This window comes from Methanobrevibacter sp. V74, assembly GCF_963082495.1.
GTDB lineage: Archaea > Methanobacteriota > Methanobacteria > Methanobacteriales > Methanobacteriaceae > Methanocatella.
The window spans coordinates 1-115343 of record NZ_CAUJAN010000002.1 but is presented as its reverse complement, the minus strand read 5'-3'; the positions used below and the strand labels follow the sequence as shown (position 1 = coordinate 115343).

Here is a 115343-nt window from a genome sequence, read left to right as displayed (position 1 = left end):
ATAACTAATTCTTTAAGTATAGAATCTATTGTTAGTGAAGAAGATGTTAGAACAGTTGTTTCTGAATGGGTTGGAGTTCCTATTTCTGATGAATCATCACAATTGGATAAAGCTCAAAAAATTGAAGGATTTCTGAAATCAAAAATCATTGGTCAGGATCATGTTATTGAAAAAGTTTCAAGAAGAATTAAAAATTCTTATGCAGGCATTAATAATCCGGATAAACCTCTGGCGGTTTTTTTATTTTTAGGGCCAACCGGTGTTGGAAAAACATTTTTCTCGAAAACATTAGCTAATTTTTTATTTGATAATGAAAAATCTTTAATCAGGGTGGACATGTCAGAATATAAAGAAGAACATTCAATTTCAAAATTAATAGGTGCTCCTCCAGGTTATAAAGGCAATGATGAAGGAGGATTTTTGACTAATGCAATTAAGAATAATCCTTATTCAATCGTGTTATTAGATGAAATTGAAAAATCACATCCTAAAATATTCGACGTGTTTCTGCAGGCATTTGATGAAGGACGTCTAACCGATGGAAAAGGGAATACCATAAATGCTAAAAATTGTATTTTTATAATGACTTCAAACATTCAACTTGAAACAAGACAAGATTATAATGTTGCATTTGGAGGGACTCAGGAAGATATGAATACATTAAATATATTGGATAATTTAGCACAAGTAATGAGACCAGAATTAGTAAATAGAATTGACGATGTCATAATTTTTAATTCATTAACGAAATCTGACCACGAATCTTTAGTAAAATTGTATGTTGATGAATTTGCAAATCGCCTTTTGTCTGAAAAAGCTATTGGACTTACAATCAAGGGTTCAGTTTATAAATATCTTGTAAGTAAAGGGTATAATGCAAACTTTGGAGCTAGATATCTTAAAAGAACTGTAGAAAAGCTTGTAGAATATCCAATTTCTGACATGATTGTCAATAGAGAAGTTAAAGAGGGAAATACAATTGTTATTTCAGCAGTACGTAATGATTTAAAATTTAAGGTTAACTAAGGGTGTTATTATGAATCATGATGAAGTAAAACAAATGGTTGAGGAATTTTTTAGAGGCCAGTATGAAATTGAAAAATTTTTGGGCGCTGGAGGTTTTGCAGATGTTTATCTTGCAAAACATATTTACTTAAATGATCGCCGTGCAATGAAAATTAACAAGGAACCTTTGCCTGCTAAAAATATTGATAATATTTTTAAAGAAGCAAGAATTGCTACCTTGATTAGGCATAAAAATGTTATTAGTATGCATGATGCAGGGATTATATCAGTTTCGGGACAGGATAAAAATGGACTTTTTAATTTCGGCTTAAAGGATAGGCGTGATAAAAATTATGCCTATTTTGTTATGGAATATGTTGTAGGTGGTGATTTATGGGAATATTGGAAATCTTTTGAAAATCAGGATAAAATAATGCCTATAATTGAGGTTTTAGACATAATGAAACAAATTGCCATGGGATTGGATGTTTTGCATAATAACAATCCTAAAATTATTCACAGGGATATCAAACCTCAAAATCTTTTAATGAAAATAGAAGATGGTAAGCCACTTATTAAGATTACTGATTTTGGTTTAGCAAATGCAAAAGATAGTGATAAATCATTTGATAAATTATCTGTTGCAGGAACGCCACTTTACATGGCTCCTGAATGTTTTAAAAAGAGTTATTCTGCAATGAGCGATATTTATGCATTGGGAGTTATATTTTATCAGTTATTAACAAATAAATTCCCTTATGACATCTTACATTTTGATATGGGGGACATGTTTTTTGGAAAACCGTGGGAAAGGCAATTAAAACCTCCTAGTATGTATAATTCAGAAATATTTCCAAAATTAAATGAAATCGTAATGAAATGCTTGGCAGTTAATCCAAGGGAAAGATATAGTAATTCAGGAGAACTTTTAAAAGTTATCAATGACTTTATGGAGGATGATTTGGGAGTAGATGAAACAACTATGATTTATACTTCTGAAATATCTTCTTCAGGTTCGATTGATGAGGATGATGAAGGAAACATTAATGATCCAGAATTCAGCGAAAGTATGGAAGACATGTTGTCAAAAGCTTTCAAATTAGCTAAACAGGAAAATAAACTTGAGGAAGCTATTGAAATTCTTGAAAAAGCAATTATTAACAATATTGATGTTCGTGAAAAATATACTTATCGCCTTAGATTATGGAAAGATGAAATGCCTGATGAAAAATTAAAAAAAGAGGCGTTTAATGTATACAGTCAAAATAACCCTAGTTATTCACTTGCATGCGACCTTTTAGAGGAAGCAATTGCATATAATCCTAACTTAAATGGAAAATATGAAGGTTATGTGTGTTTATGGTCATTATTGTCAGATTTGTCTGAAAACAAAAATATTAATGAGGCGGTTGATTACCTTAATGAATTAATGGAGGATTATCCATATATTAAGAAAATGTATGAACCGGTTATTAATACTTTAAAAACATGTGATGTTGATAAAATTGTAAATGAATCAGTTAAATTAATTAAGAAATATAGATGGGACGATTCTAAAAAAGTTGAAGTTGCTAGGTTAATGGAATTTGCTATTCTTACAGATAATGTTATAAAAGATAAATATTCTGTTAAATTATCTTTATGGAAGCGTGGTTTATCTATGTGAGGTGTAATCGATGGATATACATGAAAATATTTACAGGACAAATGGTTTTAGAATTCTCGGTTTGGATATAACAAGTAAAAATAGAAAAATTGATAATCGTATTTCTAAAATTAATAGATACAGAGAAAGAAAAGATTTTAATGATACTGAACCTTTAGTTGATGTTTTTAAAAATTCTAAAATGGATTTTTTATTGCCAGTTTCACCAGAGCCATCATATAATGAGTATCAGGATGCAAAAAATAGATTAAAAGATGTTGAAACAAGATTGATAGATGAAATTTTTTGGTTTTGGCCAAAATCATTTGACAGTGATTTAGATGATGAAATTGTAGGATATTTAAAAGACGGTGAATATTATGAAGCTATTTCTTATTGGAATGACACATCTATATCAAACACTATGAATATGACTTCCATCCATAATTTGGCTGTTTTATATCATGTTAGAGCATTAGATGGATTTATCGATGGTGATGGGGATATAATGTTATTTGATGATTTAGAGCTTTCATTAAATTATTGGTCACGAATTATTGATTCAAATAACTTTAAAAACTTTGTTAAAGAAAGAGTCAATACTTTGAATCATCCTCGTTTGACTGAAAAGTTTGTTGATGAAATATTTGAAGAATTGCCTTATGATTTGTTAAATATTAATTATATTTTTATTAAAAAATATTTGGACTCCTCAAATATCACAAAAACACAATTGGATTGTGTATCTAATTTCATTGACTGTATTCAAAATTCTCCTTTCGATAAATCAGTTATTTCAAGAGTCTCTTCTAAAATTACTAATCTCATTGAAAATTCAATAAATCGAAATAAGGATTCTTTTGTAAGGTCTTTTGAAAGTGCAGATGAAAAGGATAAATTTAATTTATTATTTGATTATAGTGATGAGATAATGCCTTATTTATCAATATTACACGATTCATTAAGCAATGACACTTTTGCAAATAATTTATTGAATAATACTTGTAGATTTTTGCTAAATAAAATTCCAACCGCTGAAATATTGATTTTCATGAAATTAGTGGATGATGCAAGTTATAAGAAATTTATAGATTTATTAAATATGTTATATGAAAATGTCACTGATAAGGCATTAAAAGAGAATATACGTGCGGATTTGTCTATTGATGAAATTAAATTTGACGAAACAAGTTCTGATGTTAACTCAGCTAATCTTAATGTATCTGTTAAAGACCAGAAGGGCAATAATTTAATCGCTGTTGTGATGTTGTCTAATTCTGAAACTGGTCAGAAGTTTGAGGAAGTCATGACCACTTCGGGATCAACTACTATATATGACTTACCTAAAGGTAACTATGAATATAAAGTAATAGCTTTAGGATATGAAATACGTGAAGGTAAAATAAATATTGGCACCGGTCAAAATTCATTAGATATAAGACTTGATGAGATAATGCCTATAGTTCATAATACTTTCTCTTACAATAAACGATTTTTCATTTTCGTTGCTGCAGTGATTTTAGCATCCATTGCATTTAATGTGGTTATTAATATGCTATAGGGTAGTGATAATATGAGTGAAAATCCGTTAAATTCTGTTAAAGGAATATTTAATAGAAATCAAAAAGGAAATAATACAAAAAATATTCCTCCTAGGGCTAAAATAGATATGAATCAAATAAATCAAAACATGTTGAAAAATCCAAAACAGGCAATACCTAATCCAAATAAAAAAGAATCATCCGAACTTGACATGATTTTTATCAATCGTATGCAGGAAATAGAAAAGGTAGTTGCAAAACTTGTCAAAGACATTCAGGTTTTAGATTCCAAAAATCCCGCCATTTCCTCTAAGATGAATAGAATATTGGTTGAAATGATAATAAATATTTGGAAAATCGGAGGGATTGTAACTGATTATCAAGAAAACAATCAATTAGGTGTTGTATGTAATTTATTGTCAAATCAAGAACAAGAATTATTGAAAATCATGGAAAATCCAAAAGCTGATGCTGCAAAACTCGGCAAGGATTTAAGTGAAGTTCAAATGTGTCAAAAGATAATTAATGATTCGATTCGCCCTATTAACTCTACTGTGGAATACTATAATCTTTTAATGTCAAAACTGTCAAAGTGGGGTTTTGAAGTGAAAGATCCTATCGGTCAAAAATATGACGTGAATATGGATATTGATTTAATTTCTTTTGAAAATCCTGATCCTAATTTAAAAGAACCTACAATTACGGAAACTAAAAAACCGGAAATTTATTTTAAAGGTAACAAAATTTTAAAAGCACAAGTCGTTGTTACAAAAGCAGGGACTAAATAATAATATAATAATGGTGAATAACATGTCAAACAACTCTGATGAATTGAGAACAAAAACGGTTGATTTCGGTATTGATTTGGGAACAACAACTTCAATCATTGCCCATTGTGAAGGTAATGACACTCCTATTGTTCCGAATTTAATTAGTAACAGAAATTTCACGCCTTCTGCTGTTGCTATGGATGAGGAAGGCAATGTTCTTGTTGGGGATTCGGCAAAAAGACAGGTTTTACTTGATCCAGATAATGCAACCGCTGAATTTAAACTTAACATGGGGATGAACAAAGGATTCCATTTTAAAGATTCAGATAAAACATTATTGCCTGAAGAATTATCTGCTGAAGTCTTAAAGGACTTAAAAAATTCTGTTTATAAACAATTGGATTTAAAAGTTCATTCTGTAGTAATTACAGTTCCTGCAGATTTTGGACCTATACAAAATGAAGCTACTAAAAAAGCTGCAGAACTTGCTGGCTTTAAAAATACTTGGAATGTAATGGAACCTGTTGCAGCAGCTTATGCCTATTATAACTTATCAAATGAAGATGGAACTTGGTTAATTTATGATTTAGGCGGCGGCACTTTCGATGTTTCTATTGTGAAATTGGAAGATGATGAATTTGAAAATTTAGCCCATTCGGGAGATGAGCATCTTGGCGGAAATCTAATAGATTGGGACATTGTATTCAAAATTTTCGCCAAAAAAATCAGTGCCGATTTGGGTCTAATGGATTTCAATAAAAAGAATGAGGAAAAATACAGAAAGGCATTTGCAAAACTTAAAGGTGCTGCAGAAGAAGCTAAAAAAGATTTATCAAGATTGGATAAATCAAGAATATTTGTTGATAGCTTATTAGTTCATGAAAATGAAATTTACGATTTTAAATATAATCTAACTAAGGATGAGCTTGAAGGAGTTATGGAATCCTATATTAAAAGAACAATTAACCATTGTAATGATGCATTAAAAAAAGCTAAATTAAATGTCGATGATATTGATTACATTATTCTTGTTGGGGGTTCAACTCTTAGTCCGGTTATACGTGAAAATTTAGAAAAATCATTTGATATACCTTTAAAATATGATATTGACCCAACAACTGTTGTTGCTAAGGGATCAGCATTATTTGCAGGAACCATACCTGATCCTTATGTGGAACTTTCATCAGGCAGTTTTGCATTAAAGCTAGATTATGATGCTACCGGTCCAATCGATGAGGAATTTTTTGTTTCAGGTGAAGTTTTATCCGATCAAGTTGATGACTTTGAAGGTTTTACTATTGAAGCAATAAATATTAAAACAAAAAGAAGCACAGGAAAGATTTCTGTTGAGGATGATGGCTTTTTTGAATTTGAGTTAATGCCTGAAGATGAATCAAATAAATATTCAATTAATTTATATGATCCAAATGGAATTTTAGTTGAACTTGATGAAAATTCGGCTAATGCAATTGAATATACTGCCGGTTTTGAGCCAACTATTATTTTACCGCACACATTAGGATTGGGATTATATGATGATACATTATTTGTTTTAGCTAAGGAAGGTTCACCTTTACCATATCATAATATGGAACCATTCAAAACAACATCTGAGGTTACAAAAGGTGATGAAACAAGTTTTATTTCAATGCCTTTGTATAATGGCACTGCTAAAATTGCATCCAATAATCAAAAAGTCGGAGAATTAATAATTTCCGGTGTTGATGTTGAAAAAACCATGGTAAAAGGTAGTGAAATTACAGTCACTGTTGATATTGACGAATCACGTGTAATGAAATTTGATGTAAATGTTTTAGATATAGGTCAGAAATTTCCATTTAAAATTGACCCGAATCTTGAAATTCTCAATTTTAATGAGGTAAATAATAAATTCATCAAAGCAAAAAGTAATTATGAAGAAGTAAAATCAAAATGCAGTGCAAATGATGCAACCGATGAAATAAAAGACTATTTAAATCAAATTGATGAGGAAAACATCATTGAAAATATTGAAGATTTCATGGATGGTGCAGAAAACGATGACGGTGCACTTAATCAAGCAAATAAACTTATCAATAAATTAAATGAAATTCTAAGCAATATTAATAAATTTTTTGATGAAAAAAATCAGTTTGAAGAAGTTAAGAATATAAGGGATAATGTTGAAAAGTTAGTCAATGAAAACGGATCTTTTGAGGACAGGGAAGAATTTGACACCCTTTCAAGACAATTAGATGAAGCTATTGAAAATGAAGATTCACTTAAAGTTAATCAAATAATAGATTCGTTAATTGCCCTTCAAGTTAGATGCACACCTGAAACTCAGGTTCTTGAAGATATTAAAAATGCATTACTGTATTTGGTAATGTTCGCTGAATATAAAGATGAAGATGAATCTTTGGTCAACGATTTAAAACAAAAAGCTACTGAAGCTTTAGAAAATGATGATGCAATGGCAATGGCTAATATCGGACAGAAGCTTATGAATCTTGCAATTATTGATCCGAATAATCCTGGAGGCATGTCTGCTGGAGTGGATAGGACTTAAAATGATTATTGTTAAAGATTTTATTAAGAAGAGCTTTTCTTCTTATTTTTTTTCATTTTGATGATATTATGTTAAAAGATAAATTTATTCAATTGCCTGCAAAGGGTCGTTTATTAGTTGTCACTGATTTGCATGGTGATTTAGAGGATTATGAAAAATATATTGACCTGTGGGACTGTAATAATCCAGATCATCATTTGGTCTTTGTAGGTGATTTTATTCATGCTACCTGTGAAGATGATGGTTCAATTGAAATAATTGATGATGTTATTGAAAAATACGAAAAATATCCCAATTTCCATCCCCTTTTAGGCAATCATGAATGGAGTCATATTGTTCGAAGTCCGGTATTTAAAGGATTTAATAATCAAACTCAGGAATTTGAAGATTTGATAAAAAAGAAAAAGGGATCTCTTGAACCTTATTTGACTGATTATGTTGAATTTTTCAAGTCAATGCCTCTTTTTGTCCAAACAGAAAATGGGTTGTTTATATCTCATACCGGGCCCTCTAGATTTATTCATTCTATGAATGATTTTAACATGATTTTTGACAATGATTATAATTATGACCTTCTTCATGATTTCTTATGGAATCGTTATGATAATGATTATTCAGTAGCTGATGTTGAGGGTTTTCTTGAAATCATTGGCTCTAACTGTATGGTTGTTGGTCATACGGTTGTTGATGGTTATTTTACTTATGGAAATCAATTAATTGTATCATCTAGTTTTGGTTCGGATAATAAGGCTTATTTGGATGTTGATTTATCACTGCCTGTGCGTAATGTGGATTATTTGATAAATAATATTAAATTTATACAAGGAGAATGAGGTGAAAATATGAATTTCAATGATAATTTTAATAGGAATATGGCTATACAATCCAGTATATATGCTATAATACTATTTATATTTAGTATTTATTGTATAAGTTATGATATATCCTTTTTTGGGATTGATGCATTATATTACTCTTTAATTGCTTCTATTCTTGGAGGATTGGAATTAATTGTTGCTTTTGATTATTATCATAATGGAGCATATGAAAGGCCTTTTGGTCTTATAACATTATATTTGACTGGAATGGTGCTGGGAGTAATCATTTTTTATTTGGTTATACTCAATATTCCAATGGATACTCTAATTCAATTTCAAAGTATTTTAAAAATTGAAGCAGTAAGATAACTTAATTATTTCCTTTATTTTTTTATAGGGTGGATAAATGGACAGAAAATTATTTAGAATTGCTATTAAACATATTGTCTCTAAAAATTATACTGAGGCCATTGACTATTTAAATCTTATTCTTTCACAGGATAAAAATAATGATGGAGTTCTAGTTTTATTGGGAATATGTCAGATAAAAGCAAAAGAGTTTGAAAATGCATATATGTCATTTAATAAAGCTTTAAAGATTAATGATAAACAGTCTTATGCATGGAGTGGAAAAGCATATTTATTATTTTTAGCTAAAAAGTATGATAAAGCTTTAATTTATTGTAATTTGGCTTTAAAATATTATGGTGAAAATGAAGAAGCATTAATTCTTAAGAAAAATTTAAAGGAAATTCTTTCTAATGGTGATGATAAAATGCTTTCGATAAACAAAAATAAATTCGACATAGATAATATTTTAAATTCATTCAATAATGAAAATTATTCCATTGAAGAAAATGATACTTTAATAGATTTGGATAAAAAAGAAGGATTCACTACCTTTTCAGATTTAAACGATTTTGGAAATATATTCACTAAAAAAAGAGTTAATATGCTAAAAGATAATCAATTAACTGTTGAAGAATATGGGGAAATATTAAACAGAATTAAACAAGCCGGTTCAACTAATTTTAATAAGATAATAAAAGAACACGATATAAATTTATCTGAGATAAGTATTTTTAAAAAAATTAGTATATTGGCGCTGTCCTATGCTGACATTGAATATAAAACCAAAGGGGCTGAATTAGGTAGTTATGCATTCAATATAATCCATGTTGATGATAGGCTGGATGAATCAAATCAAATTTCCACGATTATCCATGAATTAAGTCATCATATTCTCAATGAAATATTTACACAATCCCTGATGTATATCTGGAATAGTGATAAAACAAATGCAATTGAAGCAATTTCTATTTATTGCATTACTAATAATAAATCTTATACTCTTATGAATGAGTATTGTGCTCATACTGTTCAAGGAAGATTTTTACCATTTGGATATCAAAATTACGGGTCTTTCAATATGTTACTTAAAAGATTTGATACTAAAAGAGATAAAAAAAGACTTAAGTATTATCTAATGTTAGGAAATAGTTTTGCTGAGGACATACTTCTGATATTTGAAGATTTAATAACTAAAAATTGGAGAGACGAGATAAAGGAACAATTTAAAAAAGATTTTAATCATCCTCCAAATTATGACGGCATTTTGCTAGAAACTAAGAAAACTCTACCTGTAGAGGATAGGGTTAATAATATTAATAGAATTATTTCAAATGGCATTGTCAGTATTGTTGACAATGGGGATATGAACATGATTAGACAATATAAAAAGGAATATGAAAAGTGATATTTGATTCATTTCATTTTTTGAAGAACACTTAGGATTTCTAACTGATATTCTTTTATTTTATCATGTTCTTTGTTAAATTTTAAAAGTTCAGTAAAACAAGTTAATGACTTGATTAATTCGTTTTTCCTTCTTAAAACCAATCCTTTATTGAATAATGGATAATAATAGTCATTATCTAAGGATAAGCATTTGTCAAAGCAATCAATTGCATTGTCATATTTGCCCATTAAGAATAATGTGCAACCTTTATAGTTTAAAGTATCTATATCATTTTTATTCATGTTTAAGATTTGGTTCATTATTTTCAAAGCTTTATTGATGTTTTCTTTAACCAATAATTCTTTTAAAGCTTGTATTTTCAAATGGTCGACTTCACAGTCTTTAAACATTGGGGTCTTGAATAGGAAGTCATTAAATATGATTGTGTCGATTTCGTCAGTTAATGCATTCACGAAATTTTCACAAGTTGAATCAACGATAATTGCTTGATTAAAACATTCCAGAGCTTTCCAAATCTCGTGGTTATTTTTATAATGCAATCCTCTTTTAATATAACTGTTGGATTCAGCCGAAAAGTTAGTCATGTTTGCTAATGATTTATTAGGCATCAATTCGTAAATCTCATTTTTAAGGATATTTACGATATTTTGCATATTGGGATCAATTTCAATAGCTAAATCATAATATATTAGGGACTGATCGTATTCTTTTTTATTTTTAGCTATTATGCCTTTATTAATTAATGCAGAGGAGTTTTTTTCAATGTCTAATGATTTATTAAAGTATTTTTCAGCTTCTTCAAGTTTGTTTAACTTGATTAATGCAAATCCTTTACCATTAATCACATTAATATTTTCAGGTTCAATTTTTAATATATCATCAAATATCTTCAAAGCTTTAAGGGCATCATTCGATATTAACTCTAGAGCTTCATCGATTTCTTTTTTTATGTATCTCTTTGACATATTAATCTAATACTTCTTTTATAATCGAGTTGTATTAAGTCATATAAACTATTCTATTGTAAAGTAAAATATTTCATCAAGAAAATGCGTCATAAATAAATGCATTATTTGAATTATGGATGTCCCACACACTTTCTATGTCTGATATAATTACATTACGGTAGTTTTCATTAAATATCTCAATTAGTAAATTCTTATTTACTAGACACATGTTATTTTTGAGTTGTATACTATTTAATTATTATGTTTAAATATTCAATTTGCACTTACGACAAGAATGGGCGGTGGCTGCCAAATAGGTTTTTACTGGAATGTTGATTTTATATTGGTATTTTGTAACATCAAATTCAATTGCCATGTGGGTTTTGATTTCCTGAGGCATGGTCTGTTAAATGAGGATGTATCTATTGATTTTGATGTCTATTTCGTTTTATATTGGAAATTGTTATTTTAATGTTTCAATGGAGAAATATATTCATATGAAATCAACAGCAAATCAGTATCCGTGCCGCAATAGCTAATCTATTTGATCATTATTAAAATTTCTTTTAAATGCATTTGAATCGGCAGTATTCAATATTGGAAATACGCAACAAAATGTTGTAAGTTTAACCTTTAAAATCAATTTAAATCAACTATAACGGCAATTAAATGAATAATAAATTTTAAAATGACTTATCGCAAAAAACCAATACCAAAATTATTAAATATTAATTAAAAAATATTATTAAATACATAAGGGGAATTATTTATGGCAGACATCAAAACCATCAAAACAATGATAGTTGATTTATCGGACTCAAATTTAATATCCGTAAAATTAGCGGCAGTTAATAACGAAGTTCGATTTTCAATATTGGAAATCTTAAGGGATTTCAAGAAAGTAAATATTAAGGAAGACCATTCATTTAAAAAAGACCTATTGTATTCACGAGAAATAAATAACATACTTTTAAACAATTATAATATTGACATTACTCCTCAAATGCTGGGTCAACATTTAAAACAGCTTCTTGCCGCTGATTTAATTGAAGAGTCTTATATTAAAAAAGAGGTTCCAAATAAAATCGGTTTAAGGAATGTTAAAGTTTATTCTTTAAAAGAAGATGCATTTAAAGATTTATTTTTGGAAATAACCTTTTTATCAGATGAATTATTGTCATTTTTTGATTTATATAAAGTTAATCAGAAATATAATGACGGCGAACATTGTGTTTTAACAATATTCAATGGAATAGATAAGGGTAAAACATTTAAAGTTCATAAAGATGAAACTATCTTAATCGGAAGAAAAGGTAATTTTGGACATAATGAATTATCTTCATTTACAATTCTTTTAGACAATAGCTATTCTGCTGTTTCAAATGTATCTAAACCACATTTAAAATTATTTTATAAAACTGACGGATGGTATATTCTCGATGAAGGGAGTTCTAATGGCACATTCATCTCAGATAAGGAAGTTCCAAAGGGAATTCCAACTAAATTAAATTCAAACTCCTTTTTAAAATTATCCAAAGGCAATGGTGGAGCAGTTATCTACTGTTCATTTTAATTAGGGTTATCCGTGGAAAATAAATATGGTAATGGAAAAGTTTCATTCTCTTCCCCAATTAAGAGGTTTTCTCATCTTTGAATGCATTTGACCACAGGATTGTAAATTCAGCATTGCCTGAGCCAAAAGATTCACATCAACATATTATGTATATTTTTCATATTTATGCCTTAAGGTAATGACTCATATTCATATTCATATTCATTAGTATTGTCTACAAGAACTTTCATTAATTTTTAAATATTTTAAATATTTTGTTTTCCAATATATGTCTATGCAAAAAAATGAGAATATCAATTTAATAACCGGCAATCCTAGAAGGGCAATTAACAAATTAGCTTTTCCAACTATAGTTTCAATGCTTTTGATGTTTTTCAATAATTTAATTGATAGTTTTTGGGTTGCAGGTATTAATTCTGATGCTTTAGCTGCATTAGGTTTTATTTCTCCATTATATTTGGTTATTATAGGTCTCGGCACAGGTATTGGTGCCGGTGCAAATTCTTTGATTTCAAGATATGTTGGTGGGGACAAATTAGAAGATGCAAATAATGCAGTCATCCACTCAATAATTTTGACAGTTATTATTTCAGTCATTGTTTTAATTATAGGCATATTCTTTCTAGAGGATATGGTGGTGTTATTAGGTGCAGAAAGTGTTAAGTCATATTGTCTAAGTTATGGCCAAATCATATTTTTGATGAACATTGCATTTTTAGCACCTAATGTAACTGCAAGTATATTTAGGGGGGAAGGTGATGTTAGCCGTGCAACAAACCCATTAATTTTAACGGCTGTTTTAAATATGATTCTGGATCCGATTTTAATATATGCTTTAAACTTAGGCATTTTTGGAGCAGGACTTGCAACGGTATTAGCTTCATTTACAGGATATCTTTGGATGCTTTATTGGATTTATATTAAAAAAGACACCTTTTTCAAATTCAAGCTCAGATATTACAAACGCAAGCTTGAAATATATAAGGAAATACTTGTTGTATCGCTTCCTGCAGCTACAGAAGAGATTATATTTGCATTGGTTGCAATAATTCTAAATTATTTGATTATCATGACCTCTGGAGTGAATGAAGTTGCATCATTTACAATAGCTTGGAGATTTATCTCAGTTGCCTTTTTGCCATGCATGGCAATAGGAATTGCAACAATCACTGTTTCAGGAATCGCTTATGGAGCTCGAAACTGGAGAAATTTCAATGAAACGGTTAAATACTCAACATTGCTAAGTTTAGCGATAACACTGATAATTTCAGCATTCTTTTTTATTTTTGCTTATCCGATTTGTGACGTATTTAACTTTCAGGCAAGTAATCCTGCATTGGTTGACAGATCTGCTCAGATTCTCCAATTGCTTGTGTTCTATAATTTTTTAATACCTTTGGGAGCAACAGCGGCTTATACTTATCAGGGTGTTGGTTCTGGATTTAAGTCATTAGCTTTGACAATTTTAAGAGAGCTAATTTTAAGCATGGCCTTTGCTTATATTCTGGGAATAACCTTGGACATGGGAATATTTGGAGTTTATTTAGGAGCAATCATTGGAATGAATATAGGTTCTGTAATCGGTTTTGTTTTCATTTGGATTTTCAATATTAAATTTAAAAGAATAGTTAAAGCTTAATTAATAATAAAATATGCTTAAAATGAGGTGTTAATATGACTAAAGGATGTGAGGATATTCTGGAGCTTTAGGATATATTTTAGAAGCAGATTATCTTACAGGTCAAGTTATTTCACCAAACGGCGGATTTGTTTTACAATAGATTCTAAATATGGTTTAAATTATTTTAAACCATTAATTTTCTTTTTTCAAATTAGATTTTCATCTGATTGAGTATTTAATGTATTGTAGTAGTATCCTTTTTTAGCCAGTAATTCCTCATGCCTGCCTTGTTCTATAATTTCACCATTTTCAATAACAATTATCTTGTCTGCATTTTTAATTGTTGATAGTCTGTGAGCAATAATAAAACTTGTACGATTTTCCATTAACTTGTCCATGGCTTTTTGAATTAATTCTTCAGTTCTTGTATCAACACTGGATGTTGCTTCATCTAAAATTAAAACTTGCTTTTTAGAGAGAATTGTTCTTGCTATTGTAAGCAATTGTTTTTGTCCATGGGATATATTGTCCGAATCTTCATTTAGCTCTGTTTTATAGCCATCCGGAAGCTGCTTAATAAAATTATCAGCATAGACCTGTTTGGATGCATCGATGATTTCTTCTTTACTTGCATCTAATTTGCCATATTGGATATTTTTTTCAATAGTGTCTGAAAATAGCCATGAGTCCTGCAGAACCATTCCAATAAGTGATCTTAAGCTATTTTTATCATATTCTTCAATATTGACTCCATCAATTTTAATCTCGCCTTTGCCAATATCATAGAATCTCATTAATAATTTGACAATGGTTGTTTTACCGGCACCGGTTTCACCAACAATAGCTATTTTATCTCCTTTTTTAACATTAAATGATAAATTTTTAATGATAGTTTCATTTGGATTATATCCAAAGCTAACGTTTTCAAAGGTAATTTCTTCTTTAATTTCTTTAATCTGTTTTGATGATGGGTTTTCCTCATCTCCAAATTCTAAAAATTCAAAAATACGCTCAATTGCAGCCATTGCAGTTTGTATAAGATTCATGACTCTTGTGATTTGTTGGATAGGTCTTGTGAAATTTTGAACATATTGGAAGAATGCTAAAATATCTCCGACTGCGATGGCCTTTTGAAGTACAAGTACTGCACCTAAAATAGCTATTATGACATAGGCAAAATTGGAGATAAAGTTCATTAAAGGTCCATTGAGACTGGAATAAAACTGAGATTTCCATTCCTGGTCAAACCACATGTCATTGTCCTGGTTGAATTTTTCAATTGACTCTTCTTCCTGGTTAAATGCACGTATAATATCATGGCCTGTGAATGTTTCTTCAATTTGAGCATTAAGTGATCCTTTAAAGACCAATTGCTTTAAAAAATAACTTTGTGAATGTTTTGTAATGAGTCTGATTACTAAAAATGATATTGGAACGAGTATTATTGTTGCTAATGTCATCCAAATATTTATGGATAACATCATTAAAAACACACCAACAATAGTAATTATTGCAGTTAACATCTGAAGGAAAGCTTGAGTAATGCCATTTTGTAAAGAGTCTACATCATTTGTTATTCTTGACAATATGTCTCCTCTTTTGTTTTCATCGAGACTATCCATTGGTAGGTGAGTTATTTTTTCCATTAATCTTTTTCTTAAGTTATAACTAATGTTGGTTGAAATTTCAACAATAAAATAACTTTGCATGTAACTAAATAGAGAACTGACAATATATAAGATTACTGCAATGGTTAAAAGGTTAATCAAGCTTGAAAAATCAATAGTGCCCGTATGGTGCATTAAATTGTTAATTCCGTTATATATTATTGTTGTTGCTTTACCTATTAATAATGGAGCAATTATGCTGAATAATGTTGAAATAACTGCGCAAACCACTGTTATGATTAATTTTAATTTATAATTGGCCAACAATCCAATAATGTTTTTAATTGCCTTTTTATTATCAACCGCCTTTTCAGGAGGTCTTCTTTTAATTGGAGGCGGGCTCATAGTTGCACCTCCATACTGTCAATTTGAGTGTTTACAATTTCACGATAGATGTCACAGCTTTCAGCTAATTTATTATGTGTTCCCCTATCTGCTATCTCGCCATTGTCAAGTACAATTATCTCATCAGCATCCATAATTGTTGATATTCTTTGTGAAACAATTAAAACTGAAGAATCTTTTAATTTAGACAGATTATCTTTTACTTTACGTTCGGTATTCATATCAAGTGCAGAAAAACAATCATCAAACAGATAAAAGTCATGTTTGCCGATGATGGATCTAGCTATTGATAAGCGTTGTTTTTGTCCGCCTGAGAAGTTGGATCCTCCTTGGGAGACTTCCTCATCGAGACTTTTAACAAAATCCACTTGTGCTAGATGCAGTGCATTTTCAATTTCGCTGTCGGTTGCATTGCTCCTGCCAGTCTGCATATTGGATTTGATAGTTCCCTGGAATAATATTGCCTTTTGGGGTGTAAAACTGATTTTATTCCTTAATGTTTTTAGATTAAAATTTTTAATATTCTCTCCATTAATTAAAATTTCACCAGAGCTTGGATCTTGCAGGCGAGGTATTAAATTAAGAATTGTTGATTTTCCGCTACCGGTTCCGCCGATAATTGCAGTTGTTTTGCCGGGTTTTAAGCTAAAATTAATGTCTTTCAATGTTTCCTTTTCACTTCCAGGATATTTATATGAAACATTTTTAAATTCAATAATTGAATTGTCATCAATATCTGTTTTATCTCCATCAGTTATTGTTATTTTGGTATTGAGCACTTCACTTACACGCCTTCCAGAAACAAGTATTCTTGGAAGCATTATTATAAATCCTCCAATCATTAAGAATGAAGATACGATTTGGGTTGAATACTGGATAAATGCTATTATGTCTCCTGTGAGGATTCCTCCACTTATGGCATCATATGCTCCAAAGTATAATATTAAAACAGTCATTAGATTCAAGATCAAGGTCATTAATGGAGTCATTATCATGATATTTCGGTAAACATAAAGGTTAACATTTAAAAAGTCGCTGTTTACTTTTTCAAATTTATTTTGTTCATAGTCTTGTCTAACATATGCTTTAATAACAGGCATTCCAATAAGGATTTCTCTAGATACTCTGTTAATTTTATCAATAATCTCCTGAGTTATTTTAAAGTAAGGCAGTACTCTTACAACAATGATTAATAAAAGAAGAACAATTGCTATGAATGTTACTAAAATAATCCATGATAAGTCAGTTTCAAGTTCAAATGCTTTTATTATGCCTCCAACTCCCAATAGGGGAGCAAATAAAAGTGTGGTAAAAATCATTCCTAAAACATTTTGCAGTTGGTTGATGTCATTTGTTGATCGGGTTATTAAAGAAGACCTTGATATTTTGTTTAATTCATGATTTGAGAATTTTAAAACTGTTGAATATACTATTTTCCTTAAATCTTTTGCATATCCAGATGATACTCTACTTGAAAAATATGATACTCCAACTGTCGCTAAGGCTGAAACTGCAACCATTAAAAGCATTATTTTTCCAATATCAAGGATATATTGAATATCTGTATTTTGAATTCCAATATTTACTATATTTGCAGTATACTGAGGTAATGTTAAATCACAATACACCTGAATCAGCAAAAGTCCAAAAATAATAAGGATTTGCGGAATTCTACTTTTCATTGGTTTTAATAATTTTCTCATGTAATCCTCTTGAAATGATTATTTTATAAGTAAATATTACTTTTTTCATATATTAAGATTTATTATTGCCTATGGGATTTGTTTATTTTTTTTAATTTCAAAACTTAAATAATATGAATAATTTTTAAACTAATATATTATATTTTATAATTTTCATCCATATCTAAAATTTTATTAATTATTGTCTAAAAAATGAAACATTTAAATACTACACTGACTAACCTTAAATAAGAATTTGTAAGAGGTGATAAAATTGCGTATGATATTTGTTGCACTTGTTGCTTTGATTATTATTGGCATTTTAATTCCTATAGGATTTTCAAGCGATTCCGATTCAGTCGTAATTACTTATGGTGAAGCTACTCGATTAAATCCAGAATATAAGGAAGCGGTTAATAATTATTTTAAAGAAAATGCGAATGTTGATGTTGTAGATACTAATAATAAAGTCTTCACGGCAAAAAATGTCAATGATCTGTATAATTCTTTTACAAATCAAAGTTACTCAATAGATCAAATATGCTCTGCCTGTCTTGTTGATTTAAGTGAATGCAACGAACTTAAAGTCATAGTTGATTCATCTAAAGTTACAGTAGTTACAAGTGATATGTATGAATTGGCTCTTAGATCAGCAGGTATAACTAAAGGGGTTGTTTACATAACCAGTCCGGCAAATATAACTGGAGAAAATTCAATTTCTGAAGTTTTAAACTCTTATGAATCTGTAACAAATATTGAAATGCCTATGAATGTTAAAACAGCAGCTAATCGTGAAATATATACACAATCTAAAATTGTTGAAAATTCAGATATCTCAGCTGAAAATTTAACTCAATTGGTAAGTGCAGTTAAATATGAAGTAAGCGCAGAAAACATAACTGATCACGCTGAAATAGTGAAAATAATTAATAAGAATTGTGAAATAAATAATTTCAATATTTCAGATAATGATGTTGAAAGCCTTGCAAGTACAATAGAAGATGTACATTCAGCACAGAAAGATGCAAAAGATTATGAATTCGAACTTTCAAAATTTTTTTCTGGAAGTAAACGTAATGGCGAATGCTCAATAAATGACATAATAAATAAGGTTAATCTATTTAAGAGGTGATAATTATGAAAAAGATTACTATAGCAATATTGGCTTTGATTATATTAGGTATGTTAATGCCAGCCGGATTTTCAACAGATTCTAATCTTGTAATAACTTATGGTGAAACCACTAATGCAAATAGCAATTATAAATCTGATGTGGATTCGTTTTTCGTTAAACAATCAAATGTGGATTTGAATAATGTGGTAACAAAAGTAATTACTGCTAATCAGGTAAATCAAGTTTCAAGCGGTATTACAGGGAAGTCTTACTCTTCAAATCAAATCCTTTCATCTGCATTTCTAGATTTAAATGACAACGATAATTTAGAGGTAACTGTGGATAAATCAAAAATCACAACAATAACTGGAGATATGTATATTTCAGCTTTAAAATCTGCTGGAATTACAAGGGGACATGTTTATGTAACAAGTCCGGTTTCAGCTACTGGGGAATCCGCTCTTGCAGGAATCATGAATGCTTATGAAGAAGCAACAAATCTTGAAATTCCGGATAATGTAAAAAAAGCCGCAAGCGATGAAATATACACACAAGGAGAAATTGTTGAAAACTCAGGAGTAGATGCTAATGAATTATCTGCCTTGGTTGACCAGGTAAAAGAAGAGGTAGCTAATGATAATGTAACGGATCATGATTCTATTGTCAATATTATTAATAATCATGTTCAAAACAATAACATTAACATTACTAATACTGATATAGAGAACTTGGCAGACAGTATTGAGCAAGTACAAAATGTACAAGGTGATGTTAATCACTACAAAAGTCAATTGGGTAGTTTATTAAACAGTACTTCTGATAGTGGATTTTCACTTGATGGTTTATTGAATTGGTTTAAATCCTTTGTTAATGGAATTTAAATCAATTTTTTCTTTTTTTTGTAATGTTATTTTTACATATTTGGTGAATATATATAATAAAAAACTTACTGTGACGATTTTGATGATAATGAATCTGATTTTAACTACTCAGACTTTGATTATCTAAAACATAAACAAGGGCATTCTAAAACATCATCTTGTGTTAAAACAACATCATCTTCAGCTCCAACTATGATTCATGACTATCTAAAGGAACTTGGTTCAAATTCAAATCCAATTATAAGCCAATTAAACAATTCAACCGATGTTAATAAAACATCAACAGATAATCAAACAATTGAAGAAGCCCCTGAATCAGGGGATGTAGATATTTTACTGCTAATCGCACTATTTGTAATTGGTTTATTTATAATACTTTAGGATTGTAATTTTCTTTTAGAGAATTACAATTCTATTTTTTTTTGAAAAGTTTTTTAATATCTTATTCCCAATATATTAATAAGGTGATTATATGGATATTATAAGACATTGTCCTAATTGTGGATTTGAAGTGGATGAGGATACTGAGTTCTGTTCTGAATGTGGTTTTGATTTAAATAACAAAATACCTAGTCATGAACATATTAAAGAAGATAAATCTTTTTTTGATAATTTAAATGAAAGAACAAACTTTTCAATAATCGTATTTTCATTTGTAATATTTGGGGTATTTCTATTTGCAGGATCATTTGTTTGGTCATCATTTATGGAAAAGGGGTCAATAGATTTTATTACTTATCTTCTATTGACAATTGTGTTTTCAGTATTCTTTGGTGCTATTTTTGTGGGATATTATGGATGCAGGGATAAATCTTATGTTGTTCCCAACTTTTCTGTGTATCTGGGAAGTATTTTTGCAGTGGTCTCATGCGGAATTGGTTTAATATTTACATTTTTAATGGGAATTTTTTCTCTTTTAAGTCATGTTTTCTCATCTGGTGGCAGTAATTTATATGGCAGTACATATCAATCTACTACTCCAACATACGCACCATCTATAGATTTAAGTGGTGTATTTAAAATAATATTATTTATTTTATTAATTCCTGTTGCTGCTTATCTTGGTGTTTATTTAGGATATATATTAAAAGAAAATCTGTAATATTAATATTTTCTTTTTTTTATTCATTTTCAGATTGACTATTGATAAATATTTTTATATTATAGTTTTGGACAAAAAATATTTATATTAAATGTGACTAAAAGATTAATATGAGTAGGAATGCTTATATTAACAAAAAAATCCCACTTTCTAAAATTCATGAAGTTAAAGCTGATTTAAAACATTATATAGAATTTTATGAAAAAATTACATTCATTGAAGACATTTATGCTGGTGAAACAGTAAAATATGCAATAGAAAAACGTGGGAAAACAATTCCAACAGGCCATGCATGGTTAAAAGCTTGGAATGAAGAAGGATTTGATGGATTACTTAGAAAAGAAGGATCTGGACGAAAAACAAAATTATCAGAAAAACAATTTGAAGAACTAAAAGAGAACATTATAAAAAAACAATTAACAAGCGTTAGAGAAGTAAAACACGAAATAATCGAAGAATTTGGCGTTACTTATAGTGATAGACAAATTAGGCGGATAATGAAAAATTTAGGCTTCGGATAATGGAAAACCCTATATTATTCCTGCTGAAGCACCAGAAGATGCTTCAGAACAACTAAAAAAAAACACAAAAGAAAATAGATTTGAAAAAAGATATATTAGTATTCGCAGATCAAACAGCAGTGCAAAATAAAGATAATACAAGCCGATTATACTATTTATTAGGAACAAAAAAAAATAGACAGACAAAAATAACTACGAGAATAAAATTAAACGCAAATGGATACCAAGCAGTAAATGGCAATTCATTAATCTTATTTCAACCAAATACACGCACATTTGAGGAAATAAAATCATTAATACAGCTTAAAATTGTCAATTGTGAAAATAAAAATTTAATATTAGAACTTAAAAATATTTTAGCAGATACGAAATTAGATGAAACTGAAATATATAATCAACTAAAATCTGAAAACACAATTTAACTCATCAAAAAATGAATTTAAAGAATTTATAGCAAACAATAATAGTTCTGAAGAAATAATTTTTAGTAAAAATAAAAAATAAAGCAAATAAATTAAATTCTGAAAAGCACACAAACATAGGATTATAAATAATGATTGATATTATAAAAATTGGATTAAAAAATTCATCAACCTTAACTAAAAAATTTTTTGTCCAAAACTATAAACAAGAAAATAAATAAAAAATTTAAATATGAAAAAATTTTTCAAAAAAAAATCAAAAAATTAATTTTGGCGGACACCCTTAATAAACAAATTTAATAAACAAGGATTTAATCCTTATTTAACTTTCACATAACTTGAAACTGTAGTTAAACCATAAGTTGATTTTACAGTATACTTTTTACCCTTTTTAAGGGTTTTAATAACTGATTTACTAAGTTTTAAAGTAGTTATCCCTTTTGAATTGGTTTTAACATGATAAATATTATTATTAAGTATAATAGTTACTTTTTTAGATTTAAGTGCTTTTTTACCTTTTAAGGTGATCTTAATTTTAAAGGATTTAGCAATCTTTTTAACATTAACATTACTTACTTTTAAAACTTGTTTGATTTTTAGGGTATTAGATATTTTACAGCCTGCATACTCGCTTGTTACTTTATAAGTTTTAGGTGCAAGTGTAACTTTAATGTATGAATAACCATTTTTATCAGTTTTAACATTATATACGGTGTTTCCAATAGTTACTCTAATACTTTGGCCTGAAACTGCTTTACCATTAGTATCTAATGCACGAACTTTAAATTTAGATCCATCTGTATAATACATTTGAATGTTTGATGCAGATAATCTTGATTTAACGGTTGCAGTTTTTGTAATGGTTTCTTTATTTATTGGATTTACAATAGTTACCTTATATACTCCAACAGCCAAATTAGAAAGCATTGCTATGCCTAATTCATTAGTGGATGTTGTATAATTTTTACCATCAACAATAAAGTTAACCTTTGCATTTTTAAGTAATTGTCCATCTACATCATAAAATGTTGCATTAAATGAATTATTATTACCGTAGTAAGTGTTAAAATCATTAGATTTTATACTAGACTTATCAGTTAAAGTGTATACTTTTATACATGCTGTTGATGGGCCAAAAGGGGTTTCATTTTTTAAATTGTTCCATTCTCCATTTATATAGAGAAATGAAGTATTATCTTTATAAACTTCTCTTGAATGTAATAAAATAGGTAATGTTGAACTTTCAAAAACTACTTCAAAAACATCCTCTTTTTTTATTGGAACATATTCATTTAATGGAATTGTATGATAACCTCTATAAGGGCTTATGCCTTTTTGAGTTAATTTTAACTGACCATTCACTGAAATATTCATAGTGTAGTTTTGAATGTCTTCAAAGTAAGTTCCAACTGCAGCAATTAAATCATCATCAATTGCTTTAAATATATTTTTATATAATACATTTGGAGATTCTAACACTTTGGAATTAAGTAAAATGAGAGTTCCTCCAACATCATATTGATAATTTTTAGTATAATTAGCAGTGTTTTCTAAAATATATGCAAGGGAATTAGTAAAACCTAAAGATGTATCATAATATGAAAGATAAAAATAACCTCCATCACCCCAAGATTTACCCCAACTATTTTTTACAATAAATGCACCATCACTAGGTGGTTTAATATTGAAATTTTCCTTTTTGAAATTATCATCCCATCCAACAATTGATACAGCATGATTTGAAGGTGCCGTACCATTATAATATTGTGCAAAAGTCTTTGGATTGTACTCTGGTGAATCGTGAATAGCATTATAATTAATAGTTACAGAACCATAATTTAACAATGTTTGTTTAATATCCTTTAACCAATTTTCATCATTCACGCTTTTTCGTGGAGCTATGAATTTAACATCTTTAATGTGGATTTTAGCATCTGTAGTCATCATTAATGAAATTTTACCAAGCTCATCATATGCATCATCTTCATTTGAAACCACACCTAACCAACTAAGTACATATAGTGCTGCGTTTTCAGACATTCCTCCTTCAAATAAATTAGCAGATCCTAAAATAGAATATGCTAAAGCACTGTTTTGTATATTATTTTCTGATAGAACATATCTTAAACCTGTAGCCTTAAGTATTGCAGATTCAAGTGCACCTGTAGCACCAAATGTCCAACATGAAGCCATATCACCTTGATTTTTAACTGGACTTACCCATCCAAAATCACGTAAATCAAATTTACTTGGAAGGTTTGTAATACTAATAGTATTATTTAAAAGTGTAATTTGAAGTCCCTCTTCCTCAATTAGTGAAATATAATTTGTTTGATTTAATGTACAATTATCTGTTGTGAAATTATTGTTTTCTGAAATATTTAGTATATTTCCAAATACTTCATATAATGCTTCTTTGTTTTCATTGAAATAGGAATTTTTAATGGTTAAATTATTTCCATAAGAATATATTGCACCATAAACCTCTTCATTACCATTTCCGGTTAAATTTAGATTATCAAGAGTAATATTTGAAAATGCAACATATATTACACTACCATATGCCGGAATATAGTCTGAACAATATAGTTTATTATTTGTAAAATTAGAATTAGAAATTGTAATATTTTTTAGCGTGGATAAATATATTGCACCACCATCATATATTGCATTATTATTTATAAATTCAGAATTTTCAACAGTTAAATTTCCACCAAGTACCATTATAGCAGCACCAAATCCTGCACTACAATTATTGAATTTAGAATTATTTAAAAAAACATGACCTCCCTGTAATTTAGTCCACCCTATAGCATCTGCATATATTGCTCCACCATCATTTGTTGAGGAGGTATTTGTAAATGTACAATTTTCTATAATTGCATAATCGCTTTCCTTAAGACCAATTACACCTGCTGTAAATAATGCTCTAAGATTAGTGAAATTTGTATTTACAATGGTTGTTTTAGTTTTACTGTGAATTGCAGTAGAATAATTAGATGTAGTATTATAGAAATTACTGTTTATAATGGTTATAGGTTCTGTTCCCATTGAATATATAAAAGCCCAATTAATAGGATTATTTGAGTTAAATGTTCCATTATTAACATATAACTTAGAAGAATAAGTGTAGATTGCAGCACCTTGTTCTGATGAAGTATCAATATATCTATCATTAGTTGATGCATAATTTCCATATACAATTACAGCAGATCCTCCATATGAAGAGGAAGAATTAGTATAATTAGAATTTAAACTTATAATTGTGCTGTTTCTAGAGTAAATATCTCCACCAAAATTTAATGCCGTATTTTTATTAAATGAAGAATCTATTATATCCACATTAGAATTTTCAGCATGTATGGCTCCACCTTGATTTGATGCATTATTATTTGTAAATCTAACATTTATTAAAGTTATATTAGAGTTTTCTATTTTAATAGCTCCTACCCCGTGAGTTAAAATAAGGTTTTTAATAGTGACTTTAGCTGAATTTTTAATTGAAAAAATACCTGCTGAAAATCACTTCCACTAATTTGATAGTTATTTCCATTAATTTCAAATTCATCTTTTTTTTCAATAAATAAAACATTAGCACTGTCTGTATTATTTTTATATTTGTAATTTTTATCTAAACTTACAACACTATTATCATTGATTTGGGTTTGTAAATCATTATAAGACCCATCTTCATCCTCTTTTAGAATATTACTTGATGTATCATCATTTGTTGTTAGAATGTTGTCCGTAGTATTTCCAGTTGTTACACCAATATTTTCATCCATATCTGAAGTTTCATATATGTGTGTAGCATCACTAACAGGAGTTGAATCATCATTATCAGTTATACTACCACTAGCTGATACGATACCTATTGTTAAAAATAGAATGAAAATTAGAACTATATACTTATAATATTTCATATCATTTCGTCTCCATTTAATTTTAATAATTCTCCAATTTTTATTTTAAACATATATTTTTTGTAGAAAATGATTTTAAAAGTATACTATAAAAAAAAATTATTTATTACTTTTGGATTGTACACTATAATATTTAACCTGATATTATATAAATATTTAAGGCTCTTTCAAAAACTGGCTCTTTCAAAAACTTTGTTGATTTGAAATTTTTTGATGAAAATTAGTTTGGAATTTTTAATTTTGTCTAAAAATAGTTAAATTTAATAAATAGGTGGAGTAAAAGTTTTTATTATGCCTAATAAAAAAATAAATACTCCAAATAGTATTTTAGATGTTAAACAATATATATTTTGTGATTTTAATGATGGATTTGTCCTTTCAGATCCTCGTTTTGTGAAAATTTTTAAATCCTGTCAAAAGGCTCTGAAATCTTTTGATTTGAGTTTTAAGAAGGATGTTCCGTATTTTAAAATGAGTTTAGCTCGATGCCCTCATTGTGGAACTCGTCATGTAGTTAAATATGGTTTTACAAAAAGAACATTAGTATTTAAAGAAATAGGCAAAACTAAGGTGAAAGTTCAGCGTTATATTTGTAAACGTTGTGGTAAAACCTTTCAAACTGATTTAACAAGTCTTGTTGATAAAAACAGTAATTTTACGAATGAATTGAAAAGTAAATCAGAGCATTTAATTTCAGATTATCTGGGAAGCTTGAAAAATGTTTGTAAATCTTTTAAAAAATTCTTTGGAATAACAGTTTCACATCAAACGATTGAAAATTGGCTTTTTGTTGATGAAAACATTTTAGAATTTGATTTAGGTCGTTGCTCGGGATATTATGTCTTTGATGTAGAATGGATAAAAATCAATGGAGAATGGAAATATCGACACACCTTACTTGATTCAATTTCAAATTGCATCGTAGCCGATGCAATTTACGATACTGAAGATGAAAACACTGTTGAGAAGTTTTTAAGAGAATCTACAGTAAATAAAAATAAAATTGCAATCACAACAGATTTAGATAAAAAATATGCCTCAATTATACCAAAACTAGGTTTTAAACACCAATTATGTATTTTCCATACTAAAAAAAGTTTAAAATAAACAATTAAAAACTTTTAAAGATAAAAATCTCATTTCTGACGAAGAATATCAAGAATGCCGCAAACAACTGAAAATAATCAAAGATTTATTCGATTTAAATGATTACGATGAATTCAAAAATGAAGTACAATCTTTAATTTATCGCAAAGATGATTTTCATCCAGTTATTTACAAAATAATCAGAAAATCAATCACTCCTCGATATAAAAGCTTTATTCATCACTTAAAAGATAAACGAATTGAAAAAACAAGTAACAAAATTGAAAATGCCTTCCAAAAAACAATGCCAAAATCTAGAAAAAGAACATTCAAGACCAAACGAGGTGTTTTAAAACGAATCTATCGCAGAGATTTAATTTGGAATGACAATCGCAAAAAGGATTTTGAAAATCAACAAAGTTTTTGAAAGAGTCATGAATATTATTAAAGACAAATTTATATAAAACATTTACTATAAGTTTAGATTATAGGGGTTTTAATAATGAAATTAAAAAATATATATTTTTTTATTAGTATATTTTTAATAATAATTATTTCATTAACAAGTGTTGTTTATGCAACTGATAACCATACAACTAACAATTGTGTTTGTATAAATCCTAAAATTGAAATAAATGAATATTATAATGAAATAACACTAATAGAAAAAAATCAAGAAAATATAAAAAATAAGAATTTAGATAATATCGTAACGAACCAAACTTTTCATGATTACTTTGATGAGAAGGGGTTATTAAAAGAGGATGTAGCATCTGGAGCAACCTTAGACTTTCAGGGAAAATTCATAGCAAATGAAAATGAATCATTTATAATAAATATAACAAAACCAATAAATATAATTTCAACAACCCATGATGCATACATTGATATGAACACGACTGCTGGAAATTATTTTGGAGAATATGTGGGGAATAGTTTTGCTATTCATAATGGGGGTTCTGGAACAAACGTATCTGGAATCAAATTTCATAATACGCAATTATGGTTAGCAAACACAAATTATGTGACTCTAAATAATATTAGTGTCATTGTCGAAAATCAAAGAGTGGGATCTGGTGTTGGTGTTATAGCAATTCGTGAAAATTCAACCTATATCACAGTGAGAAATAGTTATTTTTCAACACAAAATAACGGAGGTTCTAGTTCGTTAGTTCTTTCATGGGCAAATTATTGTACAATAGACAATAATACAATAAGGGGAATTGGATTTGCAGGTAATATACTATATTTAAATCATTATAATGTATTTATTCCAGAGGGGATAAAATTTAACATTTACAATAACATTACAAATAATAGAATTTATGGTACTGATCCACCATCTGGTATTTGCATACCTTTAAAAGTATTTGGATGGTATAATTTAATTGAAAATAATACAGTTGATTATATTGGGGATAGTGGAATTAATTCAGGAATATCTGGAATTGTTAGAAATAATATTTTAACAAGATCCGCTTCCATATGCATTGATGAAAATTCAACTGGATATAATAATAAAATAATTGGTGGAAATCTTATTGTTGATAAAACTGGAACTGCACATAACAATACTGCAAACAAATTAATACTTCAAGGTATCGCATATAACAATATTGTAAATGAATTATATGTTTATGAGGGTATTGCATATAACAATACTATTAATAAAAATGCAACATTAAGTAATGGAACACTTAATAAATGTATAATAAAGAATAATCTTTTACTTGGGTCTATGAATCTCGTTAAAAATTCAACAATTAAAGGCAATATTACAATAAACGAAGAACTGGGAAATAATAATTTAATTTCTAATATTATTTTCGGTTCTATTACATTATATTCATCTTCAAAAAATAGCATTATTAATAATAATATCACTACAACACAAAATTATACAATAATTTTGTTAAGAAATTCTAAAAATAATATAATTAGGGATAATTTATTAATTAGTGCTAATAGTAATTCAGATGCATCAGTTAGCTTTTCTGATAATTCAAATATTGTAACCCATAATTATCCGATTGGACCCAATAATAGTTTAATTGTACTTAATACCACATTAACCGGAACAAACATAGGAATGTACTACAATGACATACAACAGTATCAAGTAAAATTAACAGATTCCAACAACAAGCCATTACCAAACGAAACAATTAAAATAAAATTCAACGGAAAAACAACAACCTTGCAGACAGACAAAAATGGAGTCGCGATAATTAATATAGAACTAAAAAAGATAGGAACACATGAAATCATAGCAAAATATGAAGGAACAATAAAACACAACAAAAGCACAACAACCAACAAAATTCAAATCATAAACCCATTTACAAAAAACATAAACATGAGCATGTACTACCAAGAGAAAATAAACTATAAAATCCAGATAATAGGAAAAAACAACAAACCAATAAAAGCCGACGAAACAATAATATTCAAAATTAACAAAAAAACAATAAAAACAAAAACAAACAAAAACGGATATGCAACAATAAAACTAACTCTAAAACCTGGAAAATACTCTAAAACCTGGAAAATACACAATTCCAATAACAACAATATACAAAAATTATAAAACAATAAACCAAATAAAAATAAAACCAACCCTAATAACAAAAAACATAATAAAAAAGAAAACAAAAACAATAAAATTCACAGCAAAACTCATAAACACAAAAGGAAAACCACAAACAAACAAAAAAATCAAATTCAAAATCAAAAGAAAAACATACACAGCAAAAACAAACAAAAAAGGATATGCAACAGTAAAAATAACAAACCTAAAAACAGGAAAACACAAAATAACAACAACATACCAAAAACAAAAAACAACCAACAAAATAACAATAAAAAAATAGAAGAAAAATGGTGCTAAAATGAAATTTAAAAATATATGTTTTATACTTATTTCTTTAATAATATTAATAACGTTAACAAGTGTTGTTTATGCAAATGATGATAATGCAACTAACAATAATAATTTAATTAAATCTCAAATAGAAATTAATCAAATGGAAAATATTGATGAAATTAAAATATTAGAAAATAAGAATAATGCAAGAAAAGATAATATAGATCAAAACACCATATTAAATTTAAATGAAACACAAAGAAATAATTTAGATTATATTGTAACAAACCAAACTTTTCATGATTACTTTGATGAGAATGGGTTATTAAAAGAGGATGTAGCATCTGGAGCAACCTTAGACTTCCAGGGAAAATTCATAGCAAATGAAAATGAATCATTTATAATGAATATAACAAAACCAATAAATATAATTTCAACAACCCATGATGCATACATTGATATGAACACAACTGCCCAAGGTAAAAATGCTGAAATCCCCGGAAATCATATTACCATCTGCAGAGAAGGATTTTCAACAAATATCACTGGAATCACATTCCATAACTCCCAAATATATCTAAACAATACCAGTTATATTACATTAAACAATATCAGTGTAATTGTTGAAAATCAAAGAATAGGTTATAGTGTCATATCAATTTTTGATAATTCGACACACATCACAATTAAAGACAATTATTTTTTTACAAAAAAAATTTTTATGGAACATATACATTGTTTCTTAATATGACAAACAATTGCATTATACATAATAATACATTTGAACTGGATGACAATGCAGACAGTCCAATATATTTATATTATGATTCTGAAGTTTATGATTCATCAAATTACAATTTTAATAATAATATTACAAATAACAAATTTTTTGCTGATGAATCTCAATTAGGAAAAACAATTATAATGGTAAATGGGCATAATACTTTAGTTGAAAACAATACTGCTATTGATTTTCATAACCCTAAAATATGTTGTATTAATAGTATTATACGCAACAATATATTAAATAATGGAGAAATAACTGCAATATCTTCCATTATATATAATAATACAATAGAAAATCTAATAATTCTTAATAAATCAGAAGCTTATAATAATACATTAAATGATTTATTTGTTAGTGAAAGCATAGTTTATAATACAACAATTAACATGTTAGAATTAAATGGGAATGAGTATAATGCAACAGCTTACAATTGTTTTATAAAAAAAGGAGTTAAAATTAATAGTTTTCATTGTTCATTAAAAAATTCTACCATACTAGGTAATATAAGCTTTGGAAATGGTGGTTTTCATAATCTAAAATTTAATAATATTTCAGGCAATCTAGAAAATAAACATTTCAATATCTGGGAAATTAATATAACAAACAACAATATTACTGGAAAAATAACATTAAACTATGATGCTTTTAATATTAGAATAATAAACAATTTTATTAATTCCACAGAAAAATATACAATTATATTATCTGATACAGCCCAAAATAATATAATTAGGGATAATTTATTAATTAGTGTTAATAGTAATTCAGATGCATCAGTTAGCTTTTCTGATAATTCAAATATTGTAACCCATAATTATCCGATTGGAAATAATAGTTTAATTGTACTTAATACCACATTAACCGGAACAAACATAGGAATGTACTACAATGACATACAACAGTATCAAGTAAAATTAACAGATTCCAACAACAAGCCATTACCAAACGAAACAATTAAAATAAAATTCAACGGAAAAACAACAACCTTGCAGACAAACGAAAATGGGGTTGTGGTAATTAATATAGAGCTAAAAAAGATAGGAACACATGAAATCATAGCAAAATATGAAGGAACAATAAAACACAACAAAAGCACAACAACCAATAAAATTCAAATCATAAACCCATTTACAAAAAACATAAACATGAGCATGTACTACCAAGAGAAAATAAACTATAAAATCCAGATAATAGGAAAAAATAACAAACCAATTAAAGCCGACGAGAGAATAATATTCAAAATTAACAAAAAAACAATAAAAACAAAAACAAACAAAAACGGATATGCAACAATAAAACTAACTCTAAAACCTGGAAAATACACAATAACAACAATATACAAAAATTATAAAACAATAAACCAAATAAAAATAAAACCAACCCTAATAACAAAAAACATAATAAAAAAGAAAACAAAAACAATAAAATTTTACACAGCAAAACTCATAAACACAAAAGGAAAACCACAAACAAACAAAAAAATCAAATTCAAAATCAAAAGAAAAACATACACAGCAAAAACAAACAAAAAAGGATATGCAACAGTAAAAATAACAAACCTAAAAACAGGAAAACACAAAATAACAACAACATACCAAAAACAAAAAACAACCAACAAAATAACAATAAAAAAATAGGAATCTTCAAACCAGTTAATATATATACTAATTAACAACATATATGATCTCATTAACAAATTAAATTTGATTAAATGAAGGTTTGATAATATGGTTAGATTTTCACAAACTCTTGATGATAAACAATCCAAAAATAGAGAAAATCCATATGATGATAAGTATCGTATGCACTCTCAAGAACCTCAGCCAGCACCTAGAACAGTTTACCGTCAACGTGAGGTTACACCAGAACAAGATAATTTCTATACTCATCCTCCAAGAGAAGAGCCAACTGAAATTATTTATGAAAGGCCTCAAATAGAAAGAGAATCTATTCAACGGGATTACTCAAAACCAGAGTTAGATTTTCCAAAAAATCAAAATATTCAGTTTGGTGTTGAATATTCTCCAAACTCAAAACCGCCAGTGATTGGTAAAAACTACACAATTAGGTCAAATTCCATTATTTATAATGATGTAATTATTGGAGATAATTTCAGAACAGGACATAATGTTGTTATCCGTGAAAACACCAATATTGGGGATGATGTTTTAATTGGAACTAATACTGTTATTGAAGGAGATGTGATTATTGGAAATGATGTCAGCATTCAATCTAATGTATATATTCCAACTAACTCTATAATTGAAGATAATGTGTTTATTGGACCTTGTGCTTGTTTTACTAATGATAAATATCCTGTAAGGATTAATTATGAACTTCAAGGACCTAAAGTCAGACGAGGAGCTTCAATAGGGGGCAACACTACATTTTTATCTAATGTTGAAGTTGGAGAAGGTTCTATTGTTGCTGCTGGAGCTATTGTAATTCATTCTGTTCCACCATTTTATTTAGCTATTGGAACACCTGCTCGTATTAAACCACTTCCAGATCACTTAAAAGTTCCTAATAGATTCTAAAGGTTTGGAGATTATACTATGGCTAAATATAAATGTAAAATTTGCGGTTATGTTTTTGATGAAGACGATATTGAAGAAGGATTGAATATTCCTGCCGGAACTAAATTTGATGATTTGCCCTCTTCTTTTAAATGTCCAAAATGTAAAATGCCTAAGGCGATGTTTGAAAAAATTGATTAGTTTTATATATAACTAATTATATATTTACTAGTATTGAAAAATTTTAAGGAGATTGTTATTATGGCAAAATTTAGATGTAAATTATGCGGTTTTGTAACTGATGAGTTTGATGAACTTCCAGCAGATTACAAATGCCCTATGTGCGGTGCAACTGCTGACATGTTTGAAAAAATCGAATAAATATAATTTCACATGACTTATTTTTGCAAAGTTTGTGTTTCGTTTTAGATTAAGACGGATTGCCTAAAAATTGTGTATGTTCGTTTGTGGGATATCCATAACAAATTTAGAAGAACCGTAAGTTCTTCATTTTTTAAATTTTTTCTAAAAATTGTTTATTTTTAAAATCAACTCTTATTTTACCAGAATATTTCTCAAATATTTTCCTAATGTCTCTATTATCTTTTGATATGACATCATATCTTACAGTATCTGAGTAATCTTTATCAATATTTTCAAGGGAATTATTTCTAACTTCCATATCAACTAATTTAATATCTGAATATTCAAAAATAAGTTCATAAACATCATATTGCTCAATTTCAACAATTTCAACTTCCTTAATTGCTTCTAAAACTGATTTTGAATATGCTCTTACAAGTCCGCCAGCACCCAGTTTGATTCCACCAAAATATCTTGTAACAATTATGGTGATATTGTGCAGTTCATTTTTTCTTAAAACATTAATCATTGGTTTGCCTGCAGTTCCACCAGGTTCCCCATCATCATCAAATCCTTCTCCATCTTCAACAATATAAGCAGTACAATTATGGGTAGCATCATTATATTTCTGGTTTAATTTCCGAATAATTTCTTTTGACTCTTTTTTATTTTTCGTTGGATAAACAGAACATATGAACTGTGATTTTTTAATGTTTATTTCACTTTGCACAGGTTTTTTAATAGTTTTCATTATATCAATATATTTATATATTTTATTAAACATATTAAACTTAATTAATTTTTAACTAAGGATAATTATGACAAGCAGATCTGCTACAGTTTTGGTAATATTTATAGTTGCAATTCTTGCATTTTGTTTTGCAAGTGTTTTCGCATCTATGACTGGACAAATTTCAATATTGCCTAATAAAACCGAATCTGGAGGAATTCTAGATAATCTTTCAGCTATTACAAATGATACAACTGATAGTAGTGAAAGTTACGGTTATCAGGAATATAAGGATTATTCAAGTAATGGTTATTCCTCTTCTGATAATGATAACTTTAATGTTGAAACAACTAAGGATGATAGTTCCAGCAATAATCCATCATCGGATGTTAAAACAACTAAAGATAAGACTCAAAATAAGGATTCTTCAGACCAAAAGCCTTCATCAAATGATGATTATACAGATGATGATGATAAAAACGATGATTGATCTTTTTTTTTATTTTTTCTAAAAATCTAATAATTTTTCAACATCTAATAGTACAGAATTAATAGCTAAGCTAAATAATCTATTTCCATATTCTTCATCAACATAAACGCCATTTTCTTCGATGTCTCTTGCACCTTTATCAATGTTTGGATCATCATGACGGGCTTTTTTAAATCCGTATAGGCCAATTTCTTCATATTCATTGACGTTTGCCTGATTTATAACTTCCTCCTCATTGACAATGCCTAAAACTTTTGCCATTGATAATTCACCGCTTCCTCCATGAGGGCCTTCGGAAGATATTACTTTATTGTTAAATGTAATTGTTAAACCGGTTTTATCCTCAATATCCCATAATTCACCTATTAATGGGATGTTTCCCCCATGTGCATTTACGATAACAACCTTTTCAATATCTAAGAATTCTTTTGCCTGATTTAATGTAGCAGTAACATTTTTTTTTAATACGTCAAGGGAAACATGCACTCCATGGTCAATGCTGTCCAGTTCATAAGCAGGAAAGATTATTCCTAAAAATTTAGCACCGGTTAAAAGTGAAGATTGAAAAGCAATATGCGCTCCTATTTTAGCATCGGTATCAATTGGGAGGGCGGGACCATGATTTTCTAGATGTGATCCAAGTGCTATTATTCCAATTTTATGGACTCTGGGGTTTGTAATATTTCCTGCCCTATATCTTAATTCTGCCATAGTATCATCTCATAATTCAAAGTTCCAAATTTCGTCACCAACATAATGCTTAGTTTCAATAGCTTTTCCAGAATCATTTTCAACCATTTCTTCACCATCGATTAAACTAATGCCAATAGCTAAGGGTTTTCCATGTGTTTCATCAATGATTAATACAATATCTCCTGCTTCGATACCGTCTGAAGCATCTACAATTCCAGGACTCATAATATCGGCGCCATTGCTTACAAATCTAATGGCCCCCATATCTACAGTAACGGTTTTTCCATCAATTTGATTAGCAAGTGCCGCTTTAAGCGTTGGAAATGGTTTGTCATCAATCATTATGATGTATGGTTCGCCGTCTATTAAAATGAATGAATTGGGTTCTGCTTCAAGTATTTCAACATTCTTTTTACTTTTAAGTAAATCCCCATATTCTCCTAATTCTGCTCTTATTTCTTTAATTTTCTTTTTTTTCAAAAAATTTCTTTTTTTAACTTTAATTGCCATGTTAACCCGTATTATTTTTTTTTAAATAATATTTTGTATTCAAAATAAATAAATCTATTTATTTAATATGAAATATTTGTCATTTTTTGAAAAAACCTATTTAAAATCCGGATTTTCGCCATTATTGTTGTTTGATTTTTAATTACCTCTTTAGTTTAGAGTAAGGTTTCTGATAATTAAAATGGGTTATGAAGTGCAATTTTTAATATCTGTACAATATATCTGGTAACTTAAATTCCATCAATATCCTAGTTATGGGGGGTTAAAGTATTTTTGTAGTGTGGAGGATTGTTTTTAAGGTATTTTTTTGTTATTATCATTATTTATGTTTAATTTTCCTAATTTTGCTTAAATTAAGATAACATTTATATACTAGGTTAGTTATAGTTAATAGTATTAGTTTTAATTAGGTTTTGCCTATCTTAACTTGATTATATTATGTCTAATAAAGAGTATAAATATATGCTCGATTCATATTAAAAAACTAAAAATTTGTAATAATATAAGGTGATATAATGAGCGGACAAAATGTTCAAAGACCACTTGACGCATTAGGAAAATCTGTGGATGCTCCTGTGTTAATAAAACTCAAAGGAGATCGTGAATTTAGAGGTATACTTAAGAGCTTTGATTTACACATGAATTTAGTTCTTAATGATGCAGAAGAGTTACAAGACGGAGAAGTTACTAGAAGACTCGGTGTTGTGCTCATTAGAGGAGACAATATTGTTTACATTTCACCATAGTATTATTTTTCGAGATTATATTGTTCACGATGAATTAAGGAGGTGTGTCAATGTCAAAGGGTACTCCATCAATGGGTAAAAAAAATAAAAAAACCCATATCAGATGTAGAAGATGTGGTAAAAACACTTACCATGTACGTAAAAAAGTCTGTGCTTCTTGTGGATTTGGTAAATCTAAAAAAATCAGAAGGTACAGCTGGCAGAATAAAAAACCAACTACTAGACAAAGATTAGTATAGGTTGGTTAAAATTGTGAAGATTATTTATTAATCTTCCCTTAAACTACTTTTTTTATAACTTTTAACCGCTGCTTATTTTAATGCGCTATTTTTCAGATAACTTTATTAACTATTGTTAGTTTAAATTAATTTATATATAACTAAGTTATTTAGGAGCAATAAAATGACTGATTTAAATGATATTGCAAAAGAAAATGATGTAAATTTAGAGAATTCTGTTGTTTTTGTAAGGGGTGAAGATGATATATTGTCTGTAGATCTTTCTAATGCAGGCATTAAACAAAGAAGTGATGATACTATGGGTTTTACTTTTTCAATCACTCCAAAACAAGCATTGGACCTTGAAGAATACTTTAGTAGATTTGCAGCAGGTGAAAAATTCTATTATGATATTTCTCAAACTGGTTATAGACCTGCTTTTTATCGCGGATTATCTTCAATGACTAAAGAAATTAGTGAAGAAGAGGATACAAAATTTAATATTACATTATTTGCTCAAAAAGCTATTGTTGAAGCTGAAGATTCCTACTTCACACCAACATGTGTAGGTTGTGCTTTTTGTCATATTGGATTGTGATAAATTGTTTCCATCTCAATTTTCTAATAAAATTAAATTAACTTTAAAAAAAACAAATGAGAGCATTGAGCTAGATCAAAGGAGAGCTCATATCCGTGAAAATCAAAATGGTCTAATGGCTTTAAGTTATGTTGCACCAGTGTTTGAAACAATGGAGTTGGAGCGATTTTTTGATAATGTGCTTGCTAGTGAAAAATTAGATATGAATATTGGGGATACAGGAGATTTTACTGTAAGTTTTAGAGGCCTAGTTGAAGGGAAAGAAAAGAATTTCCCTCAAAATTTAGACCATAAAATTATTCTTTTACAAGAACCAACTTGTTTGGATTCAAGAATGAATGTTCAACTTACAGGATTTTCTACATTTAAATTAAAAGATGAAATTTAATATTTTGGTTAAAATTCATCTTCTAATGCATCCCATAAATCAACTGCCCAACCTTGTTTACCGTCGATTACCATATCAAGTAATCTTACTTTACCATCTCTGAAACGGAATAATCGATAATCTTGCTGTGTTTTTTTACCACTGCCTTCCTTGTTGCAGTCAAGATATATTCCTTCGTCATATTCCTGTTCAAAATCACCTGCTTCTACAAACTCACCCACTAATGAATAACCGTTTTTAACATTTTTATCTAGTCTTTCCACGGTTTTTAACCATCCTCCTTGTGCTCTGAATTTTATATCTGGGTCAATTATTGTTATTTCTTTTTGCCAGTTTATTATCATGTTACCAAATCCTTTTTAATTATAATTTGACATATCATATATAAATTGGAATTGCAAGAGAGCATTTGGAAAGTATTAACTATAATGTTTTTATATATTAATTATATATAAGTTTAAAAACATAATTGATAATATTAGTAATTAATAATGCTGGGCTTTGAAATGAATTTATTCGAGAAATTTAATATAAAAACTGAAAATGAATATTTATATGAAATGGCATTTACACATGCTTCATATTCAACATTGCATAATTTAGATTACAATTATGAAAGATTAGAGTTTTTAGGTGATTCAGTTCTTAGTTTAATTGTATCTGAATATTTGTATAAAAAATATCCTAATTATGGAGAGGGAAAACTAACAAAGAAAAGATCTAACTTCGTATGTCAAAATGCATTAGTATATTACTCTGAAAAGTTAAAATTAAAAGATTATCTCAATATTTCAGTTGAGGAATCTAATTTGACTAAAAATGAAGTAATATCTGTAACTGCTGATATCTTTGAATCATTTTTAGGTGCTATATTTATGGATCAGGGTATGGAATTTGCAAAAGAATTCTTAGCTACTTGGATTTTCAAATACATTGATCAGGACCGTGTATTTTTTGAAGATTACAAATCTGCAATTAAGGAATATGGGGATGCTAAAGAATTACCTATCGGATACGAAATATTAAAAGAATATGGAGTTCCTCATGATAAGACATTCATCATGTCATGTTTAATTGATGGTAAAGAAAAGGGTGTTGGAAGAGGTAAAAGTAAAAAAGAAGCGGAACAATCTGCTGCAAAAAGTGCTATGCGTAAATTAAGAATTTGGAGAAAATGAATGAATGAAGAATCTGTCGGTATTGTAGAGACAAAATATCTACATATATCTGAACCAATCGTGCTGGAAAGTGGCAAAACTTTAGAAGAGGTCAGTGTAGCTTATGAAACTTATGGAGAGCTTAACAAAGAAAAATCTAATGCTATTTTAATTTGTCACGCACTAACTGGAGATGCACATGCCGCTGGCTGGCATGAAGGAGATAAAAAACCTGGCTGGTGGGATATTGTAATAGGGCCTGGAAAAGCATTGGATAGTGAAAAATACTTCATTATCTGTTCAAATGTTTTGGGGGGTTGTAAAGGAACAACGGGTCCGAGTTCAATCAATCCAAAAACAGGCAATCCTTACGGTTTAAATTTTCCTGTAGTCACTATAGGGGATATGGTTAATGTTCAAAAGAAACTTATCGATTCATTGGGAATAAACCAATTGTTTGCAGTTATTGGCGGATCTATGGGGGGAATGCAGGTTCTTCAATGGATGGTATATTATCCTAAAATGATGAAAAAGGCAATGCCCATAGCAACAACCGGAAGTTCATCTCCTCAACAGATTGCTTTTAATGATGTAGGTAGACAGGCAATAATTGCAGATCCCGATTGGAATAAAGGCAATTACTATGAAACTGATAAATTACCTGTTAATGGTCTATCTCTTGCTCGTATGATTGCACATATTACTTATTTAAGTGATGAGTCCATGGATATTAAATTTGGGCGTGGACTTCAAGACAAAGATGAAATAACTTACGATCTTTCAGTCGATTTTCAAGTTGAAAGTTACTTAAAACATCAGGGTGAGGTATTTGTCAAACGTTTTGATGCTAACAGTTATCTGATTATTACAAAAGCGGTCGATTATTTTGATTTATCTATTAAGGGATCATTAATTGACGGTTTGAAAAATGTTGAAGCTAAAACTGAACTTGTTTCTGTGGATTCAGATTGGCTATATCCAACAGAACAAAGTACAGAATTGTTAAATGCATTAAAAGCCAATAATGTTGAGGCATCATTTTCAGAAATAAAATCTAATTTTGGTCATGATGCTTTTTTACTTGAAAAAGGACAGCTAAACCACATGATTTCAAAATTCTTATCTGATAATATCGTTGAAGATATTATGATAGAACAAATAGCAACAATTCGTGGTAATGTCAGTATTCAATATGCTGCTAAATTAATGTTGGACAAGCATGTAACTCATATTCCTGTTGTAACTGATGAGTATAAGTTAATTGGAATCGTTACAAGTTGGGATTTATCTAAGTCAATCGCCACAGGTGCCAACCAGCTAAAAGATATCATGACAACAACTGTAAAATATTGTCATGCTCATGAAAGCATTGAGGATGTAGCTCGTCAGATGCGTAAATTTGACATATCATGTCTTCCGGTCGTTGATGAGGACATGAAGGTTTTAGGTTTAATTACAACAGACCAAATCAGTAATTTACTCAGTTAAATTACACTTTTTTTTAATTTTTCCCGGAGAGATATTATTTCAAGAGCTGCTAAATTCATTGAGGGTGCTAAAAAGGCTATTCCAATTACTTTTGGATATATTCCGATGGGAATAGGTTATGCTGCAATCGCCATAAAAGCGGGCATGACTCCTGTTGAAACAGTTTCAATGTCTTTTTTAGTTTATGCAGGTGCCGGCCAAATCATTGCCGCCTCAATGGTTTTAAGTGGTGCAACACTCATGACAATTATTTTAACTAATTTCGTTGTTAATTTAAGATATCTTGTTATGTCAACATGTGTCTTAAACAAAATTGAGAAATCTAATTTGCCTTTAAATATCTTAGCTGCACATTTAACTGTCGATGAATCATTCGCAATGTTTTCTTTAAGTGAAAATTCAAGTATTTGGATATTTTTAGGAATTGGTCTTACTTCCTGGTTAAGCTGGTGTTTAGGAGCCGGAATTGGTGTAGTCGTTCTAGATTTGCTCCCAATAATTGTTACAAACAGTTTCAATATCTCATTATATGCTTTATTTGTTGCAATTTTAATTCCTTCAATTAAGGAATCTAGACAAATTGCCCTTTTAGTTTTGATAACTGCTGTTTTAAATATTGTGTTAAGTCAATTTTTGGGAAATTGGTCATTAATCGTATCAACACTTTTAGGTGCTTTAATTGGAATGAATATAGTTGATGACGGATATTTGCTCTCAGGTGATTGCTAATGGATTTCATGGCGTTAGTTGTAATTGGATGTGCTTTGGTAACATTTATACCCCGTTTAATTCCAGCATTATTTATTGATAAGTTAAATTTCTCACCAAAAGTAGAAAAATTCTTAAATCTAATACCCTATACTGCCTTATCAGCTTTAATATGTCCTGGTGTATTGACTGTTGATAATCAGTTATGGTATATTGGTTTAATAGGAGCTGTTGTAGCGGCAGGTCTGGCCTGGAAGAAAGTTCCAATTGGAGCTATTGTAATTTTAACAGTAATGATTTTAATTACAGTTTATTCGATTATACCATTTTTTTAAGTCGATTTATTTTATTGATATATGAAAATAATCCATTGTCAGTTGGAAGTTTGATTAAGGGATTTTCAATACCAGTATAGATGAAATTTTAAGTATTATTAAAATGTAATATAATACTATGAGTTCAATAGTAGGGTTACAAGGCAATTTTAAAAGAAACGACATTATTTCAATGTTGGAGACTTCTAAAAATAGAGGGCCTGATTTATCAAGAGTTTTTTTAGATAAAGTTTATAATTTAGAGGATTTTGATTGTAAAAATGACTATGATTTAGTTTTAGGACATAATTTACTTAAAGTTTATGATTCTAACAATAGGATTTCTTACCCTCAACCTATTAAAAAGGATAAACTTGTTTTAGTCTTTGATGGGGAGTTATATAATTTCAATACTATGAGAAACTTTTTATCAAAAGTCGGTGTTGAAGAGACAATTGTATCTGATGCACAAATTTTAATTAATCTAATTGATTTTTATTCAAAAAAAATAGGTTTACTTAAAGCTGTAGAATCTGCAATACGCCTAATCGATGGAGATTATGCATTTGCAGTTTTTGATGGTGAAAACCTAGCTATTGCACGTGATCCATTAGGTGTAAAACCATTATTCTATGCTGAAAGAGATGATCTAAAAGGTTTTGCATCTACAAAAAGATCCTTAAAAGAAATTAGTCTAACTGACATTAACACCTTAAAACCAGAACACATACTGTATAACTGGAGGGATATATCTCCGGCACAACCCATTCATGAAAAAATCTTTGAAGGGGATGTGGCTAAAATAGAGAAGCTATTAAAATTAAGTGTTGTTAAAAGAATCGCTGGATTAGATGAGATTGGAGTAATATTTTCAGGCGGTGTTGACAGTTCGTATTTAGCATTACTTTTAGGTCAAATTGCAGATAATGTTCCATTAAAAATAACTCTTTATGCAGTTGGTGTTAAAAATTCAAAAGATATTGAATCAGCAATTTATGCATCAAAATTCTTAAACCTAAATTTAAAAATCTGTGAAGTAACCGAAGAGATGCTGCGTGAAAGTCTACCTAGTGTTGTAAGAGCAATTGGTGATGATAATCTTATGAAAGTGGGTGTGGGAATGACTACTTATCTTGCAACAAAAATGATTGCTGAAGATGGAATTAAAGTAGCAATTTCAGGTCAAGGTGCAGATGAGCTATTTGGCGGATATAAACGTTATTTGAAAAGTTTTATAAATGGAACTCTAAATTCTGATTTAAGAGACGATATTGCAAATATGTATCATGTTAATCTAGAACGTGATGATGCATGTTCAATGCTTAATGGAGTTGAATTAAGACTACCTTTTTTAGACGAAAACCTAGTGGAACTAGCTTTAAACATTCCAGATAATAAAAAAATTGTTTCAATGCATGATGACATGCGTAAAAGTATTTTAAGAAAACTTGCTTTTGAAGAAGGTCTTGATTATGAAATAGCCTATAGACCTAAAAAAGCAGCTCAATATGGGACGGGTATTGATAAAATTTTAAGAAAGAAAATTGTAAAAGATACAGATATTTCAGAATTTTTAAAATAATCTCTATTATTTGTAAAGGTTTAATTATATTTCTATTTTTATTATTTCATTGTCATGATTGTATGGTGGTAAGGTTGTGTCCGATTTGGTACTGATTTTTTAATTTTTAATGGATGATTTTTTCTTATTTTTCTCTTTTTACAGTTGAAATTCAATTTCGGTGAATTTTAAGTTGCTGTAAAGTATTCCGTTGGTTTTTGTTAATTTTGGTATTTTGTCCCATTACAGTTCCTTGAAACTTAAGATTTTTCCTGATGGAATTTTTTATTGTTATATCACTTTTAGATGGAATTTGAATTTCGTAAGCGTTATTATATGTTGTGAACAAAAACAATGCTGTCAAGCTAGGTTTTTTACTATTATTAAAACCATTCAATTTTAATAAACTTGATCGTAAATCCATTTATTTAATAACCTTTTAGAAATCCTCCTATAAAAAACTTGTATGGTTCTGTAAATGTTATGTAATACCTCTTTGAGTTTTGTTTCTTTATTCTGCAGTCTTGTATTTCTACTAAAATTAACGCCATTAAATCCTTCTTTTTATTACAGAAATCACGCTTTTAACATTCATTCTTCGCGCATAGACATCATGCCAGAAGGATTGTAGCACTATTTAATCTATAATGTCTGGTTGTCGCACCTTTAATGGTATTTGCTCGAATGCCCTGCTTCTTTGTTTATGCATTTTCTTATTTTTTCTGAATCATATGCTTTGTCTGCTAGTATGTAATGGGGGTTTGCATGGTATTAATTGTCTAATTGAATGTAATGCAAATTGTGTATCATGTTTTGGACCTTTATTTGCTGCGTAATTTAGATCATTCATGTGTCAACATTGATTGCAATATGGTTTTTAATATAGCTTTTTCGTGATTTACCTCTTATTTGTGCATAATATTTATCAGCATAGTCGCTTGTGTGTCCTGTTCCATCCAATGGCAACTAATTTTACATTTTGATGGATGCATAAAATTAATATAATACAAACAATAAATTAGAAATAGCTTATTATAAAACTCCTAAAAACATATTACGAAATTATTTAAAATATATAATGAAATTTTAAAGAGATTCAACCTGAAATCATGATTTTGGAACATACACAATGTGAATATCTAAAAATCACACAAGTTTTTGAAAGAGCCTAAAAGTGCCAATTTATTAATATTAAAAAACATAATACTTATATTATTGATTAATATTAAAGGAGTTTTAATATATGACAATCGAAAAAGATGCTGAAGAGATTATAGAAAAATTTTCAAAAACATTAGAAAACATTCCCGATTCAGATGAAACTTGGTATATTACTGATAATTTAAACTTAACTCGTGAAGATAAATCTAGTGAAAAAAATCCTGAGAAGATATTAAGAAATGCAAATATTGATAAAGAGGGAAACCTCATTGTAAAAAGAGCTGATTGGACAAATTAAGAGGGTTTTATATGAGAATGGACTTAGTTCTAGAACTTATGGATGTTCCGGGGCAATTAGTTAAAGCATTAGAACCAATAAGTAGTTTAGGTGCTAATCTTGTAACTGTTGTCCACAAAAGGGATTATAAAAATGATAATGGAATGGTTCCAGTTCAATTAACTCTTGAAGGGGAACATGAAGATTTAAAAAATGTTGTTAATAGATTTGAAGATTTAGGATTTACCATTATTGAAATGGATGGGGTTGTTAAAAAAGAAAAAATCACCACTATCTTCTTTGGCCACATCGTAGATCAAGACTTAAGAGACACTATGGATAGAATCAATGAACTTGCAGGTGTTGAAATTGTAGCTTTTGATATTATATTAAATGGTGAAGAGAAATCCACAGCTTTAATTAATATTGAATCGGATGTGGGTAAAAAACAAATCATATTTAATAGAATTGAAGAAATTGCAGGAGAAAAAGATTTGCTAGTTATTAATGAAGTATAGGGATATTATGGATGAATGTAAAGTCATTATCATGGGATTTGGTTCTGTAGGACAAGGTGTTGCTAATGCACTTTCCATGAAAAAAGATTTAATTAAAGATAAAACTGGTTTTGCAGTGAAAGTTGTTGCGGCAGCTGATTCATCTTCGTCTGCAATATCACAAGATGGCTTAGATGAAGAATTGCTCCTACAAACCAAAAAAGAAAAAGGAAATTTATCAGCTTACCCAGAATTCGGGTCTAATAAACATGGTGCGGATGTTTTAGATACTGTTGAATATGATTGTCTTATCGAAGCAACTCCTACAAATATCGTTGATGCAGAACCTGCACTTTCACTAACATTTAAAGCGTTTGAACAAGGAAAAGATGTAGTAACATCAAATAAAGGACATTTAGCACTTAAATTCAAAGAGGTAGTTGAAGCGGCTGAAATGGCTGGTGTGGAATTTAAATATGAAGCTAGTGTTGGCGGATCTATGCCTATTATTAATTTTACAAAAGAAACTTTATCCTCTTGTGATATTAGATCAATTAAAGGTATTCTAAATGGCACTACAAATTATATTTTATCAAGGATGACTTCTGAAGGTTCTGATTATGAAGTTATTTTAAAAGAATCACAGGAATTGGGTATTGCAGAAACTGACCCAACTCAAGATGTTGAAGGTATTGATGCGGCTTGTAAAACAGTGATTTTAGCAAATTCACTTTTAGGAATTGATGCAACATATGATGATGTTAAGGTTGAAGGTATTTCAAATATTAATGCACAAGCTATTGAATTGGCTAAAAAAGATGATTATTTAATTAAATTAATAGCTGAAATATCTCCTGAAAACTTACAAGTATCTCCTCGTCTGGTTAAAAGAGGAAGTTCTTATGATGTAAGCGGTACTTTAAATATGGCTACAATCAAAACAGATTTGGCTGATGAAGTATCTGTGATTGGTCTTGGAGCAGGTTCTCTTGAAACTGCTTCTGCGATGTTAACTGATTTAATTGGTATTTTAAAAAATAAATACTAATTTTCATACTTTTTTTGATAACATGAAATACGTAATATTTATTCCAGATGGATCTAGTGATTATCCAATAGATGAATTAGATGGAAAAACCCCACTAAAAGCAGCTAATACTCCAAATATTGATAAATTAGCTAAAAAAGGATTTGGAGGATTTACAAACAATGTTCCTGAACAATACACTCCAGGTTCTGATGTTGCTAATATGAGCATTTTTGGATACAATCCTGCTGATTACTATACTGGTCGCGGACCATTAGAAGCAGGCAGTGAAGGTATTCCAACAACACCTGCTGATGTAATTTTTAGATGTAACACAATATATAGTGAAAATGGATCTATGGATGACTTTAACGCAGGCCATATTTCAACTGAGGAAGCAGATGAGTTAATGAATGGATTAAATGAATATTTCACTCAAAAATATGCTGATTTTAAAGGTAAATTTTACACTGGTGTAAGTTACAGACATTTATTCATATATTCCTGTGACAGTATAAAAGATGCTGAGGTATTATCTGGTATTAAAACAATGCCTCCTCATGATATTTCCGGTAAAAAATTAGTAGATAACTTATTTGGGGAGTGTGAATTAGCTGAAGAAATTCAAAGTATAATGTTTGAAGCAGGTGAATACCTTAAAGACCATGAAGTCAACAAAAAAAGAGAAGTGCCTGCAAATATGATATGGTTTTGGGGACAAGGAGTAACTCCAAGTTTACCTAACTTTGAAGAAACTTACGGTATCACTGCTTCTGTTATCACTGGTGTTGATTTACTTAAAGGTATTGGGAACTTTGCAGGAATGAATATTGTTGATGTGCCAGGTGCTACTGGATATTTTGACACCGACTATAAAGCAAAGGGCCAATATGGTATTGAAGCTTTAAAAGAAACTGATTTGTTGCTGATCCATATTGAATCGCCTGATGAAGCAGGACATGCTCAAAATATTGAGGAAAAAATTAAAGCTCTTGAAAGAATCGATGAATTCATTGTTGGACCCATTATTGAAAGTTTAGAAGGTAAATCATATAGGGGAGCAATATTGCCTGACCATCCTACACCGATTAGCCTTGGAACTCATACTCGTGATAATGTGCCTATTGTCATATTCGATTCCCAACGTGATGGGGATGAATGTGAATCATTTGATGAGGAAGGTGTTAAAAAAGGTTCCCTTGAATTTAGACAGGGACATTTCTTAGTTCAGAGATTAATTAATGGAGACTTTTAGATTAGGGGAGTAGTTATATGAAAGTATTGTTAGTTAATGGAAGTCCTAATAAAAAGGGTTGCACTTACACTGCATTAAATGAGGTTGCAAATACCTTAAATGATGAAGGATTTGAAACTGAAATCTTTTGGATTGAAACGAAACCAATAACTGGATGCATTGCTTGCGGTAAATGTGGTGATTTGGGAAAATGCATATTTGATAATGATGTTGTAAATGAATTTGTAAAAAAAGCGTACGATGCAGATGCATTTGTATTTGGTTCACCGGTTTATTATGCAGGAGCAAACGGCTCTATGACTTCATTTTTAGACCGTGCATTTTATTCAAACTCACACGGTGCTGGAGCAAAAGCGTTTAAACATAAACCTGGAGCGGTAGTATGTTCTGCAAGGAGAGCTGGAACCACTGCAACTTATGATCAACTAATCAAATATTTGGGAATTTCTCAGATGCCGATTATTTCATCATTTTATTGGAATATGGTTCATGGAAATGCTCCTGAAGAGGTCATGCAAGATGAAGAAGGTTTAGGAACTATGAGACAGTTAGCTTATAATATGGCGTTTTTCTTAAAATGCATAAAAGCAGGTGCCAGTGAAGGCATAACTCCAACTGAAATATCTAAACCTCGTACAAACTTTATAAGATAATTTATGAATTTATTTAAAACTCCTGAAAATTATTTATATACAAATAAAGCATTGCTATACTTATTCATTCCACTTCTAATAGAATATGCTTTAGAGTTTTTTGTAGGTCTGGCTGATTCTATAATGGTGGCATCTCTTGGCGAAGCGGCAATATCGGGAGTTTCGCTAGTTGATTTTTTAGTTCAACTACTTATTTTTTCTTTCTCAGCACTTGCAACAGGTGGTGCGGTTGTAGCAGGTCAGTATTTAGGTGATAAACAAATAGACAAAGCTCAAGATTCCGCCACTCAACTTGTTTGGTTTTCAACAATCCTATCCACTGTTTTAATGATATTGGTAATCCTTTTAAGACAAATCTTAATAGGTGCTTTATTTGGACAAATTGAAGCTGAGGTGTGGCATAATGCAGATATGTATTTATATATTGTAGCATTATCAATTCCGTTTATTGCAATATACAATGCGGGAGCGGCTATTTTTAGAACCACTAATAATGCCACATTGCCTATGAAAGTATTGGTTATTTGCGATGTATTAAATGTTGTTGGAAATGCAATTTGTATTTATTATCTTGGTTGGGATGTGAGGGGTGTAGCTATTCCAACATTAATCTCAAGGGTTTTATCAGCATTATTGATATTGCACTTTGTAGTGAATGAAAACTATAAACTGCATATTAAAAGAACTTTTAAGCATAAGTTCGACTTTAACATACTTAAAAAAGTATTGCAAGTCGGCATTCCATATGGTGTTGAAAATGGACTATTCCAATTAGGTCGTGTTTTAGTTTTAAGTTTAGTTTCAACATTTGGAACAATGGCGATAGCTGCTAACTCTGTTGGTTATGCTATTGGAATCTTTTCAGTATTGCCCGGTTTTGCAATCAATTTAGGTTTGACTGCAGTGATATCTAACTGTGTTGGAGCAAATGACTATGAACAAGCAAGATATTATAATAAAAAATGTTTGGTGATGGTGTTAATATCTCATGTTGTTATTAATTTAATTATATTTGCCCTATTGCCTGCAGTATTGGGAATTTACAATTTATCTGCTCAGACTGCTCAAATGACTACTGAAATGGTAATATGGCATTGTATTTTTGCAATTGTAATTTGGCCATTGTCATTTACTCTTCCCTCAACATTTAGAGGTGCAGGAGATTCAAAATCCGTAATGTATATAAGTTTGGCAGTAATGTTCATATGCAGAATTGGATTTTCATATGTTATTGCAGACTGGATGGGTATTGGAGTGTTTGGAACATGGATTGCCATGTTTATCGATTGGTATGTAAGAGCAGGAATTTATATTTACAGATATTTTTCAAATAAATGGACAGAATATAGGGTGGTTTAAATTAGAGTACAAATTACTTATAAAAATACACATAATTTTTCTAAAAGACAACTGGAAGAGCTGTTTAATTCATTCGAGTCAGATGAAGGGAAATTTCCAGAAAAACTTGCAATAACTATGAAAAATTATGATTCAATCTTTTCGGCTTGGGACGGTGAAGATCTTGTTGGTGTGGTTTGCGTTATGGATGATGGGCTAATTAATGCTTATGTCCATTATTTGCTTGTAAAGCCGGAATATCGATTAAAGGGAATTGGAAAACAATTGGCTGAACGAGTCAAAAATCATTATAAAGATTATTTACATATAGTTATTATTGCTAATGATAGCGAACTTAGGTTTTATGAATACTGCGGATTTGAAAAATTACAAAACTCAACTCCAATGCATGTAATAAATAGGTGATTAAATGGTTTTATTTAGAGGAGATATAAAGTGTAAAAGCTTACAAAGACGCACATCAATTAGTGTAATATTGCCATCTGATAATATTCATTTTTTAGAAGATAGGGAAGAAATTGTACCGCAACCTTACAAAACATTGTATTTACTTCATGGATTATATGGTAGTGATGATATAATCCTTGCAAACACTTCTGTTCAAAAATTTGCTGAAGATAGTGGAATAGCTATTGTAATTCCTTGTGGAGACAATAGTTTTTATGTAGACAATAAAAAAGCACATGCTCATTATGGCAGATATGTTGGTCAGGAATTATTGGACATTACAAGAAACATATTTCCACTTTCTCACAAAAGGGAAGACACATTCATTGCCGGATTTTCAATGGGCGGTTATGGGGCTGTTAGAAATGGGTTAAAGTATTCTAAAAACTTCTCAAAAATTGGAATGATTTCACCAGCACTGATTACTGATGATCTGGTTAACTATACTGATGATAACAATGTTTTATACTCAAAAGAGTTTTATGAATCAATTTTTGGTGATTTGGATAAAATTGAAGGCTCCGATATTAATCCAAGATATTTAATTGAGCATGCTGAGGATATTCCGGATATTTATCTCGCTTGCGGTATTGATGACTTTTTATTTAGTAAATGTGCTGATTTTTATTTGTTTTTAAGAGAAAAAGAAATTGATGCTACTTTTGTTGGTGATGAAGGGGAACATACTTGGGAATTTTTTGACAAATACATCAAAGAATTTATTAAAACATTAATTTAGTGATAATTATGTACTGTCCTAATTGTGGTAATGAACTTGATGAAGATGATTATTGTGATTGCTGCAGAGAATTTATAGACACTTCAGATGATGAGGAAATGGATATTTGGCAAGATGAACCAGATTACGATTCAATGATAAATAATGGAGAGGAAATCTGTTTAAATTGTACATATTGGAGTGTAAGTCCTTATGGTGCATCCTATGGAATGATTTGTCGCAGAGGCAATGGCCAAACAGACCCTGATGATACCTGTTTTGAATTTGTAAAATCCCATTATTTTGCAAATTATGGTGGTGATGGCCAGTATCAGTTTGATGAAACTTCAAGATCTATTGCAAATAAGTTATATTATTGGAAAAATAGCAGATGATAAAATATCCTCGAAAATGTTAATAAGATTATACCACATGTTTTTGAAAGATAATTTTTTAGATAAATTAAAATTTTTATATACGATGAAATACTAAAATTGTAATATAATTAATTGGAGAGATTTTTCTGACAAAGTATATAATTATAACTGGTGGGGTTGTTAGTTCAATCGGAAAAGGCATAACCTCTGCATCTATGGGTAGAATTTTAAGGTCTTATGGTTTGAAAGTTTCAGCTATTAAGATAGACCCTTATTTAAACTGGGATTCCGGAACACTCAATCCATATCAGCATGGTGAAGTATATGTTACTTCAGATGGTATGGAAACTGACTTGGATCTTGGACATTATGAAAGATTTTTAGATGTTGAACTTAAAGGACTAGCAAATATTACAACGGGCAAAGTTTATGAATCTGTAATTGCTAAAGAACGTGAAGGAGGATATCTTGGCGAATGTGTACAAGTAATTCCGCATATTACCAATCGCATCAAAGAAATGATTAGGATAACTTCTGAAAGTGATGATAATTACGATGTAGTTTTAATCGAGCTTGGAGGTACTGTTGGCGATATTGAAAGTCAGCCTTTCCTTGAAGCATTAAGACAACTTAGAAATGAGGAAGGTCGAGAAAACGTTATGTTTGTCCATGTTACATTTATTCCCTACCTAAATGCAGCTGGAGAATTTAAAACCAAACCGACTCAACATTCTACAAAAGAATTAAGAAGTGTAGGTATCAATCCTGATGTTATTGTATGTAGATCACAAGAACACATTGATGATGCACTTTTAGCTAAAGTGGCTCACTTTTGTGATGTGGATGTAAATGCTGTAGTGAATACTCCTGATGCAGTTACAATTTACGAGGTTCCTTTAGTTTTAGAAGAACGCAATATTGGCGAGTTAATTGTTAATAGAATTGGTCTTGATATTGAACCGGATTCTTCTAAATTAGATGATTGGGCTAAAATTGTTGATTCTTTAAGAATTCAGGATCCTCAAGTTACTATTGGTATTGTTGGGAAATATGTTGAACTTGAAGATTCATATATTAGCATTCGTGAATCTCTGCTGCATGCAGCTGCAAGTGTCGGTGTTAAAGCTAATATTAAATATTTAAGCTCTGATGTTGAAAAATTGGACAAAAATGCTTTAAAAAGTTTTGACGGCATATTGGTTCCTGGAGGTTTTGGAGAACGTGGTTTTGAAGGCAAATTAGATGCAATAGACTATGCTATTGAGAATAATGTTCCACTATTTGGAATTTGTCTTGGAATGCAGTCTATGGTAACCCAGTTTGCAAGAAGAAATGGATATCCTGATGCAAACAGTTCTGAATTTGATGATAATTTGGAGTTTCCGGTTATTGATATGATGGAAGAGCAAAAGAAAATCAAAGATATGGGTGGAACTATGCGTTTGGGTTCTTATGATTGTAAAATCAGGAAAGGCACTAAAACTTATGAAGCTTATGGTGAAAGTGATATTGAGGAACGTCACAGACATAGATATGAGTTCAACAATGATTTCAGAGAAGAGTTGCAAGAAAAAGGTTTAATAATTTCCGGAACTAGTCATGATGACTTTTTAGTAGAGATTATTGAATTGCCAAATCATTCTTGGGCTATCGGTTGCCAATTCCATCCGGAATTTAAATCAAGACCTAATAGACCACATCCATTATTTAAATCATTTTTAGAAGCTATTAAAGAGTATTCTAAAAATTAATTTTATTTTTTTAATTTTATCCTGTATTTTTTACAGCATTTGTCCTATATTTTTTCAAAAGACATTTATTAAGCTAGGCATTGCTTGTTGTTGGTTTTTTGTTTGTTATAGATGTTTGCTGGAATTTAGATTAAAAATATTTAATGTCTTAAGGCCCAAAAATGAATTAGTTTTTCCAGACACTTTACAATTTTTTAAGTTGAAATCAATTTTACTAGCTTTGATTCTATCTAATTAATATATCTGAAAGTTTAATATTACAATCATGTTTTTCAGCTCTATATTTCTAATTCAGATAATAATAACAATTTTATTTTCAATTTTGGCTGTAATTTTTGATGTTAAAAGCAATATTGTTCCTGATAAATTGACATATTCTTTGCTGTTTTTTGGTTTAATTTCAAATCTGATTTTATCAATAATTTCAAACAATATTAAATTCATTTTAGCTTCATTTATTTCAATGTTTGTAACATATTGTATAACTTATATGTTTTGGATATTGAAAATTTGGGGAGGTGGTGATGTTAAGTTATTCACAGCCATTGCCACAGTAATACCGATAGGATTAAACATTGACTTTTTGAATATTTTTCCTAAATTGTCAATATATCCATTTGCTTTTAGTGTAATCTTAAACAGCATTTTAGTTTCATTCCCCTTTTTAATTTTCTTTTTAATTTATTTGATTAGTAAAAATGATGATTTTAAGGATAATCCGTTATTTATCATAACTTTGCTAAATGTTGAAAACTTAAGGAGGTTAATTCATTCATCTCTTAATAAGACTATTGCAATAAAGGATTTAAAGGAAGGGGCAATTGTAAATAACTTTTATTTTAATGATGATAAAATCATAGAGTTAATCGCTGAATTAAATGGCAATCTTGAAATATTTGAAAATAAAGAAGATGATGGATTTAAATACTATTTTAAATCCCAAAGTGCAGGAGGCATCACAAAAGAGGAAATGACACTAATTAAGGTAATGAGCACTGAAAAGTTCATTGGGAATATAATTTCGGTAAAATTGGCATATCCATTCACTCCCTCAATTTTGATAGGACTGTTAATAGCTATATTTTTTGGAGATATTATGATGTTATTTGCAAAAAACATGGTGTTGGTGATATAATGGTTAATGATAATAAAGGACAAGTGGCCTTAGAGTATATTTTGATATTTGCAATATCCTTAATTCTATTAGCTGTTTTTACAATACCTTTAACACAACAAAGTGTTGAAAATACTTTGGATGTCTCAGATGCTTTGAGTTTTCAATCAGATTTATCTAAAATAACTCATGGCATAGAGAAAGTTTATGGCGAAGGTCAAGGATCAAAACAAAGCATTGAAATTATATCTCCAAGAGACATTAAGGTCAGTGTTGCAAATAATTACATTTCATGCAATTTAAAACTTAAAAGTGGTTCATCTAAACTGATTAAGATTAATTATAAATCAACTCTTGAAAAAACCAATATTCATTTAAATAAAGGTGAAAACACAATAATCGTTGAATGGCCGGCAGATAGTGAAAATATGTATATTTATACAAAATTATTTTAACCACCATATTTAATATTTAACATATAAATTAAAATGGCGTGTGAATTTATGGATATTTTAATGACAATTATTTATCTAGTTTTATTCATTATAATGATGATTTTTGTCTTTTCAATAGGTATGTTGAGACACTTCATGCCCAAGCGTGAAATTCTTTTAGTACTTGTAGTAGCATTTTTCATTGGTGCTGTAGGAGGTGCATTCTTTTTACAACCGATTTATGAAGAGTTGCCTGAAATAACAAGTTTTGTTGAGAAAAATATACCTAATAATGAAGAGACTTTATATTTAGATTTATCATCTTCACTAGATACGAATAAACTACATGATGAATTATCTAAAATGGAAGGTTTTAAATCATATGATGAAACTTCGATTTCGATACCGATGTGGGGATTCAATCAAAAGGAGCATGATTACTTTGATGGAATAGTTGGAAATATTGATTCGCATTACAAAAATTATAATGTAACTTCCAATAAGATCAATATTGAACTTGAGGATAATTATACATCTTCACAAGCTTTAAAATCTTTTTCAGATTGGTATAAATTAGTATATGGTGAAACAATTTCATATGCTCAAATTAAAGCAGTTTTAGTTATTGATTCATCACAACTCGATAAATTTAAAGAAGTTTTACTTGAATATGGGGTGGTACCAACTAAGATTGAAGGCCCTGTTCAGGACACTATTAATAGTACAAACTCATCAATGCTTTCAAATTTTGAATTTATTTTAGTATGCGGCGGCTTTGGAATTATTGTTGCAATAATTGGAATTTATATGGATTCTGTTGTTCCAGCTTATAGAAGATTTAAAAAGGCTATAAATACTAAACGTAAACGATAATATGGATGTTGCAATATTATTTTCTGGAGGCAAAGACAGCACTATGGCATTATATGCTGCTTTGGATGCAAAAGAGGATGTCAAGTATCTTCTTTCTGTTAAATCTACGAATGATGAGTCCTATATGTTCCATGTCCCCAATATTCATATTGCTGATTTGCTATCACAGGCACTTGATATTCCCATGATTTCGGTGGATACTGAAGGCGTTAAAGAAGAGGAGCTTGATGATTTAAGGAATGCTTTTGTCAACCTTAAGAATTTAGGTGTTGAAGCAGTATATACCGGAGCGCTTTATTCTACTTATCAAAAATCTAGAATTGAAAAATTGGGCATTGAAGTCGGTTTAAAGATAATTTCCCCATATTGGCATGTCAATGAACTTGAATACATGCGCAAAATTGTTGATTTGGGGTTTAAAATCATGATTTGTGGTGTTGCCGCTTGGGGATTGGATGAATCTTGGCTGGGTAGAATAATTGACGATGAAACAATAGATGAGCTTTTAGTTTTAAATGAAAAGTATGGTGTTGATATTGCTTTTGAAGGTGGTGAAGCTGAAACCCTTGCAATTGATGGCCCTATTTTTAAAAAGAAAATCAAAATATTAAAATATAAAAAAGAATGGCATCTAGATAGTGGTGTTTATATTATCGAAGATGCTATTTTAGATTGATTTCATCAAAAAAGCTATTAATTTCTTTCTGATAGCTTTCTAAATCATTTTCGTTAATAATAATTTTATCTGAGAGTGAAATAACAGTACCGATGCCGAAATCTAATTCCATTTTATCTCTTCTTTTAAATTCATTATAATCTTGAGAATCATCTTCCCTCATTCTATTTAATAGTCTTTCAAAGCGTAATTTTGGATTTGCAAAAATTGAGAGAATAATAAAATTATCAAAGTTCTTTTTAAACATATTGACTTCTTGTGGGCTTCTAATGCCTTCAACAATAATGGTGTGGGTCTTGTTTTGTTGTTGAATTTCTTTGATTTTTTTGATAGTTAATTCAGATACAATATATTCTCCATGTTCCGCTCTTAAATTTTGAGCGGTTTCCTTTGTACTTTCTCCCCTTTTTTTAGCTTCTTCACGTATAATATCTCCCATACTAACGATTAGTGCACCTTTTTCAATTGCCATATCAGAAACTAAACTTTTTCCAGATCCGGGTAAACCAGATATTCCCATTACTTGCATTATTTTCACTCTTTTAATCTAATTTGTTGTAAGGATTCTTTAAGATTTTCATCATTATCAAATTCATTAACCATTTCCATAAGCACAGCTTTGTCTTGTGTTTTTAAATCTTCAGCTATTTTTGTCATAAATGGAATTGCACGAACAATATTGTCCATAATTGACACATCAGACATCTTTGATGTTCTTGATAGTGGATTTAAATCAATGGTAATTATATTTTTACCAGTTTTCTTTAATATTTCAGCCCGGTCTCCATCTTCCAATGGAATTAATATTGTATCGGCACTGTATATTCCAGTTTTACTAGCAGATGCCCTATTATTTTCAATTTCATTTAAATATTCAATATCATCATCTAGTGTACCTAAAATTTCATCATATCCATGGTCTTTATAGATTTGCGTCATGATTTTCAATCTATCGTCGGTACGGTAAAATAGATTAATTTCGATTTTTGCTTTAACACTTTTTGCAAGTTCAATTATTTCATCACAAGCAAGTGCAGTTGTATTTCCATTAACTGAAATCACTGGATTATTTGATAAAAGTAAAATAGCTACTGCTACATACATTGCTCTTTTAGCAGGATATGTTGTTTTCTCTCCAATTAAATAGTCAAATGCTTCTCCTCTGCCATGGGCAATCATCGCCGAATCAGCTAAATAACCTTCTTTTGAGGCAGTTATCATTTTATCTCTTAAAAGTAATGATTCATAGCGAGGATGTGATTTTGGTATCATTTTTTCATCTCCTTATTTTAAATCAATGGTCATTTGCGCTAAGTATCCTAAAAACGTTGTTATCAATAATGTAATTATTGTAATTGAAATAATATGTAGAGAATAATCTCCTGTAATTGAGCTTTGTGCGATGGGTAAAACAAGAATGAATGCATCAAGAATAGTGTCTATTAAAACAAATATTATTCCAACTATTATTCCTTCTATAACTTCATTGGTTTCAATATCTCGAATGTATAGGATTCCAAAAAATCCAGTAACGATGATGGTGATTACTGGAATAATAATATTGATTCCGGGAAGGTTAGAATTAAAAATCGGGTTTAATAGGTGTATTAAGATTGTTGAGATAATCCATATTAAAACTCCATAGATAATAGCTAATTTTAATTTCATTTTTTTAACCTTAGATTATAATTAATTATATTTTGTTTTGGAAATATTTAATATTTTTCTAAGGTTTTAACTAAAATAAGTGTTTAGGTAGTTAGGCAGTATTGGAGTTTTATCGTTTAACTGCCTAACGGTTTATTTTTAAACTTTAGAGAAACGAATTTTTAAAGTTTTGGGATGGTTAGGTAGTTGAGTTAACTACCTACCAACTTGTTTTACAAGCTTTAGAGAAATGAATTTTAATTTGGCTGTTTAATCTATCTCTCTGACTATGACTGTAGTCAATTATATTATTTGATTGTAGCACTATATAAATGTTATTATATTTTATTAAAATTCAAATATACTTTATTAAAAAATTTATATTATTAGGTTCATAAAGTTAAATTGAATGATGAATGAATATGAATTTGAAAATTATTTGAAGAAATCTTTATCTAACTCAATAAGCTCACAAAACCCTTCAAATGAGGTTAAAAATAAAGCTAGAAAATTATCTCCATCATATTTCAATGATTTAAAAGAGAAACTTTTAATGAAATATGAAGATAAATCATTAAAAGATGTAATGGATTGCAGGAGTTGTAGAACCTCATATGGGGATGTATTAAAAATAACTAAAAAGGAAAAAATTAACTTCAACATTGTAGATAATAATTTCAAAAATCAAATAAACAGTAATTTAAAATTACTTCCGGGAATAGGTCTTAAAACAGAAGAGAACCTTAAGAATAAAGGTTACATGACAATCGAAGAATTAACCTGTCATGATAGATATTCAGATGTTGCGTCCAAATTCATTAGAAATATGGCTGAGTTAAGTTTTTCAGAGCTATTGGATGTGTTGGACAATAATAAATACTCAAAAAAATGTAGGGACAATATAATAAAATGTATAAGTTTAACTGACAGTGAAAACTTCAGATTCATGGATATTGAAACAAAAGGATTGTCAAATGTGCCTATAATTTTAATAGGCGTTGGTGAGATCAAAAACAATAAAATAATCTCCTCGCAATACTTCTTGCAAGACTATGATGAGGAGGCAAGCATTATTGATGCATATTTAAGTCATTTGGATGAAGATTCTATACATGTAACGTTCAACGGAAAAACTTTTGATGTACCTTTTATAAAAAATAGATGTAGATATAATAGAATCAATGCAAACCTAGATTTAGCACATCTGGATTTAATGTATTTTGCAAAACGCCTATGGGCTAAAGACTTACCTAATTGCCGATTGCAAACAATTGAAAGAGAGCTGTTAGGTATTGAACGTGAAGGAGATGTTCCGGGTCAATATATTCCAGGATATTGGGATACTTATAAGGAAAAGAATAATATAGGTCCTGTAGTGCCAATAATAGAGCACAATGCACATGATGTAATTTCACTTGCGAGCTTTTTAGATAAAATGTATAGGGATGTAAATTAAAATGGGATTATTTGATAGATTTAAAAAAAATGATGATGAAAAACAAGAATCTAAACAAGAAAAAGTCATCCCCGATGATTTTGAAATTGATGAAGATCAATTAATTTTAAAAAAAATTGCAACAAGTAGTAAGGACAGATATGAAAGAGCAACTGCCGCTGATAAAATCACTGACCAATATGTTGCACTAGATTTATCTAAAAATGTTAAGGACCGTGTAATAAGATTAATTGCAATCAATAAAGTAAAAGATGAAAGATTGTTAAGGGATGCAGCTGAAAACTCTCAATTTTTCGATGTAAGAAGTTTTGCCTGGGAAAGGCTTGGTGAAAACAATAAATCCATAGCAGAAATTGTAATAAATACCAAAAAAGGTGCTAAAGTTGATGAACTATTTGAAAAAATTGTTGATGAAGAAACCCTTAAATCGATTGCAATAGAAGCTCAAGATAAGCAATATAGAAATGCGGCTATTGAAAAAATCGAAAATGCAAATGTATTATATGATTTAGTGTTTAAAGCAAAAGACAAATCAATAAGAAAATCCTGCATTGAGAAAAAATCTTTTATAAGCGAAGATATCCTTCAAAGAATTGTCATTGAAGATAAGGATGACTCAGTTAAATTTGCAGCTGTTAAAAAAATTAAAAATGAGGATAATCTAGCAAATATTGCACTTAATGAGGATAATGCAAAAATAAGGTCATTGATATTTGATAAAATTGAAAGTATTGGTATTTTGGAAAAAATCGCCTTGAACTCACAAAAATCCGATGTTAAATTAGATCTGGTTCAAAAACTTGATAATGACAAATTACTTGCTCAAATAGCTTTAAATGATTCAGATAACATTGTAAGAAGTGAAGCCGTTAAAAAAATCACTAATGAGGATGTACTGTTAGAACTCATATCCTCTGATGATGACAGATTCGTTCGCCAAATTGCAGTTAAAAACGTGTCTAACCCTCAGGAATTAATTAAAATAGCTTTAAATGATGAAGATTCCTTTGTAAGAAATCATGCAGTAACAAATCCTGCATTAACCAGTGAAGATGATTTTACCTACATTGCTATTAATTCAACTTATGAGGATGTAGCTAATGTGGCTTTAGGTCATATTGGTGATGAGAAAAACTTCATTGATGTTTTGAAAAATGCTAAAGTTGCATCTGTTAGAAAAGCAACTCTTGATAATATTGATGATTTAGAAACATTAATCCGTATAGTTTTAGCTAATGAGGATGAAGAATTTTCCATTAAAGCGTTAAATAAGATTAAAGTGGAAAAATGTTTATTTAAAATTTATGAACAACAAATATCTGAAAATATCTCTGTTAGGGCGGTTTCATTAATCAGAAGTCAAAAAATGCTAACTGATATTGCACGAAATGACCCTTCATGGAGAATTCGTGAAACTGCAGTTAAAAAAATAGTAAGTAAAAAAGTATTGAGAGACATTTCTATTAATGATGAAAATGAATATGTTAGGAAAGTTGCAAAAAAGAGGAAGAATTTATAAATAAAATTCAGGCTCTTTTCTTTCACTATTTGCACTTTCAAACACTGGTTTTTTAGCTTCAAATGCTTCTCCAGAAAACATACGGGCATTTTCTGGACAGATATTAATGCATGCTGTACATCTAGTACATAAATCTAGGTCAATATCAATTGGATCAACATCTGGAATTGCATTTTCAGGACAAATATTTATACAGTCATAACAAAAAACACAAACTGATTCATCACAGCTTACAACAAAGGGTAACTGTTTATAATCGCTGTAAGGTTTATTTCCCGGAATTTCAGCAGATAAACTTTCACATGTTTCTAATTTTTCAATACATTTTTGTGAAAATTCATCTATTTTTGCAATATCCTCACTATCAGGTCTTCCAACAGCAACGCCATCAAAAATAGAATGATGGCTCACAGTTGATCCTGCTGCAATAACATTAAAGTTATTTTCATCTAATAAGTCAACTAATTCACGTAATGAATCTGAAATTTGGGCATTGCCATAATTTACAATAGCTATTGCTGGCGTATTGTCTCCTTTTATTTGGGATAACCTTTCACGTGCTGTTTTAGGTATTCTTCCAGAAAAAACAGGCATTACTACAACAGCAATGTCTTCACTTGAAAGAGTTGTAGATGATTTAAAAATCAGTAGGTTATAGCTTTTTTGGTCTTGTTTGAAATTACTGCATATTTGCTCAGCTACTTTTTTACAGGTCCCAGATGGACTAAAAAAATATTTTTACAATTGACATACTCTCACCTGATAAGAAATATGTAAATTGAATTATAAAAATGTTAAATTTTTTAGGCGGCATTAAATTATAAATATCATTAAATAGTAAAATTAATTTGGTGATATGATGGAATTAATGAGAGAGCTATCTTTAGCGCCAGGTGTATCTGGTTCAGAAGAAGAAATAGCTAAAATTATTACACGTGAACTTAAAGATGTAGCTGATACAATTGAAACCGATAGTATGGGAAACCTCATTGCAACTAAAAAAGGTGAAAAAAAGGCGCCTACTGTAATGTTAGCTTCCCATATGGATGAAATTGGTTTGATGGTAAGATACATTGAGGATAACGGATTTATTAAATTCTCTAACATTGGTGGAATAAACGACCAGATGCTAATGAATCAAACTGTAACAATACACTCCTCAATTGCAGATCCGATTGTAGGCGTAATTGGTTCCAAACCCCCTCATGTAACAACCGCCGAAGAGAAAAACAAAATTGTTAAATACACTGACATGTTTATTGATATCGGTGCAAAAGACAAAGAAGATGCTGAAAAAATGGTTAGAATTGGGGACAAAATGACCTTTAATTCATTATTTGAAGAATACCCTAATAATTTGGTCATGGGTAAAGCATTGGACAACCGTGTAGGGTGTTATGTGATGGTTGAAGTTTTAAAAAGAGTGGAAACTAGAGCTACTGTATATGGTGTAGGCACTGTTCAAGAAGAGGTAGGTCTTAAAGGAGCTAAAACTTCTGCATTTAAATTAAATCCAGATTTAGCAATTGCACTTGATGTAACATTATCTGGTGATCACCCTGGTATTAAACCAGAAGAAGCGCCTGTTGTAATGGGTAAAGGTCCTGCTATTATTTTAGCAGATGCAAGTGGAAGAGGAATTTTAACCCAACAATCCGTTAAGGATATGCTTATTAAAGCCGGTGATGAAAATGAAATTCCATATCAACTGGAAGTAAGTGATGGTGGAACCACTGATGGAACAGCAATTCACTTAACTCGTGAAGGCATTCCAACTGGTGTTTTGTCTGTTCCTACTCGTTACATACACACTCCTGTAAGTGTATGCAGTATGGAAGATGTTGAAAACACCATCCAATTAATAGTTAAAGCTATAAATGATTTATAAATTTAAATTATTGCATATTCTTTAGAGTGCATAATATTATTTGTAAAAGAAGGCGATTAAAACAGCAATAATTGCCTTATTTTTACTTCAGATTCCAAAACCGTCAGTATTTTTCTGCTGAATAGCAACTGGGTTTTGAATATGCATTGGCAATGTTAAAAAGTTAGATAGATTATTTAAATCTGTCATCTGATTTTTGAGATTTTGCTTTTTGGTGTTTAGTTTCAAACCAGCCGATTTTTAACTCATCGATTGTGTCTTCGTATAATTGAGGAACATATGGTTTAATATCAAGTAGGGGTGTTCCATCTAAAATATCAACATTTTCAATATGTATGGTATTTCCTTCGACTGTATTTACTTTTACAACACTCATTCCTATTCTATTTGGTCTTTTAGGAGATCTTGTTGCAAAAACACCGTGAGTATCATTGTCCATGAAAGGTTTTACTTCAAGCAAGTATCCTTCGACTTTGTGTAATAAATAGAGTATATGGATATGTGAGAAATCATCTAAGTCTTTAATGCCGTCTACATATTTGTCTTTTATTTCAATTGTTCCTTTGATTCCTTTTGCTCCGGTTGGTTGAATTGGCATTCCTTCTATTTGGGTGAATTCAGTATGGATTGTACCAATTGATTCTAATTCGATGTTCATATTTTCATATTCGTTCTTATCATTATTAAATTATACTTTTTCACGATATGAATTAAATCAGGTAATCGATTTTAAAATTCTTTATTCATCTAAAAGCGAAATATTTATATATAATTCGATACAATTTATTAATATAAAAATATAATGTGGTGAAAAAATGGAACTTAGTGCAAGAAATCAATTAAAAGGTAAAATTGTCAGTGTAGATAAAGGTGCCGTTATGGCAAACGTTAAGATTGAAGTAACTGAACCTAGTACTGTTACTGCTGCTATTACTAAGGAGTCAGTAGAGAACTTAGGTTTAAGTGAAGGTGATGAGGTTTGTGCAATTATCAAATCCACTGAAGTGATTATTGGGAAATAGGATTTAATATCCTATTAATCCTAATAATATTAAAATAACAAAAATAATTACTGCTGCTTTTAAAAGTGTTTTTAGATTTTTCACAACAGCATAAATAATTAAGAATAATATAATTACTCTTATTATAAACATTATTGTCAAAATTTAACCTCCTGCAAGGATAGTTTTTGTACCTTCTTTTGAAATTTCTTCTTTTTTGAATTCAACATCGTATTTTACAGTTTCAATAACTTCTTTTAATGCATCAAGGGTTTCGCCACGATGATTACCAAGTACCGCTACTAAAAATAACATATCGCCGGTGTAAAATTCACCGATATAATGGATAACAGATATTTCATGAACATTATATTTGATCTTAGCATTTTCAACAATTTTTTCAATTTCTTTTTGAGTTTTTTGTTTGTCCGGTGTTGTTAAAATCAACTTTTCTAAATGCATGTTTTCTTCTTTTCCACGTACAATTCCTTCAAATGTAAAAATCGCACCGGAATAATCAATTTTATTACTTTTTTTTAAATTAGCTATTAAATCGGCTGTTGTAACTTTATCTTCTTTTGCTTCAATAACTCTTACAACCATAATAATCTCCTCTAATAAATTCTATAACTTATGTTATATATCACTTACTTCCTTAAAAGATAAATTTTTAATTCTTTCAACACCGTCAATTTCATTAATTAATTTAACTGTAGCATTGGGAACTAGTTCCTGCCAGTTTTCATCATTTAAAATTCTACGTCTAACTTCGGTACCAGATAAGTGCAAACGGTCATATAAAAGAGGTTGTCTAACCTCATATCCTTCCTCTTTAAATAATTGTTTAACTAAGGGATTGCCTGAATAAACAATATTAAATGGAGGGGTTAGCATTTTAATATGAGATGGCCATACAGCATTGAAATTAATGTCTTGCATTGGAATAATATAATACTTGGAGTGATCAATATTTTCTTCTGACAGTGCTTGAGTCATCATAACCATTCTTTCACCTGCTGTGAACGGGTCTTTAACTTCATGACTTAACTGTGCACTTCCAATACCAATAACAATCTCATCTACTTCATTTAAAATCTGTTTAATAACTTCCACATGTCCATTATGGACAGGTTGCATACGACCAACTAAAATACCACGTTTTTTACTCATCATATTATCACGGGCTTAATTTATCTAAACAATTGATTAAATTCACTGCAGTTTGATGTTTTTGAGTCATGGAATCTATAATGCTTGTTTCCATAAGTAAAGTGTTAATGCCTTTTTTTGCAATCGGTTTTGTAACCTTTTCAGGACTGGTACCTTCAGGGAACTCATAGTCAACAAGATTAACGTCTCTAGTTAAATTAGAGATGTAGGAATCAATTTTATCAGTCCTATTGGATAAGCTAAATATAAAATTAGAATATTCATATGTTGGATTAATCTCATGAATATCAATTACTAAAAACGGATTGTCATCTTTAATATTAGGAACAATGTATTTATTAGCTAGTTCTTCACCAGCTGCACGAGTTTCATCATGAGAGGTTATGTTCTCTTTTGTTTTAACGTAATAAATCACGTATTTTTTAGTTAAATTCTGAGTACTATTTTCTGAAGTAATATTGTAAATGGTCTTGTTGATTTCTTCATGAATCTCATGCTCTCTTGGATGAACACCTAAAATTATCCCGATGGTTTCGTTAGAAGAGGTATTGCCTGCTACAACCTTATAAACAGTACCATTAACATTACTTCCAACACGTTTAACATTGTAGGTATTGTCAGGGCTTTTAGTAACATCACCAATAATAATTGTTAAATTAATAACTACAATAGCTATTAAAATTATAAGTAATATCTGATATTGGATTTTCTTATTCATACAAATAACCTACTTAAATATCTAACTAAACTTATATTAAAGACTTTTTACTAAAATTATATTATTAACTATTATAGGAGTATTTTTAATGGAAAATAAAAATATAATTATAATTGCAGTAGTGGTTGTTGTGATATGTATAATTGCAGCAGTGGTTTTTTCTACTGGAATGTTAAACGGTGAGAAAGCTGCACCAACTAATACTACTCCATTCAAAACAAAATTCATGGAAGGCAGTTTTGTTGGAAATGTCAGCTTAGAAGATGATGAAAAAGAGTTCATGCATTCATATAAGGATAAAAAAAATAAAATTACATATAATATATCTACAGTTGATAATTCTGAAGAGTTAATGGATATTTATTACTTGCAAGGAATAATGAATCCAGAAAAAAGAAATATCAACGGTAATGATTGGAATATTTACTTCTCTCAAGCGGTACCTGGAAACGATACTAAGTCTAATGAGACAATGAATATTATAATTTGCCAGTCACAAGGTGAAAAGCAAGGTTATTTAATCTACATGATCATTGATAATGATTCAAAAATTAATGCAACATTAAATACCTATGGCGAGTCTTACACTGATTTTGTTGAGCCATTACTTGAAAGTATAACTTTAAAAGAATCTAAAAATGTTCCTAAAATTTATGAAGAGTTTGGATTAACCAAAGATCAGTTTAATGAACAAATGGATTTGATTAAGGAATACAAAGCAGGAAATACTTCTGCGTTGAAAGGTAATGGTTAGATGAAGATTACAGTTTTTCATGCAAATGAATGTGATAAGAAGAAATGTACATCCATTAAATTAGCAAAAATGGGTAAATGCAGGCTTGTTAATAATATTAATAAGATTCCTTCAGGTGCAATTGTTCTAAATCCTTATGCTGAAAAAGCTGTATCCTATGAAGACTACCGTCATGTCCAAAGAAGAGGAATTGTGGGACTTGACTGTTCATGGAATGATGTGTCAAGTTCTAAAAAATTCTTCTCTTTATCTAAATACCATAGGTCTCTGCCTTTTTTAATTGCAACTAATCCGGTAAACTATGGAAAAGCTTGTATATTATCAACTGTTGAGGCAATCAGTGCAACTCTTTACATTACACGTTTTAAAGAGGAAGCTATTGACTTAATGGAGGGTTATAAATGGGGTCATACATTTATTGAACTTAATTATGATTTACTTGAGGCTTATAGTGAAGCAGATACCAGTGCAGAAGTTGTAAAAGCTCAAAACGAATTTTTAGTTACTGAATAAAATTGTTTGGAGTGTATTTCTTCTGTCTTTCTATTTTTTTTATTTAATTAAATTTTTTCTTATTTTAACACATTTAACTAAACATTTAAATACTATTAAATTAAGATAATTAATTAATAGTTATGTGTGGCATAACAATTTAATTTTATTAAGTTTTCATGATTCATAGGAGGAGTTATTAATGGCAAGATTTGAAGAAGCAGAAAACAGAATGTTTAATGTAAAAATCTGCTTAAAATGTAATGCTCGTAACCCTGCTGATGCTACTACTTGTAGAAAATGCGGTTACAAAGGTTTAAGATTTAAAGCTAAAGAACAAAGAGGATAGGTTTATTATTCTCTTATTTATTTACTATTTTTATATTTGGTGTTTGCCAAAACTAGTTTTAGCAGGCATGTTGGTTTTTTATTAGATTACTTTTGCATCGGGTTTTAACTGATTTGTTGCGGACTCTTTTTGGAAGAAATTTTTTAAATCTTCTGGTGTTTTCTATTTATTGTAGTATTATCTATTGTATTTGTCCTTTTATGGTTCTATAAATTCGTTTTATTTGTAGTGTTATTTTGAAGTATCCTTCAATATGGATTGCAAATGATTAAATAAACATGATGCTGTCATGGCAATTAGACGGTGCCTTATAAAACTTGCAAAAATTCAAATTCAATCTACTGGCAGTATTTTCAATCAAAATAATAATGCCTTAAGTTTCTAGGAATGCCCATTATTATAAAACATTAAATATTATTTTAAACAAAACTATTTTTAGGTATTCTTATGAAAAACATTGAAAATTATATTAGAGAAATACTAAAAAGTCGTAAACTTCATTTTACTTTAATAGATCCTGATGAACAAAGCCCAGAAGAAGCCTTGAAAATTGCAACTGAAGCTATTGAAGGTGGAACTGACGGTATTATGATTGGAGGTTCAACTGTTAATGGTGTTGATGTTGACAATACATGTAAAATATTGTCTGAAAACATTGCGGTGCCAATTATTATTTTTCCGGGAAATACTAGTAGTGTAAGTAAATATGCTGATGGAATTTTTTATATGAGCTATGTTAATTCAACTAATCCTTATTGGATTAACGGTGCACAAGCTCTTGCAGCACCTTCAGTTAAAGCTGCTGGAATCGAAATATTGCCTATGGCGTATATGGTTGTCGAACCTGGCGGAACTGTCGGTTGGGTTGGGGATGCTAAATTAGTACCTAGGAATAAACCCAAAATACCGGCCATTTACGTAATGTCTGCTGAAATGTTTGGGTTAAAATTCTTTTATATTGAAGCAGGTTCCGGTGCGGATAAACCAATTCCTCCAGAAATGGTAGCTTATTCCAAAAAAGCAACTGACAATATGATTATTGTTGTTGGGGGAGGGATACGTGATGCTAGAGCAGCATATACTGCAGCTAAAGCAGGTGGAGACATCATTGTAACAGGCACTATTGTTGAAGAAGTTGATGATGTTAAAGCTAAAATCCAAGAATTAACTGGAGCTATCTTAAAAGCTTCTATGGAGTAGTTTTCAACTGCTCTTGCTAAACTTTTTTTTAATATATTAATCTATTATTTAATTAGTGATATTATGTTAAATTCATTATATGAAAAGGCCATTGCTAAAAGAGGATTTATCAGGGATATTGCTTCTGAAGTGGATGTTGATTCAAAATTAAAATATAGATGGTTTGAAAGGCAGATAGGTGAAAGTACTGCTAAATTTTCGATTGCAGCAGGAGATGGGAGTTTTAATAAGAAAAAATTCTTAACTACTAATTTCTGCGCCGTTGGTGCTGAATCAATTATTTATGATGGTGAGATTAAAAAAATTGATGATTCAGACATTTTTGATGTTTCTCATGTATCATTTCTTGATGAACTTTTAAGTACATATATGGCAATTTATGAGTTAAAATGTGCTTTAAGAGCAATTAAAGATTATGATGCGGATTATTATATGTTTGACGGATCAATTCTTGGAGATTTGGAGAATGCTTTTCCAAGAGGTGCTAAATTACCTAAAAAACTTAAAGATAATTTGGATGATTCATTTTTGGCCGAGTTTGAGAGAAGATTGGATGTTAGACATTTTGGTTTGGTATTTCCTGAACTTAGAGATTCATTAAAGTTAATGGAACTTCCAAAAGAAGATATTGACAAAACAGAGGAATATAATCTTCATCTGGCTTCAATTGAAAAAATAATTTTATTAAAAGAAATTTTACAGTATAGAAAAAGAATAATTTCAATTTCTAAAACTTCATCGGACAATGAACTGTTCCATTGGAATATTCCAGACATTGCATTTCTTGATAAATTTACAAAAAAGCAAGGAATGACGGTCATTGAACATAGGAAAGTTTATAAAAATGCTGCTTTTCAATTTTTCAATGATTTTTTTAAGAGTTTGACATTTACAATATTTTATGTGCGTTTTCAAGATAATAAAAATGTTTTAAAAGTTGAATTGCCGTACAGGGCAACAAATGAGGAGGTATTTGAGATTATTCGTAAAATTAATGTGTTGTCTGTTCAAGGTTATCCTTATCTTTTAAATAAAGCTCATAATGATGTTGTAATAACTGATAGGAACATGAAAGAATTAATGAAAATATCTAAAATTTACGAGACAACAAATAGGGAAGTGATGTCATGGTAGTTGGAATCTGTGTTGGTGAAACTAATTTAAATGAAGTAACATTTATTTCTAATAAAATGCCACAAGTTGGTCAATATGTAACAATGGAATATGATGGAAAAAGAGTATTGGGTATGGTTGAAAATCTGGTAAGGGGCAATGACGCTTTAAATATTGATATTAATGATTTTAAAGCAATTCAAAAAATCTCTAAAATTGGTGTAGAGGATAATTACATTCGTGGAAAAGTAAAAATCCTTGGAGATGTAAAGGATAATTTGAGACTACCAAGAACTCCTGTCCTTCCGGGAACTGAAATCCAACTAGCTGATGCAGATATTTTAAAGGAAATATTTAAAGTTGCAAATCCGATTAATCTTGGAACATTAGTTAATCAAAGCAATGTGGATGTTACTGTTGATGCAAATCCAATCCTTTCAAGACACTTGGCTATTCTTGCAATGACCGGTGCAGGTAAGTCAAACACAGTATCTGTATTGATAAATCAGTTATTGTCGTATAATGTGCCAGTATTTGTATTTGATATGCATGGGGAGTATAAAGGAGCACAATTCCCTAATGGTGATGTTAATGTAATTAAACCAAAAATAAATCCTAAATTCATGACTTTTTATGAAATCAAAAAGTTAGTTAACATTTCAAGTAATGCATATATTCAGGAAAGGCACTTTAGAATGGCATTTAAAGAAGCTAAAAAAAGAATTGAAGATGGTGTTGCTCATGAAAATAACTTCCTGCAATTAATATATGATATCTTAGAACATAATTCACAAGTTGAAGGGTCAGATAAACAGATTGTTGATGTTATGAATAAAATTGACGATTCCATGGATAAATATTCTAATTTATTTGACCAATACACTGGAAATATTTTAACATCAATTAAAAAAGCCCATGTAAATGTCTTAGATTTGTCCCAAGTTGATGAATCAGTTGCAAGTGTTCTTGTAAGCCATATTCTTAGAAACTCCCTTCAAAAATCTAAAGATGCAGCTCATAGTAAAAATAAAGAAGAGCTACTTGACAATGCGGTATTTTATATTGTTGAAGAAGCTCATATTTTAGCTCCAAACAAACGTGATTCAGACTCAAAACGTTGGATTCAAAGAGTTGCAAGAGAAGGGCGTAAATTCGGTTTAGGTTTATGTTTAGTAAGTCAATCACCGAAAACTGTTGATCATGATGCATTATCCCAAATGAATAATATGATCATTTTGAGATTAGTTGAACCAGAAGACCAAAAACATGTTCAATCAGCAAGTGAAAGCTTATCCCAGGACCTAATTAATCAGCTTCCATCTTTAAATGTTGGTGAAGCTGTTGTCCTAGGTTTGATGACAAAAATTCCAACACTGGTTAAAATTGACAAATTCCAAGGGCGTACTCATGGAGATGACATGGATATTGCTTCATACTTCAAAAATTCACTTAAAAAAGAAGCTGAAGAGTTAGAAAGGCAAGAAAATGAACTTTTAGACATGGGATATGATTATTAATCCCATTTTTTTCATATTTTCACTAGAGAACTAAACACCATAATTTATAAATTTTTCATTATTTTCATTTGAAAAAAATTTACATGAAAATACTAATTTTAACACACTTAAATCAATTTTTAATACATTGCAAATGCTCTCTTAGCAAACTATTAAATATAACGTAAACTAAAGTATTACACATTAAATACTTGTTAAAGTGTTTAAATTGGTTATATACATAAAATAAAAGAAGGTAATATAATGAAATTTGCACATTTAGCAGACACTCATTTAGGGTACCGTCAATATGGTTTATTTGAACGGGAAAAAGACTTTTATGAAGTGTTTGAAAAGGTCATTGATAAAATAATTGAAGAAAATGTTGATTTTGTAGTACATAGTGGTGATTTATTTGAAACCGCAAGACCTTCACCCATGGCATTATTAACCTTTCAAAAAGGTTTATTAAAACTTAAAGGTGCAGGAATTCCCATGTATGCAATAGCTGGCAACCATGATATTGTAATGCGCAAAGGATCAATTCCTCCTCAAGTTATTTTTAAGAAATTAGGTTTAAAAGTAATTAGTACTATTAACCCTACATATATGCATGGAGATATTCTCATTGCAGGTCTACCATACTATCCGGCATCACATGCTAAAACATTGAAAAGTAAATTAGCCGAGTTATCCGAAAAAGCATCTCACCATGAAAAATCTATTTTACTGTTACATCAAGGAATAGATAAATACTTCGGATATAATTATGAATTGGAGATTGGTGAGATTCCCGATAATTTTGACTACTATGCTTTAGGCCATATTCATAAATATGTCAATGATAAATGTGGTAAAGGAAGATTAGTTTATCCGGGTTCAAGTGAAATCTGGAAAACCTCTGAAATTCCGGATTATTTGGAAAATGGTAAAGGTTTTGTTGTTGTTGACTTAGAGGGTCCAAAACCTGTTGTTAAAAGAGTTAAAGTTGATATTCCAAGAGAATTTATAAAAAGATCTCTTGATTTCAATGATTTGGAAAGTGGAATTGCAGGTATTAAAGAGACTATTAAAGACTTTGATAAAAAGCCTATTTTGAATTTAATTATTAATGATGTTGACTCAGACACTAAAGGAGTATATGATATTATTAAACAGGAATTAGGGGATTTATCTTTAATGATTAGACCCACATTTAATATGGTCGGTCAAACACTAATTGATCCATCAAATGCTAAAAAAGTAGGTCCGGAACAGCTTTTAGTCAATCAACTTAAAGTATATGGCAATAGTGATGTGGATGCATTAGCTATTGATTTATACAGATTATTATCCAAAAATAAAAGTGATGAAGCTAATGAATTAATTAATCAATTCTATAATGAGCATTATGCTAATGTTGTTGAAGAAGTAGAATTTAAAACAGAAGAGATTATAAAAGAAAAACCTTCTAAAAAACAAGAAGTTCAAGCAACCTTTAAGGAGGACGTGGAATGATTTTCACAAGATTAAAATTAAACAATTTCAAATCCCATGAACACACGGTAATTAATTTTAATAAAGGAATTAGTGTCATTGTTGGTGAAAATGGTGCTGGAAAATCAACAATCCTTGAAGCCATCAGTTTTGCATTATTTAAACAACATACTGCAAAAAAAATTGATGATTTAGTTAGAAACAATGCAGAATCCATGTCTGTTGAATTAGAATTCATATCTAATGGAAGAGAGTATAAAATCGTCCGTGATAAAAAATCCAATTTAAAATCTTCAATATTTAAAAAAGCATCCTCTGAAGGAGGATATATGCATATCTGCACTGGAGATAAAGAAGTTTCTAATGAAATTCTCCAAGTTCTCGACATTGATTCTGATTTGTTCTTAAATGCAATTTATATTAGGCAAGGTGAAATTGCTGAATTGGTTGACAAGACTCCAGCTGAGAAAAAACAGTTAATAGGTAAGTTATTAGGTCTTGATTCTCTAGAGATTGCATGGAAAAACATTTTGCCATTTATCACCGATTATCAAACCCAACTTGCTAATTTGGAAGGCAAACTATATAATTCTGAACAATTGGTTGATGATTATAAAAGTAAACGGCTAGAGTTAGATGCTCTTAAAGATAAGGGTCATGAACTTGAAGAACAACTTATTGAAGTTAATTCCATATTAGGAGACATGTCTGAAAGTAGACGCAATATGGAAATTGAAAAAGAGATTCATGAAACTCAAGTTAATAATCTTGAATCTGAAAAGAAAAATTTATCTAAACTAGAAAATGACAAACATAGAGTTCAGGAAGGCTTAGATGAAATTCGTAAAGCTGAAGAGGAAATTGAAAGATTAGAAAAATTTGTTTCAAAATTAGATGTTTATCTTGACTTTGAAAAGTCAGTGTCTAGTATTCAAAGATTAAAAGAAGAAGAAAGGGAAATTGAGGAAAAATTAGCTTCAATTTCTAACCAACAGATAATCATTTCAAATAAAAAAGAGGGTTATAATAATTATATTTCTTCTGAAGAGGAGATTAATAAATTAAATAACCAAAAAACCAACTTTGAAAAGGAATTAGCTGCAATGGCTAAACTTGAAAAGGATAAAAAGGATTTATTAAAACATATTGAAGAAGAAAGAAACGATATTGAAAATTTCTTTTCAAAATCTAAGGATAAATTAGATGATAATGGTGTAAGTCAAGACGAATTGGCTGAAATTGATGATTTTAATAATTTAGATGAGTTTACCTCTAAATTTATTGATGAAACTTCAACTAAAATAGATGATTTATCAAAGGATATCATTGCTAAAAATGAAGATATTGTTGTATTTAAGCAAAATATTAAAGCTTGTAAGAAACCATTAAAAGAATTAGACAGTATTGATAATAAATGTCCTGTTTGTCAATCAGATATTAGTTCTTTAAAGAAAAAAGAGTTAAATAAACATTATAATTCTGAAATTCAAAAGAATGAAAAATTAATTTCTCAAAATGAGGAAACTGTACGTTTGTTAACTAAAAATAAAAATAGTTTTGATGAAAAACTTGAGTTATTATCTGATTTATCTAAACAAATTGTCGAATACAAACATGAAGTTCAGCATGTGCAAGATGAACTAGTTAGGTTGAATAAAATAGATGAAGAACTTGAAGCTAAAGAATATATTAGCAATAAGCTTGGTGAGCTCATATTAGTCATTGCTAATAAAAAATCTGATCGTGAATCTTTCAAAGAAAGCCATGATTCATATATTCAAGCTAAAGGTGCACTTGATGCATTAGGTAGTGAAACTGAAGCTCAGTACAAATTAAAACAGGTTAAAAATGAAATTGATAATCATGTTACTAATATTAAATTAGCGATTGAACAAGATCCTCATTTGAGTAGTGATATAAGTCCTGAAGAACTTCAAAAACGTATTGATGATTTAAAACAGAAAACTGATGAATACAATCAACTTAAAGGTTTTATTCAAAATAAACAATCGTTAATGACTCAACTTGATTCAGTTAAGGAAGATATTGGCATGTCTTTAAACCAAATTGACATTACTGAAAATAAAATTGCAGCTTCTGCATATGACCAAGATAAATTCGAGCAGATCTTATTTAATTATGAGAGATATGAGAGAAGAAAAAGTTCTATTTCAATTGAACTTTCAGAAATTAAAGGTCAGGCACGTGAATCTATTAAGGTTATTCAGGATTTAACAGAGAAAATTACAATTTCTAATAAATTCCAACAAGAATATAATGATATAAGTGATTATATTAATTTACTTTCTCATATCAGGAATTTATACAGTAAAAATGGTATTCAAAAAGATTTAAGAAATATTTCAAAACCAATGATTCAAAAACACACTAAAGAATTCTTTAACGAATTTAACTTTAATTATTCTGATTTGACAATTGATGATGAATATGATGTGACTGTTTATGGTCCTGAAGGTGAATCATCAATGAGCATGGTCAGTGGCGGTGAAAAAATTGCTATTGCTCTTGCTTTAAGATTAGGTATTACTCAAGCAATGGCTAATGGTGAATTGAATACTATTTTATTAGATGAGCCTACAATTCATTTAGATGCTTCTAGAAAACATGAATTAATTAATTTATTAAAAGAAATGTCTGCATTGCCTCAAATGATTATTGTAACTCATGAAGCCCAACTTGAAAATGCTGCGGATAATTTAATAAAAGTTGAAAAAGAAAATGGTATTTCAAGAGTAATAATGTAAAATTTTCATTATTACTTTTCTACATTGTTTCTGGTGCATCTTTAATTGAATCCAGGATACAATTGGCGTTCCATCCAACAATTGTAGCTGCATTTTCTTCTAATTTTTCTGGAACTTCTTCTACTCCATATGGTCTAACAAGAACAATTGGAATTTCATATTCTCTGCTTGCCTTAAGCAAATCTTCAAACATCTCTTTATTGTCATTGTAAAGGCCGGATAACATGATTATCCTATCTACTTTTTTATAAAATTCTTCTCCAGCACTTGAGTATGAGCCGGACATCGATTCTTTCCATTTAAAATCCACTTTTGAATAAAGTCTTTCTCTAAATTGTCCGTATTCATTATTTTTATCAATGCCTTGTGTAATAATTAAATTGTAAATTTTATCGTCTTTATCATCTTCAAACATTTAAAACACCTTGCTTATGTATATAATATTATGGTATAAAAATATTTATTAGTTTTAAAATTTAAGATTATAATAGAATTATATAAGGAATTATTTTTTATGAAAGCAGCAGTAATCGGATTAGGTGTTGAAGGAAAAAAAGCTGTAAATTCTCTTTTACAACATGGTTGGGAAGTTTATGCTACTGATTTAAATATTCATGTTGATTTGAATGGTTTGAATTTGCCAGTTTTAGACATGAACATGATTGATGATAAACAAACAGTTTCTATCGTAGGAGATAAAATAACTGTTGATTTAGGTTTCACAAATTCATATGCTATTGAAGAATGTGATGCAATAGCTTTTAGCCCTAGCATGTTTGGAGGCTCTTTTGCTAATAAGCTATTGAAAAATGGGCAATTATTGAGTGATGTTTTAGATAGGCACAAAGATATTTTCACTATTGGAATAACAGGCACTAATGGTAAAACCACCACTGTCCATATGATTAAAAGTATTTTGGAAAATGCCGGTCGCAAAGTATTAATTGGTGGAAACGGAGGAGGAGGTTTTTCAGGATATTATGATTTGATTTTGGAAGCTCAAGAAGGAGATTATGATATCTTACTAGTTGAAGTTTGTGATATGACCTTGGATTTTGCTGATTATTGTTTTGACTTTGATATGGTGGGTTTGACCAATATTGGCAATGATCACATGGATGTTCACAAAACTATTGCCAATTACAAAAATTCTCTTGTTAGATTTTTTAAGGACAAAACAATATTTACAGCATTTAATCAAGATTTCAATTCTGATTTTAAAGAAGCTGCAAGGGATTCAATTTCTTATTTTACTTATCAGGATGAATTAAAGTTAATTGGTAAATTTAATTTGCTTAATGCAGGTCTTGCAACTGCCATTGCCCGTGAACTTAAGATATCTAAAGAGGTAATTAAATCAGCACTTGCTAATTTTGAGGCTGTTGAAGGCAGATTGGATGTTTATAAAATTAATGATGCTGCTGTTTATGTTGGTAAAACAGATAATTCAGATGCTTTGGCTTCTGTTTTAGCTGAAAAAGATTTTTATGCTTTATTTATTGGCACTCCAAGAAATAATGAATTTCACCGTCTTGATATTTTAGATGTTGCAGTTAAATATAATCCTGAAGTCATTGTATTGTTCCCTGGTCTTGATGATACATTGGACATGGCAATTTATCGACTTAACTCCTTAGGTTACATGGGAAATATTATTACTGTAAATACTCTTGACCAAATTATAGGATTGATTGCAGAGTATTCTCATGAAGAAGCTATTTTAATCGGAGGTAATGGTCAAAATGTCATTATTGAAATACAAGAAAGGGTTAAAGAAATTTCTGAGAAACTTTGACCTTTTAAAAACCTTTTTATAATAGTTTTTATATATTAACATTAATGTATTCTTATTGGGTGTATTAAATGAGTCGTAGTTGGAGAAAAATTTCTATTGCAATATTTATATCATTAATTGTTTTGTGTGTTTTTCTTGCAGTTTTCAATTCTGCAAGTGCTAATTATACTGCAGCGTCCGTAGCTGAAAATTATAATCTTCCTATTGGTCAATCCATGTTTGAAAATCAATCTATAGTCGGTACAACATATCCTGTTGAGGTTCCACTAGCTTCCAATATAGGATTTTTAACCCATCAACTTCAAACATTTGATCTAAAAGGTCTATTGATGTCATTTACAACAGGAGCGGTTCCATTTGATTTTACAACTGTTTCAGGAGAGGGTATTGATTCTTACGGAAATGTAGTAGATGTTGAGGGTCCCGGATTTTTAACTTATTCTGGAGATAAGTTAGTTGTAAAAAAACCAGATGATTATGTATGGGCTTACAGTGCTCCATATAAATGGTTAAAAAAAACAGAATCCGGTGTGGATGTTTATGAAAATGGTACAAAAATCAAATCTGTCCCTGTTGGGGAAATTAAAAATTTAGATTATAGTAATGAGTATTATAATGCTTCTACAATAGCTAGCTGGTATAATTATGATGCTGTGGTTGGTTCCACATTTACATTAGAGAAAGGAATGGTTGATCTTTCTGATGGAAGAAATAATATTACTTCTCAGGATGTTCCTAAGATTTTTGGTCAAAGTACAGTGGATTATGCTTCTGAATATCCGACAGGATCTCCAATTTTATTATATGCTGGAAATTACACTGAAGAGGCCGGTGAAGTTTACGGTACTAGTTTAGGTTCTCACCCTGAATATGGGGATGGTGCAAGGGAAATTAATGCAAGACAATTCGTTAATGCATGGAATGGAACTGTAATTCCTCCTAATTCAACTTCAAGTGGTAAAGATTATGTTTACTTTGAATCTGCAAGCGATGCTTCAGCACCTGGCGGAAGTGCAGCCCATGGAGTTTGCCCATCTGCAAGAGCTTTAAGAGCAGCTGTAACTGCTGAAGGATTTGATTTGCCGGTAGGTATGACTTGGGATGAAGATACAGTATTGTTTGGTTTTAATCCGGCTCAAGGTATCACTGTTTATAATAATCATGATTATCCGGTTAAAATCAACATGTGGACTGAAGGTTCAGGAACTGGAATGGGTATTTATGCCCAAATTATAAGATATGTCAAATAATCAATATATCTTATTTTTTTTCTTTTTCATGTCAATTTCAACAATTATTACTGCTGCAGGCAGGAATTCTCGAATGAGGGATGACCAACTTTCACGTGGTCTTAAAATAACTAATAAGCTAATTTTACCATTCAATAATAAAACGATTATAGAAACGACAATTGATAATGCATTATCCTTGGATATTGATGAATGTATTGTAGTACTTGGTCATTATGCTAGTGAAATAAAAGACGCTATTTTTGATAATTACAAAGATAAGGTGAAATTCATAGAAAACAATCCAGTTGATGTGGGTCTGTCAATCTCATTATTCAATGGTTTATCAAGCACCACTTCTGATTTTGCATTGTGCATTACTGGAGACCAACCAACAGTGTCAACCGAGACTTTTAGAAAAATGATTGAAGTATCTCAAAACTCAGATGATCCTTATAAAACAATATCTATTTTGAGAAGAAGAAAAACCGGATTACTTGATACTGCTGAGGGATTGGGCATGCCCTTTGTAGCACCTAGAGAAAATCTAATGGATTATTTAGAAAACGAGAACGACAATTTAAATCCAATTTTGCACAAAATATTTGAGGATGGATATGAGTTTTATGGAATAAAAGAAAAAAATGAAAAAGAGTTATTAAATATTAATCATTATGATGATTATTTAACTCTTTTAGATTGATTCAAGGCCAGAAATGACCTCTTCGATTTTAGCTTTACTGATGCCAACTGTTATTTCCTCATCTTTAATATCTGCTGCCTTTCTAGAACCGTCACAACCTAACGTGAAATTAATTCCATTGTCTAAGTATGGATTTGCAAATGCATCGCCACATAATGATTGAATACCTGCAAAGGATGATGTAATTTTTTCTCCAGTTTTATAAACTATACTTTGTGCAAGTTTCATTCCACCAACAGGTTCGGTAATGATTTGAATAACGTCTGGTTCGAAACTAGCTTCATCTAAAGGGGCATAAACCATAGCCCAACTTAAATCTTTAATAATTGAAAGTTTGTGAGTGAGCTTTTTAGCGGTTTTTAAATCTTGAAATCTGCCTAATGAAAAGTATTTTTCACCATTTGCTAATTTTTCAGGCATATCTCTAAGTCCAATAGCTCCTGCTCCACCTAGACATAATTGCTCATTAATTGTTGAGTAGAATTTATTGCCTAATGATGCTTTTCTAACCATTTCGCAGTGTCTGATTTTTTCATCAATTAAATCATAACCTTCAGGAAGGTCTGCTTTGGTTTTAATCAATTTCATTGCTACTGGTTTTGCATCGAGTTTAATTTTGCTTTCGATTATTTCACAGTATTTTCGATTTTTTTCTAAATTATTAGTCATACAATCACTCACTGTTACAATTTATAGATTATGGAATTTTAATATCTTTCGTTTTAACACTGTTATTTTTACAGAAAGTCCTGAAATCGCATGCGCTGCAGGTTCTTTTGTCTGAATCTGCTTTCCAGGCCTCTTGAATTCTACAACCTTTCATTTCTCTGATTAATGAATCTTCAATATCCGCTACAACACTATCAAACTTCACAAGAGCATAATCCTTTTCCTTTTCATTGACATTAATAATCCTTATGGACCTATTGATTTTGAATTCATCACTTAAATCGGGAGCTTTATCATCTTCCTGCCAGTTTAGGATTAGCTCAACATCACTTTCAAATTCAGCTCCAACATCAGTTAGATCATTTTTAAGTTCTTCTTTAATTAAAGCCAAATCCTCTTTTGACGGAACAAGTTCATTTAAATAAAAAATAATCCCGGCAACAATGGGTTTTGCATCTTCTTGTTTAGATCTAAGCCAGGAATAAGTTAGAATTTGTTGTTTATGAGTTTCCCATTTATCTTCAGCTTTAGAATCATTCATTATTGTTGGAGGTCTTTTCATTCCTTTATAGTCAATAATTATCTCATAATCCTCAATATCGCCATGTTGTGATGTGTTCTTTTGGAAACTGGGGTCTTTTTTAAGAAATTCAATAATTGTGTTGTTGAAATTATCCAGATTGCTTTGCTCTAAATCATTGATTTTCATTGATGTCAAAACATCTACAACACCATTAATCCCATAATAATTGGATCTGCTTGTTTTTTCATTATAATTGGGCATCTTTCTAATGCCTTTGATTAAAAGCTCTGATGAATCAATTAAGGGGAACAAGTCTTTTCCCCAAACGTTAATGGCTCTTTCAGCTCTTGCGCTGGCTAATTTTTTATGGTCATGTTCATTTAAGTCATCTACTTCCGGATGATTTGCTTTACTGAAAAACAAATCCTCATCGTAAGAGTATAGGCCTCTAACTTGCAATCTCAAATCAATTTGTTCCTCAATAGGCCTTATATCTTCTTTCCAATCCCATGGAAATGAATTCTGTTTATATTTCCATTCAAGAAATGCTTCCTCAAGCACTCCATGAATAAATTCTCCAAACCATCTTTGGACAGGTTTTGAAGGGGGAAGCGTTCCTTTATTTTGATAGCGATATTGCAGATTACAAGTTAAAAATGAAAGCAAATCTCCTGTTAAACTGTATTCTGGTATCTTATAGGGTTTTAATTTTGATGGTAATTTCACTCTATCACCTTAAACTAAATATATTTCATTAAATCCAATGTATTTTTCATCTCTGCTCCATCCAAGGGCGATATTTGGAATATCAAAGTGATTGTTTCCTTTTTCATATCCTTGAATTGCTGGATTAAGTCCAACTAGCAACAATACACTTTCTGCTCTTGAAAATGCAACAAAGTATAATCTTATTAGATCGTCAAATGACCTATCTTTTTCACTTCTGGGGTTTGCTCCAAGTGAGCTGTGCTTTCTAATTGCATCTTCAATAGTTATTTTTTCTTTTTTGGATTTGGGGAATCTCAAATTCTGAGTTCCAATGTCGTTCTTTTTAAATTTAGATCCCACATCAACAATAACTAATGGGAATTCCAGTCCTTTTGATTGATGAATCGACAATACATTTATCCTATCTTCAGGTAACGTTTCAAGTAAAGATTCATCAATACTGATTCCTCCTGTTGAAAGAGGAATAAATATGTTCCATAATGCTTCCAGAATAGAATCTCTTTCTTGTTTTTTATTTCTAAATGATATATTTGAGTGATAATCATTGAAAAATCCAGTTTGGGTGATTGATTTGGTTATTGCTTCGAGATATACAATCCCTTCAACATCATCTTGTAATTCTTCAATCCATGTTGTCAGTTTATATGCAAGTTCCATTAAGCTAGCGGTTTTAGGCCATCTGTCGTGTCCTCTAGGTCTTCTAAGTTGCCAGTAGGTAACAAATTCAGATAATGTAATTGGACTGCGAGGTTCTGGGTTTAATTTAATATACTCTCTAGCTTTAACTCGCCATATGTTCATATTTCTTATAGCTAACTTTGGAATTGTTTTATCATTTGACTGGATTTCTGCTTCAGGATCAATACATTCAAGTATTAAACCACAGAAGATTCCAACATTATCAATCTCTTGAAGGTCAAGTCCTCTTGGGTTAAACATTTCAATGGGATTTTTAAATCTTTTAAGATTTTTTCTCAGTTGATAGAGAAATGACCTATTCCCATATTGAATTTCTTTTGGAGAAAATGATAAAATAGCGATGTCGGCTGCAGAACCATAATCCTTATCTAGCTTAAGTCTTATTTTTTCCATTTCCTTTCCTTTTGCTAGATTTTCATTTTTCAACTGTTGAAGCTGAGCAATGTTTATTGCACCATCCATTTTCTCATAATACTCTTTATTTAAAACTTGCAGAACTTTTAATTCAGCTTCTCCTTTATTTACAAGGTTGTTTATAAGTTTTGCCAGATCCATTGATAGCATTTCAGGATTGTTTCTAAACATTCCCAAAATCGGCATTCTGTCCTTTTCAAAATCGGGAGCTATAATTTTAGGTTTATTCTCTACTCGGGCATTTTGATATTCCCTATCTAGTTCTGCAAATTGATTGCAATGGGCAATAATATTTTCTGTTGAACGGTAATTGGTTTGAAGGTTGATTTCTTCAACATCAATTCCTAATCTTTCTTTAATACGTTTTTGATAGTTTGTGAACAAATCCACTGTTGCTCCTCTAAAACGATATAGGGATTGGTCATCATCACCTACTACAGTGATGTTTCCATTATTTTCAAGAGCCCTTTTTGCTATTGTAAAGTAAATGTCCTCTTGAATAAGGTTAGTGTCCTGATATTCATCTATTAAAACAATTTTAACTTCATTTAAAAAGAGTTCTAACTCTCCATTTTTTAATTTATTTAAAAACAGTGATTCTAACATTGCAAAATCAATTGTATTTCGTTTACTTAAAGTTGTTTCATATTCTTTAATACAATCAAGTGCTAATTGTTGACCGCTGCCTTTTTCGGTTTTTTCATATAATTCTTCAAGGTCTACTTGGTCATAGAAGAGTCTATTTTTAATTTTCATGAGTATTTCGCTCATTTTCGATGGTTCTTTCAGTTCAGCTCTGCCGCTTAATTCTTTAAGGAATTCTACTAATTTCTCGTCACGATATGTTTCATCTTCAATAAGAATTCTCATCATCGCCGAGTTTGCAACAAATTCTTCAATAACTATTGCTTGATTTTCACCAGGTTTTTTATTATCTCTAAGTAATTCCTCAGCAACACTATCAGTTGTTCCTATTTTAATTTGGTTGAAATCAATCCTATCAATTTTCAGGAGGTTATCGAAGTTTTCATCATCAATATTGTCAAGTAAATAATTTTTAATTTCATCTCCCCAACCAAGGATTCTTGAATATAATTCTTCAGCCGCTTTTCTTGTAAATGTTGTTGCTAATATTTCATTTGGATTAATATCGTCAACAAAAATATATTTTAATATTTTAAGTACCATTACTGTTGTTTTTCCAGAACCGGGGCCTGCAACGATAAATAATGATTTGTCACTTTCAGTCAATATTGCCTTTTGCTGATTTTTATTTGAAGAGATATCCCTTTTCAGTATATCCACCACGATGTCTTCAAATTCATCATATGAAATCATTTTTTATACCTCTTATTTTAATTTATGTAATTATCTTATTTATATAATCATAGAGAGAGCGTTTGGAAAGTATTTGAAATTTAAGTAAATAATCGTCATAATCTGAATTTAACTGATTTATATATGATAATAACAGCATATTTGCCGGAATAATATCCTGTTTTTAAGTTCACTCTAGAAGCAAATATTGCTTCTAACTTTTTTCACTTAAGCTGTTTAAAATATTAATCTAAGTAAATATTGCTTTTAACTTACATGTTTTTTAAAATAATAAGCTTTAAATATTAATTGAATTCATATACTAATTATTAATTTTAATTTTAGCTGATATTATGGATGACATTGAAAATATTGACATGTTTAAAAATGATGTTCGATTTAGGGAAAATATAGCCCATATCGAAACCATACCGGCTAAAAAGGCTAGTTTTAAAAAAGTGGATAACTTAAGTGAAATAATTGTTTCATACTTAAAATCAAAAGATGTGAAATTATACCAACACCAAGCTGAAACTTACAAAGCTATCCAAAATGGTGAAAATGTTATAATAACAACACCAACAGCTTCAGGTAAAACTCTCGCTTTTAATCTGCCCATTATGGAGACAATGGTAGAGGATAGGGATGCAACAGCATTATATATTTATCCGGCTAAGGCTTTGTCAAATGACCAACTGCACATTTTGGAAAATCTTGAAGAAGAATTAGATATTAAAATCAATCCAAGGACTTATGATGGGGATACTCCAAGAGAGGATAAAAGAGGAATTCGTGAAAAATCAAGAATCGTCCTGACAAACCCTTATCAACTACATTTAATATTGTCTTGGCATCATCAATGGTCAAAATTTTATAAAAACTTAAAATATATTGTTATTGATGAGTCACATTACTATAAAGGAGTGTTTGGTTCAAATGTAGCATTTTTAATTAAAAGATTAAAAAGAATAGTTAATTTTTATGGTGCTTATCCCCAGTTTATCCTATCCTCTGCTACATTATCAAATCCTTTAGAGTTAGCTAACCGTTTAACTGGTGAGGAATTTGCCTTGGTTGATAGAGACACTTCTCCAAGTGGTGAGAAGGACTTTATTTTATATAATCCATTTAAAAATTATGTTCGAAAGAAAAATAACACGCAAAATGCTCCATCTGTACATATGGAAACCGTAAATATCTTCATGTATATGATGTTGAAAAATATTCAGACATTATGTTTTACCGTTTCAAGAAAAACAACGGAATTAATTGCAATGTGGGCTAAAAAAGACATGATACAAGTTAAAGGTAAATTGGCTCATAGAATTGCAGCTTATCGTGCAGGTTATCAAGCTAGTGAAAGACGTGAGATTGAAAGAGGTCTTAAAAGTGGAAAATATTTGGGAGTCACTTGTACAAATGCTTTGGAATTGGGCATTAATATTGGTTCGCTTGATGCGGTTATCATATCAGGTTATCCCGGAACCATGATTTCAACATGGCAACAGGCAGGAAGGGCTGGAAGAAGTACTCAAAAATCTCTAGCTGTTTTAATCGCCTTTGAAAATCAACTTGATCAATACTTTATGAATAATCCAGAGTTTTTCTTTGATAAAGCTCATGAAAATGCAATTATCGATTTGAAAAATCCGATTTTACAAGAAGCTCATCTTTTATGCGCTGCTAAAGAGTTGCCTCTTCAAAGGGGAGATGCAGAGAAATATTTTGATATTTCACAAAATGTCATTGACAAGCTAGTATTAAATAAAGATTTGAATGAAAATCATAGGGGAGACTTCATCTATCCTTATGACGATAATCCTGCAATGGACCACTCTTTAGATCAAATTTCCAGTGAAGAATTTAAGGTAATGAATAATGGCAGATTATTGGAGACAATGGAGCGTTCACAAGTTTACCGTGAAGCTCATGAAGGGGCGATTTTAATTAACAAAGGAGATACCTATGTGGTCAATAGCGTTAATTTAAAAAACGGATTTGTTAATGTATCTAAAGAATCTGTAGATTATCATACAATGGTTTTAAATCAAACGGATATCAACATTAAAAATAAATTGTCAAAAACAAAATACGGCAATCTCACAATTCATTTTGGAGAGCTTACAGTAAGTGAAGATTACTTCAAATACAAAAAAATGCACTTTTCAAAAGCAATCGGAACCTATCCCTTGGAATTGCCTCCATTGAAGTTTAATACTAAGGGATTGTGGTTTACAATACCTAAAAAAGTAAAGGATACTCTTGAAGACATGTTTCCAAATGATGAGGAAGTATTTGCAGGAGGCCTTCATGGAGCTGAACATGCTTTAATTGGATTGTTTCCATTGCATACTATGTGCGATAGGTTTGATATTGGTGGACTTTCAACTAGTTATCATGAAGACACACAGGAAGCTACAATTTTTATTTATGATGGCTATGAAGGAGGAATTGGAATTTGTGAAAAAGCAGTTGATGTATTTGTCGAGCTTTTAAATTCCACAATTGACTTATTAAACAATTGCCAATGTCAAAGTGGTTGTCCATCTTGCATATACTCGCCAAAATGTGGAAATGATAATAAACCATTACATAAAAATGCTACAAAGTTTATTCTAAATTATATGCTTGATTTAATCTCAGACAATACTGTCTCTTTAAAGGAAGACGTTTTTGAAGAAAATGATGAATTTGGAGAAGCTTTAGAGTTATATGGTAAATGTGATTATTCAGCTTCAAAAGATGTTTTGAATAATATTTTAGCTCATGATAATCGTCATGCTAAGGCATTAGCTTTAATGGCTCAAATATTGTATGAACAAGACCAAAAAGATATTGCATTAGTATTTGCAAAAAAAGCTCTCTCTTCAGATGGGTCTAATGAAATGGCTAATAACTTAGAGGCATTGCTTACGAATAAACATAAAAAAGAAACTGTCAAGTTAAATTCCCTTGATGATATCGATACTTTATATGAGGAAGCTTATGATTTATATGAGCAGGGCGACCTTGCTACTTCATCAGAAATCTTAGAAAAGCTCCTAGATTTTGATGATAGAAACTCAGAGGCACTTGCACTAATGGGCTTAATATACTATCACTCGGGAATATTCCCTAAAGCTGTAGGATATTATAAAAAAGCTTCTAAAATAAATAAAACTGGTGAAATGGTTCGTGAGTTGAAAATGAGGGTTTCCTAATGATTTCATGCATAAGGGCTAAAACCTTCTTCAAAGTGTTCGCATGCATTTTCTAACTCTTTTGGAATGTCTATTTTTTGAGTGCAATAATCTAGGCATGTTCCACAGTATGTGCATTCATCGGCAGGTACTTTTTCATCTCCTAATTTATCAAAGTATAATCTGTAAATGTTTGATTCAGGCTGGTTTTTATTTAAATTGTATAATGTGAAATATTCAGGAATTGGAATCATTTCAGGACATGCATCAATGCAGTATCCGCATTCACTACATGGTACTGCAACACTTTCTTTAAGTTTTAAAGCAATATTTTCTAAAAATTTACTTTCTTCATCATTCAGCACTTCAAAATTCTCAAATGTATTGCAGTTATCAAGTAGATCCTCCATTTTATTCATGCCGCTTAAAACAATTTTCACATGTTCAAGAGATGCACAAAATCTAAGTGCAAAACTGGCTATTGATTTGTTTGGATTGAATTTATTAAATTCATTTTTAATTTCATCATTTGGATTTATAATAACTCCGCCTTTTAGAGGTTCCATTACATAAACATCTAAACCATGTTTTACACACAATTCGTAACATTTGCTGGCTTCAATAGCCGGATCTTTCCAATCAAGGTAGTTCAATTCTAATTGGACAACATCTAAAATATTTGCATATTTATCTAGTACTTTTTCAAGTAGATCTGAGGTGTCATGGAAACTGAAACCAATTTTTTTAGCAATTCCATTTTCTTTCATTTTTTTAACATATTCAAATGTTTCATGTGATTCAGCTAATTTGAACCATGGTGTGTTGATGTTGTGGACTAAAAATACATCAAAGTAATCAATTCCAAGCCTTTCAAGCATTATAGCTACGAATTTATCATTATCTTCTTCGCTAGTCAGTGCCCATGTTGGCATTTTATCACATATTCTAAATGATTCACGAGGATATCTTTCAACTACTGCTTTTCTTATAGCCACTTCACTAACTCCATCATGATAAGCATAAGATGTATCGAAATAGTCAAAACCTTTTTCAATATAAATATCAACCATTTTGTTGAATAATTCCTGATTAATGGATGTTGGGTCGTCTTTGTCTGTTTGTGGCAATCTCATACATCCGAAAGCAAATTTTGATTTATAATTCATAATAATATTCTCCTTTAAGTTTTATTTAATCTGTAAATTATTTAAATGTTGTTAATAGCAACAGTATGAAAATATTGTTTTTTTTAAATTATATTAACTTTTTATAATATTTTTTTACATTATTTAAAAATTTTTTATTTTATTAAATATTCATTAGATTTAATTTTATAATATATTTTTTACATTTTTATTAAAAATTAAAAAATCCCTGATTATTAATTACCCATATTAAAAATTTTGTTTATATAATTCAAAACAATAAAAATATTTATAAATAATATTCACCAATATTTAATTAAGTCATTATTTAATTTAACTGAAATTTGTTAATTGAAAATATGGCTTTTAATTTAGAGGTGACAAAAATGGCAACTTTTAAAGGTTTTGCAATGAAAAAAATTGGGGAAACTGGATGGGTTGAAAAAGAGGTTCCTGAATGCGGACCTATGGATGCAATTATAAAACCTACCTGTGTATCTCCTTGTACCTCAGACATTCATACTGTTTGGGAAGGAGCTATTGGCGAACGTACTGATATGATTTTAGGACATGAAGCCGTTGGTGAAGTTGTTGAAGTAGGTAGTTTAGTTACCAAATTTAAACCAGGAGACAGGGTTATCGTTCCAGCTATTACTCCTGACTGGGATGATGAAGCTGCTCAAAGAGGATTCCCTTCTCAAACAACAGAACCTCTTGGTGGTTGGAAATTCTCTAACTTTAAAGATGGAGTATTTGGTGAAAGATTCCATGTAAATATGGCAGATGCTAATTTAGCTCTTATGCCGGATGGATTATCCGATGAAGGTGCTTGTATGCTGGTGGATATGTGGTCTACTGGTATGATGGGATCTGAAAATGCTGATATTCCATTAGGTGGAAGTGTATTGGTTATTGGTATTGGTGCTGTAGGACTTTCCGCTATTGCAGGTGCAAAATTGTTAGGTGCAGGTAGATTATTTGCAGCCGGTACTCGTCCAATATCTGTAGAAGTGGCAAAGAAATATGGTGCAACTGATATTATTAACTATAAGGAAGGACCAATCGACGAACAAGTAAGAGAACTAACAAATGGGGCAGGTGTTGATTCTGTAATTATCGCAGGTGGTAATTTAGAAAACACTTGGAATGAAGCTATTTCATCCGCAAAAGCCGGTGGTACAGTTTCAAATGTAAATTATTTAAGTGGTGCAGATAATGTATTAATTCCTCGTGTAGAATGGGGATGCGGTATGTCTAACATTAACATTAAAAATGGATTATGTCCTGGTGGTGCTGTAAGAATGGAAAGACTTGCAGACTTAGCGTTAATGGGAAGACAAGATCCGGAGTTATTAGTTACCCACAAATTTGAAGGTCTAGATAAAATCGAAGATGCTTTGTATTTAATGAAAGAAAAACCAAAAGATTTAATTAAACCGGTTGTATTATTAGATTTAGATTAAATAAGAATTTATGTGATTTTTATCATTACATATTATTTAAAAATCTAGTAAATGAAAATCAGTATTATTGGAAAAGTTTTTTTTGTTAAGCTATTTCAATAATATTGATTTATCTTTCTAAATTAATAATGGTGAAATTATGATTATTGTTTTAGCAAAAGCAATACCAAAAGATAAATCTGCAAAAATTAAAGTTATTGATTTTGCGCAAGATTTAATTAAAAATTCCAAATTAGAGGATGGAAATATTGATTATAATTTATTCGAAAACACTGGTGATAATTCATTAATGTTTATTGAACAATGGCAATCAAAAGAAATTTTACAAAAACATTTAGAAACAACCCATTTTATTAATTTCGGTGAGAACATAGAAGGATTGCTTTCATCAGATCTTGAAATAAAAGTCTTTGAAGCATCTGAAATAGATTTATCTTGATATAGTACATAATACTATTTATTCGGTATATCAGATTTGGAAATTATTATATCAACCTGTGGAATTGGGAAATAAAAGGATAGGTCTATCTGCTAGCATATAATTTATTAAATTTAAATCCTCAACTTTTATAAGTTGAGGTCCCAATTCCAGATTTTTTTTAAAGTATTACTTCATTAATACTCGTTTATTAAATACTTTTATTAATAAATAAAACAATACATATTATATTAATATTTATTTATGGGGGAGTATTATAATGCATGAATTATCTATGGCTCAAGGTATTATTAATGCAGTACTGGATACTGCACAAGTTAATAATGCAACTGAAGTTACTAAAGTCACTATTGAAGTTGGCAGATTAGCCATGATTAATCCAGAACAGTTGGAGTTCATATTAGGTGTCTTAATAGACAACACTATTATGGCCGATGCAGAAATTGATTTTATTGAAATTCCCGCTGCAGTAACTTGTTATGATTGTGGATTTAATGGTGAAGCTGTACTTGATGATAGTGATCATTACGCTCCACTTGTTAAATGTCCTGAATGTGACAGCCTAAGTGTAGAAGTCTTAAATGGTAAAGATATCATTGTAAAAAATATTGTTATAGAAAAACCTGATGAATAAATGGTGATAGTATGCATATGATTGCTGATGTAGAAATAGAAAAAAACATTATGGATGCTAATAAAAAATTAGCCGATAAAAACTTAAAAAATTTAGATGAAAAGGAAATATTCTGTGTTGATTTTGTAGGAGCCATTGGCTCTGGTAAAACAACTCTTGTAGAAAAAATCATTGACAATACTGATTATAAAATTGGTGTTCTTGCAGGGGATGTCATCTCTAAATTTGATGCAGGACGTATAGAAAAACATAACGTTCCAGTTGTAGGCTTAAATACTGGTAAAGAATGTCACTTAGATGCTCATTTAGTGGGGCATGGATTAGGGGATTTGCCATTAGATGACTTAGACATGGTCATTATTGAAAATGTTGGTAATTTAATCTGTCCGGTTGACTTTGAATTAGGTTCACATTTAAGAATTGTAGTTGTAAGTGTCACAGAAGGTGATGATACTGTTGAAAAACACCCAATTATTTTCCAAACTTCTGATGTGGTTGTTATTAATAAAATTGACCTTGCAGATGCAGTTGGAGCAGATGCTGATAAAATGGTTGCTGATGCTCAAAATTTGAACCCGAAAATTAAAGTAATTAAATCTAGCCTTAAAGAAGGCATTGGATTGGATGAAATTATTAAAGTAATTGAAGATGCAATGAATTAATTTTTTATCAGGTGGTAACATGAAAGTATGGATAGATATTTCAAATGCACCTCATGTAAGATTTTTTAAAGATGTAATCAAGTATTTAGAATCAGAAGGTGAGGATGTAATTGTCACGGCAAGACAATTTGGAGATATCCATAAATTGCTTGAAATGTATGATATTGACTTTATTTCTGTTGGAAAACATGGAGTAAGCTTATATGACAAATTAAGGGAAAGTACTCAAAGAGTATATAATCTTGTCGATATAATACATGGTGAAAACGTAGATGTTGCCCTTAGCAAACACTCTATTGAACTTCCAAGAATCACTTTTGGTTTAGGAATTCCAAGTTTATATGTTTTAGACAATGAACATGCTCTAGCAGCTAATAAACTAACTCTTCCTTTATGTGACAGAATTATCACACCGGACATTATTGATTTTTGGAAGATAATGAAATTTGGAGCTGATCCGAATACAATTATTCCATATGACGGTACCTCTGAATTAATGCACTTTAAAAGCTTTAAATATAATGATGATGTTTTCAATGATTTGAATTTGAATTTAAATCATAAAAAAACAATCTTAATGAGACCGGAACCTTCACTTGCATCATATCTTGATGCGGATTGTAGAAAATCTGTTCTTTCACCTATTGTTGATGAGCTAAAAAATGTGGCGAATATTTTGATTCTTCCAAGATTTAAGGAGCAGGCCGAAATATTTGAAGGAATTGAAAATGTTCATATTTTAAAGCCACCTGTTGATACTTCCAGTATTATTAAAAAATCAGATTTAGTAATTGGCGCTGGTGGAACAATGAACCGGGAAGCTGCAATACTGCAAACACCTGTTATATCTTGTTATCCTGGAGAAACATTGTCTGTTGATCAATATTACATTAACAAATCTTTAATGTATAGATCTCATGATACTGATGATGTTATAAAAAAAGCTCTAGATTTCATTGTAAATCCACATGAGAAAATCGATGTTAAAACAGATGATTTATTCCAAATTATTATAGATAATTTATATGATTTGGCGAAGAATGGTAAATAGTTATTTATAGTAATACTTACATACATATCATATAATATTTTGTTTAATCTTTTTGGGCTGGTAGCTCAGATGGTAGATCGTCGCCTTGGCATGGCGGAGGCCCCGGGTTCAAATCCCGGTCAGTCCATTTTTTATAATTTAAAAAAAGAAAATTGTGATTATAATATGTTGTTAATTGCTCAAAACCACTTACAATTAATTGTAGAAGTAGCTATAATAATTTTTGTTACATGGATTTTTGTTTTGAACTTAATTCCATTATCACTTAGTGTTGTTACCTTTTTATCCCTGTTTCTAATGGGAGGTTTCACATTGCTTTTCGGTGCGGATATTGCGCTTTTAATTATATCTTCAAGTCAAGCGGAGTTTACACATCCATTCGGACCACTTGCGCTTTTAGGTGCAGTTACTGCTTTAGCATCGCTGAAAGTAATGAAGGAATCGGGTGTAGACATACGGCCGCTTAGAAGATTTGTAATACTCTTTTTAGCAGGAATTACAATATTCGGTGGATTAATGCACAGATCCTTTTTAGTATTGTGGGTTATTGGTTTGTTCTTCGGATATTTGATAATTTCCAAATCATTTAGAGAAAAATCAGTATTTACAATGAAAAGAATTTTAACATTCTTAGGCGTTATTGCTGTTGGATTTGTACTTCTAGAGATTGTTGCAAGAGTAAGTGGTATGACAATCTTTTCACCATTATTGAGATTATCAAGAATTGAACAATACTCTTTGTCAAGTATTAAAACCGTATTAAATAATATTCAATTAATTGGTCACAATGCAAACGCTTCTTATTGGGGAGCTGAGGGTACGGCCTTTGCTGAAGGTTATATTACATTGCCAATGCAATTAGTATTGTTTTTTGGATTACCATTCCCAATGTTTTTCGGCATATTGGTAAACCAAAAGGATACAATCGATTATATGCTTCCAGGTATCTTTGGTTATGGATTTGATTTCGGAATATTGGGATTAGTTGGTTTAATGGTATTTGTACTTGGAACCATGGTTATTGGATTTAAAGTATTGAATATGTATCGTGAAAAAAGAGAAAAAAATAATAAAAAATACCTTGGTCGTGAGGTATTGTTAACAGGTGCACTAGCTGCATTCTGTGCACAATCATTAATCGGAATGTTTGTATTTAACCGATCCATTAACGGGATGGCGTTATTAACGTTTATATTTGTAGGTACATTGATTTTAGCAAATGCAGTTACACTTAAAACAAGATCATAAATAAATATAAGAGGTAGTTATATGAAAGCATTGGTGTTATTAGGATGTCCTGAGACTCCGTCACAAACTCCGTTGGCAGTTTATGTATTTGATAAATTAACAAAAATGGGTTATGATGTAACAATTGCTGCAAACCCTGCAGCTAAAAAATTAGTAAAAATATCCGATCCGGAAGATTTTTATCATTTACAATTAGTCGACTTGGAAAGAGCTTTAAGTGATGTTAATCAAGGGGATTATGATTTACTAGTTGGATTTGTACATAAAGATGCAGCAGCATCATTTTTTGTAACCTTTGACCAAATCATTCAATGCAAATCTCTTGCATTAGTATTCTCAAGAGATGCTGATGAAGTAGCTGAATTTGTTAGCATGATTGAAGAAAGCGGAAGTAATGCTAAAATTGCAGCTGTAAGGGCTTTCCATAATCCTTCACCGGTTAAAGTCAAATTCGATAAAGCAATAAAGGAGTTTGAATAAAATGTCTTTTTGTTTAGATACATATTTACAACAATCTGATAATTATGAAATTCATGCTTCAAAAGCAGGTTTTAAAGACTGTGCAATGATTATCCGGTTTAAAGCAGATGATTTAGTATATATTAAACCTGGTGATGAAGTATTAGGAGTTCGTGTGATTGGAATTCCACCAATCCCAATCGGATTTGACCATGAAAAAGGAACAGTTTTATTGCCATACACAAAACCTTGCCATGGGACTTCTGTAGTTGAATTGCCAATTGATGAAGAAGAAATTGAAAGAATAAGAAAATTAGACACCGGTAAGAAAAAATGAAATCAACAGTTGTTGGAAGTTTTCCAATTAGTGAAAACTCCCCTTCTAACTTTAAAGACAAATTAATGAAATCATTTGGATTATATGATCCATTCAAACAATCGATAAAAGATAGTGTAATAGCTCAACTTGATGCCGGAGTAGATATTATCTCTGATGGACAAGTTAGAGGAGATATGGTTTCCATTTTCACAGAATTTATTCCTGGAATGAAAATTGAAGATGGAAACACTGTAATTGTTTCTAAAATTAGAAATCCAATACAGGAAATTTCTATTAAAGACTTGTTATATGCTAAAAAAGTTATGGGCGAGTATTATGGTGGCAATATTCCTGAAGGCAAAGGTATCAAGGGAATAATCACAGGTCCAAACACTATCGTTCACTCATCAAGAATCGCTAGTTTTTATAAAAATAAGGAAGATGCTATTATTGACATGGCACATAGTTTAAAATTTGAAGTAGATGCAATTGCAAAGAAGGTAAATCCTGTTTATATTCAAGTCGATGAGCCATTCTTGTCAACTGGTATGGTAGACATGAAAACAGCTCGTGAAGCTATTGACATCATACATGATGGTTTAGAAGTGCCATTAGCAATGCATGTATGTGGTATTTTAAAGGATGCATTTACGGACATTTCAAAATTTAATGTTGATATTCTGGACTTTGAATTCGCTGGAAATAATGTAAATTTAAGTGTTTTGGAGAAAAATGTATCACTTGTATCCAATAAAAAAATAGGCTTTGGGTGTATTGATTCTGCTGTAAATACAGTTGACAGCGAAAGTGATGTTGATGGACTTGTCACAAAAGCTATTGAAATAGTTGGTCGTGAAAATTTACTTCTTGATCCTGATTGCGGACTTAGAAGAGCGCCAAAGGATGTTGCATTTTATAAATTAAAATTAATGAACGAAATTAAAGACAAATATTCATAAAATGACAAAATATTGTAAGAGCTGTGGTGAAGAGCTTCAAAATGAAGCTTTATTTTGCGCTAATTGTGGTAAAAAAGCATCTCAAAAGCATAAAAATTTTTTAAACAAATACATAGTATTGGCTATCATTATATTAATTGTATTAGCTATTTTTATAACTTCAACTTTTGTTTTAAACCAAACGCAAACTGTAAAAGTTGACAATGTTGAATTTCAGTTGCCTGTTGATTATGTGTCCGAACCATCAAGAACAGATGTAAGTTATGATGGAAATGTAAAATCAAGTGCAATGGGTTGGAGTAATGATGAAAACTACATCGAAATTGGAGTTATGCGGATGCCTGGGAGGGATAAACAGCCAGAAAGTTGCATCAACTATTGGTGGCACTCCAACAAAAATGTTGGGTTATTCGGGTTATTATTTTGAATATGAAAACGAAGGATGTGCATTTGTCTTCGGCATTAAAGATGAAGTTATTATGATTTATGTATCTGATTATGATGCATTTGATGATGTAAAAGTCATTGGAAGGGTTTAATAATAATTTATCCTATTTACATTTTGGATTTACTTCAAAACCACATATTTTATGGCAAATCTTCTTTTAGGTATGGTGGTTATATAAAGATTGAACTTGCTTGTGAATTTTCATATTCTATAATTCAGAGGATACTGTTCATATAATATTATTTGTTTCTGTTGATAGAGGTGAGATAGAGAATCGGATATCGATATTTTGATTGTATCTAATCATGTGGAGGTATTGATGATAATGTAAACCTGAAATAAACTTCAAATGAAGTTAGATTAAAGATATTGTGGCATGTTTGTACAAATTAAAAGAAATGTGTATTTAAAAAGGAGTAATTTGCCTCAAAAAATTAATTTTGAGGATTTAAAATTTAACGATATTCATGTTTAAAGTTTTTGTCATATAGCTTAGATGCATTAAAGTCTCCAGGATCTAATACATCTCCCACTACAATCATTGCAGTTTTTGTTATGTTGGCACCTTTTACTTTTCCTGCAATATCTTGAAGGGTTCCTCTAATTATTTGCTGGTCTGGCCAAGTTGCCTTTTTGACAACTGCAACTGGAGTGGTTTCCTCATATCCTTCAAGTAATTCCTCAACTACTTTGTCAATCATGCCGATTCCTAAAAAGATACACATGGTAGCATGATGTTTAGAAAAGCTTGCAAGACTTTCACCAGAGGGTTTTGGGGTTCTGCCCTCAGGTCTTGTAATAATAACACTTTGAGAAATTTCAGGCAATGTCAATTCAGCTTCAAGTACACTGGCTGTACCGAATAGGGAACTTACTCCTGGAATAATATCATATTCAATGTCGTGTTTTTTAAGTTCACGAATTTGCTCACCAATCGCTCCATAAATTGAAGGATCACCTGTATGAACACGGGCAACTAACTTCCCTTGACTAACCGCTTCAGTTATTATCTCATCAGTTTCTTCTAAATTTAAATATGCACTATTATGAATTACACATTCTTCTTTTGCAGGGCACAAAACATTTTTATTCACAAGCGAACCAGCATAAATAATAACATCTGCATTTTCAATTACTTTTCTTCCTTTAACGGTGATTAAATCAGGATCTCCTGGACCTGCACCAACAAAGATTACTTTTCCTTTCATGATATAATTTTTTAGCCACATTATTATTTAATATTTATGTATCAAAATTGAGCTTAATTTTGAGTAAACTTTATGTATCGTTAAAATAATTAAAAATTATGGATGATAAAGGTTTTATTTCAATTGAATATTTATTTTCATTATTCATTGTCTTGATTATTGTTTGTGGAGTACTATTTTATGCATCTGCTTCAATTTCATCGAGTTTAAATATTGGAGATAGCGTTGCACATAGGATAGTTTTAGATAATGTGGCTAATGAGATATCTCAAGTAAACTCAAATGGGGTAGGTTATTCAAAAACAGTTAAACTAACTCGTGATATGGGTTATTTTGAAATAAGAGTTGAAAGGAATAAACTGATTATTGAATATGGGGATAAAAAAGGTGAAACATTGCTGCCATCAGTTAATATTGACTCAAAATATAGGCTAATAAGCGGTAGAAGTTATATTGTCACCAAAACCTCTGAAGGAGTTGAAATCAGATGATGGACAATAAGGGTCAAATTTCAGCTGAACTATTATTTTTGTTTGGAGTTTTAGTGATAGTTGTGATTTTATCAATTGCTTTTATCTCACAGGAGCAGGAATTAACATTGGCAATGGGTGCTGCTCGAAATGGCGTAATTGAAGGCAGATCCACATCTGCTTTAGCAATTTATCCAAGTGATACTTATCGAGAGTACTCTCACTTTAAGGCAACTTTATTAATCCCATATTCTGTTGAAATAGTAAATATTTCATATGCTGAATTAGGATATGATCAAAACTATGATAAAAAACGGATTCAATTCAAGGTATATGCAAAAACCTCAGATAGATTTAAAAGTGATGAATTGGTATCAATTGGAGATAGGATTAATTATAATTTAAGAAAATCAATTGCAATCAGTTTCAATTCAACTCCTTCAACTAATAAATTATACAATCCAGTATTTTCCAAACATTATGTTTACACAACCGCTAATGTTAAATGGATTTAAAAATATAACTTATTTCATGTCATTTGAAAAAGGTAAGAAAATTGTCGAATCTATAGAATTAGCATATTAAAATAACATTTTTACCTAATTCATATAATATTTTAAAATTAAACTTTAAATTAGTGATTTTATGTATGGGGATGAAGAAAAACAACAATTGATGGATGATTTGGCCGAAATGGAAACATTTAAAGTAGATGTTGGCGATGAAGGAAAAATCCTGCAAGAAGACTTGAGGAAATTCTTTATTGAAGGTGAGGGGGGTAGGAAAGATTTAATTTTCAGACTGGAATTATACTTCTATGCTTTTAAGCTGTTCTGCCGTAGAAGTGTAAGGATTGAGAGAAATCAATTTATTATATACTTAAATGATTCGCTTCTTGATTATCATTTAATTAATCTTGTAAAGAATGACTTAACAGACTTCGAATTGGAAATTGAAGCTGTAAGTGAAAATAATGAAGTATTAATCAATTTAAACTTCACAATTAATTTTTAAATTTTAAAAATTTTACGTGCATTGTTGGTGGTTATCTCATCAACACTTGCAACATCCATATTTTTTATCTCAGCAATTTTATGAACCGCTTTCATGACATTTATAGGTTCATTCCTATCTTCTTTTCGCATTGCGAGATATGGGCTATCGGTTTCAGTTAAAACATAGTTCAAATCTATTTTTTCAATTAAGTCCTGATGATGTTTTGAGTAACATAACATTGTAGAAAAGCTCATATAGGAATCTCCACGATTCATTATTCTTTTCGCTGTTTTTAAACTTCCACCATAGCAATGGAATACAAAATAGGGAATGTTTTCATAATCTTCAATGATGTTCACCGCCTTTTTCTCACAGTCTCTTACATGCATTACAATTGGAACTTTATATTCATTGGCAAGGTCTAAAAAACCTCTAAAGATTTCCTCCTGTCTTTCACGCAGATCCTTATCGCTAACATAGAAATAATCCATTCCTACCTCGCCAATAGCCACAATATCATCAATATATTTTCTAACATTTTCATGAGCTATTTTGATATCTTCTTGTGTTGCATTCTGTGAACTAACTGGGTGAAAACCAAAAGTAGGGTAAATAAAACCTTCATTGTCTTTTGAAAGTTTCAATACCTTTATGTTGCTATCATTACTATATCCTGAAACGATTACATGGTCTAGATTATCTTTGGCTCTTTGGATAACTTCCTCGCGGTCGCTGTCAAAGTCTTCAAAATCAATATGGCAATGTGTATCGATCATATTACACTCCAAATCTCCTGTCTCTTGCTTGATATGATCTTATTGCCCTTATAAAATCGACTTTTCTAAGTTCAGGCCATAGGGTTTCACAGAAGTATAACTCAGAGTATGATGATTGCCAAAGTAAAAATCCGCTTAAACGTTCCTCGCCGCTGGTACGTATTATGAGGTTTGGATCTGCTAGTCCGCCAGTGTAGAGGTTTTCACTTACAAGCTCCTCATCAACATCATCAATTGTGATTTTGCCTGCCTGTACATCAGCAATAATCTTTTTAAAAGAGTCTATGATTTCCAAACGTCCATCATAACCAATAGCTATATTAAATAATCTTTTATCATAATGTGCTGTTGCATCTTCAGCTTCTTCAATTGCCTCCCTTACACTTTCAGGAATCAACTCGGTTCTTCCAACAACTTTTACCTTAACTTCATTTTTATGTATTTTTTCATGATTAACCAATCTTTTGAAGTTAGTGATGAATAATTTCATCAGCCCCTCAACTTCATGTTGAGGTCTGTTAAAATTCTCTGTTGAAAATGCATAAACGGTGATTATTTCAATTCCAAGTTCAATGCTCCAATCCAGAACTTTCTCTAAGGTATCTACTCCGATTTCATGTCCTTTAACAACATCTATATTCCCCTGTAGTTTGGAATATCTTCTGTTTCCATCCATGATTATAGCAACATGTTTTGGCATTTTATTGGGGTCTAGACCGCGGGTAATGTACCATTCATATATTCTATAAAGTATGTTCTCTTCCATTTCAATCCCCTTATTTAGATAAATCATCAGCTAAGGTTAAACTACGGACATAACCTTCTATACTTTGGTCTCGACTTGTGTCTATGTATATCCTATCAATGCCAAAAGTTATAGCTCCATAACTTGGCCAGGAATTAAGCAAAACTAATGTTCTAAATATTATATTTCCAACTCTGCCATTTGGAGCAATAATAATATTTGATTTGTCCTGTATTGCTTTTTCTATTAGAATAAAGTAATTTTTAACATTTTCATCAGTATTTTCCTCGATGAGTTTTGTTAATTTTTTGCTGTCGGCAATTGAGTTAGACACTTCACTTCCCCTTCCAAAATCATCATCTCTTCCTTCAGCGAGAATTGCGATTTTAGGATCTTTGCCAAATTTCTTAAGAAAATCAACGCAGTTTAGGGCAATATCAAATCTTTCATCTACATTTTTGCCCTCATCAATCCCAACTGGAGACAATAAAAATTCATATTTCTCTCCGTTAACATAGGTTGCTCTTGATAAATTCGGGTAGTATTCTTTGAGCTCTTGTATGATGTTGGATGCTGGAAGTGAACCACGTACAACAGCAGCAATATTGTCATCAAGCACTGATTTTACCAAATCTTCATCCTTATAAATTAGTTTTATGTCCGTTTTTGGGTGTTTTTCTTTGAAAATATGACATGCCTGTATTATATTTTCATTTTCACCAACACCAATAGCTATTGTTTTCATTAATTTAATTGTTTGTATTTTAATATAAATTAAAGTTTTCTAATTAAAGCATATTTTGTGAAAAATTTTTAAATAATTAAGTAAATAGTAATTAGTAATCTGTGAAATTTGGAAGTGGATTGTGTGTTAAAACTAAATGAGTTAAGTAATTGCAGAGTTGATGATAGGGAAAGAATACTTTTGATAAATGAGATTTTACATCCCAAACATATTCTGGCTTATGAGATGGAACCCCTTGAGTTTTATGAGCCGATTAGTTGTCATGAAAAATGCGGGGCTAATTTAACTAAATATTGTCCTGAATGTGGATGTAAGTTTAAAGATGATGAAAATGTATGTATGGACTGTCTGGTTCATTTGAAAAACCTCTCGGAGGTAATTGAAGTTTGTGAGGTCAAATCATATTCGCAATTTGTTTTTAAAGGTGAAAATAAGTATTCTACTTTTGATGAGCTATTGGGTGATGACAATATCTTAAAGATTAATCAATTCAGCTTCAATATCCTTGATTATCAAAATATCATACATGACATTAAATCACAGGTATTTAGAAATTTTGATGCCATTGTCAAATCAAGTGAAATAGATATTAATAATCAATTTTTACAGGATTCCTTGGATAAACCAAATTACAATGCTTTGGAAATGGAAAATTGCCAAATCTTAAATGATGAAGGGTTTATTAGATCCATTTGGTTAATGCTGTATGATGGCTGCAGGATAGCTTGTCTAAATAAAGATAAATTAATCTCCATAAATGGTGGTCCGGCATGATTTCAAATATTCCAGAGGGACTCAGATTTGAAGTTCAGCATGATAAGATAAGATTTGATCTTAACGGAATCACCACCAACTGGATGAGTCAAAGTGACGGATTTATCAAAAGAATAGATAAAGAAAACATTAATCAAAATCTTATTCTTAAACATTTAACTAAGGAACTTGAAATTAAGAATACTTTGGATCAGGGAATTACTTATCTAAAAACTCAAAAGTATCTAAAAGCAATTGACATGTTTGATGAGGTCATATTTTATGATGATGAATATGGAGAAGCTCTATTGAATAAGTCATATTGCCTAAAAGATCAGAAACACTTTGTAAAATCATTAAGATATTACCGAAAAGCCATAAACGCCGATGACTCTCTAAAAGACATTGAATACTATAAGACTCTTTTAAGAAAAGCCAATAATGAAAGAGATAACTTTCCAAGGTTGAAATTAAATATTTATGCTGGTGACGAGTATTTTTCAAAAGGGGAATTTGCCAGGGCTATTGTCAGCTATGATAAAGCATTAGCAAATCCGTCCAAATTTAAAGACAAAATATTAAATAAACTTTTAAATAAAAAAGCGAATGCTCTTTTTAAACTTAAGGACTATGGGGAGGCATTGGGGTGTTTTAGAAAATCTCAGGAAGTTGGACTTAATGATTATGCTATTTTTGGCGAAGCCTTATGTGAATATGAGTTGGAATTGGAGGTTAACGAGAAGTTCAAAGCTAAGTTGGATATCACTAAAAAGCAAATGTTAAAACAAGTTTTAATATTAAATGATTTAGGATTTTACCCTCAATCTTTAGCTATTTGTGACTTTTTATGCCAAAATCATTTTAAAGAGGATGAATTTTATTTTAAATTAATTAAAGCACGGGAAGTTTCCATTAATGGATAATTTCAGCTTCATCAAGTCTGATAATAATCATTATGGATATTGCTCCGACAAACAGAACTGCTGGTGAGATCAACCAAGATATTTTCAGATATGCTAGAAGAAATATTGGAAGGCCACTAAAAATAAATAGGATTATTAGGACTTTCAAGGTTTTTGAGCCATTTGCATTGAATATATAAGTAAATATTATTAAAAATAACATTACTAAAGTAATTGAGATTATTGCATTGGTTTCTAAATCAGTAAACGCTGTTAATGTTAGTATAATTAAAATTAGTGAAATAAATGCAGCTAAACGCAGATAATTGCTCATATTAATCATTTTATTTATCGTATTTTAACTGTTTTTTTTTTGTTTGGATTTTACTAAGTTATATAGGGTGCTAGATTTATGTAAATAAATCTAGTTCGGATTGGACTTCTTTTTTAGTTAGGAGTGTTGTTTGTTCGTCAGTTTTTTCGCCCACTTGTTGATTTTCATTTGTTTTATTATTTTCCTTAGATTTTTTAGATTTTCTTGATTTAATTGGTTCAAGATCTATTCTGCCTTCAGCCAATTGTTGTAGTTTTGTTTTTGTGTCGAAGCCTTGTTGTATGACTAGTGTTGATAATAATATGCATAGATAGATGTTTCTTCTCATGGAACTCTGAGTATATGCGTGGAATTCACCTAATCCAAATGCATCTTTGCATACTTTGAAGAAATCTTCAATTAAGCCCCTTATTGGTTTTAATTTCTTCCAATTTTCTAGTTTTTCATATAATATTGTTGTTAACTCGAGGAATAATTCTTTATTCTCTTCTAAAGTATTTTCATCGTAAAATATATCCAATGATGTGGACATTCGCGCATCCCAGCATTTTTTCAATAGTGAAGTAAATGCGAGGAAATATGACTGCAACAACGTTATACTTGTTAATCGCGTTAATATAGTTTTCCATGGAGTAATACCCTTTATCAAAAAGAATTACTTGTCTTTTTTTGAGTAAACGCCTTCTACTCAATTCTTCTAAAACTTCATCAAAAATTTTACTATCATTTTTCGCACCAGAATGGATAATTACAGAAATGGGGCATAATGAATCTTTTTCTAAGACTAAAGTGACTTTAAATCCTATATAATAGCCTTTAGTGGTTGAAAAACCCATATCTAAATCTAATTTTTCAAGATGTTCGGGACTCACGTATTTCTTTAGAATATTAATATCACAAGCTACTGGAGTTGCATCAACAATCCAATCACTTTTACGATTCTTATTTAGCTTAAGGAACAATTTGAAAAAGCTGTTGCTAATATTATTGTATTGATTAGGAGAATAACGACTCAAGTATTCATAAACCTGTGCTTCACTCGGCACTTCATTCTCAATTTTTAAGAACCTTTTTAGTTTTTTATCAATGTTAATCTCATATATTACTCTAGAAACTGGATAATTATAGAATTTACTTAAAAAAACGATTTTTATACATGTAATCATCATTTTAATGTTTTTTATTCCATTTTCACTAAATATGTGTCTGTTCTTTTTATCATCGATATTTATAAATACTTTGTCCAACAATCTAAATTTACGGCATCTTTTAGTATAATTTAATCCAGGCAACATGTTAATTCACTAATAAAATATTTGTTGCTCATTATATTTAAAATTAATTATTAATTGATGCCGTTTTTTAATATAACAAAATTATAAATCGTGGGCTACAAATTTGAGTAAAAAAATATACGAAAATAAGAAAAATAATATCAAACTGAAGGTTATTTACAACTCAAAAATCTAGCACCCTATAAGTTATATATCTGACTTTTTACAAATAGTTTACCATGAATAAGGATTATATTATTGTAGTTATTTTAATAATATTGTAATAATTATTGCATTAATTATTGGAATTCTTACTTTATCACCAGATATTGCCAAAGAGGATTCAAAATTAACTATGAAAATTAATTTTCCAATTAACGAAGGGGATTTAATTAAAATTAAACTTACAGACCTAAATGGAAATCCAATTCAAAATCAAACTGTAAATATATTCATAATGGACATGGATAATAAGACTTCAAAATATTCACTAACTCTAAATGAAAAGGGCAAGGCTAATTTTAAACTTGATAATTATGAAGGTGAATATATAATTAAAGTGAATTACGCTGGCAATGATTACTTTAAAGGCAATTCCACTGTTAAAAAAATCAATATTGGAAAAATTGTTAATAAAACTGAAATTCAAGGCAATAATCGTTCTATTGATAATGATGCTGGAGCATTTTACAGTTATCAAGATGAACGAATGATATATACAGGTGAAGTTCACAACGCTCCAGATGGTCATAGATGGAAACATTTGGGGGACAATGAATGGGAAAGGATAGATTAAATAGTATTGTGATAGTCAAACATGCCATTTTGTTGTGGTGAACTTAAAAAGTATTTAGGATAATTTAAATTATTTCCAATGCTCAAAAAGCATAGTATTTATTTTTTTAAATCAGGTCATTGTCCAAATGCACCTTGTAAATGTAGGGCAGGGTGAAAATTTGGATTTAACATTTTCAAGTGAATTTAAAAGTAAACATGATTGTCTTGACTTTCCGATAATTAGCATCCTAAGGTTTTTACAGCTAGTGATTAATGAATATTATTCATCAATTTTAATTGGTTTTTATAAAATTTAGCTTTCATGTTTATATACTATTAGTTTATATAATATTAATTAGGAAAAACATTCGGGTTTTTTTAAAATTAGTGGGGATATTATTCTGGTTTAAACTTAATTGTTTATGCTGGATGATGGCTAGTTTTGAGTGAATCAAGTGTTTTTCTAAAATCATCTCTCAATTTATCTTTTGATGGTATTAAGTGTTTTTGCAACTTACTTTAGGGGCAAACACGTTTTCAAAAGTTGTTAAAATTAAATATCATCTTTTTATAAATTATTGGTGTGGAAAAATTTGTTGTATTAAAAAATGGAGTATCATTTGGTTTAAGTTTAACTGCTTGTCAGCTTTACTATGCTAATCATTTGAGGGCAATAGTATCATTTGATTTAAGCTTAACTGCTTGTGCTGGGTGATATTTTAATACTAAATTTTTTTTCATTGGAGAATAATTTCTCTTAGTATCTAGTTTAAAGTTTTTACTTTAAGCTAGGTTACTACTTTTCATCTAAGCTAGTTTTATTTAAAATGAAATCAACTTTAAACGATCTGTGGGCAATCTCCAAGTGAAATAATGCTGGGGCTATTTCAAATCACTGACGTTATAGTTTGTATTTAATTTATGATTGACCATTTTCAATCGTTTTTCAAACCAATCATTACTATTTTCAGTTGTATTTATTGGAGGTGTTGCATAATATGATTTTATTACTTTTAATTCACGATCATAATCATTTATTCTCTCTAAACAAAAACATAAATGTTGATAAAACTGATAAAAATTAAACTTTTTTGCATTGATGATTTCGGTATAATGATTAATAGCAAGCTTGAAATTACCCACTCTCTCATAAACTTTTCCAATTTCCTCAAGAGCATATTTTTCTTGGATAAAATTGAACTCCTCATCATTCAAAATAAAAATTGAATCTTTGTCTTTTTTAAATTTGTCCGCTAAAAACTTATTTAATTTTTTTTCTTTTAACCTTCCATGAATTTCATAGTATTCAAGCCATTCTTTAATTTTATATTCGCTTATGTTTGTCTTTTCCATCAGTTGCCTTATTTTTTCTGTAAACCATATGAATTGGTACTGATTTAAATATATTTTGCTGTGTAGCAATTTTTTAATATTTACAAGATTTCCGGAGTAATCTTTAGTTTTATCATAAAGAATAGTTAATTGCCGATAAGGATACCAGTCATTTGAAAAATAGGTGTTGTTTGACAGATATTTAAAGTACAGTATTGCATTATTGTATTGTTTATTATAAATTAAAGCATTACCATATTGTATTAGGTAATTTTTCCTTTTCAAATTCTCAAATTCATCTAAATTATCATCATATTCATAAATTGGAGTTTTGCTAAGATCTAAATCATTTTCGCTAAATGGAATTTCATAATATGATTTTTCGCTTAAATCATTTTTTGTTTTTCTTTCAACTTTTTCAACGGTTTTCAATCTGTTTAAAAACCATTCATCACTAACTTTAGTTTTTGTTGACCTGCCGTTATTGTATTTTTCAATAACTAGTAATTCATTATCATAATCTCCCAGTCTGTGATATGCAATGCATAACTTTTGGAAATAACGATAACGATTATAACCTAAATCCTCAATCATATGATTTAAAAGAGCAATGTATTCTTCATATTTTCCTTCTCTGTTTAATTGGCTGCAAACTTCCTCGTATTCATATTGTTTTTGCTGTTCATCATATTTTTCTTCACTTTCAACAACGATTTTGCCATTGGATTTTTTGATTCTATCAGCTATTGGAAGAGGAGTATTTGACTTATATTTATTTGGAAGTGAATTTTGATTAAAATATTCGACAAGTGAGCTAATTTCAGATTCTGAAATGTAATTTTTCTTTGAAAGGGATTTTAATTTATTTTTAAACCATAAAAATTGGTGGTTATTACAGTAAATTTCACTTTTAAAAAAGGATTTAATAATTTCTGTTTTTTTATCAAATCTTTTAGTTTTTTTATAAATCATAACCAGTCTACGATAAGGATAATAATCATTTGTGAAATATTCATGGTTTAAAAGACTTTTGTAAAAATCAATTGCTTTTATTTGGTCTTCTTTTTCTAATTTTAAACCTTTGTATTTAAGATTATATTTATCACTTGCAGTAGTCATATTTTCACTTGAAAGTATTTTTGTAAGTTTTAATAATTATATTATTTTGTTTTTATAGTTACTAACCAAACTTTTATTATAGATGTCGGATAAATTATAAAATATGTCTGGAAAATCTAAAATTAATGTTTTTAACAAAATGACAAAAATCGCTTTGGATGAAGAAATCAGCAATTGTGTGGCTTACCATAGGTATTATCAAAGGCTAATTGCAGTCAAAATAGTTAGTGAAGGAAATACCATAACTAATGCCGCAAATATATTGGGAAAATCCTATCAAACAGTTCACAGATGGATTAAAACATGTGAATCTGAAGGATTGGAAGGTTTAAAACCATCTTTTGGTGGTGGAAGACCATCAAAATTAACTTATGATCAACTAATTGAATTAGATAAACTCATTGAAAAAACACCCAATATGTCAATGAAAGACGTACATAAACTTGTTAATGAAAAATTCAATGTAAATTATAGTTTAAAGCAAATAGGAAAAATTGTAAAGAAATTAGGATACAATTATAGCAAAGCATATCCTAAATTTTCAAAATCCCCAAAAGATGCTGAAGAACAGTTAAAAAAAACTTAGAAGAATATAATGTAACAACAAATGATATTATAATCTTATTTGATGAAGCATCATTCCAAAATGAACCCTATACTCAAAAATCACTATATAAACAAGGAACAAAACACACACAAACTGTAAATCCATACAAATTCAAAATCAACGCCACAGGGCCACTAACAATAAATGGAAATTCAACCATCACAATCACAAATTCATCAACAGCACCAGAAATTACAATAGCACTTTTAGAATTAAGAGTAGCAAATACTAACAATGAAAAATACAGTAAAAATATTAAACAAAATAATATCCGATTTTAATCTAACTGATGAAGACATAAACAAATTATTAATGGAAAATAACGAAAATAATGAAATTTTTACAGCAAAAATTTTAAAAACATTAGAAAAAATATAAAGACAATACCACATCCACAATCGCTAGAATCATTGGAAAACACTGCAATAGAGAATCCCTCAATAATGTGAAAAAAAAGAAGAGAAATAAGAAGAAAAATAACATTAAACCTATTACAAAAAGAAGACATAATAACAAAAATGCAAACCGAACAAAGAATATGTTTAATTCTAGATAATTAAAGTGTCCACAAATCCGTATTTATCAAAAAAAATAGCATTATATCTTAATATTGAACTAATATACCTTCCACCATACTCTCCTCACCTAAATCCAATCGAACAAATATGGAGACAAATGAAAAAAGAAATAAAACATTATTACCTTAAATCAAAAGAATTTCTACAAGAATTAACTATAAAAACATATAATGAATCGATTTCTGGAACAAAAGTTTATGACAAATGGCTCGAAACATTTATACCAAAAGTTTAGTAATTAACTATAGGTGGAATTTATTTACAATAATACTTCAAAAAACCTAGATTCTGAAAACGAAAGACTGAGAAAAGAACACAAAGAACAAAAGAATATAGACAAATGAATATCAAATATTTCCGATGTAAACTCTCAAAAGATGTAAATAGAAGATTTAACACCATATACAACTAATTAAACCAATTGACGAAGATACACAAAAATTCCTAAAAAACCTCAACAAAAAATTCGAATAAAACCACCACATACTTTCAAGACCCTCAAATACCAAAAACAAACAATAAAATCGAAGGATACTTCAAAATAACACCATCAAAAGCCATGAAAATAGTATATCAAACAAAAGAAGGACTAATAAGATGGATAAACAGAAATGTAATAACTCACCAATCAAAAAACAACACTAAAAATCAATTAAAAAACCAAATAGCTACATCATGACAATTTTAGACAGTGCCATCAATCGTTAAATTTTTTACACTCTGTCATTAATGCATACTCAAACAAATATTGCCAGATAAAAACCACAACATCATTTAAACCCCAAAATATCAATAAGACAAATTAAAATATATTCTATCAAACAGTGAATATGGTACACAACCCACTCTTAAATCCGTAAAAAAATAAAAAGTTTTTCCATGTCCAAAATTTTTTTAAATAAGTTTAAATATTTTTAAATACATATTATGTATAACAAATATATGGAGGTTATTTTTAAATGGATGATTACAAAATTTTGAAATTTGCTAGCCTATTCCATGACATTGGTAAATTTTACCAAAGAGCGGATAATCTAGGTAAATCTTCCCATGCATATGATTCTAAATATGAAAAATTGGATATGTCGGATTATGGTAAGTCTGGAGCTCATTCTAAATGGTCAGCAGATTTTGTTAAAGATTATTTTGATGATTATGTTGAAGATTTAGTGTTATATCATCATAACCCTTCCAAATCTGATTTTCCTGAATTGTGTAAAATTGTTCAAAAGGCAGACCATCATTCATCAAAAGAACGTATTAGCTCAGAGGATAAATCAGATGTTTTATTAACTCCTTTAACTTCTATTTTTTCAAGGATTTCTCTTGATGGTGAAAAACATGATGATTTGTATGTGCCTTTGGTTGAACTTGACTTTACAAAAGCCCTTCATCCCCAAAGCGAAAAAATTAAAAATGGATGGAATTTAGTTCCTGATTATCAACATTTATGGAATAGATTTGTTGATGAATTTAAATTACTTGAAAATAAGGATTTTGAAAGTGTCTTGGCATTATTGAAGAAGTATACTTCTACTGTTCCATCTGCAACTTATTATTCTGAAAGTGATATTTCTTTGTATGATCACTTAAAGACAACTGTTGCTATTGCTAATTGCAGATATCTGTTCTCAAAAAATGAAAAATTAAATCAAACTGATACTCAGGAGGTTTATAGGATTATCAACGGTGATATTTCAGGTATACAAAACTTTATTTATAGAGTTCAAACTCCAGAAGATGCACAAAGTGGTATGAGTAAACGGTTACGTGGACGTTCTCTTTATTTAACTTTATTATGTGAATCAATCGCTTCAAAAATAATTTTTGATTTGGATCTGGACTCATCTAATATTCTATTATGTGGCGGCGGGCGTTTTACAATTATCGCACCTAATACTCAGAAAACTGATGAAATAGTCAATAAGATTAATTTAGAGGTTAATCATGAATTCATTGACAAGTTTAATGCAGAATTGTTCTTAAACATTGTTTCGATAAATGCATGTGGTGATGATTTAGCCAATTTTGATAAAATTTTATCTGATCTTACAGTATTATTAAATGAGAATAAGAAACATAAATTTTTAAATCAGCTTAATGAAGTATTTAATGTTGAATCTGGGGCAAATTATGATTTATGTCCTGTTTGCGGAAATGAGTCGGAGGATGTTTATTGTCATGATTGTTTAAAACATGAAAGATTAGGTGGTGAAGTTGCAAATGCAAAATACTTAATTAAATATGTCGCAAATGATAAAATTCCTAAATCATTGTTTTATCCTAAATTAAATATTGGTTATCTGTTTAAAAGGAATAAGTCTCAAGTTTCGGATGTCATTAAACAAAATCCGGATGTCAAATTCATTATTTATAAATTAAATGATACTAATTTTTTAGACTTTGATATATCTAGCGAAAATGTTTCCTTTGACTTTAAAGTAATTGGTAATAGCATTCCAAATATTCATGGAACTCCACTTTATTTCAACCATCTTGCTGAAATTGCAAAAGGGGCGAATAAACTTGGAGTATTGAAAATGGATGTAGACAATCTCGGTCTAATATTTTCCAAAGGCTTTAAACATATTGGCGGTGCAAGTATTTCAAGAGTTTCTTCTTTAAGTTTTTATCTTGATTTGTTCTTCTCAGGACGAATAAATCAAATTGTTGATAAATTTAATTTTACAACAGAACTTCCAAAAGACACGGAATGTGAAATTAAAACATTAACATTTGAGAATGAAACTGAAACCGTTTATAGGCCTAAAAAGGATCTTCCAAAAGGTGAGGGGACATCAACTATTCATATTAACTATTCCGGTGGGGACGATTTGTTAGTTGTTGGTCCGTATGATGATGTGATTTTATTTGCACAAGAATTTAGAAGGAGATTTAAAATATGGACTGCGGATAATGAGGATATTACTATTTCAGCAGGAATTAGTATTGTTTCTCCAAAATTCCCAATTGGAAAAGCGGCTTTAATGGCTGATGCGGAACTTGAAAAGTCAAAGGATTGTGGACGTGATAAAATCACAGTCTTTGGTGAAACATTAATGTGGGAAAGTAATGGTTTAGAAAAAGGTTTTGATGAAATATTTGATTTTGCAAAATATTTGGAAGAGAAAAACGAATCAAAAGATCTTTCAAGAGGATTGACACATTCATTACTAAATATTTGGGAGAAAAATTTCAACAAAAATTTCAATATTTCAAATGAAGATGAATGGAATGAGGATATTCAAAATAGATTGTTAACTAAATCATATATTCCAATATTTAAATATAAATTAAGATCAATCAACAATTCACAGGTAAAGGAATGTGTTGATAAAAATGGAATTAAATTCATGCCCTGGATTAAAACTCCAGTATCATGGGTTAGTTTAAGATTAAGGTGATTAGATGTCTGATATTAATAGTGTTATACAAAAAATAAATGCTTGTAGTCATTTAAGTGAAATTGAAACTCCATATTTCCTTGATGCAGAAACAGGTTATGCACATATTGTTGCAAAAAATTCTAAAAAGTTAAACACAACACAACTTAGAAAATTCTTTGCAGCTTTAAAGAAGATGGAACAAAAAACAACTTGGGATGAAATTGAAACGGAATTTTACTTATTAAAACCAAGAATGGCAGTTTCAGTAGGTCGTAAAAACTTACCAAAGCCATTTTATGATGTTATTTTAGCGGCAATGGCTAAAGTGGATAATGTTGAAGATGATGAACTAAAAATGAAAAATTTTGATATTTTTGTTAAATTTTTCGAATCAATTGTAGCTTATCACAAATATGAAGAAGTATCTAAAAATAAAAGAGGAAGGTTTAGGAATGTTTATTAAAAATTATTTAATTCAAGGAAAAATAACTTGTAAAACTGGTCTTCACATTGGAGGATCCAGTGATACAATTGACATTGGAGGAAGTGACAACGTAATTATTAGGGATTCTGTAACTGGTAATCCTTACATTCCAGGATCTTCTCTTAAAGGTAAACTTAGATTTTTAACTGAGTTAAACGATAAAAAGTCAGCTCAAAGTGTCATTAATAATAACGGCAAACCCTCTGATGATGCAAATTGTATAGCAGTTAAATTATTCGGCATCTCTTCTGATGAAAAACAAACTGAACTTAAATTCCCAACAAGAACTATTGTTAGAGATGCATATCCGGATAAGGATACCTTAGAGTTGTGGGAAACTGAATCTTTAATTAGTGGTGCTGAGTTAAAATATGAAAACAATATTAACCGAATTGATTCTTCAGCAACTCCAAGAAACATTGAAAGAGTGCCAAAAGGTTCTAAATTTGATTTTGAAATTGTATTTTCAGTTTATGATGGTGATGATGAAAATATTTCCTATCTTTTAGATGCTATGAGACTTTTAGAAGATAATTATCTTGGCGGAAGTGGTTCTAGAGGTTTTGGTCAAATTAAATTTGAAAATATCAAATTAACTAAAAGAACAACTGAATATTATAAAGAAAACGTTGAAGAAGAAATACTTATAGAATCAGATGATATAACCGAAGTAATTAATGCAATTAAATAGGGGGTTAACTAATGTTGGTTTATATTAAACCATTATCAACATTTCCAAAATTACACTCAGATACATTATTTGGAGCATTAACCTCTGCAATAAGTGAATTATATCCAGATTTAATTGAAAAAATGTTAAAAGAATTTGAAGAGGGCAGATCTCCATTTTTAATTTCTTCAACATTTCCGGTAATATTCAATGATGATGAAAAAATCAAATTTTATCCAAAATTAATCATGGATAGTGATTTATCCAATATAGATTCAAAAACACTTAAAGATTATAAAAAAGTGGAATATATTGAAGAAGAATTATTCAATGCTTTAATAAAGGGTGATTTAACAGAAAAAGACTTATTGAATAATTATGATAATTATTACAGGTCTTTAAATTTATTAATGAGTGAAAAACTAAATGTTGATTTTGGTTTTGGTGAAAATATACTTCCAAACAATATGGTAAACAGACTAATTAATGAAACAGAAATATTCTACACTCAAGGAGATAGTTATAAAAATCTAGGATTATTTTACTTAGTCTACCTATTTGATGAGGGCTATGGCAAAATCATTGAATCCGCTATGAAATTTTTAAAAGATCGTGGATTTGGAAGAGATATTTCAACTGGTAAGGGACATTTTGATTTTGAAATTGAAAGTGTTTTAAATTATGAGGATAATGAAGGGGATAATATGTTTGTTTCACTTTCAAGATTCATTCCAACAGAAAATGACTTGAAACGAATCAATGAATATTCATTTTATGAAATTGGTTCTAAAAGAGGAAGGGATAAATCTGGTGAGATAAGAAAACAAGTAAGATTTTTCAAAGAGGGTTCCGTATTTCCAAATTTCCAATTAACATATGGTAATATTGTTAAATCGGGGGATATTAATCCTGCAATTGAATATGGTTATGCATATCCGCTAAGATTCAGTAAGGAGATTAAATAATGAAATGCGATATTAAGGTTTTATCTCCAATTCATATAGGTTCAGGTGAAAAATATACTGCTTCAGAATATGTTAAATCAAAGGCTAAAACTAATAAAGGCAATATTTTAAATATTATTAAAAGGATGGACGTGTCTAGTTATTTTTCATCTCTTGATGAAAATAAAAAAGACGATTTACTAAGAGATTTGTCAAACCCTAATTTCAATTTAGGAAATTTCGATTCTAGAATTTCAAATTCTTATGTGAAGTATAAGGCTATTGATAAAACTAAAAAAGAAATTTACCCATCACAAGAGATTGCAGAAGCAATTAAAACTTTAAATGAGTTATATATTCCAGGTTCATCCATAAAAGGGGCAATTAAAACTGCAATTTTGTTCAACGAACTTGACGGCAGATTGATTTCAAAAATTTCAAAAAACATTTTAAGTGATAATGGTTCTGTCATTAAGAAAAATTATGGAAGATTCATGAACGATATTTTCGCATCAAATAAAGCACCTCCTAAAGCACCTCCTGCACAATGGGATATCATGAAATTTTTACAAGTTTCAGATACGAACACAATTAAATCCCCTACAATATATGATGTTGCAACTGTCATGGCTTCTTTTAAATGGGGAGATAATGAATTTTACTCTAAAAATAAAAGAACTCATGAACCAATTTTAATCTATCTTGAAACAATTGCCAGAGGAAAAAAGCTATCTTTTGAAATTAGAAATCATTATGATTATGATATCTTTAAAAGCTTAGGTCTTGACGATAAAAAGCATTTAATTGATATTAAAAATATCAAAAGATACATATTTAATTTTTCAAAATCACTAATTCGCAATGAAATAGAATTTAGTGAAGATTATGAAATTGATTATCTAAACAAGTTTTACTTAAATCTAGAAAAGCAAAATTCAATCGATAATCCTGTTTTAAGAGTGGGCGGAGGTTCTGGATTTTTAGCAACTACTGTTGGTTTAAAAATTATGGATCATGATGAAACGATATTTGAAAGGATTAGGAAAGGTACTCGAGGCAAAACTTATGATTATTCATTCCCTAAATCAAGAAAAATCACTCAAGTTGGTGGAATGCCATTAGGTTGGATTCAATTGTCTTTTGGAGAAGTTTAATATGAAAGCGTTAATTTTAAGTTGCGGTGGTTCTCCGGAACCACTGATTTTTTCCATTAATTATTTTAAACCAGACTTTACATATTTTTTATGCTCAAATGATTCGGTTGATATAACTAACAATATTGTAGAAGAATGTTGTTTGTCAGATGATCAATATAATGTGAAAGTCGTTAATAATCATGAAAATTTGGAGGATTCATTTGCAAAATCTAGGGAGGTTATTCAAGAATTGCAAAAGCAATATGATAACATCCATGTGGATTTCACAGGGGGAACAAAACCAATGGTTTCAGGATTGGTTTTAGCGGCAATTGGAGAAGAGTGCACATATTCTTATGTTGGTTCTAAAGATTTTAAAGGAAGAGACAAAGAGGGTTTGGGTATTGTTCAAAATGGTTTTGAATCAATAAAAGACCAAAGGGATCCTTATGATGTTTTTGCAGTGATGGAATTCAATAAAGGTATGGATTTCTTTAATAAATACCAATTTGAAGCTGCAAAATTAAACTTCGAAGAAGCTATTGGTAAACTGGAATCTGATAATCTTAAAGAAATTGCAGACTTGTCCAGGGATATTGTTAAGGTTTATGACTCATGGGATAAATTCAATAATCTATATGATAAAAAAACAATCAGCAATACCTTTTTAAATATTATTGAAAGAATTGAAAACTCAGATAATCTCAAATCATATTTTGATGAAAACCATCCCGAATTTTTAAATCAAATAAAAAATAATTGGAAGTTCTTACAACTGAAAGTTTCTAAAAGAGGCCTGATTAAACCAGAGAATGTTAAATTTTATTTACCTGATTTATTGAATAATGCCTATAGAAGAATTGAAGAAGGCAAATATGATGATGCCGTTGCAAGACTTTATAGGGCTATTGAACTAATAGCCCAATTAGGTTTGATAAATGAGGGATTAATTAATGAAAATATTTTATGGGTTAATAAAGAGTTTAAAATTGATTTAAATATTATTCATAATTTAAAAAATAATGAATTAAAATCATTTATTTATAAGTTGCCTGAATATGATAGGGCAGTGCATAAATGTAAAAAGAATATTGGACTAGGTTCTAAACCTGTCTCTTATAACACATCTCCGAGCCCACGAGACCTCTCTACATCTCGTATGCCGTCTTCTGCTTGAAAAAAAAAAAAAAAATAAAAAACCTCTCGAACTGCAGGAGCACTCTAAACATATCACATACCTAGATCTGTCACCGCTGGCCG

At 29.9% G+C, this 115343-nt stretch carries 119 protein-coding genes, 1 tRNA gene and 1 pseudogene (1 of these 121 running past the window's edge); 90 read left to right on the top strand and 31 right to left on the bottom strand.

What is annotated here, in order from left to right; translation table 11 throughout:
* From Q9969_RS03205 to Q9969_RS03170, 8 genes are all read left to right on the top strand, one after another.
* Nucleotides 1–1026 carry the 3' end of an ATP-dependent Clp protease ATP-binding subunit gene (locus tag Q9969_RS03205; protein WP_305554379.1) on the top strand. It extends 1269 nt beyond the left edge of the window, so 1026 of the gene's 2295 nt are visible here — the last part of the coding sequence; its start codon lies off the left edge, out of view; its stop codon occupies nt 1024–1026.
* A 10-nt stretch (nt 1027–1036) separates the two neighbouring features.
* A complete protein-coding gene (locus Q9969_RS03200; protein ID WP_305554375.1) occupies nt 1037–2671 on the top strand; it encodes a serine/threonine-protein kinase in 1635 nt (544 codons plus the stop codon).
* Nucleotides 2672–2681: 10 nt separating this feature from the next.
* Nucleotides 2682–4211: a carboxypeptidase-like regulatory domain-containing protein gene (locus Q9969_RS03195; protein ID WP_305554372.1), complete on the top strand. Its 1530-nt coding sequence runs from the start codon at nt 2682–2684 to the stop codon at nt 4209–4211.
* 12 nt (nt 4212–4223) lie between these two features.
* A complete protein-coding gene (locus Q9969_RS03190) occupies nt 4224–4979 on the top strand; it encodes a hypothetical protein (protein ID WP_305554368.1) in 756 nt (251 codons plus the stop codon).
* 22 nt (nt 4980–5001) lie between these two features.
* Nucleotides 5002–7509: an Hsp70 family protein gene (locus tag Q9969_RS03185; RefSeq protein WP_305554366.1), complete on the top strand. Its 2508-nt coding sequence runs from the start codon at nt 5002–5004 to the stop codon at nt 7507–7509.
* A 68-nt stretch (nt 7510–7577) separates the two neighbouring features.
* A complete protein-coding gene (locus Q9969_RS03180; protein WP_305554364.1) occupies nt 7578–8342 on the top strand; it encodes a metallophosphoesterase in 765 nt (254 codons plus the stop codon).
* Nucleotides 8343–8351: 9 nt separating this feature from the next.
* Complete coding sequence (locus Q9969_RS03175) at nt 8352–8696, top strand: hypothetical protein (protein WP_305554361.1); 345 nt, start codon at nt 8352–8354, stop codon at nt 8694–8696.
* Nucleotides 8697–8733: 37 nt separating this feature from the next.
* A complete protein-coding gene (locus Q9969_RS03170) occupies nt 8734–10083 on the top strand; it encodes a tetratricopeptide repeat protein (RefSeq protein WP_305554358.1) in 1350 nt (449 codons plus the stop codon).
* Nucleotides 10084–10091: 8 nt separating this feature from the next.
* On the opposite strand, the gene Q9969_RS03165 is transcribed toward Q9969_RS03170, so the two are convergent.
* Nucleotides 10092–11051, bottom strand: a complete 960-nt coding sequence (locus tag Q9969_RS03165) for a tetratricopeptide repeat protein (protein ID WP_305554355.1) — start codon at nt 11049–11051, stop codon at nt 10092–10094.
* A gap of 751 nt (nt 11052–11802) precedes the next feature.
* Between Q9969_RS03165 and Q9969_RS03160 the strand changes: the two genes are divergently transcribed.
* Nucleotides 11803–12606, top strand: a complete 804-nt coding sequence (locus Q9969_RS03160) for an FHA domain-containing protein (RefSeq protein ID WP_305554352.1) — start codon at nt 11803–11805, stop codon at nt 12604–12606.
* A 268-nt stretch (nt 12607–12874) separates the two neighbouring features.
* Nucleotides 12875–14245, top strand: a complete 1371-nt coding sequence (locus tag Q9969_RS03155) for an MATE family efflux transporter (protein ID WP_305554349.1) — start codon at nt 12875–12877, stop codon at nt 14243–14245.
* A 188-nt stretch (nt 14246–14433) separates the two neighbouring features.
* Here Q9969_RS03155 and Q9969_RS03150 read toward each other — a convergent pair whose 3' ends face one another.
* Entirely contained in the window at nt 14434–16239 is a 1806-nt protein-coding gene (locus tag Q9969_RS03150; RefSeq protein ID WP_305554346.1) for an ABC transporter ATP-binding protein, read from the bottom strand.
* A complete protein-coding gene (locus Q9969_RS03145) occupies nt 16236–17942 on the bottom strand; it encodes an ABC transporter ATP-binding protein (RefSeq protein WP_305554343.1) in 1707 nt (568 codons plus the stop codon). The genes Q9969_RS03150 and Q9969_RS03145 overlap by 4 nt, the downstream gene beginning before the upstream one ends.
* Before the next feature lie 259 nt (nt 17943–18201).
* Here Q9969_RS03145 and Q9969_RS03140 point away from each other — a divergent pair, with 259 nt between their 5' ends.
* From Q9969_RS03140 to Q9969_RS03115, 6 genes are all read left to right on the top strand, one after another.
* On the top strand, nt 18202–19053 hold the full coding sequence (locus tag Q9969_RS03140; protein ID WP_305555002.1) for a DUF1002 domain-containing protein: 852 nt from the start codon (nt 18202–18204) through the stop codon (nt 19051–19053).
* Nucleotides 19054–19058: 5 nt separating this feature from the next.
* Nucleotides 19059–19916, top strand: coding sequence for a DUF1002 domain-containing protein (locus Q9969_RS03135; protein ID WP_305554340.1), 858 nt, complete (start codon nt 19059–19061; stop codon nt 19914–19916).
* A gap of 192 nt (nt 19917–20108) precedes the next feature.
* The gene (locus tag Q9969_RS03130; protein WP_305554337.1) at nt 20109–20297 is read left to right on the top strand and encodes a hypothetical protein; all 189 of its coding nucleotides are present in this window, start codon (nt 20109–20111) and stop codon (nt 20295–20297) included.
* 91 nt (nt 20298–20388) lie between these two features.
* Nucleotides 20389–21018, top strand: a complete 630-nt coding sequence (locus tag Q9969_RS03125; protein ID WP_305554334.1) for a zinc-ribbon domain-containing protein — start codon at nt 20389–20391, stop codon at nt 21016–21018.
* Nucleotides 21019–21128: 110 nt separating this feature from the next.
* Nucleotides 21129–21539 (top strand): helix-turn-helix domain-containing protein, encoded by a 411-nt coding sequence (locus tag Q9969_RS03120; RefSeq protein WP_305553900.1) that lies wholly within the window; start codon nt 21129–21131, stop codon nt 21537–21539.
* An 80-nt stretch (nt 21540–21619) separates the two neighbouring features.
* The gene (locus Q9969_RS03115) at nt 21620–21961 is read left to right on the top strand and encodes a hypothetical protein (RefSeq protein ID WP_305554331.1); all 342 of its coding nucleotides are present in this window, start codon (nt 21620–21622) and stop codon (nt 21959–21961) included.
* 318 nt (nt 21962–22279) lie between these two features.
* On the opposite strand, the gene Q9969_RS03110 is transcribed toward Q9969_RS03115, so the two are convergent.
* Nucleotides 22280–25303 carry a C1 family peptidase gene (locus Q9969_RS03110; RefSeq protein WP_305554328.1) on the bottom strand — a complete coding sequence of 1008 codons (3024 nt, stop codon included), beginning with the start codon at nt 25301–25303 and terminating at the stop codon, nt 22280–22282.
* Between the two features lie 116 nt (nt 25304–25419).
* Nucleotides 25420–25884, bottom strand: a complete 465-nt coding sequence (locus Q9969_RS03105) for a hypothetical protein (protein WP_305554325.1) — start codon at nt 25882–25884, stop codon at nt 25420–25422.
* 291 nt (nt 25885–26175) lie between these two features.
* On the opposite strand from Q9969_RS03105, the gene Q9969_RS03100 reads away from it, so the two are divergent.
* From Q9969_RS03100 to Q9969_RS03070, 7 genes are all read left to right on the top strand, one after another.
* Nucleotides 26176–26991: a hypothetical protein gene (locus Q9969_RS03100; RefSeq protein ID WP_305554322.1), complete on the top strand. Its 816-nt coding sequence runs from the start codon at nt 26176–26178 to the stop codon at nt 26989–26991.
* A gap of 481 nt (nt 26992–27472) precedes the next feature.
* Nucleotides 27473–29557 carry an Ig-like domain repeat protein gene (locus Q9969_RS03095; protein WP_305554320.1) on the top strand — a complete coding sequence of 695 codons (2085 nt, stop codon included), beginning with the start codon at nt 27473–27475 and terminating at the stop codon, nt 29555–29557.
* A 301-nt stretch (nt 29558–29858) separates the two neighbouring features.
* Entirely contained in the window at nt 29859–30584 is a 726-nt protein-coding gene (locus Q9969_RS03090) for a hypothetical protein (RefSeq protein ID WP_305554317.1), read from the top strand.
* 422 nt (nt 30585–31006) lie between these two features.
* Nucleotides 31007–32257 (top strand): Ig-like domain-containing protein, encoded by a 1251-nt coding sequence (locus Q9969_RS03085; RefSeq protein ID WP_305554314.1) that lies wholly within the window; start codon nt 31007–31009, stop codon nt 32255–32257.
* 312 nt (nt 32258–32569) lie between these two features.
* Complete coding sequence (locus Q9969_RS03080; protein WP_305515729.1) at nt 32570–33157, top strand: acyltransferase; 588 nt, start codon at nt 32570–32572, stop codon at nt 33155–33157.
* An 18-nt stretch (nt 33158–33175) separates the two neighbouring features.
* Nucleotides 33176–33337, top strand: a complete 162-nt coding sequence (locus Q9969_RS03075; RefSeq protein ID WP_305515726.1) for a rubredoxin — start codon at nt 33176–33178, stop codon at nt 33335–33337.
* Between the two features lie 60 nt (nt 33338–33397).
* The gene (locus tag Q9969_RS03070) at nt 33398–33517 is read left to right on the top strand and encodes a rubredoxin (protein WP_305515724.1); all 120 of its coding nucleotides are present in this window, start codon (nt 33398–33400) and stop codon (nt 33515–33517) included.
* 133 nt (nt 33518–33650) lie between these two features.
* On the opposite strand, the gene Q9969_RS03065 is transcribed toward Q9969_RS03070, so the two are convergent.
* Nucleotides 33651–34250, bottom strand: coding sequence for a YigZ family protein (locus Q9969_RS03065; RefSeq protein ID WP_305554312.1), 600 nt, complete (start codon nt 34248–34250; stop codon nt 33651–33653).
* Between the two features lie 67 nt (nt 34251–34317).
* On the opposite strand from Q9969_RS03065, the gene Q9969_RS03060 reads away from it, so the two are divergent.
* The gene (locus Q9969_RS03060; RefSeq protein ID WP_305554310.1) at nt 34318–34719 is read left to right on the top strand and encodes a hypothetical protein; all 402 of its coding nucleotides are present in this window, start codon (nt 34318–34320) and stop codon (nt 34717–34719) included.
* An 18-nt stretch (nt 34720–34737) separates the two neighbouring features.
* Here the strand turns inward: Q9969_RS03060 and arfB are convergent, their stop codons facing one another.
* A complete protein-coding gene (gene arfB / locus Q9969_RS03055; protein WP_305554307.1) occupies nt 34738–35430 on the bottom strand; it encodes a 2-amino-5-formylamino-6-ribosylaminopyrimidin-4(3H)-one 5'-monophosphate deformylase in 693 nt (230 codons plus the stop codon).
* Between the two features lie 9 nt (nt 35431–35439).
* On the bottom strand, nt 35440–35922 hold the full coding sequence (locus Q9969_RS03050) for an RNA-binding protein (protein ID WP_305513947.1): 483 nt from the start codon (nt 35920–35922) through the stop codon (nt 35440–35442).
* Nucleotides 35923–36437: 515 nt separating this feature from the next.
* On the opposite strand from Q9969_RS03050, the gene Q9969_RS03045 reads away from it, so the two are divergent.
* The 4 genes from Q9969_RS03045 (at nt 36438) to Q9969_RS03030 (ending at nt 37872) form a co-directional block, all read left to right on the top strand.
* The gene (locus tag Q9969_RS03045) at nt 36438–36668 is read left to right on the top strand and encodes an LSm family protein (RefSeq protein WP_067042787.1); all 231 of its coding nucleotides are present in this window, start codon (nt 36438–36440) and stop codon (nt 36666–36668) included.
* A gap of 50 nt (nt 36669–36718) precedes the next feature.
* Nucleotides 36719–36907, top strand: a complete 189-nt coding sequence (locus tag Q9969_RS03040; RefSeq protein ID WP_305513951.1) for a 50S ribosomal protein L37e — start codon at nt 36719–36721, stop codon at nt 36905–36907.
* Between the two features lie 163 nt (nt 36908–37070).
* On the top strand, nt 37071–37484 hold the full coding sequence (locus Q9969_RS03035) for a hypothetical protein (RefSeq protein WP_305513953.1): 414 nt from the start codon (nt 37071–37073) through the stop codon (nt 37482–37484).
* The gene (locus Q9969_RS03030) at nt 37474–37872 is read left to right on the top strand and encodes a hypothetical protein (RefSeq protein ID WP_305513955.1); all 399 of its coding nucleotides are present in this window, start codon (nt 37474–37476) and stop codon (nt 37870–37872) included. Before Q9969_RS03035 ends, Q9969_RS03030 begins: the two co-directional genes overlap by 11 nt.
* Nucleotides 37873–37880: 8 nt before the next feature.
* Here the strand turns inward: Q9969_RS03030 and Q9969_RS03025 are convergent, their stop codons facing one another.
* Nucleotides 37881–38216: a hypothetical protein gene (locus tag Q9969_RS03025; RefSeq protein WP_305513957.1), complete on the bottom strand. Its 336-nt coding sequence runs from the start codon at nt 38214–38216 to the stop codon at nt 37881–37883.
* Between the two features lie 162 nt (nt 38217–38378).
* On the opposite strand from Q9969_RS03025, the gene rnc reads away from it, so the two are divergent.
* From rnc to Q9969_RS02930, 19 genes are all read left to right on the top strand, one after another.
* A complete protein-coding gene (rnc, locus tag Q9969_RS03020) occupies nt 38379–39050 on the top strand; it encodes a ribonuclease III (RefSeq protein WP_305513959.1) in 672 nt (223 codons plus the stop codon).
* Nucleotides 39051–40517 carry a homoserine O-acetyltransferase gene (locus Q9969_RS03015; RefSeq protein WP_305554304.1) on the top strand — a complete coding sequence of 489 codons (1467 nt, stop codon included), beginning with the start codon at nt 39051–39053 and terminating at the stop codon, nt 40515–40517.
* Nucleotides 40518–41246, top strand: coding sequence for an AzlC family ABC transporter permease (locus Q9969_RS03010; RefSeq protein ID WP_342766055.1), 729 nt, complete (start codon nt 40518–40520; stop codon nt 41244–41246).
* On the top strand, nt 41246–41560 hold the full coding sequence (locus Q9969_RS03005) for an AzlD domain-containing protein (RefSeq protein ID WP_305554301.1): 315 nt from the start codon (nt 41246–41248) through the stop codon (nt 41558–41560). The genes Q9969_RS03010 and Q9969_RS03005 overlap by 1 nt, the downstream gene beginning before the upstream one ends.
* Before the next feature lie 118 nt (nt 41561–41678).
* On the top strand, nt 41679–43121 hold the full coding sequence (locus tag Q9969_RS03000) for an asparagine synthase-related protein (protein ID WP_305554298.1): 1443 nt from the start codon (nt 41679–41681) through the stop codon (nt 43119–43121).
* 1222 nt (nt 43122–44343) lie between these two features.
* Nucleotides 44344–44559 (top strand): Asp-tRNA(Asn) amidotransferase subunit GatC, encoded by a 216-nt coding sequence (gene gatC, locus Q9969_RS02995; protein WP_305513821.1) that lies wholly within the window; start codon nt 44344–44346, stop codon nt 44557–44559.
* Between the two features lie 11 nt (nt 44560–44570).
* Nucleotides 44571–45056: an amino acid-binding protein gene (locus tag Q9969_RS02990; protein ID WP_305513823.1), complete on the top strand. Its 486-nt coding sequence runs from the start codon at nt 44571–44573 to the stop codon at nt 45054–45056.
* Between the two features lie 7 nt (nt 45057–45063).
* Nucleotides 45064–46083 carry a homoserine dehydrogenase gene (locus tag Q9969_RS02985; protein WP_305554295.1) on the top strand — a complete coding sequence of 340 codons (1020 nt, stop codon included), beginning with the start codon at nt 45064–45066 and terminating at the stop codon, nt 46081–46083.
* A gap of 22 nt (nt 46084–46105) precedes the next feature.
* A complete protein-coding gene (locus Q9969_RS02980; protein ID WP_305554292.1) occupies nt 46106–47317 on the top strand; it encodes a cofactor-independent phosphoglycerate mutase in 1212 nt (403 codons plus the stop codon).
* 17 nt (nt 47318–47334) lie between these two features.
* Nucleotides 47335–47970 (top strand): flavodoxin family protein, encoded by a 636-nt coding sequence (locus Q9969_RS02975; protein WP_305513829.1) that lies wholly within the window; start codon nt 47335–47337, stop codon nt 47968–47970.
* Nucleotides 47971–47973: 3 nt separating this feature from the next.
* Nucleotides 47974–49329, top strand: a complete 1356-nt coding sequence (locus Q9969_RS02970) for an MATE family efflux transporter (protein WP_305513831.1) — start codon at nt 47974–47976, stop codon at nt 49327–49329.
* On the top strand, nt 49330–49734 hold the full coding sequence (locus Q9969_RS02965; protein WP_342766054.1) for a GNAT family N-acetyltransferase: 405 nt from the start codon (nt 49330–49332) through the stop codon (nt 49732–49734).
* A gap of 4 nt (nt 49735–49738) precedes the next feature.
* Complete coding sequence (locus tag Q9969_RS02960; RefSeq protein WP_305554289.1) at nt 49739–50515, top strand: alpha/beta hydrolase-fold protein; 777 nt, start codon at nt 49739–49741, stop codon at nt 50513–50515.
* Nucleotides 50516–50523: 8 nt separating this feature from the next.
* The gene (locus Q9969_RS02955) at nt 50524–50889 is read left to right on the top strand and encodes a hypothetical protein (protein ID WP_305513835.1); all 366 of its coding nucleotides are present in this window, start codon (nt 50524–50526) and stop codon (nt 50887–50889) included.
* Between the two features lie 113 nt (nt 50890–51002).
* Nucleotides 51003–52622, top strand: coding sequence for a CTP synthase (locus tag Q9969_RS02950; RefSeq protein ID WP_305514348.1), 1620 nt, complete (start codon nt 51003–51005; stop codon nt 52620–52622).
* A gap of 265 nt (nt 52623–52887) precedes the next feature.
* Nucleotides 52888–53757, top strand: a complete 870-nt coding sequence (locus Q9969_RS02945; protein ID WP_305513837.1) for an A24 family peptidase — start codon at nt 52888–52890, stop codon at nt 53755–53757.
* The gene (locus Q9969_RS02940) at nt 53757–54191 is read left to right on the top strand and encodes a class III signal peptide-containing protein (protein WP_305513839.1); all 435 of its coding nucleotides are present in this window, start codon (nt 53757–53759) and stop codon (nt 54189–54191) included. Before Q9969_RS02945 ends, Q9969_RS02940 begins: the two co-directional genes overlap by 1 nt.
* A gap of 135 nt (nt 54192–54326) precedes the next feature.
* On the top strand, nt 54327–55043 hold the full coding sequence (locus Q9969_RS02935) for a hypothetical protein (protein ID WP_305554286.1): 717 nt from the start codon (nt 54327–54329) through the stop codon (nt 55041–55043).
* A 1-nt stretch (nt 55044) separates the two neighbouring features.
* Entirely contained in the window at nt 55045–55719 is a 675-nt protein-coding gene (locus Q9969_RS02930) for a TIGR00289 family protein (protein WP_305554283.1), read from the top strand.
* On the opposite strand, the gene Q9969_RS02925 is transcribed toward Q9969_RS02930, so the two are convergent.
* From Q9969_RS02925 to Q9969_RS02915, 3 genes are read right to left on the bottom strand one after another with little or no spacing between them, the layout of a single operon-like run.
* Nucleotides 55706–56248 carry a nucleoside monophosphate kinase gene (locus Q9969_RS02925; protein WP_305513846.1) on the bottom strand — a complete coding sequence of 181 codons (543 nt, stop codon included), beginning with the start codon at nt 56246–56248 and terminating at the stop codon, nt 55706–55708. The two genes, Q9969_RS02930 and Q9969_RS02925, sit on opposite strands and share 14 nt — an antisense overlap.
* A 5-nt stretch (nt 56249–56253) precedes the next feature.
* Nucleotides 56254–56991 (bottom strand): phosphopantothenate/pantothenate synthetase, encoded by a 738-nt coding sequence (locus Q9969_RS02920; RefSeq protein WP_305554280.1) that lies wholly within the window; start codon nt 56989–56991, stop codon nt 56254–56256.
* Between the two features lie 12 nt (nt 56992–57003).
* Nucleotides 57004–57387: a hypothetical protein gene (locus Q9969_RS02915; RefSeq protein ID WP_305554277.1), complete on the bottom strand. Its 384-nt coding sequence runs from the start codon at nt 57385–57387 to the stop codon at nt 57004–57006.
* A 388-nt stretch (nt 57388–57775) separates the two neighbouring features.
* Here Q9969_RS02915 and Q9969_RS02910 point away from each other — a divergent pair, with 388 nt between their 5' ends.
* Both Q9969_RS02910 and Q9969_RS02905 read left to right on the top strand, forming a co-directional pair.
* A complete protein-coding gene (locus Q9969_RS02910) occupies nt 57776–58822 on the top strand; it encodes a ribonuclease H-like domain-containing protein (protein WP_305554274.1) in 1047 nt (348 codons plus the stop codon).
* Nucleotide 58823: 1 nt separating this feature from the next.
* Nucleotides 58824–60341, top strand: coding sequence for a HEAT repeat domain-containing protein (locus Q9969_RS02905; RefSeq protein WP_305554271.1), 1518 nt, complete (start codon nt 58824–58826; stop codon nt 60339–60341).
* On the opposite strand, the gene Q9969_RS02900 is transcribed toward Q9969_RS02905, so the two are convergent.
* Nucleotides 60336–60935 carry a 4Fe-4S binding protein gene (locus Q9969_RS02900; protein ID WP_305554268.1) on the bottom strand — a complete coding sequence of 200 codons (600 nt, stop codon included), beginning with the start codon at nt 60933–60935 and terminating at the stop codon, nt 60336–60338. The genes Q9969_RS02905 and Q9969_RS02900 overlap by 6 nt on opposite strands.
* 262 nt (nt 60936–61197) lie before the next feature.
* Between Q9969_RS02900 and Q9969_RS02895 the strand changes: the two genes are divergently transcribed.
* Nucleotides 61198–62229 carry a M42 family metallopeptidase gene (locus Q9969_RS02895; protein ID WP_305554265.1) on the top strand — a complete coding sequence of 344 codons (1032 nt, stop codon included), beginning with the start codon at nt 61198–61200 and terminating at the stop codon, nt 62227–62229.
* 172 nt (nt 62230–62401) lie between these two features.
* On the opposite strand, the gene tsaA is transcribed toward Q9969_RS02895, so the two are convergent.
* A complete protein-coding gene (tsaA, locus tag Q9969_RS02890; RefSeq protein ID WP_305513860.1) occupies nt 62402–62887 on the bottom strand; it encodes a tRNA (N6-threonylcarbamoyladenosine(37)-N6)-methyltransferase TrmO in 486 nt (161 codons plus the stop codon).
* Between the two features lie 157 nt (nt 62888–63044).
* Between tsaA and Q9969_RS02885 the strand changes: the two genes are divergently transcribed.
* Complete coding sequence (locus Q9969_RS02885) at nt 63045–63251, top strand: TOBE domain-containing protein (RefSeq protein WP_305513862.1); 207 nt, start codon at nt 63045–63047, stop codon at nt 63249–63251.
* A gap of 144 nt (nt 63252–63395) precedes the next feature.
* Here Q9969_RS02885 and Q9969_RS02880 read toward each other — a convergent pair whose 3' ends face one another.
* Genes Q9969_RS02880 through Q9969_RS02870 form a run of 3 tightly spaced genes read right to left on the bottom strand, consistent with a single transcriptional unit; the run spans nt 63396 to nt 65118 of the window.
* Nucleotides 63396–63833, bottom strand: coding sequence for a molybdenum cofactor biosynthesis protein MoaE (locus Q9969_RS02880; RefSeq protein ID WP_305513864.1), 438 nt, complete (start codon nt 63831–63833; stop codon nt 63396–63398).
* A 33-nt stretch (nt 63834–63866) separates the two neighbouring features.
* A complete protein-coding gene (locus Q9969_RS02875; protein WP_305514350.1) occupies nt 63867–64400 on the bottom strand; it encodes a nicotinamide-nucleotide adenylyltransferase in 534 nt (177 codons plus the stop codon).
* A gap of 7 nt (nt 64401–64407) precedes the next feature.
* Nucleotides 64408–65118 (bottom strand): hypothetical protein, encoded by a 711-nt coding sequence (locus Q9969_RS02870; protein WP_305513866.1) that lies wholly within the window; start codon nt 65116–65118, stop codon nt 64408–64410.
* Nucleotides 65119–65206: 88 nt separating this feature from the next.
* Here Q9969_RS02870 and Q9969_RS02865 point away from each other — a divergent pair, with 88 nt between their 5' ends.
* From Q9969_RS02865 to Q9969_RS02830, 8 genes are all read left to right on the top strand, one after another.
* Nucleotides 65207–65872, top strand: a complete 666-nt coding sequence (locus Q9969_RS02865) for a hypothetical protein (protein WP_305513868.1) — start codon at nt 65207–65209, stop codon at nt 65870–65872.
* On the top strand, nt 65873–66385 hold the full coding sequence (locus Q9969_RS02860; RefSeq protein WP_305513873.1) for a DUF367 family protein: 513 nt from the start codon (nt 65873–65875) through the stop codon (nt 66383–66385).
* A gap of 181 nt (nt 66386–66566) precedes the next feature.
* Nucleotides 66567–66713: a 50S ribosomal protein L40e gene (locus tag Q9969_RS02855; RefSeq protein WP_305513876.1), complete on the top strand. Its 147-nt coding sequence runs from the start codon at nt 66567–66569 to the stop codon at nt 66711–66713.
* A gap of 447 nt (nt 66714–67160) precedes the next feature.
* Nucleotides 67161–67913, top strand: coding sequence for a geranylgeranylglyceryl/heptaprenylglyceryl phosphate synthase (locus Q9969_RS02850; RefSeq protein ID WP_305513877.1), 753 nt, complete (start codon nt 67161–67163; stop codon nt 67911–67913).
* Nucleotides 67914–67976: 63 nt separating this feature from the next.
* A complete protein-coding gene (locus Q9969_RS02845; protein ID WP_305513878.1) occupies nt 67977–69047 on the top strand; it encodes a DNA double-strand break repair nuclease NurA in 1071 nt (356 codons plus the stop codon).
* Entirely contained in the window at nt 69041–70543 is a 1503-nt protein-coding gene (locus Q9969_RS02840) for an ATP-binding protein (RefSeq protein WP_305513880.1), read from the top strand. Before Q9969_RS02845 ends, Q9969_RS02840 begins: the two co-directional genes overlap by 7 nt.
* Nucleotides 70544–70786: 243 nt before the next feature.
* Nucleotides 70787–72019: a DNA repair exonuclease gene (locus Q9969_RS02835; RefSeq protein ID WP_305513881.1), complete on the top strand. Its 1233-nt coding sequence runs from the start codon at nt 70787–70789 to the stop codon at nt 72017–72019.
* On the top strand, nt 72016–74763 hold the full coding sequence (locus Q9969_RS02830) for an SMC family ATPase (protein WP_305513883.1): 2748 nt from the start codon (nt 72016–72018) through the stop codon (nt 74761–74763). The genes Q9969_RS02835 and Q9969_RS02830 overlap by 4 nt, the downstream gene beginning before the upstream one ends.
* A gap of 19 nt (nt 74764–74782) precedes the next feature.
* Here the strand turns inward: Q9969_RS02830 and Q9969_RS02825 are convergent, their stop codons facing one another.
* On the bottom strand, nt 74783–75178 hold the full coding sequence (locus Q9969_RS02825) for a nuclease (protein ID WP_305513885.1): 396 nt from the start codon (nt 75176–75178) through the stop codon (nt 74783–74785).
* A gap of 99 nt (nt 75179–75277) precedes the next feature.
* Here Q9969_RS02825 and Q9969_RS02820 point away from each other — a divergent pair, with 99 nt between their 5' ends.
* From Q9969_RS02820 to Q9969_RS02810, 3 genes are all read left to right on the top strand, one after another.
* Nucleotides 75278–76558: a Mur ligase family protein gene (locus tag Q9969_RS02820; RefSeq protein ID WP_305513887.1), complete on the top strand. Its 1281-nt coding sequence runs from the start codon at nt 75278–75280 to the stop codon at nt 76556–76558.
* A gap of 68 nt (nt 76559–76626) precedes the next feature.
* On the top strand, nt 76627–77808 hold the full coding sequence (locus tag Q9969_RS02815; RefSeq protein ID WP_305554262.1) for a hypothetical protein: 1182 nt from the start codon (nt 76627–76629) through the stop codon (nt 77806–77808).
* Between the two features lie 28 nt (nt 77809–77836).
* Complete coding sequence (locus Q9969_RS02810) at nt 77837–78490, top strand: NTP transferase domain-containing protein (RefSeq protein WP_305513889.1); 654 nt, start codon at nt 77837–77839, stop codon at nt 78488–78490.
* Here the strand turns inward: Q9969_RS02810 and Q9969_RS02805 are convergent.
* Genes Q9969_RS02805 through Q9969_RS02795 form a run of 3 tightly spaced genes read right to left on the bottom strand, consistent with a single transcriptional unit; the run spans nt 78482 to nt 82862 of the window.
* The gene (locus tag Q9969_RS02805; protein WP_305513890.1) at nt 78482–79159 is read right to left on the bottom strand and encodes a DUF169 domain-containing protein; all 678 of its coding nucleotides are present in this window, start codon (nt 79157–79159) and stop codon (nt 78482–78484) included. The genes Q9969_RS02810 and Q9969_RS02805 overlap by 9 nt on opposite strands.
* A 28-nt stretch (nt 79160–79187) precedes the next feature.
* Nucleotides 79188–80408: a PD-(D/E)XK nuclease family protein gene (locus Q9969_RS02800; protein WP_305554259.1), complete on the bottom strand. Its 1221-nt coding sequence runs from the start codon at nt 80406–80408 to the stop codon at nt 79188–79190.
* A 9-nt stretch (nt 80409–80417) separates the two neighbouring features.
* Complete coding sequence (locus tag Q9969_RS02795) at nt 80418–82862, bottom strand: DEAD/DEAH box helicase (RefSeq protein ID WP_305554256.1); 2445 nt, start codon at nt 82860–82862, stop codon at nt 80418–80420.
* Between the two features lie 332 nt (nt 82863–83194).
* Between Q9969_RS02795 and Q9969_RS02790 the strand changes: the two are divergent.
* Nucleotides 83195–85741: pseudogene (locus Q9969_RS02790) on the top strand (DEAD/DEAH box helicase); the annotation flags it as partial.
* Nucleotides 85742–86046: 305 nt separating this feature from the next.
* On the opposite strand, the gene Q9969_RS02785 reads toward Q9969_RS02790, so the two are convergent.
* Nucleotides 86047–87186 carry an aldo/keto reductase gene (locus Q9969_RS02785; protein WP_305513898.1) on the bottom strand — a complete coding sequence of 380 codons (1140 nt, stop codon included), beginning with the start codon at nt 87184–87186 and terminating at the stop codon, nt 86047–86049.
* A 365-nt stretch (nt 87187–87551) separates the two neighbouring features.
* Here Q9969_RS02785 and Q9969_RS02780 point away from each other — a divergent pair, with 365 nt between their 5' ends.
* From Q9969_RS02780 to Q9969_RS02725, 12 genes are all read left to right on the top strand, one after another.
* Nucleotides 87552–88628 carry an NAD(P)-dependent alcohol dehydrogenase gene (locus tag Q9969_RS02780; protein WP_305513900.1) on the top strand — a complete coding sequence of 359 codons (1077 nt, stop codon included), beginning with the start codon at nt 87552–87554 and terminating at the stop codon, nt 88626–88628.
* A 139-nt stretch (nt 88629–88767) separates the two neighbouring features.
* Nucleotides 88768–89067: a putative quinol monooxygenase gene (locus Q9969_RS02775; protein ID WP_305554250.1), complete on the top strand. Its 300-nt coding sequence runs from the start codon at nt 88768–88770 to the stop codon at nt 89065–89067.
* Nucleotides 89068–89326: 259 nt separating this feature from the next.
* Nucleotides 89327–89701, top strand: a complete 375-nt coding sequence (gene hypA / locus Q9969_RS02770; RefSeq protein WP_305554248.1) for a hydrogenase maturation nickel metallochaperone HypA — start codon at nt 89327–89329, stop codon at nt 89699–89701.
* 11 nt (nt 89702–89712) lie between these two features.
* Nucleotides 89713–90363, top strand: coding sequence for a hydrogenase nickel incorporation protein HypB (hypB, locus tag Q9969_RS02765; RefSeq protein ID WP_305554245.1), 651 nt, complete (start codon nt 89713–89715; stop codon nt 90361–90363).
* A gap of 19 nt (nt 90364–90382) precedes the next feature.
* A complete protein-coding gene (locus Q9969_RS02760; RefSeq protein WP_305554242.1) occupies nt 90383–91414 on the top strand; it encodes a DUF354 domain-containing protein in 1032 nt (343 codons plus the stop codon).
* Nucleotides 91415–91468: 54 nt separating this feature from the next.
* Nucleotides 91469–91541, top strand: a tRNA-Ala gene (locus Q9969_RS02755).
* Between the two features lie 38 nt (nt 91542–91579).
* The gene (locus Q9969_RS02750) at nt 91580–92662 is read left to right on the top strand and encodes a hypothetical protein (protein WP_305513909.1); all 1083 of its coding nucleotides are present in this window, start codon (nt 91580–91582) and stop codon (nt 92660–92662) included.
* Nucleotides 92663–92683: 21 nt separating this feature from the next.
* Complete coding sequence (locus tag Q9969_RS02745; RefSeq protein WP_305513911.1) at nt 92684–93142, top strand: DUF1890 domain-containing protein; 459 nt, start codon at nt 92684–92686, stop codon at nt 93140–93142.
* A gap of 1 nt (nt 93143) precedes the next feature.
* Nucleotides 93144–93458: a DUF1894 domain-containing protein gene (locus Q9969_RS02740; protein WP_305513914.1), complete on the top strand. Its 315-nt coding sequence runs from the start codon at nt 93144–93146 to the stop codon at nt 93456–93458.
* On the top strand, nt 93455–94399 hold the full coding sequence (locus Q9969_RS02735) for a methionine synthase (protein WP_305513916.1): 945 nt from the start codon (nt 93455–93457) through the stop codon (nt 94397–94399). The genes Q9969_RS02740 and Q9969_RS02735 overlap by 4 nt, the downstream gene beginning before the upstream one ends.
* Before the next feature lies 1 nt (nt 94400).
* Nucleotides 94401–94826, top strand: coding sequence for a zinc ribbon domain-containing protein (locus Q9969_RS02730; protein ID WP_305554239.1), 426 nt, complete (start codon nt 94401–94403; stop codon nt 94824–94826).
* Nucleotides 94798–94938 carry a hypothetical protein gene (locus Q9969_RS02725; protein ID WP_305513920.1) on the top strand — a complete coding sequence of 47 codons (141 nt, stop codon included), beginning with the start codon at nt 94798–94800 and terminating at the stop codon, nt 94936–94938. Before Q9969_RS02730 ends, Q9969_RS02725 begins: the two co-directional genes overlap by 29 nt.
* Before the next feature lie 364 nt (nt 94939–95302).
* Here Q9969_RS02725 and cobM read toward each other — a convergent pair whose 3' ends face one another.
* Entirely contained in the window at nt 95303–96055 is a 753-nt protein-coding gene (gene cobM / locus Q9969_RS02720) for a precorrin-4 C(11)-methyltransferase (RefSeq protein WP_305513922.1), read from the bottom strand.
* 98 nt (nt 96056–96153) lie between these two features.
* On the opposite strand from cobM, the gene Q9969_RS02715 reads away from it, so the two are divergent.
* From Q9969_RS02715 to Q9969_RS02705, 3 genes are all read left to right on the top strand, one after another.
* A complete protein-coding gene (locus Q9969_RS02715; protein ID WP_305513924.1) occupies nt 96154–96546 on the top strand; it encodes a hypothetical protein in 393 nt (130 codons plus the stop codon).
* Nucleotides 96543–97040 (top strand): class III signal peptide-containing protein, encoded by a 498-nt coding sequence (locus Q9969_RS02710; protein ID WP_305513926.1) that lies wholly within the window; start codon nt 96543–96545, stop codon nt 97038–97040. The genes Q9969_RS02715 and Q9969_RS02710 overlap by 4 nt, the downstream gene beginning before the upstream one ends.
* Nucleotides 97041–97170: 130 nt before the next feature.
* A complete protein-coding gene (locus Q9969_RS02705; protein ID WP_305554236.1) occupies nt 97171–97539 on the top strand; it encodes a hypothetical protein in 369 nt (122 codons plus the stop codon).
* Here Q9969_RS02705 and Q9969_RS02700 read toward each other — a convergent pair.
* The 3 genes from Q9969_RS02700 to mtxX are packed head-to-tail and all read right to left on the bottom strand — an operon-like array spanning nt 97536 to nt 99787.
* Nucleotides 97536–98297, bottom strand: coding sequence for a TatD family hydrolase (locus Q9969_RS02700; protein WP_305554233.1), 762 nt, complete (start codon nt 98295–98297; stop codon nt 97536–97538). The genes Q9969_RS02705 and Q9969_RS02700 overlap by 4 nt on opposite strands.
* A 1-nt stretch (nt 98298) precedes the next feature.
* The gene (gene uppS / locus Q9969_RS02695) at nt 98299–99063 is read right to left on the bottom strand and encodes a polyprenyl diphosphate synthase (RefSeq protein WP_305554230.1); all 765 of its coding nucleotides are present in this window, start codon (nt 99061–99063) and stop codon (nt 98299–98301) included.
* A gap of 10 nt (nt 99064–99073) precedes the next feature.
* The gene (mtxX, locus tag Q9969_RS02690; RefSeq protein WP_305554227.1) at nt 99074–99787 is read right to left on the bottom strand and encodes a methanogenesis marker protein Mmp4/MtxX; all 714 of its coding nucleotides are present in this window, start codon (nt 99785–99787) and stop codon (nt 99074–99076) included.
* 123 nt (nt 99788–99910) lie between these two features.
* Here mtxX and Q9969_RS02685 point away from each other — a divergent pair, with 123 nt between their 5' ends.
* Together Q9969_RS02685 and Q9969_RS02680 are read left to right on the top strand one after the other, a co-directional pair.
* On the top strand, nt 99911–100561 hold the full coding sequence (locus Q9969_RS02685) for a hypothetical protein (protein ID WP_305554224.1): 651 nt from the start codon (nt 99911–99913) through the stop codon (nt 100559–100561).
* The gene (locus Q9969_RS02680; protein WP_305554219.1) at nt 100558–101463 is read left to right on the top strand and encodes a hypothetical protein; all 906 of its coding nucleotides are present in this window, start codon (nt 100558–100560) and stop codon (nt 101461–101463) included. Before Q9969_RS02685 ends, Q9969_RS02680 begins: the two co-directional genes overlap by 4 nt.
* On the opposite strand, the gene Q9969_RS02675 is transcribed toward Q9969_RS02680, so the two are convergent.
* The 3 genes from Q9969_RS02675 to Q9969_RS02665 form a co-directional block, all read right to left on the bottom strand.
* Complete coding sequence (locus Q9969_RS02675) at nt 101453–101776, bottom strand: hypothetical protein (protein WP_305554216.1); 324 nt, start codon at nt 101774–101776, stop codon at nt 101453–101455. The two genes, Q9969_RS02680 and Q9969_RS02675, sit on opposite strands and share 11 nt — an antisense overlap.
* A gap of 76 nt (nt 101777–101852) precedes the next feature.
* Complete coding sequence (locus Q9969_RS02670; RefSeq protein ID WP_305554213.1) at nt 101853–102308, bottom strand: hypothetical protein; 456 nt, start codon at nt 102306–102308, stop codon at nt 101853–101855.
* Nucleotides 102277–103071, bottom strand: coding sequence for a transposase (locus Q9969_RS02665; RefSeq protein ID WP_305554210.1), 795 nt, complete (start codon nt 103069–103071; stop codon nt 102277–102279). The genes Q9969_RS02670 and Q9969_RS02665 overlap by 32 nt, the downstream gene beginning before the upstream one ends.
* Before the next feature lie 334 nt (nt 103072–103405).
* Here Q9969_RS02665 and Q9969_RS02660 point away from each other — a divergent pair, with 334 nt between their 5' ends.
* Both Q9969_RS02660 and Q9969_RS02655 read left to right on the top strand, forming a co-directional pair.
* Nucleotides 103406–103846 carry a hypothetical protein gene (locus Q9969_RS02660; protein WP_305554207.1) on the top strand — a complete coding sequence of 147 codons (441 nt, stop codon included), beginning with the start codon at nt 103406–103408 and terminating at the stop codon, nt 103844–103846.
* Nucleotides 103847–104410: 564 nt separating this feature from the next.
* Entirely contained in the window at nt 104411–104542 is a 132-nt protein-coding gene (locus Q9969_RS02655) for a hypothetical protein (protein WP_305554204.1), read from the top strand.
* 167 nt (nt 104543–104709) lie between these two features.
* On the opposite strand, the gene Q9969_RS02650 is transcribed toward Q9969_RS02655, so the two are convergent.
* The gene (locus Q9969_RS02650) at nt 104710–106278 is read right to left on the bottom strand and encodes a hypothetical protein (protein WP_305554201.1); all 1569 of its coding nucleotides are present in this window, start codon (nt 106276–106278) and stop codon (nt 104710–104712) included.
* Between the two features lie 103 nt (nt 106279–106381).
* On the opposite strand from Q9969_RS02650, the gene Q9969_RS02645 reads away from it, so the two are divergent.
* Nucleotides 106382–106864 carry a helix-turn-helix domain-containing protein gene (locus Q9969_RS02645; RefSeq protein ID WP_305554198.1) on the top strand — a complete coding sequence of 161 codons (483 nt, stop codon included), beginning with the start codon at nt 106382–106384 and terminating at the stop codon, nt 106862–106864.
* Nucleotides 106865–106937: 73 nt separating this feature from the next.
* Here Q9969_RS02645 and Q9969_RS02640 read toward each other — a convergent pair whose 3' ends face one another.
* Nucleotides 106938–107120 (bottom strand): hypothetical protein, encoded by a 183-nt coding sequence (locus Q9969_RS02640; RefSeq protein WP_305554195.1) that lies wholly within the window; start codon nt 107118–107120, stop codon nt 106938–106940.
* On the opposite strand from Q9969_RS02640, the gene Q9969_RS02635 reads away from it, so the two are divergent.
* The 7 genes from Q9969_RS02635 to csm5 all read left to right on the top strand — a co-directional run bounded on the left by Q9969_RS02635 (nt 107120) and on the right by csm5 (nt 114101).
* A complete protein-coding gene (locus Q9969_RS02635) occupies nt 107120–107263 on the top strand; it encodes a hypothetical protein (protein WP_305554192.1) in 144 nt (47 codons plus the stop codon). The two genes, Q9969_RS02640 and Q9969_RS02635, sit on opposite strands and share 1 nt — an antisense overlap.
* 183 nt (nt 107264–107446) lie before the next feature.
* Complete coding sequence (locus Q9969_RS02630; protein WP_305512477.1) at nt 107447–107698, top strand: transposase; 252 nt, start codon at nt 107447–107449, stop codon at nt 107696–107698.
* A gap of 724 nt (nt 107699–108422) precedes the next feature.
* Nucleotides 108423–110867 carry a type III-A CRISPR-associated protein Cas10/Csm1 gene (gene cas10 / locus Q9969_RS02625; RefSeq protein WP_305554188.1) on the top strand — a complete coding sequence of 815 codons (2445 nt, stop codon included), beginning with the start codon at nt 108423–108425 and terminating at the stop codon, nt 110865–110867.
* A gap of 4 nt (nt 110868–110871) precedes the next feature.
* Nucleotides 110872–111312: a type III-A CRISPR-associated protein Csm2 gene (csm2, locus tag Q9969_RS02620; protein WP_305554185.1), complete on the top strand. Its 441-nt coding sequence runs from the start codon at nt 110872–110874 to the stop codon at nt 111310–111312.
* The gene (gene csm3 / locus Q9969_RS02615) at nt 111302–112024 is read left to right on the top strand and encodes a type III-A CRISPR-associated RAMP protein Csm3 (RefSeq protein ID WP_305554182.1); all 723 of its coding nucleotides are present in this window, start codon (nt 111302–111304) and stop codon (nt 112022–112024) included. Before csm2 ends, csm3 begins: the two co-directional genes overlap by 11 nt.
* Nucleotides 112025–112035: 11 nt before the next feature.
* The gene (gene csm4, locus Q9969_RS02610) at nt 112036–112968 is read left to right on the top strand and encodes a type III-A CRISPR-associated RAMP protein Csm4 (RefSeq protein WP_305554179.1); all 933 of its coding nucleotides are present in this window, start codon (nt 112036–112038) and stop codon (nt 112966–112968) included.
* On the top strand, nt 112968–114101 hold the full coding sequence (csm5, locus tag Q9969_RS02605) for a type III-A CRISPR-associated RAMP protein Csm5 (RefSeq protein ID WP_305554176.1): 1134 nt from the start codon (nt 112968–112970) through the stop codon (nt 114099–114101). The genes csm4 and csm5 overlap by 1 nt, the downstream gene beginning before the upstream one ends.
* The last annotated feature ends 1242 nt before the right edge of the window (nt 114102–115343 follow it).

Excerpts from the sequence above, each read along its gene's own strand:
- Q9969_RS03200 (WP_305554375.1), top strand. The coding sequence starts at position 1,037 with ATGAATCATGATGAAGTAAAACAAATGGTTGAGGAATTTTTTAGAGGC.
- Q9969_RS03195 (WP_305554372.1), top strand. The coding sequence starts at position 2,682 with ATGGATATACATGAAAATATTTACAGGACAAATGGTTTTAGAATTCTC.
- Q9969_RS03190 (WP_305554368.1), top strand. The coding sequence starts at position 4,224 with ATGAGTGAAAATCCGTTAAATTCTGTTAAAGGAATATTTAATAGAAAT.
- Q9969_RS03185 (WP_305554366.1), top strand. The coding sequence starts at position 5,002 with ATGTCAAACAACTCTGATGAATTGAGAACAAAAACGGTTGATTTCGGT.
- Q9969_RS03180 (WP_305554364.1), top strand. The coding sequence starts at position 7,578 with ATGTTAAAAGATAAATTTATTCAATTGCCTGCAAAGGGTCGTTTATTA.
- Q9969_RS03175 (WP_305554361.1), top strand. The coding sequence starts at position 8,352 with ATGAATTTCAATGATAATTTTAATAGGAATATGGCTATACAATCCAGT.
- Q9969_RS03170 (WP_305554358.1), top strand. The coding sequence starts at position 8,734 with ATGGACAGAAAATTATTTAGAATTGCTATTAAACATATTGTCTCTAAA.
- Q9969_RS03165 (WP_305554355.1), bottom strand. The coding sequence starts at position 11,051 with ATGTCAAAGAGATACATAAAAAAAGAAATCGATGAAGCTCTAGAGTTA.
- Q9969_RS03160 (WP_305554352.1), top strand. The coding sequence starts at position 11,803 with ATGGCAGACATCAAAACCATCAAAACAATGATAGTTGATTTATCGGAC.
- Q9969_RS03155 (WP_305554349.1), top strand. The coding sequence starts at position 12,875 with ATGTCTATGCAAAAAAATGAGAATATCAATTTAATAACCGGCAATCCT.
- Q9969_RS03150 (WP_305554346.1), bottom strand. The coding sequence starts at position 16,239 with ATGAGCCCGCCTCCAATTAAAAGAAGACCTCCTGAAAAGGCGGTTGAT.
- Q9969_RS03145 (WP_305554343.1), bottom strand. The coding sequence starts at position 17,942 with ATGAGAAAATTATTAAAACCAATGAAAAGTAGAATTCCGCAAATCCTT.
- Q9969_RS03140 (WP_305555002.1), top strand. The coding sequence starts at position 18,202 with ATGATATTTGTTGCACTTGTTGCTTTGATTATTATTGGCATTTTAATT.
- Q9969_RS03135 (WP_305554340.1), top strand. The coding sequence starts at position 19,059 with ATGAAAAAGATTACTATAGCAATATTGGCTTTGATTATATTAGGTATG.
- Q9969_RS03130 (WP_305554337.1), top strand. The coding sequence starts at position 20,109 with ATGATTCATGACTATCTAAAGGAACTTGGTTCAAATTCAAATCCAATT.
- Q9969_RS03125 (WP_305554334.1), top strand. The coding sequence starts at position 20,389 with ATGGATATTATAAGACATTGTCCTAATTGTGGATTTGAAGTGGATGAG.
- Q9969_RS03120 (WP_305553900.1), top strand. The coding sequence starts at position 21,129 with ATGAGTAGGAATGCTTATATTAACAAAAAAATCCCACTTTCTAAAATT.
- Q9969_RS03105 (WP_305554325.1), bottom strand. The coding sequence starts at position 25,884 with ATGAAATATTATAAGTATATAGTTCTAATTTTCATTCTATTTTTAACA.
- Q9969_RS03100 (WP_305554322.1), top strand. The coding sequence starts at position 26,176 with ATGCCTAATAAAAAAATAAATACTCCAAATAGTATTTTAGATGTTAAA.
- Q9969_RS03095 (WP_305554320.1), top strand. The coding sequence starts at position 27,473 with ATGAAATTAAAAAATATATATTTTTTTATTAGTATATTTTTAATAATA.
- Q9969_RS03090 (WP_305554317.1), top strand. The coding sequence starts at position 29,859 with ATGAAATTTAAAAATATATGTTTTATACTTATTTCTTTAATAATATTA.
- Q9969_RS03085 (WP_305554314.1), top strand. The coding sequence starts at position 31,007 with ATGTTAGAATTAAATGGGAATGAGTATAATGCAACAGCTTACAATTGT.
- Q9969_RS03075 (WP_305515726.1), top strand. The coding sequence starts at position 33,176 with ATGGCTAAATATAAATGTAAAATTTGCGGTTATGTTTTTGATGAAGAC.
- Q9969_RS03070 (WP_305515724.1), top strand. The coding sequence starts at position 33,398 with ATGGCAAAATTTAGATGTAAATTATGCGGTTTTGTAACTGATGAGTTT.
- Q9969_RS03065 (WP_305554312.1), bottom strand. The coding sequence starts at position 34,250 with ATGAAAACTATTAAAAAACCTGTGCAAAGTGAAATAAACATTAAAAAA.
- Q9969_RS03060 (WP_305554310.1), top strand. The coding sequence starts at position 34,318 with ATGACAAGCAGATCTGCTACAGTTTTGGTAATATTTATAGTTGCAATT.
- arfB (WP_305554307.1), bottom strand. The coding sequence starts at position 35,430 with ATGGCAGAATTAAGATATAGGGCAGGAAATATTACAAACCCCAGAGTC.
- Q9969_RS03050 (WP_305513947.1), bottom strand. The coding sequence starts at position 35,922 with ATGGCAATTAAAGTTAAAAAAAGAAATTTTTTGAAAAAAAAGAAAATT.
- Q9969_RS03045 (WP_067042787.1), top strand. The coding sequence starts at position 36,438 with ATGAGCGGACAAAATGTTCAAAGACCACTTGACGCATTAGGAAAATCT.
- Q9969_RS03040 (WP_305513951.1), top strand. The coding sequence starts at position 36,719 with ATGTCAAAGGGTACTCCATCAATGGGTAAAAAAAATAAAAAAACCCAT.
- Q9969_RS03035 (WP_305513953.1), top strand. The coding sequence starts at position 37,071 with ATGACTGATTTAAATGATATTGCAAAAGAAAATGATGTAAATTTAGAG.
- Q9969_RS03025 (WP_305513957.1), bottom strand. The coding sequence starts at position 38,216 with ATGATAATAAACTGGCAAAAAGAAATAACAATAATTGACCCAGATATA.
- rnc (WP_305513959.1), top strand. The coding sequence starts at position 38,379 with ATGAATTTATTCGAGAAATTTAATATAAAAACTGAAAATGAATATTTA.
- Q9969_RS03015 (WP_305554304.1), top strand. The coding sequence starts at position 39,051 with ATGAATGAAGAATCTGTCGGTATTGTAGAGACAAAATATCTACATATA.
- Q9969_RS03005 (WP_305554301.1), top strand. The coding sequence starts at position 41,246 with ATGGATTTCATGGCGTTAGTTGTAATTGGATGTGCTTTGGTAACATTT.
- Q9969_RS03000 (WP_305554298.1), top strand. The coding sequence starts at position 41,679 with ATGAGTTCAATAGTAGGGTTACAAGGCAATTTTAAAAGAAACGACATT.
- gatC (WP_305513821.1), top strand. The coding sequence starts at position 44,344 with ATGACAATCGAAAAAGATGCTGAAGAGATTATAGAAAAATTTTCAAAA.
- Q9969_RS02990 (WP_305513823.1), top strand. The coding sequence starts at position 44,571 with ATGAGAATGGACTTAGTTCTAGAACTTATGGATGTTCCGGGGCAATTA.
- Q9969_RS02985 (WP_305554295.1), top strand. The coding sequence starts at position 45,064 with ATGGATGAATGTAAAGTCATTATCATGGGATTTGGTTCTGTAGGACAA.
- Q9969_RS02980 (WP_305554292.1), top strand. The coding sequence starts at position 46,106 with ATGAAATACGTAATATTTATTCCAGATGGATCTAGTGATTATCCAATA.
- Q9969_RS02975 (WP_305513829.1), top strand. The coding sequence starts at position 47,335 with ATGAAAGTATTGTTAGTTAATGGAAGTCCTAATAAAAAGGGTTGCACT.
- Q9969_RS02970 (WP_305513831.1), top strand. The coding sequence starts at position 47,974 with ATGAATTTATTTAAAACTCCTGAAAATTATTTATATACAAATAAAGCA.
- Q9969_RS02960 (WP_305554289.1), top strand. The coding sequence starts at position 49,739 with ATGGTTTTATTTAGAGGAGATATAAAGTGTAAAAGCTTACAAAGACGC.
- Q9969_RS02955 (WP_305513835.1), top strand. The coding sequence starts at position 50,524 with ATGTACTGTCCTAATTGTGGTAATGAACTTGATGAAGATGATTATTGT.
- Q9969_RS02945 (WP_305513837.1), top strand. The coding sequence starts at position 52,888 with ATGTTTTTCAGCTCTATATTTCTAATTCAGATAATAATAACAATTTTA.
- Q9969_RS02940 (WP_305513839.1), top strand. The coding sequence starts at position 53,757 with ATGGTTAATGATAATAAAGGACAAGTGGCCTTAGAGTATATTTTGATA.
- Q9969_RS02935 (WP_305554286.1), top strand. The coding sequence starts at position 54,327 with ATGCCCAAGCGTGAAATTCTTTTAGTACTTGTAGTAGCATTTTTCATT.
- Q9969_RS02930 (WP_305554283.1), top strand. The coding sequence starts at position 55,045 with ATGGATGTTGCAATATTATTTTCTGGAGGCAAAGACAGCACTATGGCA.
- Q9969_RS02925 (WP_305513846.1), bottom strand. The coding sequence starts at position 56,248 with ATGCAAGTAATGGGAATATCTGGTTTACCCGGATCTGGAAAAAGTTTA.
- Q9969_RS02920 (WP_305554280.1), bottom strand. The coding sequence starts at position 56,991 with ATGATACCAAAATCACATCCTCGCTATGAATCATTACTTTTAAGAGAT.
- Q9969_RS02915 (WP_305554277.1), bottom strand. The coding sequence starts at position 57,387 with ATGAAATTAAAATTAGCTATTATCTATGGAGTTTTAATATGGATTATC.
- Q9969_RS02910 (WP_305554274.1), top strand. The coding sequence starts at position 57,776 with ATGATGAATGAATATGAATTTGAAAATTATTTGAAGAAATCTTTATCT.
- Q9969_RS02905 (WP_305554271.1), top strand. The coding sequence starts at position 58,824 with ATGGGATTATTTGATAGATTTAAAAAAAATGATGATGAAAAACAAGAA.
- Q9969_RS02900 (WP_305554268.1), bottom strand. The coding sequence starts at position 60,935 with ATGCCTGTTTTTTCTGGAAGAATACCTAAAACAGCACGTGAAAGGTTA.
- Q9969_RS02895 (WP_305554265.1), top strand. The coding sequence starts at position 61,198 with ATGATGGAATTAATGAGAGAGCTATCTTTAGCGCCAGGTGTATCTGGT.
- tsaA (WP_305513860.1), bottom strand. The coding sequence starts at position 62,887 with ATGAACATCGAATTAGAATCAATTGGTACAATCCATACTGAATTCACC.
- Q9969_RS02885 (WP_305513862.1), top strand. The coding sequence starts at position 63,045 with ATGGAACTTAGTGCAAGAAATCAATTAAAAGGTAAAATTGTCAGTGTA.
- Q9969_RS02880 (WP_305513864.1), bottom strand. The coding sequence starts at position 63,833 with ATGGTTGTAAGAGTTATTGAAGCAAAAGAAGATAAAGTTACAACAGCC.
- Q9969_RS02875 (WP_305514350.1), bottom strand. The coding sequence starts at position 64,400 with ATGAGTAAAAAACGTGGTATTTTAGTTGGTCGTATGCAACCTGTCCAT.
- Q9969_RS02870 (WP_305513866.1), bottom strand. The coding sequence starts at position 65,118 with ATGAATAAGAAAATCCAATATCAGATATTACTTATAATTTTAATAGCT.
- Q9969_RS02865 (WP_305513868.1), top strand. The coding sequence starts at position 65,207 with ATGGAAAATAAAAATATAATTATAATTGCAGTAGTGGTTGTTGTGATA.
- Q9969_RS02860 (WP_305513873.1), top strand. The coding sequence starts at position 65,873 with ATGAAGATTACAGTTTTTCATGCAAATGAATGTGATAAGAAGAAATGT.
- Q9969_RS02855 (WP_305513876.1), top strand. The coding sequence starts at position 66,567 with ATGGCAAGATTTGAAGAAGCAGAAAACAGAATGTTTAATGTAAAAATC.
- Q9969_RS02850 (WP_305513877.1), top strand. The coding sequence starts at position 67,161 with ATGAAAAACATTGAAAATTATATTAGAGAAATACTAAAAAGTCGTAAA.
- Q9969_RS02845 (WP_305513878.1), top strand. The coding sequence starts at position 67,977 with ATGTTAAATTCATTATATGAAAAGGCCATTGCTAAAAGAGGATTTATC.
- Q9969_RS02840 (WP_305513880.1), top strand. The coding sequence starts at position 69,041 with ATGGTAGTTGGAATCTGTGTTGGTGAAACTAATTTAAATGAAGTAACA.
- Q9969_RS02835 (WP_305513881.1), top strand. The coding sequence starts at position 70,787 with ATGAAATTTGCACATTTAGCAGACACTCATTTAGGGTACCGTCAATAT.
- Q9969_RS02830 (WP_305513883.1), top strand. The coding sequence starts at position 72,016 with ATGATTTTCACAAGATTAAAATTAAACAATTTCAAATCCCATGAACAC.
- Q9969_RS02825 (WP_305513885.1), bottom strand. The coding sequence starts at position 75,178 with ATGTTTGAAGATGATAAAGACGATAAAATTTACAATTTAATTATTACA.
- Q9969_RS02820 (WP_305513887.1), top strand. The coding sequence starts at position 75,278 with ATGAAAGCAGCAGTAATCGGATTAGGTGTTGAAGGAAAAAAAGCTGTA.
- Q9969_RS02815 (WP_305554262.1), top strand. The coding sequence starts at position 76,627 with ATGAGTCGTAGTTGGAGAAAAATTTCTATTGCAATATTTATATCATTA.
- Q9969_RS02810 (WP_305513889.1), top strand. The coding sequence starts at position 77,837 with ATGTCAATTTCAACAATTATTACTGCTGCAGGCAGGAATTCTCGAATG.
- Q9969_RS02805 (WP_305513890.1), bottom strand. The coding sequence starts at position 79,159 with ATGACTAATAATTTAGAAAAAAATCGAAAATACTGTGAAATAATCGAA.
- Q9969_RS02795 (WP_305554256.1), bottom strand. The coding sequence starts at position 82,862 with ATGATTTCATATGATGAATTTGAAGACATCGTGGTGGATATACTGAAA.
- Q9969_RS02785 (WP_305513898.1), bottom strand. The coding sequence starts at position 87,186 with ATGAATTATAAATCAAAATTTGCTTTCGGATGTATGAGATTGCCACAA.
- Q9969_RS02780 (WP_305513900.1), top strand. The coding sequence starts at position 87,552 with ATGGCAACTTTTAAAGGTTTTGCAATGAAAAAAATTGGGGAAACTGGA.
- Q9969_RS02775 (WP_305554250.1), top strand. The coding sequence starts at position 88,768 with ATGATTATTGTTTTAGCAAAAGCAATACCAAAAGATAAATCTGCAAAA.
- hypA (WP_305554248.1), top strand. The coding sequence starts at position 89,327 with ATGCATGAATTATCTATGGCTCAAGGTATTATTAATGCAGTACTGGAT.
- hypB (WP_305554245.1), top strand. The coding sequence starts at position 89,713 with ATGCATATGATTGCTGATGTAGAAATAGAAAAAAACATTATGGATGCT.
- Q9969_RS02760 (WP_305554242.1), top strand. The coding sequence starts at position 90,383 with ATGAAAGTATGGATAGATATTTCAAATGCACCTCATGTAAGATTTTTT.
- Q9969_RS02750 (WP_305513909.1), top strand. The coding sequence starts at position 91,580 with ATGTTGTTAATTGCTCAAAACCACTTACAATTAATTGTAGAAGTAGCT.
- Q9969_RS02745 (WP_305513911.1), top strand. The coding sequence starts at position 92,684 with ATGAAAGCATTGGTGTTATTAGGATGTCCTGAGACTCCGTCACAAACT.
- Q9969_RS02740 (WP_305513914.1), top strand. The coding sequence starts at position 93,144 with ATGTCTTTTTGTTTAGATACATATTTACAACAATCTGATAATTATGAA.
- Q9969_RS02735 (WP_305513916.1), top strand. The coding sequence starts at position 93,455 with ATGAAATCAACAGTTGTTGGAAGTTTTCCAATTAGTGAAAACTCCCCT.
- Q9969_RS02730 (WP_305554239.1), top strand. The coding sequence starts at position 94,401 with ATGACAAAATATTGTAAGAGCTGTGGTGAAGAGCTTCAAAATGAAGCT.
- Q9969_RS02725 (WP_305513920.1), top strand. The coding sequence starts at position 94,798 with ATGTTGGGTTATTCGGGTTATTATTTTGAATATGAAAACGAAGGATGT.
- cobM (WP_305513922.1), bottom strand. The coding sequence starts at position 96,055 with ATGAAAGGAAAAGTAATCTTTGTTGGTGCAGGTCCAGGAGATCCTGAT.
- Q9969_RS02715 (WP_305513924.1), top strand. The coding sequence starts at position 96,154 with ATGGATGATAAAGGTTTTATTTCAATTGAATATTTATTTTCATTATTC.
- Q9969_RS02710 (WP_305513926.1), top strand. The coding sequence starts at position 96,543 with ATGATGGACAATAAGGGTCAAATTTCAGCTGAACTATTATTTTTGTTT.
- Q9969_RS02705 (WP_305554236.1), top strand. The coding sequence starts at position 97,171 with ATGTATGGGGATGAAGAAAAACAACAATTGATGGATGATTTGGCCGAA.
- Q9969_RS02700 (WP_305554233.1), bottom strand. The coding sequence starts at position 98,297 with ATGATCGATACACATTGCCATATTGATTTTGAAGACTTTGACAGCGAC.
- uppS (WP_305554230.1), bottom strand. The coding sequence starts at position 99,063 with ATGGAAGAGAACATACTTTATAGAATATATGAATGGTACATTACCCGC.
- mtxX (WP_305554227.1), bottom strand. The coding sequence starts at position 99,787 with ATGAAAACAATAGCTATTGGTGTTGGTGAAAATGAAAATATAATACAG.
- Q9969_RS02680 (WP_305554219.1), top strand. The coding sequence starts at position 100,558 with ATGATTTCAAATATTCCAGAGGGACTCAGATTTGAAGTTCAGCATGAT.
- Q9969_RS02675 (WP_305554216.1), bottom strand. The coding sequence starts at position 101,776 with ATGAGCAATTATCTGCGTTTAGCTGCATTTATTTCACTAATTTTAATT.
- Q9969_RS02670 (WP_305554213.1), bottom strand. The coding sequence starts at position 102,308 with ATGTCCACATCATTGGATATATTTTACGATGAAAATACTTTAGAAGAG.
- Q9969_RS02665 (WP_305554210.1), bottom strand. The coding sequence starts at position 103,071 with ATGTTGCCTGGATTAAATTATACTAAAAGATGCCGTAAATTTAGATTG.
- Q9969_RS02660 (WP_305554207.1), top strand. The coding sequence starts at position 103,406 with ATGAAAATTAATTTTCCAATTAACGAAGGGGATTTAATTAAAATTAAA.
- Q9969_RS02650 (WP_305554201.1), bottom strand. The coding sequence starts at position 106,278 with ATGACTACTGCAAGTGATAAATATAATCTTAAATACAAAGGTTTAAAA.
- Q9969_RS02645 (WP_305554198.1), top strand. The coding sequence starts at position 106,382 with ATGTCTGGAAAATCTAAAATTAATGTTTTTAACAAAATGACAAAAATC.
- Q9969_RS02635 (WP_305554192.1), top strand. The coding sequence starts at position 107,120 with ATGAAAAATACAGTAAAAATATTAAACAAAATAATATCCGATTTTAAT.
- cas10 (WP_305554188.1), top strand. The coding sequence starts at position 108,423 with ATGGATGATTACAAAATTTTGAAATTTGCTAGCCTATTCCATGACATT.
- csm2 (WP_305554185.1), top strand. The coding sequence starts at position 110,872 with ATGTCTGATATTAATAGTGTTATACAAAAAATAAATGCTTGTAGTCAT.
- csm3 (WP_305554182.1), top strand. The coding sequence starts at position 111,302 with ATGTTTATTAAAAATTATTTAATTCAAGGAAAAATAACTTGTAAAACT.
- csm4 (WP_305554179.1), top strand. The coding sequence starts at position 112,036 with ATGTTGGTTTATATTAAACCATTATCAACATTTCCAAAATTACACTCA.
- csm5 (WP_305554176.1), top strand. The coding sequence starts at position 112,968 with ATGAAATGCGATATTAAGGTTTTATCTCCAATTCATATAGGTTCAGGT.